Raw genomic sequence first — 98,543 nt, 5'->3', positions numbered from 1 at the left:
GTGAGGTGAAGAATCTCGCTGTTCGAACGTGGGATTGCCCAGATTGCGGCTGCCACCACGACCGCGACCTAAATGCGAGCTTCAATATATTGAAGGAGATTCAAAGAATCCTTACAACCGTCGGTGCCACGGGGCTAGCCTAATCATTTGAATGAACCGTTAGGTTCGTGCTCTTAGGAATCCCCCAACTTCAAGGAGTGTCAGCGAGTAAGTGGGGGGTAGATCAAAAGCTCGTTATTCAACTAAAGGGACGGATACTTGAAGACTCGAATTCAAGTTATTGGGTTAGAGTGAAGGTCCTGCGAGGGATGATTCGTCCAGCTGAATCGCCCAGACACTCGCGTCATAAGCAGAGAATTTAACGGGACGAAAGAACGCATCCCTTTTGATTTTCCTGCTTATGCGGGCAGTGTCTATCGGGGCGATTCCGCTTTTAAACACTTTCCGTGGGCATGTGCTGAGCCTATTCCCGGGGTCTCACCGGTCATGTTTATCCCACAGGAGTCTTCATCGTCCCCCTCCGGACCTTGCCGAATCTGAAACTTGAAACACCTTCATCCTTCACCCGCTTGAGAAGAAATGATCACATGGGCGTATATACTTTTCCAGTCTGGGACTGTGCGGGATAGCCTGTTACATAAGCATTTCAGGCTGGATAAGGGGGAAAGGATACTCTCTTTTCAGAGGGTTCGTTATTCTTCCGTGGTGGGATTGGTGGGGAAATAGTGAGATTCCCATGGGAGAAGGAACTAGGTGAGATCCCGCAGGGAGTGAAACGAGTGAGGAAGCTCAGCGTTCCCCCATAGGAAAGCGAGTTATTTCCCTATAGTAACGGACCCCATTTATCTCGAAACTGAGTCTTCCAATATTAGGAGCTTATCTGTAAAATCAATTCAAGATTTAATCAGTCAAAAAATACCCCTTCGCGATAACTATTTGTTTTCATGATCGATCAATTATTGATACTTTCGACAAGACTCCTGAAAAACGATCTTTGATCATGCAGAAGAGAAGGATAGGCGGGTAATATGCGGTAAGAGTAATGAAAGTTAACTAAAATATGCTGAGATTATAGGGCGTTACATGATGTTACAAAACTTGCTAGCCTGCTATTCAGATTGTGACAGACTTTTTAGGCGGACAGGCTTATAATTTCTTATAACAATAGATGAAGGGAGCGGGGGTCATCTATCTTGATGCTGTCTGGTTGCTCAATTTTTTAATGGATGCCATGATCCTCTATCTTACTCAGGGTGTGGTAAGGGCCAGATCTTCTAAAATCCGTATGTTTTGCGCCGCTTTTGCAGCCTCCAGCATTGTGCCTATATCTATCTTTATGCCGGATCTCTGGTTGACGAGCACCCTTGGGAAGCTGGTCTTTTCATTACTTATCATCGGAATTGCCTTTTCCTTTACCTCACTTCGTGCTTTTATTCTACAGTTGGTCAGCTTTTATTTTATAACATTTTCCATCGGAGGGAGTATGCTTGGCGTCCATTTTTTCCTAGCCACGGAAATAAGTATTCAAGGAGGATCGATTGTAACATTTTCAGGGGGATATGGTGATCCTGTCAGCTGGATGTTTGTATGTATTGGGTTTCCTTGTTCATTTTTCTTCACAAAGTGGCGGATGGAGCAAGTAAGCGTCCACCAAATGAAGCTTGAGAACATTTATGATGTAAAAGTCACTTGGAATGGGAAAGAAGTCCTTTGCCGGGGAATGGTCGACAGTGGTAATCAATTAATTGATCCAATCAGCAGAAAAATGGTTTTCCTGGCTGACCATACGGTGATGGGCCAGTTTCTTGAACCGGAAGTACTGGAAAAACTTCAAGTAGATCAAATCCTGACTTCAATGGAAGAGTTGCCATCAGATATTCAATCGTCTGTTCGCTTAGTACCTTTTCAAGCCGCAGGTTCTAAAGGTCAACTGCTTGTTACGGTGTTGGTGGATCAAATATCAATTGTAACTCCACAAGGAAATTTAGAAATGAAACAGCCATTGGTCGGTGTGCAGCATCATGACCTCACACATGATCGTCTTTATCAAATGCTGATACATCCCCACATAATGGTTAAAGGAAAAACTGCCTAAGGGAAGGGGAATGACATGGTCAAATGGTTTTTTAAATTAAGGCTGTGGTTTTATCGTATTTTAATTAAACTTGGGATTAAGCAAGACGAAATTTATTATATTGGAGGAAGTGAAGCTTTACCGCCTCCGCTTTCAAGAGAAGAAGAAAAAGAACTGCTTGAACTTCTGCCTAAAGGAGATAAAGCAGCACGGGCTATGTTGATTGAACGGAATTTGCGGCTTGTAGTCTATATAGCTCGAAAATTTGAAAACACGGGGTTAAATATAGAGGATCTAATCAGTATTGGTACCATTGGCTTAATTAAAGCCGTCAATACATTCGATCCTGAGAAAAAAATAAAGCTCGCCACTTATGCTTCCCGCTGTATTGAAAATGAGATTCTTATGCACCTGAGAAAGAGTAATAAATTGAAAACAGAGGTTTCATTTGATGAACCGCTAAACGTTGACTGGGATGGAAACGAACTATTATTATCCGATATTTTAGGCACGGAAGAAGATTTGACGACCAAAGGTATTGAGAAGAAAATAGACAAAAAATTACTAATGTCGGCATTGGATCAATTAAATGATCGTGAGAAGCAGATTATGGAACTAAGGTTTGGTTTAATCGGAAAAAAAGAAAAAACCCAAAAAGATGTGGCGGATATGATGGGGATCTCCCAATCATATATATCAAGGCTTGAGAAAAAGATTATTCGCCGCTTACAGCGAGAATTCGATAAAATGGTCTAATAGAACTAATAATACAGATGCATAATTTTTCCTCCCAAGGAGATACTGAGAACTGATTACAGCTTCTTGGGAGGGTCTTATTTGACACGACACAAAGTAGAAATATGCGGAGTAGATACATCCAAACTTCCAGTGCTGACCAATAAAGAAATGAAGGCCCTGTTTATACGTCTCCAAAGTGGTGAAACGGAAGCACGTGAGGAATTAGTCAATGGGAACCTTCGTTTAGTATTATCGGTTATTCAGCGCTTCAATAATCGCGGAGAATATGGTGATGATTTATTTCAGGTAGGCTGCATTGGATTAATGAAATCCATAGACAATTTTGATTTAAGCCATAATGTTAAATTTTCTACTTATGCTGTACCTATGATTATCGGAGAAATACGCAGGTATTTACGTGATAATAATCCGATACGCGTTTCCAGGTCTTTAAGAGACACGGCTTATAAGGCGTTACAAATGAGAGAAAAGATGATTGGTGAAACCAATAAAGATCCTGCTCCTCACGAAATTGCTGAGAGGATGGGGGTCCCACCAGAAGATGTCGTATTTGCAATGGATGCCATCCAAGATCCAGTGTCGTTGTTTGAGCCAATTTACAACGATGGAGGAGATCCAATATTTGTGGTTGATCAATTAAAAGATGACCGTGAAAAAGACTCCATCTGGTTAGACGAACTCTCTTTGCGCGAAGGTATGAAGAAATTGAATGATCGTGAAAAAATGATTTTGACGAAACGGTTCTTCCAAGGTAAAACTCAAATGGAAGTTGCTGAAGAAATCGGAATATCTCAAGCTCAAGTATCTCGATTAGAAAAAGCTGCTATTAAAGAAATGAATTCGTCTATGTTTCAATAAGTATTAGTACCCTATTTAATCATAAGCGTTCTGGCTGTCGAAAAAGCCTCGACAGTCTTTTTTTGTGCTTCGAAGAGATATCCACTCATTAAGGGGGTAAAAATGCCCTCAGTGAAAAATATAGTTTATATTTAAAAAGTTAGAACAACTCTTGAGCAGCTGGAAATTTTCAGTTCGTTATTTCTCTAGGGCCTGCTAAGCTTTCCTAGTCATGTTACAGACACCCTCTCGATACTGGAAGGCTCAGTTTCAAGTTAAATGGCTCCGTTACGTTTAAAGGAAGGAGGGCTGGAGGGGAAATAACTCGCCTTCCTGCGGCCCTACACGATGTAGGGTCGATCGACGATGCCACAGGACGTGGCGACTTTAGTCGATCCTCCTTTTTACCAGGAGACTCTTGAGTCGTTTCACTCTCGGCCCTATAGCGTATTAAGCTTCTTTTAAAAATGAACAATAATCTCTAACGTAGTCTATCTGAAACATTTTTTACGCCTGCTTTGTCTTTTATTTTCACAAGTGTTGCGACATTGAAGCATATAGTGAAGGAAAGGGGGATGAACGATGAAAATTTCAGAACTGCAGCTTAAAGACGTGATTGCTATGGAAACAGGAGAACGGCTGGGATATATTAGCGATTTAGATATAGACACACAGCGTGGGCGATTAAGTGGACTTGTCCTCACAATGAAAGGGAAGGCGATGGGTCTTTTTGGCAAAGAAGAAGAGATGGTCATACCATGGGATCAGATCGTGAATATTGGTGCTGATGTGATTCTTATTAAGAAGTCAGGCGCTGCTGGTTATTCTGTATCTCAAAAGTCAGATTCGAAAGAATAATACAAGAAATAAGATGAATAATGTGTTAAAATGAAGGGAAATTGAGGTGGTAACATGCATGAACCTTTTAAAGCAGAAACGCTGCGACAATATTCTTGTTTTACGAAGCATGAAAATATAAGGGCAGGTCTTACCACTAGACAAGGTGGTCATAGTGAACGTCCTTTTAATACCCTGAACATGGGACTCCATGTTCAGGATGAATCTGACACCGTCCTGCGAAACAGAAAAGAACTAGCGCAGGAAACCGGTTTTCCTTTAGAGAACTGGATCATAGGAGAACAAATTCATGATATCCGTGTGAAAGTGATAGGAAATGGGGAAAAAGGAAAAGGAGTATTCTCTCATGAATCAGCAGTCGCTGGAGTTGACGGATTGATCACTGATCAACCAGGTCTGTTACTTGGAGCTTTCTACGCGGACTGTGTACCCTTGTTCTTTTACGCCCCGGTTTCCGGTTGGATTGGGATTGCCCATGCGGGCTGGAAAGGAACGGTCCGCAATATGGTTTCGAAAATGATAGGGCGTTTGACGGAGCAAGGTTGTTCGATTGAAGAGATCGAACTCGTCATTGGCCCATGCATAAGCGAGGAGCACTATGAGGTTGATCAGCGTGTATATGATCAGATACCGATGGAATTTCAAGAAGAATCAGCTGTACCTGTTTCTTCTGGAAAGTACAAGCTGGACTTAAAGAAATTGAATGAGTCCATGGCACTTCAATCAGGGCTGCATAAAGAGAACGTCAGAGTCTCGAGGCTTTGTACATACGAGGAAGAGAATTTGTTTTACTCCCATCGCCGTGACCAGGGACAAACAGGGCGTATGCTTGGTTTTATTGGTTTGAAGGACTGATGGTGGAAGGAGAGAAAGATGTCGGTAGTTGAAAATCTTGAAAAAATAAAACAAAATATTGCGGAATCCTGCTATAATTGTGGGCGTTCCACTGAGGATATTACTATTATTGGGGTGACCAAATACGTATCCGTGGAGCGTGCACAAGAAGCTATTGATGCGGGAATTGTTAACCTGGGCGAGAATCGTAAGGAAGAATTGCTAGAAAAATACGAAGCTATTGGTTCCCGTGCAAATTGGCATTTTATAGGGTCCCTGCAATCAAGAAAAGTGAAAGAGGTTATTGATAAGATTACCATGATCCATTCCCTGGACCGGAAGTCTTTAGCAAAAGAAATTAATAAACGAGCCTCAGCCCCAGTACCCTGCTTTATACAAGTTAATGTAAGTCAGGAAGAGTCCAAGCATGGACTTGCGCCTGAAGAGGTGGAAGACTTTGTGCATTTAATGGAAGCCTATGAAAACGTTAAAGTGGCAGGGTTAATGACCATGGCACCTCATGATGCTGACGATGAACGTCTGCGGGGGATATTCAGGCAGCTTCGTGCTTTGCGCGATAAAATCAGAGATAAACATTTGCCTTATGCTCCTTGCGAATATTTATCTATGGGAATGAGCAATGATTACCGTTTAGCCATTGAAGAAGGTGCGACTCATATCCGGATTGGTTCCAGCCTTGTAGGTTAACTAATAAAACTTGAGGTGATCAGCGTGAGTATGAAAAATAAATTACGGTCATTTTTTACTTTGGATGACGAATATGAATATGAATATGTAGATGAGGAGACTGATGAACCAATGGAAGAAGAATACGAGCAGAACCAGCGAAGCCGCAGAAAAGAAGATACGCAGAATGTCGTTAGTTTGAAAAGTGCGAAGTCCTCTTCCAAAATGGTATTGAACGAACCTAGCAGTTATAATGAAGCTCAGGAAATAGCCGATGAACTTGTCAACCGTCGAGCCGTGGTTATTAATCTTCAACGGGTGGACCATCATCAGGCGAAGCGAATTGTAGATTTTTTGAGCGGTACAGTATATGCTATAGGGGGAGACATTCAGAAGTTAGGTTCTCAGACTTTTCTATGTACTCCTGACAACGTGGAAATATCGGGCTCCATTTCTGATATGATTTCACAAGAAGATGATGAACTTTATAAAAGGTGGTAAGTCATGGCGTTTTTGTTTAATATTTTAACGAGTGTATTAGAAATATACAGCTGGATTGTCATAATCTATATTCTGTTATCCTGGTTTCCAGGAGCCAGGGAATCGAGCTTCGGGGAAACGTTAGGACGTTTAGTCGAGCCGTTTCTAGAGCCGTTCCGCAAAATTATTCCTCCACTTGGAATGATTGATATTTCACCGATTGTAGCAATCCTGGTACTCAGGTTTGCCTCAGCTGGTTTACGTGAACTGTATTATGTAATTGCAGGAATAGTTTAAAAACGGGAACAGGTCTTGGGACTTACGCTTTGCAGCGCCCATATATCTGTTCCCTTTATTTTTGGTTGGAGGTTGCTATGGATATTTATCAGCATTTCAGGGAAGAGGAACGACCCTTCATTGATCAGGTTTTGGCCTGGAGGGAGGACGTAGAGCTCAAGTATCAGAGAAAGTTGAGCGATTTTTTAAATCCAAGGGAGCAGGACATTGTAAAAGCGGTTATGGGAAATCATCCAGACTTCAATTTTGGTCTGAGCGGTGGAAAAGATCAAGCCGAGCGCAAACGGGTCATTATTGCTCCTGAATACGAAATCATTGAAGAAGATGATTACCAGCTCACCATGCTGGAAGCATCTTATCCGGCAAAATTTGTGACCCTTGAACACCCTGATGTTCTTGGTGCATTCATGTCTTTAGGGATCAGACGGGAAAAGCTGGGCGACTTAGTGGTGAAGGATGGCACCATTCAGATCATCACTGACCAGGAAATAAGTGATTATATTCGGATGAATTTTACAGGAGTCAAGCGAGCAACAGTCAACTTCGAAGAAAAGCCGTTATCTCAAATGCTTGAGAGTGAAGAGACATGGGTTATGAAAGATACAACGGTTTCCTCACTAAGACTTGATGTTCTCGTGAAAGAAATCTATGGCATGTCCAGGAAGAAAGCAGGCATGCACATCGACAGCGGCCACGTAAAAGTCAACTTCCGTGTTGTAGAAAACGGTGCTTTTCAGCTGCAAGAGGGAGATCTAATTTCCCTGAGAGGTCAGGGCAGAAGTAAGCTTGAGGAAATTCAAGGCATAACAAAAAAAGAAAAATATAAAGTATCCACTTCTAAATTGAATTAAAGGCTGATTCAAGAAGGAATCTTCACGCAAATGGTCGAAACTAATCTACGAATGGAATACATCTGGGAGGTGTCTGGTGTGCCATTAACACCAATAGATATTCATAATAAAGAATTCACAAGAGGATTCAGAGGATATGACGAAGATGAAGTGAATGAGTTTTTAGATCAGATTATTAAAAACTATGAAATGGTGATTCGCCAGAAGAAAGAGCTTGAACAGGAAGTCAGCGAGTTGAATGAACGTCTCAGCCACTACAGCAATATTGAAGAGACCCTTAACAAATCAATTGAAGTCGCTAAAGAAACAGCAGAAGAAGTAAAAACCAATGCCAATAAAGAATCCAGTTTAATTATTAAAGAAGCCGAAAATGATGCATCTCGAATTGTTAATGAAGCCGTACAGAAATCTCGTCGAATTTCTTCAGAAGTGGAAACAATGAAAAAGCAGGCTAAATTCTTTAAAATCCGCGTACGCAAGCTTGTGGAAGCTCAAATGGAGATGATTGACCATGAGGGCTGGGAAGATATGTTTGAGACGGAGCTTGATGGAAGTGAAACCCTTGAAGAAGCTATTGATAAGGAACTGACACCGAATCAAAACCGCTCTTAATTTCTACATAGCATGAATGAACAGCGGGTGAGCAGATGCCGTCTCTTGGGGAGGCGGCATTTCAACTTCCAGGTGCGGGAGGAATGCCGCGGTAAGCGGACCAATGAAGTGAAAGCTGCTAATTTTCTTTTATTGTTGGTAAATGCTGCCCGCTCAATTTATGGTACAATAGCGAAGGAATATACTTGATGGAGGCCGCGTATGTACGTGTATTATTTAATAGCTTTGGCTATTATCATTCTTGACCAGTGGACCAAATGGCTTGTGGTATCAAATATGCAAATTGGGGAAAGCATTCCGGTTATAGATAATTTCTTCTACCTGACTTCCCATCGTAACCAGGGAGCTGCCTGGGGAATACTGCAGGGACAAATGTGGTTCTTTTATATTATTACCATTATCGTGATTGGAGTCGTCATTTATTACATGCAGCAATTCGCAAAGGAAAGCAGGCTAGCGGGAGTGGCCTTATCTTTAATTCTTGGCGGGGCAATCGGTAACTTTATTGATCGTGTGTTCCGTAAAGAAGTGGTAGATTTTGCTGACACGTTAATTTTCACGTACGACTTTCCTATTTTCAATGTTGCGGATTCTGCTTTAGTCATTGGAGTTATATTAGTCATGCTCGCTACATTGCTGGATGAGCGAAAGAAGAAAGGAAGTTTGGAACAGTGAGTGAACAATACGAAGTAAGGCCGGATGACGAGTTTAAAAGGATCGATAAGCTTTTAACAGAAGTCATAACCGATGCCTCGCGTTCTCAAATTCAAGGCTGGCTGAAAGATAAGCTGGTTGAAGTAGATGGAGAAGCGGTAAAAAGTAATTATAAAGTGCAGCAGGGAGAAACCATTACGTGGAGCATCCCTGAACCAGAACCTTTGGAAGCTGCCCCTGAAAATATCGACATTGATATTGTATATGAAGATGATGATGTAGTGGTTGTGAATAAAGCCGCAGGAATGGTGGTTCATCCTTCTGCCGGACATTCAGGCGGTACTCTCGTAAATGCTTTATTGTATCATTGTAAGGGACTTTCCGGAATTAATGGAGTAGAACGCCCTGGCATTGTCCATCGCATTGATAAAGATACAAGCGGCCTTTTAGTTGTAGCTAAAAACGATAAGGCTCACCAATCTTTAGCTGAGCAGTTGTCGAATAAATCAGTCGAGCGAAAATATGAAGCGATCGTTCACGGTCTGATCTCTCATGAATATGGAACGATTGATGCTCCGATCGGACGTGACACGAAAGACCGTCAGCGAATGGCGGTTGTAGAAAATGGACGCGAGGCGGTTACTCACTTCAGAGTGCTTGATCATTTTGAAGACTTTACGCTGGTTGAGTGCACCCTCGAAACAGGACGTACCCACCAGATCCGTGTTCATATGAAGTATATTAGTCATCCAATTGCCGGTGATCCAAAGTACGGGCCTCGGAAAACATGGGGACTGAAGGGTCAGGCCCTGCATGCCAAATCTCTTGGATTCGAACATCCCCGTACAGGAGAATGGTTGAAATTTGAGGCTGAGCCTCCAGAAGACTTTACGGATATGATTACGTTTCTGAAGAACCGCCGTTGACAAACCGGACAAGCCATGACATAATCATGGATAGAATAAAAAAAGTCCTTTAAGAGCAGTCCCGTGAGGCTGAAAAGGTGACGGATTATACACGGCATTCGTGTGTACACAAACCCCTTTTCTGCCTTTCCGCGGAAAAGGGGTTTTTTGCATGGGGGAATGAATATGAAATCTAAAACAACCGTTCTGGATGATGCAGCTATTCGCCGCGCACTGACACGGATATCTCATGAAATTATTGAAAAGAACAAAGGAGTAGAGGATCTTGTTCTTGTAGGAATTAAAACGAGAGGGGTTCCGATTGCTCAGCGTTTAAAAAATAAAATTCAGGAAATCGAAGGCAAAGACCTGCCAGGCGGAGAGTTGGACATTACGCTCTACCGTGACGATTTGACTCCGAACAAGGACCAGGCAGAGCCTGAATTGAAAGCAGCTCATATTAAAGCTAATATCGATGGTAAGAAAGTCATTCTCGTAGATGATGTTCTTTATACCGGTCGTACGGTGCGTGCCGCAATGGACGCTCTCATTGACCTTGGACGTCCTTCTCAAGTACAGTTGGCTGTCCTTGTCGACAGAGGACACCGGGAACTTCCGATTCGTGCAGATTTTGTAGGAAAGAATGTGCCTACCTCTCAAGATGAAGTGGTAACCGTCACCCTTTCGGAGACAGACGAAGCGGATCAAGTGACCATATTTGAAAAATAAAATCATACCAATCACTACCTTTAAGGAAGTCCCGTGAGGCTTAAAAGGTCGTAATGATATACGTGTTCCAATAACACGTTTACCTCTTTGCGTACTTTTAAGCAAGGAGGTTTTTTTATGACTAAAATTCCTCACAGCCTGAATGTAAATAAAAAGGAGGAAATCAACATGAACCAACAGAAAGCCGCTCTTAATATCAATGAAGTTCCTAAAATGCACCAATGGTTAACGTTAAGCTTGCAGCATTTATTTGCGATGTTCGGTGCCACTATACTTGTTCCATTCTTAACCGGACTGCCGCCGTCAGTGGCCTTAGTATCCAGCGGATTTGGCACACTAGCTTACTTATTAATTACACGAGGAAGAATACCAGCTTATCTCGGATCCAGTTTTGCTTTTATTGCTCCTATTATTCAAGTATCCGAGAATCACGGCATAGCCGGAGCCATGATCGGAAGCTTTCTGACCGGACTTGTGTACGGACTCGTCGCCCTCTTCATCACCTTGTTTGGAACGAAATGGCTGACGAAGCTGTTACCGCCGATCGTTGTAGGACCCGTCATTATGGTGATTGGACTGGGACTTGCTTCTACCGCCATTGATATGGCCATGTACCTGCCAGGCCAGGAAGAAAATGTGTACAGCGGCACTCATTTCATGGTAGCGCTGGTCACTCTGGCTATAACCATCATCGCCTCTATATTCTTTCGAGGGTTTTTCTCCCTGCTTCCGATTTTATTTGGAATCGTAGGAGGCTATCTGTTCGCTCTTTCTCAAGGGATCGTGGATACAAGCGGCCTCAAAAGTGAATGGACAGCTCTTACATCAGCAGACTCCTTTGGTGGGGTTATAGGAGCCATCTTTGAAATGCCGGAATTTGTTGTACCCTTTGTTGACTTCTCACCGGCTTCCGTGTTCAGCTGGGAGATTGTCTTTCTCATGGTTCCCTTCGCGCTTGTAACGATAGCCGAGCATACAGGTGACCAAATGGTCCTATCAAAAGTCGTGGGCAGGAACTTTCTAAGAAATCCAGGATTAAACCGCTCGATTTTAGGAGACGGAGTAGCAACTGTGATTGCCTCCTGCCTGGGCGGACCGCCAAACACGACTTACGGTGAAAACATTGGCGTGCTAGCCATTACTCGAGTGTACAGTGTATTCGTTATTGGAGGGGCCGCAGTAATTGCCATTTTATTCGGCTTCCTGGGGATGATTACAGCACTGATCGGCTCTATTCCATCTGCTGTGATGGGCGGAGTTTCCATCCTCCTGTTCGGAATCATTGCCTCAAGCGGCCTGAGAATGCTGATTGATAATCAGATTGACTTGGGTGAAAAACGAAATCTGGTCATCTCTTCGGTTATTCTTGTCATCGGAATCGGAGGAGCCTTTATTCAGTTCACAGATAATTTTCAAATCGAAGGCATGGCTCTGTCAGCCATTATCGGTGTGCTTCTTAATCAAATCCTTCCTGGTAAAGAAAAAGGGGAAGGAAACGGAAGCATGTTTGAAGAACCGAGCGAAGAAGAAATGGAAGAGGAAAATAAAAGAGCCGTATAGTTTAACCAACGCACACGTTTTAACCAAGTCCCGTGAGGCTTAGAAGGGTGTAACGGGTTGAACTCGTTTGTCATGCGAGTTCAGCACCCCCATACACCCGGGGGTGCTTTTTTTATAAAATTTTTTACGAGATGGGAGAGAAGAAACATGAAGCATCTACTTTCCATGAAACAGTTAACAAACGATAATATTCATCATCTATTCAAAATCGCAAAGGATTTGGAAAATGGAGATCTCTCCTGGCAGGCTGAAGGGAAATTTGCTGCTAACCTTTTTTTAGAACCAAGTACAAGAACGAAGAGCAGTTTTCACATAGCAGAGCGGAAACTTGGACTGGATGTTCTGCATCTCGATGGAATGGATTCTAGCCTTACAAAGGGAGAAAGTTTATATGATACTTTGAAAACGCTGGAAGCGATCGGAGCGGATGTAGCTGTCGTACGACAATCTGAAGTCGGAATCCTGGACAGCTGCGCAGAGAACTTAAACCTTTCTCTTATTAATGCAGGTGATGGATGCGGCGAACATCCGACTCAATCCCTGCTTGATTTATATACCATACAAGAACAATTTGAAGAGTTTGAAGGTCTCCACGTAGCTATTGCAGGTGACCTTAAGCACAGCCGAGTGGCACGCTCCAACGCTCATGCGCTCCAACAGCTTGGTGCCAGGGTTTCATTTGTGACAAAACCAGAGTGGAAAGATGAAACTTTTTCCCATCGGTACATAACGATGGATGAAGCGGTCGAACAATGTGATGTACTCATGCTGCTCCGAATTCAACATGAACGTCACGAACAAAAGACATTTGACTCATCCTACTTGAAAGACCACGGCTTAACGAAAGAAAGAGAATCAAGAATGAAAGATGATGCGATTATTCTTCATCCTGCCCCGGTGAACCGGGGAGTAGAAATAGATGCTGAGCTTGTCGAATCAAAAAAATCACGGATTTTCAGACAGATGACCAATGGTGTGACGATCCGAATGGCTATCATTCAAGCCTTATTGAAAGGGGAACTTTAAATGAAGATAAAAATTGTAAATGGACAAAGGCGAATTAACGGAGGATGGGAAGCTTGTGAAGTACTAATTAATGAAGGAACTATTCAAAAAATCGGTAGCTCGATCAATGAGGAAGCAGACAAACTGATTGACGCTCAAGGTCACCTTGTATCTGCTGGTCTGGTCGATGTTCACGTTCATCTGAGAGAACCGGGCGGGGAAGCGAAAGAAACGATTGAAACTGGGACAAAAGCGGCGGCAAAAGGTGGTTTCACTACTGTGTGCGCGATGCCAAATACAAGACCTGTACCTGATACAGAGGAAAACCTAACCGCGTTGTGGGATAAGATCAATCAACATGCTCATGTGCGCGTACTTCCTTACGCATCGATTACAACGAGACAGCTTGGTGAAGAGCTCGTCGATATGGAAGCTTTAAGTGAGAATGGAGCTTTTGCATTTACAGATGATGGAGTCGGGGTTCAGACAGCAGGAAAAATGTATGAGGCAATGCTAGAAGCTAGCCGTGTGAACAAGGCTGTCGTGGCTCACTGTGAGGATAATTCGGTCGTTTACGGAGGAGTGGCCCATAAGGGAGAGGTAAGCGAACGTTTGAACCTCCCGGGAATACCAAACATTGCCGAATCCATTCAAATAGCAAGAGATGTGCTTCTGGCTGAAGCTGCTGACTGTCACTATCACGTATGTCATGTTTCCACTAAGGAATCCGTCCGGGTCATCCGAGATGCCAAAAGGGCGGGTATCCGGGTAACGGCAGAGGTTACACCTCACCATTTGATTTTAAATGAACATTCGATTCTTGAAGATGACGCCATGTTTAAAATGAATCCTCCACTTAGATCGGTTGAGGATCAGCGGGCTCTTCTTGAAGGCTTACGGGACGGGACGATCGACTTTATCGCTACCGACCATGCACCTCATACGGAAGAGGACAAAACGCAAGGTTTCTTGAACTCTCCTTTTGGCATCACTGGATTCGAGACAGCGTTTCCTCTCCTTTATACGGAACTAGTAGAAAAAGAAGTGATTACCCTGGATGAGCTTCTTGACTGGATGACAGAGGCGCCTGCTGATGTATTTGACTTACCATACGGCCGCTTGGAAGAAGGGGCCCCTGCGGATATTACGCTTATTGACCTGAAAGAGAGCAGAGTCATAGACCGTCATCAATTTATCTCAAAGGGCAAAAACAGTCCGTTTCATAACTGGACAGCTAAGGGTTTTCCAATATTCACATTATCAAATGGAGAAATCGTTTGGGAGGAGGCACAAAATGAAAAAGCAGCTCGTACTTGAAGATGGCACCATTTTTGTCGGAGAAGGGTTTGGAAGTGAAAAGGAAACGATAGGGGAAATCGTATTTAATACTGGAATGACCGGCTATCAGGAGGTAATCTCAGATCCTTCCTACTGTGGCCAGCTCGTCACCTTCACCTATCCTTTAATCGGAAACTACGGAGTTAATCGTGATGATTTTGAGACAGTGAACCCATCCATACTCGGCGTGGTTGTGAAAGAGCATTGCGAACAGCCTTCCAACTTCCGCAGCGAAGAAACGTTGGATGAATTTTTAAAAGCTAAAGAAATTCCTGGCATCAGCGGTATTGATACAAGGAAGCTTACCAAGATTATTAGAAAACATGGAACGATGAAGGCGATGCTGACTTCAAGCGAACGTCCTGTGAATGAAATCATCCAAATCTTAAGTGAAACAAAGCTTGCTACGGATCAGGTTAAACAAGTGTCTACGGTTAAGCCATATGTCGTTCCTGGGCGCGGTTATCGGATTGTTCTGATAGATTACGGCATGAAACACGGGATATTAAGGGAATTTACGAAGCGGAACTGCCACGTGACAGTTGTTCCATATAACACCACGGCGGAAGAAATCGAACGTCTAAAGCCTGATGGGGTGATGTTATCGAACGGACCAGGAGATCCAAAGAGCGTGCCGGAAGCGATTGACACCGTTGGAAAATTAATTGGGGCCGTGCCAATCTTTGGGATTTGTCTGGGCCACCAGCTGATCGCTCTTGCTTCAGGAGGCGATACTACGAAAATGAAATTTGGTCATCGCGGTTCAAACCAGCCGGTAAAAGATTTTGAAACCGGAAGGACTTATATTACCTCACAAAACCACGGCTACACGGTCGATAAAGATTCGCTTACAAATACGAATCTCGTGTTGACGCAGGTTTCACTGAACGATGAGACCGTAGAAGGACTGCAGCATAAGCAATTCCCAGTATTTACTGCCCAGTACCATCCGGAAAGTTCACCAGGTCCGGAAGATACATCTCATTTATTTGATGAGTTTCTGAGACAAGTAAAAGAAAACCTAGCCAAAGAAAAGGGGGACTCAGCATGCCAAAACGTACAGATATAAGAAGAATCATGGTGATCGGGTCCGGTCCCATCGTTATCGGACAGGCGGCAGAATTTGATTACTCAGGCACGCAGGCCTGCCAATCTCTGAAAGAAGAAGGTTTCGAAGTCATTCTTGCCAATTCCAATCCGGCGACAATCATGACAGATCATACCTTTGCCGATCAAGTGTATATGGAACCTCTGACAGTCGAATTCTTGCAAAAAATTATTCGTAAAGAAAAACCTGATGCCATTCTGCCTACCCTTGGCGGTCAGACAGGTTTGAATATGGCCGTTGGCTTAAGTGAATCCGGTATTCTTGAACAATATGGAGTCGAACTGTTAGGTACACCGCTTGAAGCCATTGAAAAAGCGGAGGACCGTGAGAAGTTCCGTTCTCTTATGCATCAGATGAACCAGCCCGTACCGGAAAGTGAAATTGTAAGCTCTGTAGATCAAGCGCTCAACTTTGCCGATGATATTGGATATCCCGTTATCGTCCGCCCCGCTTATACAATGGGCGGTGCAGGAGGAGGCATGTGCGATAACGAAGCCCAGCTAAGAGAAACCGCACGGAATGGTCTCGCCTTGTCGCCCGTAAAGCAGTGTTTAATAGAAAAGAACATTGCCGGATTTAAGGAAGTAGAGTATGAAGTGATGCGCGATAAAAGCGATCACGCGATTGTAGTGTGTAACATGGAAAACTTTGACCCTGTCGGTATCCACACGGGAGACTCTATTGTGGTAGCACCGTCCCAGACACTAAGTGATCGAGAATACCAAATGCTTAGAAATGCGTCGCTCGATATCATACGCGCGCTTGAAATCGAAGGCGGATGCAACGTGCAGCTTGCTTTAGATCCTCACAGCTTTCAATATTATGTAATTGAAGTGAATCCTAGAGTCAGTCGTTCTTCTGCGCTTGCTTCAAAGGCTACTGGGTATCCAATTGCCAAACTTGCGGCCAAGATTGCGGTAGGCATGACGCTTGATGAAATCCAAAATCCAATTACGGGCACCACTTATGCTTGTTTTGAACCAGCACTCGACTACGTGGTTACGAAAATCCCACGCTGGCCTTTTGACAAATTTGCTAAAGGAAACCGAAAGCTTGGGACTCAAATGAAAGCGACTGGAGAAGTCATGTCAATTGGACGAACACTGGAAGAATCCTTGTTAAAAGGTGTCCGCTCCCTGGAGGGTGAGACAGAAGAACTATACATGAGCTCGATTGCAGATCTTTCGAAAGAGCCAATTTTTACTCGTATGAAGTCCGCAGATGATGAAAGGATCTTCATCTTAGCGGAAGCTTTAAGAAGAAAACATACGATACAGGAACTGCACGAACAAACAGGAATCGATTATTTCTTTTTAAACAAGCTTCAGAACATTATCCATTTAGAAGAAGAACTCAAGCAGCATGGCCTGCAGGAAGAATTACTCCTTAAAGTCAAACGGGCAGGATTCGCGGATCGTCAAATTGCCCGTCTTGCAGAATGTTCGATCGATGATGTAATGAACTATCGTAAAGAGCGAAGCATTCTGCCGGTTTACAAAATGGTGGATACATGTGCCGGGGAATTCGCATCAGAAACGCCTTATTTTTACAGCAGCTATGAAGACGAAAATGAATCACTGCCTTCCAATAACAAAAAAGTACTCGTAATTGGTTCTGGACCGATTCGAATCGGCCAGGGGGTAGAGTTCGACTATGCTACGGTTCACTCGGTACTAGCTCTTAAAGAAATGGGTTATGAAGCGATTATTATGAATAATAATCCAGAAACGGTTTCCACGGACTTCAGCGTATCGGACAAGCTGTATTTCGAACCGCTTACGCTTGAAGATGTTATGAACGTCATCGACCTGGAAGAGCCGGAAGGCGTGATCATTCAGTTCGGCGGACAGACGGCCATTAATCTTGTCGAAGGGTTAAGCCGCCAGGGAGTTCAAATATTAGGAACCACGATGGATGCCATTAATCAGACAGAGGATCGCGACTTATTCGAGCAGCTGCTGAACAAGCTTGAGATCGCTAAACCTGGAGGGGAGAGCGTAACCAGTGAAGAGGAAGCCCTGCAGGCAGCCGCTCATATTGGTTATCCACTCGTTGTAAGACCTTCCTATGTACTCGGCGGCCGCGCGATGGCAATTGTTTATTCGGAAGAAGAGTTGAAGACCTACTTGGAAACGAATGTAACGGTCCATAACGGCCACCCGATCTTAATAGATAAATATATGACAGGGATGGAAATTGAAGTGGACGCCATCACAGACGGTAACGATGTATTTATTCCAGGAATTATGGAACATATTGAACGTGCTGGGGTTCACTCCGGTGACTCCATGGGTGTGTATCCGACCCAGCGTCTGGCGAAGGCTCTTGAAGATCAGTGCATTGAGGCAACAACGAAAATCGCCAGAGAGTTAAACATGAAGGGGCTAATCAACATTCAGTTTGTAGTTTTTGAGGATACAGCTTACGTGCTTGAAGTGAACCCTAGAGCCAGTCGTACCGTTCCGTTCCTCAGTAAGATTACCGGCGTACCAATGGCAAAGCTGGCAACTCAAGTTATTCTAGGTGAAAAGCTGCCTGAGCTAGGCTTTCCTTCAGGGGTAGCTCCAAAGCCGGACGGTGTGTACGTGAAAGTACCGGTCTTCTCCTTTGAGAAATTAAGAAGCGTTGATACGACGCTTGGACCTGAGATGAAATCTACAGGTGAAGTAATTGGATATGACCAGACGCTTGAAAAAGCTTTATTTAAAGGAATGATCTCCGCAGGGCTTAAAATACCAACCCAGGGGTCCGTCCTACTAACTGTAGCTGATAAAGATAAATCAGAAATGCTGGAAATCGCACAGACATTTTATGAGCTAGGATTCCAGCTGTTTGCTACCGAAGGAACGGCAGCAGTTATTGAAGAAGCTTCAATTCCTGTAGAAGCTGTCGGAAAAGTAGGATCTGATCAGAGGGATGTAATTGATCTAATCCAAAATGGGGATGTCCAGTTCGTCGTTAACACACTGAATACAGGATCAAGAGCTAGATCTGACGGATTCCGCATCCGCAGGGAAGCAGTCGAACACGGAATTGCCTGTCTAACCAGTCTCGATACCGCAAAAGCGATCGTAGATGTGATTAATGTTATGACCTTTACAGCCCGCGCCATTCCGCCAATGGAAGCGGTGAGAAGTTCATGAGAAGAGAATGGATGGAAATCGTAGAGCACAGTGCTGTAGCGAAAGATACCTATCGAATGGTCTTGAAAGGTCAGATTGCGGAAGAAGTCAAAGATCCAGGTCAATTTGTGCATATCCAGGTTAGTGATCGTTTCTTTCTTAGACGCCCTGTTTCCATTGCAGATGTACATCCAGACCAAAGTAAGATTACCTTGCTTTATAAAGTATTAGGAGATGGAACTCAGGCTCTTACTGAGAAACAGACAGGAGATAAACTTGATGTTCTTGGACCAGGCGGTCAGGGCTTTCCGATTGAAGAAGATGTGCGTGAAGCCTTAATAGTAGGTGGGGGGATTGGGGTCCCTCCCCTTTATTACCTGGCGAAGCAGCTCGTTGAACAAGGTATAAAAGTTACGACAGTACTTGGTTTCAGGAGTAAGGAAGAGGCGTTTTTAGTCGATGAATTCAAGGAACTTGGCTCTGTATATGTGACGACGGATGATGGCAGTCTTGGTGAACAGGGACTTGTAACCGATCGAACCGGGGAGCTGAGAGGAAGCTTTGATACGTATTTTTCATGCGGACCAACGGTCATGTTGAAAGCCATAGCTAATCAGCTTGATGACGTGCGCGGTTATCTTTCGATGGAAGAAAGAATGGGCTGTGGTATTGGAGCCTGTTTTGCCTGCGTCGTTCATACACCGGAGGACGATGAAAAAGGGTACCGCCGTGTCTGCTGCGATGGACCAGTCTTTAAAGCAAAGGAGGTTGTATTGTAATGGACATTTCTCTTTCTTTACCAGGACTGGATTTAAAAAATCCTATCATGCCAGCTTCCGGGTGCTTTGGATTTGGGAAGGAATTTGCTCAGTTTTATGATCTTTCCGAGTTAGGGGCGGTTATTTTAAAAGCTGCGACTGGCGAGAAGCGATACGGCAACGAGGCGCCGCGAGTAGCTGAAACATCCAGTGGAATGCTGAACGCGATCGGACTTCAGAACCCAGGCGTAGAAAAAATCGTGAAAGAAGAAATTCCTTTTCTAAAAGCTTACGATACTCCTTTGATTGCCAATGTTTCCGGGAGCACGATGGAAGAGTATGAACAGGTCGCTGAATCCATTTGTAAGGAAGTCGATGCACTGGAGCTGAATATCTCCTGCCCGAACGTTAAAGAAGGCGGTGTCCAGTTTGGTACGGACCCAGGCCTTGCAGAAGAAGTAACAGCCAGGGTGAAAGCTGTAAGTACGGTTCCGGTCTACGTTAAACTTTCACCGAATGTGACAGATATCGTGGCGCTCGCTAAAGCAGCGGCGGCTGGTGGAGCGGATGGATTATCGATGATCAATACATTAACAGGTATGAGAATTGATCCGGCAACGAGAAGGACGATTATTTCCAATCAGACGGGAGGTCTTTCCGGGCCAGCCGTAAAACCGGTAGCCATCCGAATGATTCATCAAGTATATCAAGCTGTAAATCTGCCGATTATCGGCATGGGGGGGATTGAAACGACAGATGATATCATCGAATATATGCTGGCAGGGGCCAGTGCGGTTGCAGTAGGCAGCGCCAATTTCAAGAATCCTCTTATCTGTAAAGAACTGATCGAACAATTACCTGAAGCCCTCGAGAGATATGGTTTTTCATCTTTAGAGGAAGTGATTGGAGGGGCCCATCATGAAACAGCTGCATCCAGTTTATTTCGCACTTGATTTTGAAACAGGAGAAGAGGCTCTTCATTTTTTGCAATCGTATCAACTGGGAGGCATTCCGGTGAAGGTCGGAATGGAGCTTTTCTATAGGGAAGGCCCGCAAATTATCCAGAAGTTAAAAGAAAATCAACATCCTGTATTTCTGGATTTGAAACTTCACGATATTCCAAAGACTGTGCAACGAGCGACTGCAAATCTGGCCCGCCTCGGAGTAGATGTAGTGAACGTCCATGCTCAGGGAGGCTCTGATATGATTCAGGCTGCGCGCGAAGGCCTTGAACAGGTAGACGAGTCACAACGCCCATTACTGCTCGCGGTGACCATTCTCACATCTTCTGATGCTGCAATGATCCAAAACGAGTTGCTTCTCAGCCGATCTTTAGAAAGTATGGTGGTTCATTACGCAGAGATGGCTGAACAAAATGGAGCGGATGGTGTCGTATGTTCAGTTAAAGAATCACGATTAATAAAAGAAGCTGCAGGAAAAGAATTTTACACGCTTACTCCCGGCATCCGTCTGCCTGCAGGGGAGACGCATGACCAAAAGCGAGTGGCAACACCTGAAGAAGCTAAGAAGGAACAAAGCAATTCAATTGTGGTTGGCCGTGCAATCAGGGACGCCAAGAACCCTCGGCACGCCTATAAAACCGTGAAGGAGGCATTTACCAATGGATGATCAGCTGATACAGGATTTATTACAAATTGAAGCCGTTAAAATCGAGGTCGATGACATGTTCACTTGGACGTCAGGGCTTCGTTCACCTATCTATTGCGATAATCGCATGACGATGTCATATCCAGAGATTCGGCGCCGTGTGGCTGATGGTTTTGTGGAGTTGATTAAAGAGCTTGAGCCGGATGTCGATGTGATTGCTGGATGTGCAACTGCTGGTATCCCTCATGCAGCCTGGGTAGCTGAGCGACTGGATCTGCCGATGGTGTACGTTCGCTCGTCACCAAAGAAACATGGGAAAGGGAATCAAATCGAAGGGCATATTGAAAAGGGGCAGCGCGCCGTGGTAATCGAAGATTTGATTTCTACAGGTAAGTCCTCCATTGAGTCTGCCCAAGCATTACGGATGGCTGGAGTAGAAGTAGAAACGGTGCTGTCTATCTTCACCTACAATTTAGAAAGAGCAAATGAAGCCTTTCTGGAAAGTGAGTTGTCCTACCAATCGCTGGCGAGCTTTGACCAGTTGTTGCTTCAATTAATTCAGCAAGGTCAGTTGAAAGAGAAAGAAGTCCAGTTACTGAATGAGTGGAAAAAAGATCCCGCTATCTTTACGCAAAATTAACATAGCGTCAGTTGCTATTTGGAGCGTCTCCTAGTAGGATGGAATCATCAGAAAGTAATGGTGATGATATTGAAATCAAGAAAACATTCTTTTTTCATATTAATGAACGCGTCCCTTGGGTTACTCACGTGCTTTGTCTATTTATATACGTGGGTGGCTTTTTCTTTCATGGAATCCATGTTTTCCTGGCAGCCGCTGTTGAGCCTGGCAGGTTCGATTACGCTGTTTATTCTATGGAACATGTATATGCTGAAGAGAGAAAGAAACCGATACTGGGCGCAGGCTATTTTTTCTTATGTTGGCTCCATTGTCATTTTTGCCTATTTTTTAACGTGAAAGAACAGTTTTCTGGTGACTTTGAAGTAGCAAGGACCATAAAATAATTCAGGGTGCCCGGGTTCAACTCGGGCACCCTGAATTATTATTTTGTCTCAGTTCAATATCATTGAGCCCATATCGGTGAGACAGGTTTTGTTTTATTCATGACTACGGATGCAGTAACGGCTCGCTTCCCCAGAGCTTTTATACATCCAGTTGAAGCTACTTAACCTTCTTTGCTTTTCTCTTTAGCTGCCCGCCTCAGTTCTCTAACGAAAGAGGCTTCGGGTGTAACGAAAAGCGTTTGTTGATGGTCATAGGTAACAAAGCCTGGTTTTGCGCCTGACGGCTTTTTCACATGCTTAATTTGAGTATAATCTACCGGAACAGAAGAAGACTGGCTTGATTTACTAAAGTTAGCTGCCAGTTGAGCTGCTTCAAGCAGAGTATCTTCGCTTGGATCCTCATTTCGAATCACTACGTGAGAGCCTGGGATATCCTTCGCATGCAGCCAAATATCGGATTTGTTAGCCATACGATTGGTTAAATATTCATTCTGCTTATTGTTTCTGCCGACATAGATCAGCGTACCATCACTCGATAAAAAGCTTTCCGGTGCCGGCTTCTGAGGTTTGTTCTTTTTCTTGCCGTGATAGGAAGGTTTCTTCTTCATATACCCTTGTTCTCTTAGTTCGTCCCTGATTTCTTCAATGTCCTGCTCACGGGCTGTTTCTACTTGTTGAATCAACCGTTCGAAATACTGAATTTCCTCTTTTGCCTTTTTAACTTCCTGCTGAACAACCTGCTTAGATTTTTTCAGTTTCTGATACGTTTGGAAATAGTTTTGAGCATTTTCACTTGGTGACTTATTTGGATTCAGTTCAATAGTAAGCTCTGACTGATCAGGATCATAGTAGTCTACGACTGTAACTTCAGCGTCTCCATTTTGCACCATATGCATGTGAGCGGTTAACAATTCGCCTAGACGCTGATATTCTTCCGCTGATTCTGATCGTTTTAACGTCTGTTCATGCTTTTTAATTTTCCGCTTATTTTTGTCCCGCTCATTTTTTAGGAAGCGATACAGGTCGCCTGCCTGCTGTTTTACTCGGTCTCTTTCTGCTTTCCCTGAATAATAGCCGTCCAGCATATCACTGACCGTGTCATAAGTTTCAACTTTTTCTGAAAAAGAGTGGAGGGGAAACACATAAAACTGTTCCCGTTCCGCTAAGTGAACGCGAGGCTCGTATTCATGGTTCAGGATACGCTCCCGAACATCCCCATAAGCATCGGCGTAAGCTTTTCGTCCACCAAGTCTTGCCTGGTGGGCAATTTCTTTTGTGATCATCGGGGAAAAGCCCATTACGGTTCTGAGGATTTGCTGATCGATTTTTCCAGCGTTAAAATCTAGCTTTCTTAACAAAGTATCAGGTTCTAGATCGACAGGGCTTATTTTCCCTTGCTCTGGCGGCAGTTTATAAGGCTGACCAGGCATGATGGTCCGGTGCCGGTTCTGAGATGGGGGTAGATGTTTAATGCTGTCGAGAATGTGTCCCTGCTCTTCATCAACTAACAGGATGTTCGAATGTTTGCCCATGACTTCGATAATTAAAGTCTTAAGTGTTTCATCGCCTACTTCGTTGCGAGTCCGTACCTGAAATTTCACAATCCGTTCCATGCTGACCTGTTCAATGCTTTCAATAAATCCTCCGACCAGATGCTTACGAAGAAGCATACAAAGCATCGGTGGTTCTTTAGGGTTATTATAATCGTCCTTTGTTAAATGGAAGCGTGCATAGCTCGGATGAGCAGATAATAATAAGGAATGATTTTTACGCTGTGCACGAACCGTAAATACAAGTTCTGTATCTGTAGGCTGATAGATTTTCATAATTCGTCCGGACTGGATCGTTTCCTCAAGTTCATGGGTGATCGCCCGGGTTACAATTCCGTCAAAAGACATTGTCTTCACCTCTCTAATGTTGACAGTATAGCATGTTTTGCCCGCCTCTACACCACCAAGGGCTGGGAATATCACTGCTTATGCGATTCTCTTATAAGTCAGACCTTAGGTCAATGATTCGCGTTCACACTCCCCCTTTTGGTAAAATAGGATTAAATAACGAACGTAAAGGTGATGGATCATGGTTAATAGTATGACAGGGTATGGGAAAAGCTCCACCGAAGTTGGAGAATCCAGGGTTTTAGTCGAAATACGCTCGGTCAATCATAGATATTTGGACATTTCCCCCAAAATGCCAAGAACCCTGCTTTTTTTAGAGGAAAAAATTAAAAAAGTCGTCAGGGATAAGATGGAGCGAGGTCGAATAGATCTGTTTATTTCCCTGGAGGGTCAGGGACTATTCGAAAAAAAAGTGTCTGTGGATTGGAATGTCCTTGATCAATACATAAACAGACTGCATGAAGTGAAGGATCGGTACGATTTGACGGGGGATATATCTATTGATATGGTATCCAAGTTAGACGATGTTTTCTTTACCGAGGATATGGAGGATGACACAAACGAACTCCAGCGATCACTTTTATCTACATTGGAACACGCTCTCGATCAGTTAATTATTATGCGGGAGAACGAAGGGGAAAGGCTTACAGAAGACCTCCAGGTCCGTGTATCAAGCGTCAGTGATCTGCTCGAAAAACTTGAATCCCGACGTCCGGTCGTTGTTAATGAATACAAGGACAGGATTCGTACTAGAATTCAAGATTACGTGAAAGAAGAAATTCAGCCGGATGATGCCCGTATTCTTCAGGAAGTTGGGCTGTTAGCTGAAAAAGGGGATGTCACGGAGGAATTTACAAGGCTGCGTTCTCATATCTTTCAATTTACCAAGACACTTGAACAGACAGGATCTGTTGGAAGGCGCCTTGATTTTATTGTTCAGGAGATGCACCGCGAGGTAAATACAATTGGATCGAAGTCCAATGATTCAAAAGTGACAGAGTGGGTTATAGAATTAAAGAGTGAAATAGAGAAAATGAAAGAACAAGTACAAAATGTTGAATAGTAATTGTGTTTATGACTAGTTTTTTCTTATAATAGAGGTAATGATTATTTTGTCCTGGTCAAAAGAAGGAGGAGTCAGCTTTGAGTCTAAGGTTAATCAATATCGGTTTTGGTAACGTAGTATCTGCCAACCGTATCATTTCTATCGTGTCACCGGAGTCTGCACCTATTAAACGTATTATTACGGTTGCGCGTGACAATAATAAATTAGTAGATGCTACATACGGTCGTCGTACACGCGCCGTTATCATTACTGACAGTGATCATGTAGTCCTGTCAGCTGTACAGCCGGAGACGGTAGGTCAGCGTGTAATCAGCAGCGACGAGATTTCCGACGAGAACTAGGAGGACTTTTGCAGTGATAGATGAGAAGGGAATACTATTTATACTTTCCGGCCCCTCGGGTGTAGGAAAAGGAACAGTACGAAAAGCACTGTTCGACCAATCTACCGACCTTCGTTATTCCATCTCTATGACGACCCGCAACCCCCGGGAAGGGGAAGTAGACGGGACTGATTATTTCTTTAAGTCAAGAGAGGAATTCGAAAAACTGATCAGTGAGGGTCAGCTGATTGAGCATGCCGAGTACGTAGGCAACTATTATGGAACGCCGCGTCAATACGTGGAAAAAACGTTGAACGAGGGCAAGGATGTTTTCTTAGAAATTGAAGTCCAGGGCGCACTTAAAGTCCGCGAGAACTTTCCGCAAGGCGTGTTCATATTTTTAATTCCACCTTCCCTGGAGGAATTAAAAGACAGAATTGTGAATCGTGGCACAGAAACGGAAGATAAAGTGAAGAACCGTTTGCATGCGGCTAAAGAAGAAATTGATATGATGGACGCCTACGACTATGTTGTCGTCAATGATGAAATTGACAATGCGGTTACGAAAGTACAATCCATTGTCGCAAGTGAACATTGCAAACGTGAGCGAGTAGCTCATCAGTATAAAAAAGCATTGGAGGATGAATAAATTATGATGTTAGAACCGTCCATTGATTCTTTACAGAAACAAATCAAATCCAAGTACACATTGGTAACCTTATCAGCAAGAAGAGCCCGTGAATTGAAGCAGGGCAGTGCTCCAATGGTAGATAAACCAACTTCCCATCAGCACGTGGGTGTGGCGTTGGAAGAAATTCGTGATGGTAAACTCGACTACACGTATTCCGACGAAATACAGTCTCGTACAGAAACCACATAAAGCTACGAGCTTCTTGAATAATTTGTAGAAAAAGCCGCGCTTCCTGGTTGTTATAGCGCGGCTTTTCCTATCCTTGACAGGAACGGAGGAGGACGGACCTATGTTAGAAGGGAAGAAGATCGTTTTAGGGGTATCTGGAGGAATTGCAGCGTATAAAGCAGCAGCCCTTACAAGTAAGCTGGCGCAGGCTGGAGCTGAAGTGAGAGTGATCATGACAGAGAGCGCTCATCATTTTGTAGGGCCAAACACCTTTCAGGCTCTATCCAGACGACCGGTTTACACCGACACATTTAAAGAAGTCGACCCGACTCAAATCCAGCACATTGATCTGGCAGACTGGGCAGACTTATTTTTACTTGCCCCTGCGACGGCGAACATTATTGGAAAATTAGCAGGAGGAATTGCTGACGATATGCTTTCAACTACTCTGCTTGCAACAGAAGCTCCTGTCTATATAGCACCCGCGATGAATGTGCATATGTACAGCCACCCTGCGGTAATTAAGAATCTCAAACAATTGGATGAATGGGGTTTTCGCTTTATAGAACCGGGTGAAGGTTACTTAGCATGCGGTTATGTAGGTAAAGGTCGTTTAGAAGAACCGGAAAGCATCGTACAGGTGTTGGAAAACGAGTTTAACAAAACAACGGTTCTCCAGGGAAAAAGAGTTCTCATTACAGCAGGACCTACACGTGAAAATATTGATCCTGTCCGCTATTTCACCAACCCTTCGACAGGTAGGATGGGATTTGCACTGGCCCGTCAGTCTTCGCTTATGGGAGCAGAGGTCACACTCATCACAGGTCCGGTCGATTTAGACACACCACCAGGCGTCAAAAGAATTAACATTATCACAGCTGAGGATATGTATCAGGCCGTATTAAAAGAATATCCCCAACAGGATATCGTGATTAAATCTGCAGCTGTGGCAGACTACAAGCCTAAGGTGACCTATGAGCATAAGATGAAAAAATCCTCAGGCGATTACGCTGTCGAAATGGAACGAACAAAGGACATCCTAAAAGAGCTTGGCAGTCAGAAAGAACATCAGTATTTAATCGGTTTTGCGGCGGAGACGAATGACCTTGAGGCATATGGCAGGCAGAAGCTTGAGAAAAAGAATCTCGATGCGATTGTGATCAATAACGTGGCTGAGGAAGGTTCTGGTTTCGGTCATGATACGAACGCTTCACTCATGTTATTCAGCACAGGGAAAGAAAACACATACCCCTTAATGTCCAAGGACGACCTGGCCCGTAAAATCCTTGAAGAGTCTGTTTATGATATGAAGGGTGAATCTTCGTGACCATTGCCAATGTGATTGTTGATGTCCCCTCACAAAATACGAACCGCCCTTTTGATTACGGAATTCCAGAAAAGTTCGAAGGAATTGTTCAGCCGGGGGTCAGGGTGATTATCCCTTTTGGTCCCCGGAAAATAATGGGGTATGTCGTATCTCTTTCTGAGGAGAGCGACTTTTCAAAAATTAAAAATATTATCGATGTCCTGGACGTGACACCAGTACTCACAGAGGAATTGCTCGATCTTGGAAAATGGCTCTCGCAAAAGACACTTAGTTACTATATTTCCTGTCTTCAGGTGATGCTTCCACAAGTGATGAAAGCAAAATATAGAAAAGAACTCTGGAAGCTTACAGATGAGTATCTTCAATCAGATTTAGATCCATTGTTTGATGGAAGAGCTGTCATTGACTATGAAGAATTTGAACAATCCAAACTCAGCTATAAATTGCTCAGGAAGCATATAGATGATGGGGAAGTGGATGTTCATTATGAAGTGAAAAGCAGGGAAACTAAAAAAGTCACCAGCATGCTGGAGCCCCAAATGGATACCATGCAGCTTGAAGAAGTGCTTGTGGACTTATCCAAACAAGCTAAAAAACAGCGGGCGATTGTCGAATATTTTATAGATCATAGAGAACCAATTCCGAAAAAACAACTGCTTCAGACCCTGGGAACGACTGCTGCCTCCGTTAAACCTTTGGTGAAACAGGGAGTACTTCAGGAATATGAGCAGGAAGTTTTCAGAGATCCTTATCAAAACCGAAATTTTGAAAGGACCGAGCCATTTCCTCTGACCGAGGAACAATCCAAGGCTATAGAACCAATTTTGTCATCCATAGAACAAAGGCAGCATGAAGTGTTTTTGCTTCATGGTGTAACTGGAAGTGGTAAGACAGAAGTCTACTTACAATCGATTCAGCAGGTCATAGACGATGGAAAAGAGGCGATCATGCTTGTACCTGAAATTGCCTTAACTCCCCAGATGGTAGAGCGATTTAAGGGACGGTTTGGATCAAAAGTAGCCGTGCTTCACAGTGCCCTTTCAGCAGGTGAAAAATATGATGAGTGGCGAAAGATTCAGCGCAAAGAAGTTCAGGTTGTAGTAGGTGCCCGATCAGCCATTTTTGCTCCCTTTTCAAATATTGGGATCATCATTATCGACGAAGAGCATGAAAACAGCTATAAGCAGGAAGACCGGACACGTTACCATGCAAGAGATGTGGCCATCGAGCGGGCCAACCGCCATGGATCTCCCGTTGTTCTGGGAAGTGCAACCCCGGCTCTTGAAAGTTATGCCCGCGCAGCCAAAGGTAATTATCATTTGCTAACGTTATCAAAGCGGATGAATAATGCCGTGATGCCAGAAGTAGAACTCGTGGATATGCGGGAGGAGCTTCATGAAGGCAATCGATCTATGTTCTCAAGAGTACTTAAAGAGAAAATCGAAGCGCGGCTGGCACGCAGGGAACAGGTCGTTTTGTTCCTTAATCGAAGGGGCTATTCCACCTTTGTCATGTGCCGGGACTGCGGACACGTAATGGAATGTCCGCACTGTGATATCGCGCTGACCTATCATAAAAATCAAAATCGCCTCAAGTGCCACTACTGCTCTCATGAAGAGCCTATGCCAACAGAATGCCCTGAATGTGAAAGTAAAACCATTCGTTATTTTGGCACCGGAACGCAAAAGGTAGAAGAAGTTCTTCAGCAGCTTATACCGGAAGCGGAAGTGATCAGGATGGACGTAGATACCACTAGAAGAAAAGGAGCTCATGAGAAACTCCTGCAGCAATTTGGAGATAAAAAAGCCGATATACTGCTTGGTACACAGATGATTGCCAAAGGATTGGATTTTGGCAATGTGACCCTGGTAGGAGTGCTGGCCGCAGATGCTCTGCTTAATCTACCTGATTTTCGTGCCTCTGAAAAAACCTTCCAGCTTATTACCCAGGTAAGTGGACGTGCCGGACGTCATGAGAAACCGGGGGAAGTCATTATTCAGACTTACACACCTGAGCATTACAGTGTGGAGCTCGCCAGTCAGTATGAATACGAGCAGTTTTTCCAAGAAGAAATGAAGCTAAGAAAAGCTTTTAATTATCCTCCTTATTACTTTCTGACTTTATTTACGGTTTCTCATCCCAACGAGCTGAAGGTTCAGGAAGTTACTCAAAAGATTGTGCAGTTTATGCGACAGAAGTTATCCGATCAGTCTATGGTGCTTGGACCAACCCCCTCCGCACTTACTCGGATCAATAATAGATATCGCTATCAATGCATGGTAAAATACAAGAAGGAACCAGAGCAGCGAAAGCTCGTGGAACGGATTTTGCACTACTATGAAGATGAAATGAAACAGGAAAATGGACTTCAGATCGTGGTCGATTTTCAACCGTACCAGTTGATGTAGGAAAGGAGACTTGTTTAATGACACGCATTGCATTTATGGGGACGCCTGATTTTGCTGTGCCGGTTTTAGACCGGCTGATGGAAGATCAATATAATGTAGTTCTCGCTGTAACTCAACCAGACAGACCAAAAGGCAGAAAGAAGGTCATGACCCCACCGCCTGTTAAAGTGGCAGCTGAAAAGCACGGCATTCCAGTTTTCCAGCCGGAAAAGATTAAGAATGAATATGAGGAAGTATTAAAATATGAGCCTGACCTTATCATTACCGCGGCTTTCGGACAGATCCTTACAGAAGATCTGCTTCAAGCGCCTGAATACGGCTGTATTAACGTTCATGCCTCGTTATTGCCTGAATTCCGCGGAGGCGCTCCGATTCATTACGCCATTCTTGAAGGGAAAAAAGAAACCGGTGTCACCATTATGTATATGGTGAAGAAGCTTGATGCAGGCGATATGCTGGCTAAAACGGTTGTTCCGATTGACGACGACGATCACGTGGGTACCCTGCATGATAAACTTTCCGTAGCCGGAGCTGATCTACTTATGCAGACACTTCCTTCTTTACTGGAAGGTTCTATCACACCACAACCGCAGGATCATTCTCTGGCCACTTTTGCCGGAAATATTAAAAGAGAACAAGAGCTTATTAATTGGCACAAGGATCAACAGGAAGTTTATAATCATGTCCGCGGTCTTCACCCTTGGCCGGTAGCTTATACCACATGGAATGGAAAGCCCCTGAAAGTATGGTGGGTTGAAAAGGTGAACGGTACTTTTAATCAGGAGCCCGGAACCGTTGTTGGATTTGCGGAGGACGGCTTCCTTGTTCAGACAGGTGATAGAAAAGCTGTTAAAGTTGTCGATCTGCAGCCTTCTGGTAAAAAACGAATGGACGGACGTGCCTTCATTAATGGAACCGGTCAATCACTTACAGAAGGCGAACGTCTGGGGGAGCAGGATGAGTAAATATGTATTGAGAGAAACGGCGCTTGATTTATTAACCCGGATTGGCGAGCAAGGCGGGTTCAGTCACGTGCTGTTAGATCGTGAAATTACAAAACAAGCCTTGTCTCGCCAGGACGGAGCTCTTCTTACTGAAATCGTGTATGGAACCCTGCAGCGCAGAGACTTAATTGACTATTATATTAAGCCTTTTACAGCTAAGCAGAAGAAAATTAAACCATGGGTACGATGGTTGTTGTACATGTCCGTCTATCAAATGGAGTTTCTCGAACGCGTTCCAGACCATGCCATTATTCATGAAGCCGTTGAAATTTCAAAGAGGCGCGGCCATAAAGGGATTTCTTCTTTTACAAACGGAGTGCTGAGAAGCGTTCAGCGTAAAGGCTTACGGAGCTTGGACGAAATTGAGGATCCAGTGGAACGCCTGTCGATTGAAACGAGTCACCCTAAATGGCTCGTCAAGCGCTGGATGGATCAATATGGCACGAGCATTACGGAAGATATGTGCCGCGCCAACATGCAGCATCTGCCTCTATCCGTTCGCGTGCAGCCGCTTAGAATTTCACGATTGGAAGCTATGGAGCAGTTAAGAGAAGATGGTTTCCAGGTGGAGGAAAGTCTGCTGTCTCCGCAAGGTATGGTTGTCAGTGAAGGGCAGCTGCTGAAGCATTCATTGTTTACCGAGGGTAAAGTAACGATTCAGGATCAAAGTTCTATGCTTGTCGCTGAGATGATGGATCTTGAAAAAGGAATGACAATTCTTGATGCCTGCAGTGCGCCAGGGGGGAAAACCACCCATATAGCTGAGAAAATGGAAGACGAGGGCGAAATTATTGCGTATGATTTACATGCTAAAAAGGCTAAACTGGTAAATAAGAAAGCTGAACAGCTGCAGTTAACGTCTATTCATGCAAGTCAAGCTGATTCTAGAAATCTTGCTGAATTGCATAAGGCAGCTTCATTTGATCGGATTTTACTTGATGCACCCTGTTCTGGACTAGGGGTTCTTAGGGGTAAACCGGATATTAAGTATCACAAACATCTTGAAGACGTATTTTCACTTAGGAAGATACAGGATGAATTATTGGATCGTGTTGCACCGCTTCTTAAGGAAGGTGGAAAACTAGTTTATAGTACATGCACAGTGGACCGCCACGAAAATGAAGAAGCTGTACAGCATTTTCTGAAACAGCACCCTGAATTTACGGTCGATCACGAATTCTTCAATGATCTTCCTGAGGTCACGAAAGGTTCAAAAGGTCAAAGCGAGTTTGGCCTTCAGATGTTTCCTCAGGATTTTGATACAGATGGATTCTTTTTGACGAGACTAGTCAAACAATCAAAATAATTGGAGGGGTCAATCATGGCCCCCTCCTTCCAATTTTTTGCTTTTCGTGCGCAAGGGTGCGGTAAGTATCGAAGGAAGTTTGCCGTTACGATTGTGCCGCAGAGCTTACCGAAAATGAGGTGAGTCCATGAATGGCTTTTATCTTACAGATCAAGGCAGGGTAAGAAATCATAATGAAGATGCCGGCGGCGTATTTAAGAATGACTCCGGTCAAATCTTAGCGGTAGTTGCCGACGGAATGGGAGGACACCGTGCAGGAGATGTAGCAAGTCAGAAAGCAGCTTCTCATCTACATAGCAAATGGCAGGATGCAGAGAAGCTTCATACCCCTGACGAATCTCAATCATGGCTGAAGTTTGCCATCAAGGCGGTAAATAACGAAATTATATCTTATGCCAATCAGAATGAGGACTGTCATGGTATGGGAACAACTGTAGTCGCGGCCATTTGTACAGAAGACTTTATAACGATTGCCCATATTGGAGATAGTCGCTGCTACTATGCTAATGCGTATGGTTTTAAACAGCTCACGGAAGATCATTCTCTCGTTAATGAACTTGTCCGAACTGGACAAATCACGGAAGAACAGGCTGAACACCACCCCCGTAAAAACGTACTTCTAAAAGCACTGGGGACGGAGTATGACATTAAAGTGGATACAAAAACACTTGAATTTGAGCCTGGAGACAGACTGCTCCTTTGCACCGATGGGCTCACGAACAAAGTAAGTGATGAAGAACTGTCTAAGCTCGCTTCTTTTGAAGGAGAATGGGCGGAGTTCTGTCAGGAGCTTGTGGATCTTGCTAATGATCGCGGGGGAGAAGACAACATAACGATTGCCGTTGTGCATTATGACAGCACAGATGAGAAAAGAGGTGCGGATTAATGCTTAACGACCGTCTCCTTAATGACCGTTACCAAATTCAGGATATGATAGGCGGCGGTGGAATGGCCAACGTCTATTTGGCGCACGATGTCATTTTAGACAGGGAAGTTGCGATTAAGATTCTTCGTTTAGAGCATGAAAACGATGAGGAATTTATTGCGCGATTTCATAGAGAGGCTCAGTCTACTACCAGTTTAGCTCATTCGAATATAGTCAATATCTATGATGTAGGAGAAGAAGAAGATATTTACTATATGGTCATGGAATACGTAGACGGCATGACGCTTAAGCAGTATATCCAAAAGCACAGTCCGATCGACGTAGCGGAAGCAGTCGATATCATGAGACAAATTACATCAGCCATTTCCCATGCCCATGATAATGAAATTATTCATCGTGATATAAAGCCTCAGAACATTTTGATTGATCATTACGGGCATGTAAAGGTAACCGATTTTGGGATTGCTATGGCTTTAAGCGCCACATCTCTGACCCAGACCAACTCTGTACTTGGATCGGTGCATTACCTATCACCTGAGCAGGCTCGCGGGGGGATGGCCACAAAAAAATCAGACGTGTATTCGCTAGGGATTGTATTTTTTGAACTATTAACCGGCAGGCTTCCTTTTTCGGGGGAATCGCCGGTATCAATAGCTCTAAAGCACCTTCAGCATGAGACGCCTTCGCTTCGAAGATGGATTAACAATCTGCCACAAAGTGTGGAAAATATTGTATTAAAAGCTACAGCTAAAGATCCTTTTCACCGTTATGAATCGGTCGTGGAGATGGAAGCGGATTTAGAAACCAGTCTGGAGCCCGACCGCGTAAATGAACCGGCGTTCGAAACACCTGATGAAGAGGAAGATGAGAAAACAAAAGCTATCCCTGTCATTACGGATGACACATACGGAGCCCAGGAAGAAGAGAATACAATCGTTCATAGCCAGAACAGTTCACCCCCTCCCGTACGTGAGCGCAAGCCATCTAAAGATGAGGCTGCTCAGTCACCGAGCCACAAAAAGAAAAAAGGGGCGCGATTCTGGCTGGTCCCCATATTAATCTTGTTACTTAGCGGAGTCGCTGCCCTGTTTCTAATTCCGGGTATTATTCAGCCTGCAAACGTAGAGATGGTGGATGTATCAGGAATGGAGTATGAAGAAGCTTATAGCCAGCTTAGGGAAATGAATCTGGAAGTGAAGAGGGAAACTGAATATTCCGACGAGGTTTCTGAAGGGATGGTTATTCATTCAGACCCAGAACCTGGTAAGATTATTAAGGAAGAGTCTGAAGTAGTTGTGTATGCAAGTATGGGGAAAGAGACGGCCGAGTTTAAAGATTATACGGGACAGAATTATGAAAAAGTGGAGCAGGAACTTAAAGATAAAGGATATGAGACCATCATTCCATTTAAAGAAAGCAGTCAACAGCCTGAAGGTGAGATTACAGCTCAACTTTCCCCACAGGCAGGAGAAGAAGTTATTCCGGATGAAACACGAGTGATTTTTCGGGTCAGCAGTGGACCTCCGAGAGTGAATCTTGGCGTGTTAGAAGGAATGACTGAGGAAGAGGCAACGAAATATCTGAATGAGCGAAACCTTAAAGTTGACGTATCTGAGAATTATTCAGACCAGGTTCCGCAAGGTGAAGTGATTTCTCAGAATCCAGAAGCCGCAACCCAGGTTAAAGAAGGATCTACGGTTTCCATTACGATTTCATTAGGACCTAAAGAAGAACCTCCGAGGACAGAAACCATTCAGATAGAGGTTCCCTTTACACCGGAAACAGAACAGGAATCAACGGAAGAGTCCAATGAGGGGTCTCAGGATCCGGAAAGTGGAACGGAGGAAGACCCCGGTGAAGAATCTGAACCGTCTGAAGGCACTCAAGCGACTGAACAAAAAGTACTGATTTATATTGAAGATATGGATCATAAACTATCCGATGTATTTAAAAAGGAAACCATTACAGAGGATACCGTGTTTGAAATTCCATTAACCATTCAACCAGGAACCGAAGCATCCTATAAAGTACAAAGAGGTGACGAGGTCATTGAAGAAGGAAGTGTTCCGTATTAAGAAGGTGAAAGAATGCCAGTAGGGAAAATTATTAAAGCGTTGAGCGGTTTTTATTATGTGCTTTACGAAGGACATATTTATCAATGCAGAGGCCGTGGAAACTTCAGGAAAAAGAAAGTGAGTCCGCTCGTAGGAGATACTGTAGAATTTAAAGCCGAAAAACAGGATGAAGGGTATATATTATCCATTGACAAGCGAAAGAATGAGTTTGTCAGACCGCCAATTGCTAATGTAGATCAGGCATTAATTGTAACATCCGCCGCCAATCCAGAGTTCAACGCTTTGCTATTGGATCGCTTTCTTGTGCTAGTGGAAGCAAAACGGATTGAACCTTTCGTTGTGATTTCCAAGATGGATCAGTTAGATGAAGGAAGAGCAAATGATATGAAAGTCTATCAACAGATGTATGAGTCGGTTGGTTATCCTGTTATCCTTTCTGCAGTGAACGATGCTGAATCCATGGAACAGATCAGGGCGCACCTGGCTGGCCGCACTACTGTCATTGCCGGTCAGTCAGGTGTTGGGAAATCCTCTCTTTTGAATACGATTGATCCAAGGCTCTCAATTGACACAGACGAAATTTCTAAAAGCCTGGGACGCGGGAAGCATACCACGAGACATGTGGAATTATATGAAATATCTGGTGGTCTTGTAGCTGATACACCTGGATTTAGTTCACTGGAATTCGGGGATTTGCAGCTGGAACAATTACCTGAGTGTTTTCCTGAGTTTGTCCAAGTACAGGATGACTGCAAGTTTCGTGGGTGTCTGCACAATAAAGAGCCGAAATGTGCAGTAAAGCACGGGGTAGAACAAGGGGATATTTCCAAGCAGCGTTACGAACATTATTTGCAATTTCTAGAAGAAATCCAAAATAGAAAGCCGAGGTATTAATGATGACAAAGATTGCTCCTTCCATTCTGGCTTCTGATTTTTCTAAATTGGGAGAAGAAATTAAAGATGTTGAACAAGGAGGCGCTGATTATATTCACGTGGACGTGATGGATGGTCATTTCGTACCTAATATTACGATTGGTCCTCTTATAGTAGATGCCATTCGTCCTGTGACCAGTCTGCCTCTTGATGTCCACTTAATGATTGAAAATCCTGATCAATATATTGAGGCTTTTGCAAAAGCCGGGGCGGATATTATTACGGTTCATCAGGAAGCCTGTCCACATTTACATCGGACCCTGCAGCTAATTAAAAGCTTTGGGGTTAAGGCCGGCGTGGTGATTAATCCAGCTACACCCGTTGAAATGATTAAGCCTGTACTCCAGGACGTGGACCTCGTGCTCCTTATGACGGTGAATCCTGGCTTCGGCGGGCAATCGTTTATTGAGTCTGTCGTTCCAAAAATTCAGCAGGTGGCTGATTGGCGTGAAGAGCAGTCGCTTTCCTTTGAGATAGAAATTGATGGCGGTGTAAAAGAGGAAACAGCTCCGATTTGTATTGAATCCGGGGCCGACGTACTTGTGGCCGGTAGTGCCATTTTTAAAGAAGAGGATCGCGGCCAAGCCATCGAAGCCATCCGTCATTCTGTAAAAGCTGAAAAATAATAAACTGAGCAGTTTTATGCGCCTGGAGGAGTGCCTGATGGCAGTTCCTTTAGGCTTTTTGTTTAGAAGGCTTTAATAACGTTTGGTTAATTTTTACAAAAGAATTATTGAGCTAAAGGGTCGTTTAGTTGAAGACTCAGTTTCGAGATAATTAGGGACCGTTATGATATTTGGAGAAGGGCTTGTGGGGAAATAGCTCGTCTTGCTCCATCACCCAGACACTCGAGTCATAAGCCGCTCATCAACGGATGGAAAAACCACAATCCTTTTGATGGTCGGCTTATGCTGGTCGTGTCTCTCGGGGTGATTCCACATTTGAACACTTTCCTACGGGGGAGCGGTGCGCTTCCTCGCTCGTTTCACTCCCTGCGGGATCTTACCTAGTTCCTTCTCCCATGGGAGTCTCGCCATTTCCCCACCAGCCCAACTGTATTAGGGCGAATGGGACCCTTCTACACGAGAGGTAATCCTTCTGGATCAGCCTTAAACCCTTATATATCAGGGGGTGTACGCTTGAATAAGCTAGATAACTTTTGCTCTCCAGTAAATTTTAGTAGGCATTTTTGGTTGATTTCTAGTTTCTTATTCGGCCAGGTCCGGAGGGGGACGATGAAGACTCCTGTGGGATGAACATGATCGGTAAGATCCCGGAAGTCGAAGCCTGAGGAAGCTTACCACAAGGGATGTTCGACTAAGATCGCCACGTCCTGTGGCAACGTCGAACGACCCTGCGTCGTGCAGGGCGGGAAAGCGAAATCTTCCCCCGGAGGACCTTCCGCTCCTCCAATGTCTCGAAACTGAGTCTTGAACAAACGGGAGCTTTACTTTAAAACCACTACAGAGGTTATAACAATTCATTAAGTAAGGAGGTTGGACTATTTGGCGAAATCTATAGCGATTGTAGGAGGCGGACCCAAAGCCTATATCCCTGACTTGAAATCATTTGACCAGGAAGAGCGTATTTGGATTGGAGCTGATCAGGGAGCCGAAGTTCTTCTTGAACATGATATATGTCCAGACGTATCAATTGGAGATTTTGACTCTGTGGATCAGGCCTCTTTGGATAAAATTAAAGAGAGATCCATCCAGTTTAAGCCATACCCGAATGAAAAAGATGAAACGGATCTTGAACTGGCCATCAATCAGGCACTTAATTGGAACCCGGAGCATATTCTATTATTCGGGGTGACGGGTGGAAGAATCGATCACTCAATGGCCAATTTGCAACTTCTTTATCCTTTATTAAAGAAAGGAGTACGCTGTACAATAAGGGACCATCAGAATCAAGTGGAATTAGCAGCTGAAGGTGAGCATACGCTTAAAGCGGATCATGAATTTCCTTATGTATCCTTTTTACCGTTGACCCTTGAAGTAACTGGTCTTACCCTTCAAGGTTTTTATTATCCTCTGCAAAACACCCATTTACCTTATGGTTCAACCCTATGTGTCTCTAATTGTCTGATTCATAATACAGGTACTTTTTCATTTCGTTCAGGCATACTATTAGTAATAAGAAGTAAAGACTTGACTAATAGAGGCTGAAACAAGCATTCTGCATTAGCTTGATATAGGAGGAGGGAGCTCTTTGAGATTTTATACGATCAAACTCCCAAGGTTTCTCGGGGGCCTGGTACGCGCAGTCATAACTACTTTTAAAAAAGATTAACAAAAAAAGCACCCCGGAAGGGTGCTTTTTTTGGTCGAAGAACCTCTTCGACACGGAGCGCAAGTAAATCTTACGCTGATAGGAAGCCTTGAATTATACGCGGGTAAGTTTACCTGACTTCAATTCACGTGCTGTTACATAAACTTTCTTCGGCTTGCCATCTACAAGAATACGTACTTTTTGCAGGTTAGCTTTAAACTTACGTTTATTAGCGTTCATTGCGTGTGAACGGTGATTTCCGGTGTTTGTTCCTTTACCGGATATTACACTTTTACGTGCCATATGATAATCCCTCCTGTTACATACATAAATCTTCAGATACTTAATTAATGTATCATACCCACTTCTTGTTTGCAATATAGTGAAAAGAATTATATCAAGAATTTTCTCTTGACAGATACTTTCATTTGTTTCAAAGTATAATAGGAATATCAGATACAATTTTTGAAAAGTGAACGTCTAATCATTTGCCTTCCTTGTGTTATAATATAGGCATGAAGTTGATGAGTTTAAAAGGAGGATTCATATGTCTGTTGATCTCACGAATCAGTATGGTCATATTACGATCAGCAACGATGTCATTTCTACAATCGCAGGAGGGGCAGCCGTGGAATGCTACGGAATTGTAGGCATGGCGTCCAAGAATCAAATCCGAGACGGATTATCGGAAATGCTTCGCAAAGAAAACTTTTCCAGAGGCGTAGTGGTTAGACAAATCGATGAGCGCCTTCATATAGATATGTTTATCATTGTAAGCTATGGAACAAAAATTTCCGAAGTTGCTCATAACGTTCAATCACAAGTAAAATATACATTAAATAAAACGGTAGGCTTATCCGTGGACTCTGTGAATATCTACATTCAAGGTGTTCGCGTGACGAGTGAATAGGTTTCGTTGTAGTCAAAGGAGGAAGCAAGCGTGACGTTACAAAATATAGACGGCAAAACATTAGCCGAAATGATCTTACAAGGAGCTCATAATTTACAAAAGAACTCCCAAATGATCGATGCGTTAAATGTATTTCCTGTCCCGGATGGCGACACAGGGACGAATATGAATTTATCTATGACTTCAGGGGCAGAAGAAGTGAAAAACGTGGATGAAAATCATGCCGGGGCAGTTTCGAAAGCTTTCGCTAAGGGACTTTTAATGGGAGCTCGCGGCAATTCAGGTGTTATTCTTTCTCAAATTTTTCGAGGCTTCTCCAAAGCTATTGAAGAAAAGGAAGTCTTAACCACCAAGGATTTAGCAGAGGCTTTTGAAGGTGGAGTAACCACGGCCTATAAAGCAGTGATGAAGCCTGTCGAAGGTACGATTCTTACTGTAGCCAGAGAATCAGCTGAAGCTGCTGCTAACCTGGCTGAAGAAGAAGAAGAGATTATTTCTTTTATTGAAGGTGTAGTAAGTGCAGCGCGTGAATCATTAAAAGGAACGCCGGAACTGCTCCCTGTATTGAAGGAAGTCGGTGTAGTTGATAGCGGCGGGCAAGGTCTTTTGACTATTTACGAAGGATTTCTTGCTAACTTAAGAGGAGAAGAACTCCCTGAATTGGACCAAACTGTATCAATGGATGAAATGGTTAGTGCAGAACACCATAAGCTGGCACAGGATTTCATGAACACAGAAGACATTGAATTCGGCTATTGCACAGAGTTCATGGTGAAATTCGAAGAAAAGAAGCTGGAAGAAAATCCTTTTGACGAAGAAGAATTTCGTCAGGCATTAAGTGAAATGGGAGATTCGCTGCTCGTAGTCTCTGATGAAGATTTAATTAAAGTGCACGTTCACGTGGAGTACCCCGGAGAAGCCATGAATCTCGGTCAGCAGTTCGGCAGCTTGATCAATATGAAGATCGAAAACATGCGCGAACAACATACCTCCATTGTCGGCGATAAAAAAGAGGTTCAAAAGCCCAAAGAAAAAGCTGAATACGGGATAGTGACAGTTTCCATGGGAGATGGAATCAAGCGGTTGTTTGAAAGTCTTGGCGCAAGCGTTGTCATTCAGGGTGGACAGACGATGAATCCGAGCACCCAGGACATTTCTGAAGCCATCAAACAGGCGCACGCAAAGCAGATTCTTATTCTTCCAAATAACAAAAATATTGTTATGGCAGCCCAACAGGCTGCAGATATGGCTGAAGAAGAAGTAGCTGTGATCGCTACAAAAACGATCCCTCAGGGTATGAGTGCTCTACTAGGGTTTAACCCTGAAGCGAATCTTGATACGAACAAAGATGAAATGACCAGTCTTATGGGAGAAGTAAAGACTGGCCAGATTACGTATGCCGTCAGAGACACCCAGATTGAAGGCTTATCTATTGAGAAAGGTCACTTTATGGGAATAGCCGATGGCAAAATATCTGCGACTGATAAAGACAAATTTACGACAGCGAAGTCACTTCTTAACCAAATGATTGATGAAGATGAAGATGAAATCCTCACCATCATCTCCGGTGAAGAAGTGGATGAAAAAGAGGTAGCTGAATTGGAAGCCTACGTAGAAGAGACGTTCGAAGATCTTGAAGTAGAGATTCACAAAGGCGGACAACCGATTTATGCTTATATCTTTGCAGTTGAATAAGAAATAAAGAAGCGATATTTTATAGCTTGACTAAAAGAGGAACCTGAAAAGGCTCCTCTTTTTTTACAGCTAAAAATTGAATTCCTTTAATGCTTGCTGGAGGTTGCCTTTGACTTTAAGATGATTTGGCTTCAAACCTAATGACACCATTGTATGAGAGATTTCCGGGCGAATCCCGGTTATAATTGTCTCTACGCCTATTAAATTAAGGGATTCGATGATTCTAAACAGTTGATTGGCCACCATTGTATCAATTGTAGAGACTCCAGAAAGGTCTATGATCAAGTGATCTAAATGTAATTTTTCTGCCTGGCTCAGCGTCTCTTCCATTAAGTAATGAGCTCTCTCCGTATCTATTGCACCAAGCAAAGGTAAAATACCTGTACTTGGACCAAGCGGAACTACAGGAACAGATAAAGCAAGATAAGAGGTTCGGGCACTCTCAAGCGACTGCTGCAAAGAGGTTACATAGGAATGACTAAAATGATAGACAGCTGTATCCAGTAAAGGATCTATGACGGCGCGTATCTTAAAAATCGTTTCAGCTGAGAATTGATTATTGATCGAGTGATCGCGGATGAACTTCCATAGATAATCTCTATAGAAACTCGTATCTTTTAAGGATTCTTCCAAGTCTGCTCCTAATGAAAAGAAATAATGTCCATTATCTTCTGCCCATTTCTTAATTTTATTGGAGGATGTATGGGAATCCAATTGTTCTGCTAATGATTCTCCAAAAATCTGTATAAATCTGACTCGGGTATCGATTACATGGGGTTTGATCTTTTGAAAATCCGACTTTTGCGCAATGGTCATCGGAACGTGAGCCATTCGTTCATCGTGAATTTCCTGAGCAATCGAGTGCTTATGTTGTAAAATTAATTCCCCGATTAGTTGCGGTCCATTTGACATATATTCATTCCTCTCTCTATCTGAAAAAAGTTGAATCTTGGTAGACTATAGATCAATTGTAACTTATTTACATAAATCAGGATAATCATAACTGTTTACGGAAAAGATTGTTTTCAACAATCCGATAGTATAAATAAATATCTATTAAAATCATCAACAAAGTTTAACTAATCCTCACAAATAAGAGCACCATCATTTGATAGTGCTCTTAAAAACAAGAATGATCTATGAAGCTTCGCCTCTTAAATCCCTTTCGATATCCTCCAGACTGCGTCCTTTGGTTTCAGGTACAAATTTCATGACAAATAAGAAAGCAAGTACTCCGATGCCTGCAAAAATGACAAAGACCCAAGCTGTTCCCAGGGCTCCCAGCATAACAGGGAAGAAAAGGGACACAATCAGGTTAGCTAAGGAAAGTAATAGAGTGGTGAAACCTGTGGCTGCTCCTCTTGCTTTAAGAGGGAATAACTCAGGTAGCATTACCCAGACAACAGGTCCCCAGGTTGCTGAGAAAAACATGATAAACAATCCTAAGAATACCACGGTCATCCACGCTATGGCTGTGGTCAGTTCTGCTGTAAATAGTATAGTCGCAAGCACGGCGAGGCTGAGGGTCATCCCCACATTTCCTATTAGTAGCAGTTTTTTGCGGCCTAATTTGTCAATCGTTGCAATAGCAACCAGCGTCATTAGCACGTTAACGATACCAATTCCCAGTGTACCTAAGATCGAAGCCGCATTTCCAAGCCCGGCCTTAGTAAAAATAGTGGGCGCATAATATATGACAGCATTGATACCTATAAATTGCTGGAAGATCGCAATTCCGCTTCCGACGAGAAGCATAGGACGAACCCATTTTGATTTCAGTACATCCCAAGTACTTTCTTCCACTTCTTCAATCTTTTTCATTTGTTTAATCTCGTCATCGATTTCACTTTGCTGACGGGTAAGAGCCATGATTTTACGGGCCTCTTTTTCACGATTATGTTTGATAAGCCACCTGGGGCTCTCCGGCATGAACAGGACTCCAATCATTAATATAAGAGCCGGTACTGAAGCTAGTCCAAGCATCCAGCGCCAGCCTTCAATGGGAGTGAAGGCATAATTGACTAAGTAAGCAAGTACAATACCAATTGTGATCATCAGTTGGTTAAGGGAGGCAAGTGAACCACGCTGGTGTGTAGGTGCCATTTCAGATAAATATACGGGCACAATAGCTGTTGAACCACCGACAGCTAAACCAAGAATGACACGCCCTGTAATCAGAATCGCAGCGTTAGGAGATAGAGCTAATACTAGAGAGCCTATTAAGTAGATGAGCGCAATGACAAATACAACGCGTCTCCTCCCGAAGCGGTCCGATACATAACCGCTCATTCCTGCGCCAACAATAGCACCAACGAGCAGAGAACTCACAACTACTCCTTCAAGAAAGTTGGAGAGCGGTATATCTTGATTAATGAATAAAAGAGCACCTGAAATCACTCCAGTGTCATATCCATATAGCAAACCGCCTAAGGCGCCGAAGAAAAATATCCATCCCTTACTTAAGTTCTTGTTCATAGAATGTAACCACCTCTTTGCAATTTGTGTGTCCAAATATTTTCCACTTCAATGGAAATCGCAAACATAATTGTATGAATTTAACATAATTGTTGGTAAACTAAGTAAAAGTTGAATAATAGTAACGGGTCAAGTTTTCAATAGAAACTTGGAAATTTCGAGATCAATAGGAAGTAGTAAGTTTATAGGATGATATCATTTATTTCGAGTATTGGATGGCCCAGTTGTTGAATAAACCCAATCTGCTTAACCGGCAGTTTGAATAGCTTCGTAATAAAAGTTTCTTTAGATGTAAGTCCTAACATTTGCCTTATAGTGAAAGGGTAGGGTTATGATAAGGAGGGATCATATTTCATAAAAGATGCAGGAGGATTTAATATGAAGTACACAGTTATCACTGGAGCCAGCTCAGGTATAGGTTATGAAGCAGCTCATGCCTTTGCAGCGCGCGGGAAACATGTAATCGTAGTCGCACGAAGAGAAGAAAAACTGGAAGAATTAAAAAATGAGATCCAGAAAAATCAACCTGATGTAAATGTAATTGTGAGGCCGGCAGATTTATCAGTCTCAGAAAATGTTTATCAATTATACGAAGACCTTAGTGAGTATGAATTAGAAACATGGATCAATAATGCTGGATTTGGTAATTTCGATCCTATAGCTGAACACGACCTCTCTAAAATAGAGAAGATGCTTCGATTAAACAACGAAGCTCTAACGATTCTCTCATCCTTATTTGTGCGGGATTATGAAAATAAAGCAGGAACCCAGCTTATTAATGTCTCCTCTGGTGGAGGGTACACCATTGTGGCTGACGCAGTAACCTATTGTGCAACGAAGTTTTTTGTGAGTGCGTTTACGGAGGGACTAGCACAGGAGTTATCTGGTAAAGGAGCTGCTATGCAGGCGAAAGTACTCGCACCGGCAGCTACTGAGACGGAATTTATAAATCGTTCGTTTGATAATGATGAGCTGAAATACGAAGGAAATGTACCAAAATACCATACAGCTAAGGAAATGGCTCAATTTCTATTAGAATTATATGATAGTGATCAAGTAGTTGGAATCGTAGATGGAAAAACCTACGAGTTTCATTTACAAGATCCTATTTATCCGTATGTTTCCCGCTCAACTGATTCAGATTAATGATTAAAAGAAAAGCGCAATTCAAACTCTGGATTGCGCTTTTTTACATACGAATAGGGGAGATAAGGGACATGAATAGTAAGTTAGCCAGTATCTACCGTACATTTGCTCAAGAAGAATGCAGAGGAGTAAGCCGTTTATATGAAGTACTAGCCAGGAATATTGCTGAAGATGAGGAAGTACTGAACTTATCTGAAAAAGTAAAGGAAGGCCAGCCGGTACCTAATTTACTTTTTGGAGCAGTACATTATTTATTACTTCAAGGCAAGCCGCATAAACTTAAGCATTTTTATGGAAGTATGACGGATCATCCTAAGGAGCCTGAAAAATCATTTCCATATTTTAAAAATTTCTGCAGGATGTACTCGAAGGAAATTGGATCACTATTACAGACAAAATTAGTACAGACAAATGAAGTGCGGAGATGTGCCTATCTTTACCCGGTTTTTTGCGAAGTTTACCGTTTAACCAAGAAGCCACTGGCTATGATCGAGCTTGGATCAAGTGCCGGGTTACAACTGTTATGGGATCAATATTCATACGTATATGAAGGGGAAGAAGTATATGGAAACAGAAACTCATCGCTTCTTTTGTCTTCAGAAGTAAGGACAGGTACTGCCCCTTTTTTATTAAAAACGTCACCACCTGCTGGTAAACGAATCGGAGTGGATCTGAATATTTCAGATTTAACTATTGAAGAAGAATACCTGTGGTTAAAAGCCTTGATTTGGCCTGAGCATAATGAACGAAGGCTCCTTTTTGAGAAAGCTTCCTTGCATTATACGAAAAATCCTCCCAATCTTGTAGAAGGAAACGCTGTCGAACTGTTGGAAACTCTTGCTGCAAACGTACCAGCAAATGAAACCCTATGTATTTTTCATACCCATGTAGCCAACCAGTTTTCTCCTTCGATGAAAAAGGACTTACTTTATAAAATCCGACAGATTGGCAAGCGAAGGAATGTTTTTCATATTTATAATAATATGGATGATCAGAAACTCCATGTAGACGCTGTTATCAATCAGAAGGAACAGAGGCATACCATTGGACAGACCGATGGACATGGCCGCTGGTTTGAGTGGCATCCTCCCCGTATCATATTCGACTAATCATTCTTTCACTTAAATTGGTGAATCTGCCCAGAACACTTGGCAGCCCCTAACATAGAGTGATAGGGAAAGCAGGGGGGATGAGTGTGATGAGTCAGCAGGGTGAGCAATTTCCAAAACTATTGAATGATGCCTTCCATAAAATCGTTCGATCAATGGATTCGTACTTTAGTCAGTCCATAAAACAACTGGGGGATTTTTTACATGAGCATACCTTTCCAGTCACACTACAGGACATCAATAACGAAGTCATTATTCAAGCACAGCTTCCTGAAGCTGATCGCAGTCAGATTGAAGTTGAAATTATAGGGAACCATATACGGATTGCTGTCCAACATACAGAAGTTACCGAAATGAGGAATGACCAGCATCATCAATATCACAGGCAGCAGACCCGGCAGGTAATGGAACGAACGGTTACTCTTCCTTTCATCATTTCGGAAAAAGACACACTTGCACATTTCGACAATGGCATTTTGACGATTAAAACGCCAAAAAGATACCCAAACAGTGGGTATATAGATATTGAGTAAAGCTATTCCTCGTGGAAAGCTTTTTCATGCCTCAAGATCTTAAAAAAGCCCGCTTTTGGAAATTCATTTCCAAAAGCGGGCTTTTTCGTTATGATTAGTAGTATGGAGAGATCATCAGGTACACAATCACTCCTGTTAAACTCACGTACAGCCAAATAGGCATAGTCCACCTTGCAATTTTACGATGCTTGTCTACTTTCATAGCGAGACCGCGGAACAGAGTAATCAACGCCAGTGGAACAATGACAATAGCCAGTAAAATATGAGAAATGAGGATGAAGTAGTAAATATACTGTAAAACCCCTTCACCTCCATAGGATGTGGACGAAGACATAGAGTGATACGTTAGGTATGAAACCAGAAAAAGGGCTGTAGTTGTAAACGCTGCAAGAATAAAACGCTTATGCCACGTCACATTTTTACGAATGATCATAAACAGCGCAGCTAGTAAGAAGACAAAAGTAAATGAATTTAATATCGCATTCAAAAGGGGGAGCAACTTAATGTTGAAACCAGTCCCACTTTCTATTTCAGGAACAAACAATAAAGCTAACACAATGAGATTGATCGCTACGGAAAGACCAATCACCCATGGAACATAATTAAAATCTTTTTTTAACTCCACTATGATTCACCACCTCAAAAAACAAGTCATGTTAAGTATATCGAAATATAGCATTCACTTCATTAAGGAAAGGGCTGAAAAGGTGACGATAATGTTACATATCAGCATCTAATGAAGAATATTTTAGGAGGATTGGTTAGCCAATATAGAGCTTTAAACATAAACAACTGAAAAATAGAACTTAAATAATGACTGCGGATAATTATCTCTTGTTTGCAGGTGAAGGGGGCGGAGTATGAAATTTCAAAAGAAAAACCAATACCTTTATATGGCACTAGGGCATTTAGGGATGATCCTTGTAGGCTTAGGAGTTATGAGAATGATGTCTGTAATAAACGATTCAGTCGGGTTTGCGTTCACTTTTTTCGGATTTTTATTAATGAATATTTATATAAACGATTTGGAAAAGAAAATGGGATTTAGCAAGAAGGAGAAAGGGGCTTTCACTGCTGTATTTATCACAGTATTTGCAGCTTTATCTTTGTGGCTGTACGTAGAGTAAATTTGTAAATAAGGGTACCCTGTTTTTCAGCGTTCTTTTGATCAGGTGTTCATCCCTTACATAATCTTTGAGGGTTCGCAGAAACTAAGTTAAAAAAGAACCGGGTGATGGCAGATGACATTATACAGGCTGGGCTATGTGGCCATGAGCGTAAATCTTCAAAATGCTTCCCCTTCTCAAACCATGACGTATAAACGGTTTTCAGCGGTTCGAGACCGCGAAGCGGCGATTAGAAAACTTGAGCGTCTTTCTCAATCCAATATACAGAACTGTATAAGGCTCCTAAAGCATAATAAAACTCATGATATTGAATTCTTCAGGTTAAGCTCCCGCCTGGTACCACTTGCTACTCACGAAGCGTTAGAAAAGTGGGATTACCTGTCAGCCATTAAAGAAGATCTTAGCGAGCTGGGATCTTTAGCTGAAAAATGGGGGATAAGACTTGATTTCCATCCCGACCATTTCGTGGTCATTAATTCAATCGATAAAGAAATTTTTAAAACGTCGATGAAGGTTTTAAAGTATCACTACCTTTTACTGCATCAAATGAACCTTGATCCAACTCATCGATGTGTGATTCACCTGGGAGGAAGGTACCGGGATAAAGAAAAATCGCTGGAACGCTTTATAGACAACTGGGCCTTCGTTCCGAAGGGGATTCAGAAGATGATTATGATTGAAAATGACGACACCTCTTATACACTTGAAAATTGTTTGTACGTTTGTGAGAAGTTAAATATCCCCCTTGTTTTTGATATCCATCATCATCTTGCCAATTATGACAACGAACAGTGGGAATCCAACTGGGGACGTGTTTTACATACATGGTCCCGTTCACCCTTATCCGTAAAAATGCACATATCCAGTCCGAAAAGTCAGCACGAGTTTAAAAGTCATGCAGATTTTGTTGATGTGGAATTATTTCTTGATTTTGTCAAAAAAACTACCGGGTCAACCGATCAAATTGACTGTATGATCGAAGCTAAAAAGAAGGACGAAGCACTTTTTGTATTAGTAGAAGAATTGAAGAAACATTCAAATGTAATTATGGAGAGCGAAAGTACATTTAGGTGGAAAGCAGATTGAGATAAGTATAGAGCAGCTAAAGAAACGAATAGAGGGATGGGGGGCTTTTTTTAGAAGATAGGAAACACCGAACCCTGATTAAAAAAGCATGAGGCCGAGGCCTCATGCTTTTAATTGGTTTGTAATTTTTTCTGTTTGCGCGCTTTTTCTTTTTCAATTTGTTTACTTCTAAGCTGACCACATGCTGCATCTATATCTGTTCCATGTTCGGTACGGACACCGCATTTAATTCCGCGATCCATCAATGTCTGATAAAAGGTAAGAATGGATTCTTTCTCACTACGTTCATATGGGTTATCCGCTACAGGATTGTAAGGAATCAAGTTTACGTAAGAGAGATGCTTTTTATTTTGCAGAAGATCAGCGAGTTCTTCAGCTTCTTTCTTATGATCATTAACATCTTTAAGAAGAATGTATTCAAACGTAATCCGCCGGTTTGTTTTTTCAAGGTAGTAGTCAATGGCCGGCATTAGCTTTTCAAGGGGATATGCCCGGTTAATTTTCATAATCTGAGTCCGAAGATCGTTGTTTGGCGCATGAATGGAAAGCGCTAAGTTGATCTGGATACCTTCGTCGGCAAACTCGTACATTTTCGGTGCAATCCCACTTGTAGAAACAGTAATGTGACGAGCACCGATAGATAGACCTTTTTGATCGTTGACAACCTTAAGGAAGTCGATCAAGTTATCATAGTTATCGAATGGTTCACCTATTCCCATTACCACAATGTGGCTGACACGTTCATCATTTTGTTGTTTGTCAAGGTGCTGCTGCACTTGCATAATCTGCTCAACAATCTCACCGCCTGATAAATCGCGGTTTTTTTTCAGTACGCCACTCGCACAGAAGGAACACCCAATATTACATCCTACCTGTGTCGTAACGCATACTGATAATCCATAGTTAAATCTCATAAGAACAGTTTCTATAATATTTCCATCATGTAATTTAAACAGAAATTTGACCGTTCCATCTTGTGATTCTTGTTTTATTTCCTCGGTTAACGTTTCAATTGTAAAATGTTCCTGTAGAAGATCAATACAAGATTGGTTCACATTCTTCATCTGAGAAAAATCAGTTATACGCTTTTGGTAAAGCCAATTCCAAATTTGTTTGGCTCGGAACTTTTTCTCACCATGCTCTGTGACCCAGTCCGTCAGTTGATCAAACGTTAAACCATAAATGGATGGTTTCATAAATACGCTCCTCTATAAAAAAGTTCACTATTTCTATCATAATGGATACAGCTTCAACTTACAACCTTCCACTGAATGTTCTAATTTTTGCTTAATTAAAGACTCTATTAAACCTCCGTGTTGATCCTAAAGTAAAGCTCCCTTTTCTGTAAGACTCAGTTTCGAGATAAATGGGTCCGTTACTCTATGTGGAGGGCTGGTGGGGAAATAACTCGCTTTCCTATGGGGGAACGGTGAGCTTCCTCGATCGTTTCACTCCCTGCGGGATCTCACCTAGTTCCTTCTCCCATGGGAGTCTCGTCATTTCCCCACCACCCCAACTATAATGTTGCGAACGGACCCTTCCAGAAGAGATTGGTTCTCCTCCGTAATCTGTATGAAATGCTTTCATGACGGGCGATGTGTGTCGTTACATCCTAACTACATTGGATAATACTTCATTATGCAGGTGATGGTTGAAGTGGTTTCGAGCTTCTAATTTGGCAGGGTCCGGAGGGGGATGATGAAGACTCCTGCGGGATGAACATGATCGGTGAGACCCCGGAGAGCATAGCTCGAGGAGGCTCAGCACATGCCCGCGGAAAGCGAATCATCCCCCGCAGGACCTTTCTTCTCATAAAAACATCTCGAAACTGAGTCTTCAACTATACGGCCCTTTAGCGTAATAAGCTTCTTGTGAAAAATCTATTATAAACTTTAACAAAGCATAATTATAAGAATTGTAGTAAGAAGATTAAAGGGCTTTCTACTTATAACTTCCGCATTACTGCCTTAGAAATGCTATTCACTATTCAGATTTTAAGAGAAAATCTTTGGGAAAGGAAATAAAAGACTAGGGCTGATTAACATTACAGGCTAGATTTTACATAATCTGTTAAGCAATTGTTATCTAACTATAAAATTAATTAAGGCAACAGCGGGTATATATTAAATAAGCCCACTAAAACATGGGTGATGCTGGATATTCCTTATTCAATAGTGGAAAGGATGAAGTTTAATGTATAACAAAGTAGTCGTAGCATATGATGGCTCAGAAGGAAGCGAGAAAGCTTTGACTCATGCAGTAGAATTAAGCAGAACCCAGCAATCACAAATCTCCGTGGTATTTGTAGAAAAAGAAAAGGATAAATACAAAAATAATACAGGTTTTAACATGACCATGCGTAATGACATGACGCTTGAAGAAGGAGGCGCGTACGTCGGGGGGTCTGAAGAGCGAATCAATGAAAAAGAAGTGGTGCAAAGTGAGCCAAGAGCTTACGCAGGAAACCACCCCATTTTTCTAGAGGTCAAAAGAAAACTTGAAGGTGAACAGATTCCCATTCAATATGAATGGCTGGAAGGCGATCCAGTGAATCAATTATGTAATTTTGCTTCCACTCATGAAGCAGATTTAATTGTAATTGGAAGTCGCGGTCACAGCGGCATCAAGAAATTTGTGATTGGCAGTGTGAGTGAAAAAGTAGCTAAAGGATCGGATATCCCCGTATTAATTGTAAAATAAAAAAGAAGTCCGGGCAGATTGCCTGGACTTCTTTTTTGATATAGTGCCGCCTTATAATGGGTTTTCTAAGAAGGTCTTATAATAAAAGATTTAAAATTAAATTGAATTATTCACAAGGTAAAGGGTAAAATGAGTATGAAACTGATTTCATAAAAGGATTAACAGAGGGGAGAATTGGAATGCCAACGATTTCAGATGTAGCAAGGATTACTGGACTTTCAAAATCGACGATTTCACGTGTGATTAATAATCATCCTTATATATCAAGTGATAAACGAGAAAAAGTATTAAAGGCCATGGAAGAAATCGGGTACTATCCAAATCCCTCCGCTAGAAGATTAAGAGGCCACACAACGAATACAATAGGGGTAATTGTCCCCCGGATTGTGAATCCTTTTTTTTCTTATTTAGTAAACTCTATTGAGCAGGAAGCATTTAAAAACAATTATCAAGTTATTATATTCCAAAGTAATGATCTCAAAGATAAGGAATTATATTTTCTTAACTTATTAAAAAACAGACAGGTAGACGGGATCATTATGACGTCAATAGAAAATGATTGGGAGACAATAGAACCTTACATGCAATATGGTCCCATCCTGCTTTGCAATGAGTACGTAAATCAATCTTCTGTATCTAAAGTAAGATTGGATCAGATGAAGGGTGCGTATATGGGTACGGAGCATCTAATTAACAAAGGACATCAAAAAATCGCGTATTGTACTGGGGGATTGTTTGCTGGATACGGTCGTGACCTTGATCGAAATACAGGCTACCAAAAAGCTATGGATAAACACCAATTAAGTCCTAACCCCAGCTGGATTTTTATTAAGAGACATTCCATTGAGGATGGAAAAAAAGTTGTGAAGGAAATCTTATCTATGAACGATAAACCTACAGCAATTTTCTCAGGCAGTGATGAAGTAGCGGCAGGAATTATCAGCGAAGCAAAAGAAAATGGTTTAAAGATTCCGGATGATTTAGCCGTGATTGGTTTTGATGATCAGCCTCTGGCCGAAATCGTAGAACCCAAACTGACCACGATTAAACAGCCAATTGATGAAATGGGAATCAAATCTGTAGAACTGTTGATCAAGATGATGAATAATAAAGATAGTATGGTTGAAGAGGTTCAACTGCCCATTCAATTAATAGAGAGAGAATCTACGTAATTTTATATATATTTAAATTTTGTCTTGAAAACGATTTCACAGTACCGTATAATACAAATTAATTCTTGATTAGCAATTTATCAGGAATTAGTATTTCGGATAAATGTGAAACCGATATCAGATCTGATAATTCCGTTATAATCCTACGGAGAATCCCTAAAAAGACTGGAATAATAATCAATGGAGAAACAAAAAAATTTTTAAGATTTATGAAACCGATATCATATAAAGGGAGGATGAAAGCTATGAAAACTTTTAAGTTATTAGCTCCAATTGTGTTATCAGGTACCTTGCTTGCGGGGTGCTCATTCTCATCAGGTGGCAGTTCGGATAATTCAGAAGATAAAATGACCATTGAAATTTTTCAAGGAAAAGTAGAATTCAATGATCAGTTTGAAGACTTGGCTGAACAATACGAGGAAAAAAATCCGAAGATTGATATTAAGATAAACAGTGTAGGCGGAGGATCTGATTATGCCAGTGCACTTAAAACACAATTTGCTTCTGGGGAGGAACCGGAAATATTCAGTATTGCTGGCCCGACAGAAGCGGCTAATTACGAACAGTATTTGGCTGATTTATCGGATACAAAAGCAAAGGAACTCGCTCTAAAGGGTTCATTGGAACCAGTCACTAAAAATGGGGAAATACATGGCCTTCCTTTTAATCAGGAAGGATACGGTTTCATCTATAATAAGAAAGTATTTGAAGAAGCAGGCGTCGATGCAAAATCGATTAAATCCTATGAAGATCTAGAGAAAGCTGTAAAAACACTCGATAGCCAAAAAGATCAATTAGGCATTAAAGAAGTTTTCGCCTTTCCGGGAAAGGAAAAATGGGTCCCAGGGAATCACTTATCAAATGTTTATTTAGCGCCTGAGTTCAATCAATCTGTTTTAGAAGCTTATGAATCAGATTCTGTAGAGTTTACAAAAGGAGAAGAATTTCAGAGAATGATCGACTTACAGGTGGATTATTCGATTCAACCAACACTGAATTTAGACTATTCCCAACAAGTAGAGAAATACTTTGCGCTTGAAGAGGTAGCCATGATTCAGCAGGGGAACTGGATTTATCCTTCTGTTCATCAACTTGCCCCAGAATTCGCTGAAAGTAATATGGGGATTATTCCTATTCCGGTGGATGGACAAGAAGGTAAACTGCCTGTAGGAATTCCAAACTACTGGGCTGTAAACAAAAACAGCAACGATGAAATCATTCAGGCATCTAAAGATTTTATTGACTGGATGTACACTTCAGAAGCGGGTAAAGAAGCTGTTCTGCAAGACTTTAAATTTATTCCTGCTTATAAAGAATTTGATACCTCAAAAATTGCTGATCCAATTTCAAAAGAAATCTATCAGTATGCATCAGAAGAAAAAACCACAGGCTGGGTATTTCTTGGATATCCGGGCACATGGGGAGATTATCTCGGGGGAAATGTACAAAAATATTTAAGTGACAAAATCACCTGGGAGGAACTTGAATCCGACTCCAAGAAGGAATGGGAAAAAATGGACCAACAACAATAAAATAGGCTTATTGACCATTCAGTTATATACTGGATGGTCTTTTTTTCATGTAATTAAGGAAAAAGTTGAAAAATTAACCTTCAATATTTGTCGAAACTTATCCTAACGACTATTATTGGGGTAGGGAAATAAACAATTCCTTTCACAATTAAAAGGAAGCTAATTGAATTTGGTAATAATGAAAAATAAAAGAAATCATCCTCTTATATTTAGCGTTAATTTGTTGACTTTAAATACCTATAAGGGGTATATTGATTAAGAAGGAGCGAGAAAAAATGGAAGACAATACCTTACCAGAAAATAGTGGGAAAAAGCCGGTTACACCTAGGACAGATGAAGAAAAACAATCTGTCATTAATCGATTAAAGCGAATCGAAGGTCAAGTGCGCGGTGTGCAAAAGATGGTGGAAGAAGACCGGTACTGTGTGGATACCCTTATTCAAATATCGGCTATTAACAAAGCTTTGAACCGAGTAGGCTATTCATTAATGGAGCGTCATACGCATCATTGTGTAGCCAGTGCGATTAGAAAAGGAGAAGGCGAAGAAGCCATTGATGAATTGATGAAGGTTGTCCAACAGTTCTCCAAATAAGGAGGATCAATGCATGAGTGAACGAAAAGAAATCAACTTGGGAATTACGGGAATGACATGTTCCGCTTGTTCTGCCCGTATTGAGAAAGTCCTGAATAAAATGGAGGGTGTCGAGGCAAGCGTTAATTTAACGATGGAAAATGCGACCATCACTTATAACAACGAGCAAGCGCAGCCTCAAGATATTAAAGAAAGAATTGAAAAGTTAGGCTATGGTGTACAGACAGATAAGTTAGAACTTGATATCCACGGAATGACGTGTGCTGCCTGTTCAACTCGTATTCAAAAAGGGTTAAGTCGTATGAACGGTATTGAAGAAGCTTCGGTGAACTTAACAACCGAGGCTGGCGTGATTGAATATCAGCCAGGGCTCGTCTCTACGGATCAGATTATAGAAAAAATCAAAGATTTAGGCTACGACGCTGTAATTAAAAAAGACCGTGATGACCAGAAAGATTATAAAGAGGAAGAGCTTAAAAGGAAAAAACGCCAGCTGTTCCTGTCTATCATTCTTTCTTTACCTCTTCTTTATACGATGATCGGTCACTTACCATGGGATTTGGGCATTCCTGTTCCAGAACTAATGATGAATCCATGGTTTCAATTTGTTCTGGCTACACCGGTTCAATTTTATATCGGAGCTCCTTTCTATGTCGGGGCTTACCGGGCCTTGAAGAATAAGAGTGCTAATATGGATGTGCTTGTAGCTTTGGGTACGTCCGCTGCTTATTTTTATAGTGTGGCAGAAGGAATTAGATGGCAGTTGAATCCGGACATTATGCCTGAATTGTATTTTGAAACAAGTGCCGTCCTGATTACATTGATCCTGGTTGGTAAATTATTTGAATCTCTCGCTAAAGGAAGGACTACGCAGGCGCTGACGAAACTTTTGAACCTGCAAGCCAAGGAAGCTACTGTGCTGCGAAATGGAACAGAAGAGAAAGTTCCAGTGGATCAAGTAGAAGTAGGAGATGTACTCCTTGTTAAACCAGGTGAGAAAATACCGGTAGATGGTACAATTATAAAAGGTACAACGTCTGTAGATGAATCGATGATTACTGGAGAATCCCTTCCCGTAGAGAAGTATGAGAAAGAAACAGTGATTGGTTCCACCATCAATAAAAATGGAACGATCCAAATGAAGGCTGAAAAAGTAGGGAAAGACACGGCCCTCGCGGGGATTGTGAAAATAGTGGAAGAAGCCCAAGGATCTAAAGCGCCTATTCAACGGACAGCAGATGTTATTTCCGGCATTTTTGTTCCCATTGTAGTTGGCATTGCGGTCATTACATTTGTGGTCTGGTATGCATTCGTTTCTCCCGGTCAACTTCCTCCTGCGCTTGAAGCAGCCATAGCAGTATTGGTTATTGCATGCCCATGTGCGCTTGGTCTTGCTACACCTACATCCATCATGGTTGGTACAGGTAAAGGAGCCGAGCAGGGTATCCTCTTTAAAGGGGGAGAATATTTGGAAGGTACTCAAGGACTGACGACGATTCTGCTTGATAAAACAGGTACGGTTACTAAAGGTAAACCGGAAGTCACGAACTTTGACACTGTCGAGCCCCATCAAACAGATGTCCTTAGTTATTTGGTTGCTGCTGAAAAAGCATCTGAACATCCACTCGCCGAAGCTATAGTAAATTATGGAGAAGAGAATGGTGTTACGCCGCAGGAAGCGGATGAATTCGAAGCCATCCCTGGGTATGGAATCAAAGCTAGAGTGGATGGAAAGCAGGTCTACGTTGGTACAAGAAAACTAATGAACCGCGAAACCATTGATTACACAGAGCTTGAGGATATTCTTTCTAATCATGAGACTGAAGGAAAAACTGCGATGCTTATTGCCGTAGAAGGAAAGCTTGCAGGTTATGTGGCTGTAGCAGATACCATTAAAGAAACATCGAAGCAAGCCATTCAGGACCTTAAAGATTTGGGGCTAAGCATCTATATGGTAACTGGCGATAACGAGAGAACAGCTGAAGCGATAGCCTCCCAAGTGGAAATAGACGGAGTATATGCCGAAGTTCTTCCTGAAGAAAAAGCTGAGAAGGTAAAAAGACTTCAGGAAAAAGGAGAGAAAGTTGCTATGGTCGGAGATGGAATCAATGATGCTCCCTCTCTGGCTACGGCGGATATTGGGATAGCCATTGGTACAGGTTCAGATGTAGCCATTGAAACTGCTGATCTCACTTTAATCGGCGGCGACCTTGAGAACTTGAGCAAAGCGATCAAGCTCAGTCGTAAAACCATGGCCAATATTAAACAAAACATGTTTTGGGCATTAGCTTATAACTCTGCCGGTATTCCGATTGCTGCTATCGGCTTACTCGCCCCATGGGTAGCTGGAGCGGCCATGGCTTTCAGTTCTGTCAGTGTGGTCAGCAACGCTCTTCGTCTGAAAAGAGTAAAAATATAAGTGCGAAAATTTATGAAGAAACTCGCCTGCGGGCGGGTTTTTTCTATGAATTTTTACAAATTTGGATTTTTTATGGAAAAATAGTTTAACGGGATACGGGTATAGGGTACTTGAATTTATGTAATCAATTTTAAAGGAGGATGTTTAATTTATGTCTCATGAACAGTACCAGTCAGTAATTGAAGCGTTGCACGAATGTATGGAAGCATGTAATCACTGCTATGATGCTTGTCTAAAAGAAGACAATGTAGCACATATGGTGGATTGCATCCGTCTTGATCGCGAATGTGCAGATATGTGCGGTTTCCTTGAGCAGGCCTTAGTAAGAGATACTCCTTTTGCTAAAGAGCTCGCGAGTGTATGCGCTCAAATGTGTGAAGCATGCGGAAATGAATGCAAAAAACACGATCATGACCACTGCCAGAAGTGTGCAGAAGCGTGCTTTAAATGTGCAGACGCTTGTAAAAGCATAGCTTAATAAAATTTGTACATGCTAAAGGTCACAAGTTCTTTAAAAAGAGCTTGTGACTTTTTTGCAGTCATAATAATTATTTTAAGTTTATAAATACCCCTACGCGGTAAAAGTATAAATGTGATATTTTTTTACGAGGAGGAATAAGCGATGGATCATCAACATAATCACACAGATGCTCAAGATGAAGAACAGCATCATCATGAACATGGAAACCACGACGGACATGAAGGTCACGATCACGGCAGTATGATTGAGGATTTTAAACGCAGGTTTTATATTTCCTTACTAGTTACTATACCTATTCTTATTTTGTCACCTATGATCCAGGACTTTATTGGATTAGAATTATCCTTTCCTTATGACCAATATGTGTTGTTTGGATTAGCAACTTTCGTCTTCTTTTATGGTGGATGGCCATTTCTTACAGGATCAATTGATGAACTTAAAAATAAAAACCCAGGAATGATGACTCTAATAGGTTTGGCTATTGTCGTTGCATATGGATATAGTTCACTTGTTATTTTTGGTTGGTCAGGCCGGAACTTCTTCTGGGAACTGGCGACTTTGATCGATATCATGCTCCTTGGCCATTGGATTGAAATGAAATCCGTGATGGGCGCATCAAATGCGCTTCAAGAGTTAGTAAAACTCATGCCTAACGAAGCTCACCGACTAAACGCTGATGGAAAAACAGAAGATGTGCCACTTAGTGAACTTGGCGCAGATGACTTGGTACTTGTAAAACCAGGAGAGAAAATACCGGTGGACGGTATTATTACTGAGGGAAAATCAGCCATAGACGAATCCATGTTGACGGGCGAATCCGTACCCGTAGAAAAAGGAAAAGATCATGAAGTTATAGGGGGCTCCATAAATAAGGAAGGCAGCTTGACTATTCAAGTTCAAAAAACGGGAGATAACACATATTTATCCCAGGTTATTACGCTGGTTCAAGAAGCTCAGAACTCTAAATCAAGAGCCCAGGACTTCGCGAACCGGGCTGCTAAGTGGTTGTTTTATTTAGCGCTTGTATCTGGATTCAGTACGTTTATTATATGGATGGCTCTAGGCTTTCCTTTTGATACAGCTGTAGAACGAATGGTCACCGTAATGGTTATTACCTGTCCACATGCTTTGGGGCTCGCTGCTCCTCTTGTTGTAGCCGTTTCCACCTCTTTGTCAGCCAAACAGGGTCTGCTCATTAGAAATCGTACTCAATTCGAAAATGCGAGAAACATTGATGCAGTTATTTTTGATAAAACAGGGACCCTGACAAAAGGGGAATTCGGCGTTACAGACATTGTCCCTCAGGAAAGTTATGAAACGAATCAATTGCTGTACTGGGCGGCAAGTGTTGAACAAAATTCCGAGCACCCGCTTGCGCGAGGAATATTGGATAAAGCTCAACAAGAAAATGTTTCTTTAAGTAAAGTGGAAGAGTTTGAGTCCATGACTGGACAAGGACTTCAAGGAAAAGTGGAAAATAGACTTGTAAAAGTGGTTAGTCCAGGCTACGTACAGGACGAGGGATATTCTTACGATACGGATACATTTAATGAGTTATCGGAAGAAGGAAAGACGGTTGTCTTTGTTTTAATTGATCAAAACTATGCAGGAATGATTGCTCTTGCTGATATGGTACGTGAGTCTGCGAAAGAAACCGTAGCTGAGTTAAAGAAAAACAACATTCGCTCCGTTATGCTTACAGGTGATAACCAAAAGGTAGCAGATTGGGTAGCTAAGCAAATCGGTATAGACGAAGTATATGCGGAAGTAATGCCAGATCATAAATCCGATCAAGTGAAGAAAATTCAGGGTGAAGGAAGAAAAGTCGCCATGACAGGAGATGGAATAAATGATGCTCCTGCTCTCGCTACCGCCGATGTAGGAATTGCTATTGGAAGCGGAACAGATGTCGCAGTGGAAACAGCTGATATTGTTCTTGTGAAAAGCAATCCAAAAGATATCCTTTCCATTCTCAAACTATCGAAAAACACGTATAAGAAAATGGTCCAGAATCTATGGTGGGCTGCTGGCTATAATATTTTCGCCATTCCCCTTGCGGCAGGTGTTCTTGCTCCAATTGGAATTGTTCTAAGTCCAGCTGTTGGAGCTATCTTAATGAGCTTTAGTACCGTTGTAGTGGCAATCAATGCAAAGTTATTAAAAGCGGAGTAGATGGATCTTGTCAGGTTAAAGCTTTGTAAGTGCTGTTTCCTTCTATTATTCATAAGCAAAAAAACTATAGTAGAATCCAGGGGGCATGCAGAATCATTTTTCCGTGATACTGTTCGCCCCCTGTGGCATTCTGTACGGCAGAAAAATAAGGTGCACCTACCCAAAAAGGTTCTAAAAATGCGGCGTATCTTATCCTTTTGAGTTTGGTTCTACTAGAGCTATCACTCTGGTCCATCTGTCTTAAATCTTATTTCATACAAGTCTTTCCTTCTGCAGAAGCATTTGAACACTTATATTTATTAAATTTCGTAGTTTTTCTACCTCTATCACGTTCTTCGTGTAAATATTTAATAGGATTAACATGAAAAGATGCCAAAATTAGTCAGACTTTTTAAACAACTATAATCTATAATTATATTAAATAGATAAACAGAATAGTTAAACTTAAAGAGGAGGAGGTCAATTGACTACGATTCATGTTAATTGGGGAGCATCGAGAGTGAATTTAACCTGGAGATATGCTAAACAGCTGCCTGCCAGAAATTTGATTACTAGTGTTCACGGTCTTTGTTTTAAAGGGGATCGGTTGCTTTTAGTCAATCTCAATTACAGAGGATGGGACTTCCCAGGTGGACATTTGGAGCCAGAAGAGACCCCTCTGGAGTGTTTTAAACGTGAAGTAATGGAAGAGGGGTATGTCTCCGGGGAATGTAAACACTTAGGTCATATCGTGGTTGATCATTGTAATACACCAAAATGGAATGATTACAGTCTTTATCCCAAAGTGGGTTACCAGGTTTTTTACCGGATGGAAATCGAAAATCTTTACGTATTCAGAGGAGAGTATGAATCGGTAGAAAGAATGTTTGTAGATCCCAGGGAAGTACATCATTACTATTACGACTGGAATGAAATCTGCCAGGAAATTCTGGATTATGCTTCTTATACTAAAAATTAACGGATTAATAGAATGAACCGTTATTCTTAAGTGCTGCCTTTTCAGAAAACGCCCGCTACTGTTAGGACTAAGCTTCAAGATAAATGGAGGCTCTGTACAGAAGAGGTTCGACTAAGAACGCACTTTGTGTGGCGACGTCAAACGACCTAGCGTCGTGCAGGGCCGGAAAGCGAACTGTGCCCGCAGGACTTCACTACAAACTAAAATCTCGAAACTGAGTCTTAAACTATCCGGACCTACGGTTTAATAACAAATATGACAAAGCAATACTATCGCCTGCCGGAATCTCGCATTAAAATATCCATTAGAATATAGGCTTTTTTATGAGGAGGAAAGGCCTGTATTCTAATGGATTCTATTACAAATAGGTTACAAATAGTCTACAAAGGTTTGATGAGCTTCAAAAAAAGAAATAGACAAATAGTATTTACCTGTACCTATTTTTCCAGATTACGAAATTGTTACTGCAATTTAGCGGCAGGTTAAAGGAGGAATTGATCCATGCGTTATCTTGTAGTTTCTGATATACATGGAGATATTGAAAAGTTTGAGGACGTCTTACAAGAGGCTTCCTACAATCCCCAGGAAGATCAGTTGATTCTGCTTGGGGATTATGTAGATAGGGGTCCTTGCTCTAGAGATGTAGTTGCAAAAGTCATTGATCTTGTTGAGAATGATGGAGCCATTGCTATTAAAGGAAACCATGACGATTTATTTATACGTTCTAAATATGAAAAGGAAGCCAAGAAACTTTGGGATTTGAACGGCGCTTCCACAACTTTTAAGTCTTATAATGGAAACATGGAAGAACTTCGGAAACACCAGGAATGGATGGAAAATAATCTGAGGCTCTATTATGAAACGGAAGAATATATTTTTGTACATGCTGGATTAATGCCGCATATTCCCCTTCAGGAACAGGAAGAACAAACGATGCTTTGGACCCGTCAAACGGCAAGGGTAGGTCTTGGTAAAACCGTTGTTCACGGACACACACCTGTAAGACACATTGCTTACTATGAAGATCAGGTAGATATAGATACCGGAGCCGTATATGGAGGTAAGTTATCCCTGTTAGAACTTCCGTCCCATGAAGTGTATACTGCCACATAAAGAAAGGAATGAGCTTGAATCAGCTCATTCCTTTTTTCATTTAATAGGCACGATCTCCATTAAATATAGAGTTTTTAACAATCACATAATCCACCGTTCTTAATGCTTCCAGCTTGTTTCCACCTGCATAGGAAATGGAGGATTGAAGGTCCTGCTCCATTTCCTCAAGAGTATCACCCAGGCTGCCTTTATGCTCCACATACATTTTCTTGCCTTCTACATTTTTCTTTTCGCCTTTTTGGTATTCAGATGCAGACCCAAAGTATTCCTTAAAGCGTTTGCCGTCTTTCTCAAATGTTTCTCCTGGAGATTCTTCATGACCGGCAAATAGTGAACCAATCATGACCATAGTGGCACCGAATCGAATGGATTTTGCTATATCGCCATGGGTTCGAATGCCTCCATCTGCGATAATTGGTTTACTGGCTGCCTTGGCACACCAGCGCAGTGCAGCCAGCTGCCACCCACCTGTACCAAATCCGGTTTTAATTTTAGTAATACATACTTTACCTGGACCGATTCCAACTTTAGTTGCGTCTGCGCCAGCATGTTCAAGTTCTCTGACCGCTTCCGGTGTTCCGACGTTTCCAGCGATTACAAAGCTTTCAGGAAGATGGTGCTTAATATGCTGGATCATTTCTATAACGGCATTGGAATGACCATGAGCAATATCAATGGTTATATAATCTGGTATCAATTTCTCAGATGCCAACCGCTCGATAAATTGGTATTCTTCAGTTTTTACCCCGACACTAATGGAAGTGAACAATTCTCGTTCCATCATATCTTTAATAAACGTGTATCTGGCCTCAGGATCAAAACGATGCATAATATAAAAATACCCATTTTCAGCTAAATATAGAGCAATTTTCTCATCAATAATCGTTTGCATATTCGCGGGTACTACCGGTAACTTAAACTGTCTGCTTCCGAGCATAACGGTTGGATTACACTCTGACCGACTGTTTACTACGCATTTAGCAGGGACAAGTTGAATATCTTCATAGTCAAATACATTTTCCATAATTTTCACTCCTGAAAACGAATGTTTAAAAACACAAACAAATAATCGTTCGTCTATAAGTTAATTTACAGTATATATTTTACTCTGTCAAAAAGTTTAGTTAGTTTTTTATTGTTTTATTCTGTTGAAAAACAGATAGATTCCTATAATAATATGGGGAAGAGTTACCTTAACATCAGTGCAATGCAGGAATTTACTACATATAAGTAGAATTACAGGAGAAGTGGATAAATAATGACAGGATTAATGAGGGTTTTACAATGAATAGAGAGAAAGCACATAGGGATACAGTTGGAAATAGAGAACGGCATGCAGGAGGGGGAACTATGGATCCATTGGATATTGTAGGGAATCTGGATCAAATTAAGCCTGTTTATCACCCTGTAGTAAGTGCGATACGACATGATGTGGTCGGTTATGAAGTGTTAGGAAGGTATTACAACGGACACGATTGGATAAGTTTAGGATTCTTTTTCCATGATGACGATGTTCCTGAGGAATTTAAAGTAGAAGTTGACCAGCATTTGTTGAAATTAGCCCTTTCTCAGATGATTGAATCTAATCAGGACGGGTTATTATTCATCAATCGAAATGCGAAACAATTAATGGTGAATAATGGAGAGGATCTATTAGACACACTGCTCAAGTTTCAAAACAAAGGGTTTTCTCTGGAGCGAGTCGTGCTTGAAGTGACAGAACATGATTTTGATGAGGAATTTGAAGTGTTAAGCAATTTGCTGCTTTATTACAAAACGTATGGCATCCAAATTGCAGTTGACAACGTAGGTGCGAGGAGCTCAAATATTGACCGCATTCGTCAGTTGGAACCTCATATTTTAAAGATCAATACTGCCATAATCAGGCAGCACAATTCTGATGGATTTCAGGATATTATGTACTCTTTATCCATGCTTGGAAGACGTATAGGAGCGGCTTTGCTTTTTGAAAACATTGAAGATGAATCTCAGCTTTACTTCGCATGGAAACATGGAGGGAGATATTACCAAGGCCACTATTTGGCGAGGCCAGAATTTTCACTTATTGATACAAAATCCCTTTCTTTAAATGTGAGTACTAAAATAGCCCATTATATTAAACGCGAAAAATCGCTTGTTGAGCAGAGGCTGAAGTATATCCTATTATGGGAAAAGAAAATTAAAGAATTACTTCCTAAATGGGAAGGTCAGAAAAAAGTAGATGCATTTATCCAAACAGCAACCTCTGAATTTAATGAGGAAAGCTTTCGAATGTTCGTGTGCAACAGTGATGGTCAGCAAGTTTCCTCAAACTTTAATAAGCACGAAAACACCTGGGAGATCGATCCGGTTAAGCGAGGCTCCAACTGGGCATTCCGGCCTTATTTCCTAGAAAACGTTATGCAAATGCAGACATGGAACAAAGGCATTCTCTCAGAGATTTATTCGGATATTGAAACGAAGGATATGATTCGAACATTCAGTTTTCCTCTATCAGCTGAGCATTTTCTATTTATTGATATTCGTTATTCCTATCTGTATGATCATGAATGTTTACTAATTTAAAACGGATGCCGTCAGAGCACAAAGGGTAGAGATGCTGAGCCTACAGGGGTTCAGCATTTTTGTGTTTTATTAGATTCAATTACACTTTGGATGGTTTGGATATAAACAGATTGCTTTCTTTCGCTTCATGTATTTGCCATAATACTCTTTGCAAGAACGAAAGAGGAGGATTTGAAAAATGACTAATACGAATCAATCAACCGAACCATTATTCCAAACATTCAATAGCGATAATCTTGTATTAGAAAACCGTACGGTCATGGCACCCATGACCCGAGGATATTCACCAGACAACATTCCTGATCAGAACGTAGCTGATTACTATCGCCGTCGTGCTGAAAATGGAGTGGGGCTGATTGTCACAGAAGGAACCGGCATTAATCATCCAGCTTCCGTTTCAGGATCCAGTATTCCTGTTTTTCACGGGGAAAAAGCACTGGAAGGCTGGAGCAACGTTGTAAAACAGGTTCATGATGCAGGCGGAAAAATTGTACCCCAGCTATGGCATGTAGGGATGACAAGAAGCAAAGGCGATCTGCCAAATGAGGAAGCTCTGCCGGTAGGGCCATCCGGTTTGAGTCTTGATGGTGAACCAGTAACTGAACCTCTCACAGAGCAGGAAATCAGTGAATTAGTGGAAGCTTATGCTCAAGGCGCAGCGGATGCTAAGCGTCTAGGGTTTGATGGGATAGAGATTCATGGGGCTCATGGCTATTTAATTGACCAATTCTTCTGGGCGAATACAAATCGCCGCAACGATCGTTATGGTGGTGACCTTGTAGGCCGTACTCAGTTTGCTGTAGAAGTGGTAAAAGCTTGTCGTCGTGAAGTTGGTCCCGACTTTCCGATTATTTTTCGTTTTTCTCAATGGAAAATGAATGATTTTAAAGCTAAACTTGCTGAAACACCGGACGAATTAGAGCGTTTTCTACAGCCTCTTGTGGAAGCAGGTGTCGATATCTTCCACTGTTCTACCCGCCGGTTCTGGGAAGCAGAATTTGAAGGCTCCGATTTAAACTTAGCAGGATGGACGAAGAAAATAACAGGTAAACCTGTTATTTCAGTGGGATCCGTCGGGCTGGACGGAGAGTTTACGAATTTTTCTGGTGCCAATACAACTAGTCTCGATGGTCTTGTTGAAAAACTTGATCAGGAAGAATTCGATCTCGTAGCCATAGGCCGTTCTTTATTAATGGACCCAGAATGGGTAAGGAAAGTGCGCGAAGGTCAGGAGAATGATTTACTGCCTTTTGATAAAGAAGCGCTTCAAAAATTATATTAAATCTTTAGATTTTCCTCTAAAAAAAGCGCCAAATCCACACTGGGATTTGGCGCTTTTTTCTATATATTACCGAAAAATTTTTCTGCTTTATCCAAATAAGGCTCTTCGTCAGGTGTCATTTCATATTCTTCTACAATTGCGTCTACAGGGCAGGCTGCCACACATGCTCCGCAGTCGATACAAACATCCGGGTTAATATAAAATTGATCCGGACCTTCTGCAATACAATCTACAGGACAAACGGTAACACATTCACCTGCTTTTTCTGATTCGCATGGGCTGGTTATTACAAAAGCCATACTAGCCCTCCTTTCATTTAATTTTAGTTCCGTTAAATGTTTTAACTTTACAGTAAAGCTCCCATTACTTGAAGACTCAGTTCCGAGATATTTGGGTTCGTTACTTCATATAGAGAAGGGATGGCTTCAGAAACAACTCGCTTTCCTGCGGCCCTACAAGACGTGGCGACTTTAGTCGATCCTCCTTTTACCAGAAGCCTCCTCAGTCGTTATCACTCCTTGTGGGGTCTCGCCTAGCTCCTTCTCCCGCGGGAGTCTCGTTGTTTTTTCCGCCCCCCCAACGATATCTAGTGAAAGAACCCCGCTAGAACAGACAGGAGCTGTACTTCATCTTCCTCAAATGCGGTTTCTGAGCGTAAACAACCATTAAAACTCAGGGTGGAGGATAGATGGCCTTATTCATTAGAAAGAGATTTTGCAGAGATTTTCGACTCTCCATGAACGCAAAGGGGCGGAAGGGAACGGCGAAGACTCCTGCGGGATGAACATGATCGGTGAGATCCCGCAGGGCTTTTAAGCCCTAGGAAGCTCAGCACATGCCCGCGGAAAGCGAGCCGTGCCCTGGAGCCCCTTTCTCCACACAATATTGAAACTGAGTCTTACAGTAAACAGCCTTATAGCTTAATAAGCCATATATAATAAATCTGCGGTAACATTTACCATAACTTATTTATTGATAAGTTTACATTCAAGGCGTTTTATTCTGCAGGTGGGCCGAACTTGCCTTGATTGAAATCAAGATAAGCCTGCTTAATTTCATCCATCGAATTCATAACAAATGGACCATATGGAACAATGTTCTCTCTTATTGGAGTACCAGAATAGACGAGGATTTTAGTTTGACGTTGGTTAGCTCTGATTTTTAGTTCACTGGATTGATGCTCATTTACTTTGTCTTTATAGCTAAGTGTTGCCACGCCATGTTTATTTAGTTCAGTGCTGCTTGTCCCAACGGATATACTGCCGGCTAACACATAAAGAAATGCGTTATGGTTCTCAGGTATATAATGAGAAAGTTCGGCACCCTCAGCCAGATTAATCTCACTTAATGTAAAAGGAACAATAGATTCCAAAGGACCTATAACTCCTGCAATGTTTCCAGAAAAAACCTTTATGGAACCACCCTCAAACGGAACAACAGGGGCCTTTTCAGAGTACACATTCTGATAGATCGTATCCGTATTTCTTTTATCTTTAGGAAGGTTTAACCAAAGCTGGAGGGTGTGTGCGATATCATCTTCCACACCATCTTCTGCATGACGAGCGGCCCAGCCTGCATTCATGTATTGAACGTCACCTGGTTCAAGAATATCACGTCCGCCGCCATTATCAATATGTTCAAGACGCCCATCCACTACATAGGTGACGGTTTGAAAACCACGATGCGGATGGTCAGGAAACGTGCCTTTTTTAAACCAGTCCTCCGCCATCAGGATGAACGGATCAAATTCTGCCCAGCGGTCAACAGGTAGTACCCATCCTTTTTGAATAGCCGGGAATCCCATTTCGTTATAGTTCACATACCATGAATCTTTCACATCTCTTTTAAAGTGTGTGTTATCCAATTCTATCATCCTTTCTAACTGATTTGCTATTGCTGTAGTTTTAAAAAATTGCATACATGATATTATTCAGGGAATTCATTGAAGTTCTGGTCTATCTTGTTAAGAAGATGTTCTAATTGCTCTTTCTCTCTACTCGTGAGATTTTTAGTGGCAATCTTATTGAACTCTTCGGTCACGGGCAGTATTTCTTCACGTAACTCGCTGCCGGTTGGAGTTAGATAAAGCTCCAATGAACGACGGTCTTCACTTGAGTAGTTCCTAGTAATAAATCCTTTACTCTCCAGGTTGGAAGCCATACGTGCAATATTCGTTTTATCTTTATTTAACTTCCTGGCGATCTGCCTCTGGTTTAGTCCATCTTCCTCCCAGAGAAGCATCATAATGAGATTCTGTTCAGGAGCAAGATTGTATGGTTCAAGTCTTGATTTAATGTAATTTGTCAATTTTAAATCCGTACGGTGGATTTTAATGCTGATATAATCTTCAAAAGATAACTTCATGGTCTATCCCTCTCTATGGTATGCCGCCTGAAAAATAGTTGCTATACATACTAATTAACATAATTATAGATTAAAAAATATAGACAGGTTTGTCAAAGAAATGGCTTAGGACTTTTAAGCTAGTTAAGTCAAATCGTCGGAAACAGGTTACTACTAAAACTACGAGTTTATGTTCTTGAACCACTCCATTCAATTCATATAAAATGAAGCGGTTAGATTCTGTATCTTCGCATATAAGTGTTATGGTAAAAAATAGTATTCTACTGAAATCTACTAAATAAGGAGTATATGTATGAGAAAAACGAAACGGTTCGAGGAGGATGCAAGGTATCGCGTAGCTAATCGAGAAGCCTTAATCGGGATTGTTCTGGTCATGATCAATTTTGCATTGTGGTTCGGGTTTGCCTACGGACTGGGTTCAAAACCTGTAGAAGAGTATAGTTATATCTGGGGACTGCCGGCTTGGTTTTTCTATAGCTGCATCGCATCGACTATTGTGGTCGTTATATTAGTGATGCTGGCTGTTAAGTATCTGTACAAAGAAGTGTCGTTTGAAGAGGAGAATGAGGAATGAACGGGGAGGTAATTATACCGCTTTTATTATTTCTGGTGATTATTTTCTTTGTAGGCTTCTATGCCTCAAAGCATATTAGATCCACCTCGAATTTTCTGCAGGAATATTTTCTTGGCAGTAGACAGCTTGGGGGATTCATCCTTGCCATGACGATGACAGCTACATATGGAAGTGCAAGCAGTTTTGTAGGAGGCCCGGGAGTTGCTTACACAATGGGACTCGGATGGGTTTTACTATCTATGTCTCAACTGGCAACCGGATACTTTGTACTTTCTGTGCTTGGCAAAAAGTTTGCCATCATGGCGAGGAAAATTAGAGCGGTTACTCTGATTGATTTCTTAAAAGAAAGATATCAAAGTAAATGGGTAGTCATTTTATCAGCAGCAAGCATTATTATTTTTCTATTTTCGGCAATGGCTGCTCAATGGGTTGGCGGAGCCCGATTAATCGAATCCCTCACTGGCCTATCATATACAACGGCATTGTTTATATTTGCTGTGTCCGTATTGGTTTATGTCATTATTGGAGGCTTTCGTGCGGTAGCGATTACGGATACCATTCAAGGTGTAGTCATGTTTCTGGGTACACTGGTCATTTTAATAGGAACCATTATTGCCGGTGGTGGCATAGGGAATATTATTTCTGATTTAACTGCAGAAAATCCGGCTCTTATATCACCATTTGGTTCCGATCAATCACTTACTCCGCTATACGTATCCTCCTTCTGGATACTAGTTGGAGTAGGGGTGGTCGGGCTGCCTCAGGTAGCTGTACGAGCGATGTCTTATAAAAATTCCAGAGGCATGCATAAAGCTCTTATTATAGGTACCATTGTAGTAGGTTTCATCATGCTTGGTATGCATCTTACGGGTGTATTTGCCCGCTCAGTACTTCCGGGTATAGAAGTAGGGGATACTGTCATGCCTAAGATTGCGATGGAAGTTCTCCCTAACTGGCTGGCTGGAATTGTGCTGGCAGCACCCATGGCCGCCATTATGTCTACGGTTGACTCTCTATTGCTGCTGGTTAGTTCGGCGGTTGTAAAAGATGTTTATCTAAACTATATAAAGCCGGAAGCAGATGATCAGAGGATTAAACGATTCAGTATAGGTGTAACAGCTGTTATTGGGATACTTGTTTTCGCTATGGCTGTTAATCCCCCAGAACTGTTAATATGGCTGAATCTCTTTTCATTTGGAGGGTTGGAAGCTGCTTTTATCTGGCCAGTAATTATGGGGCTTTATTGGCAGAAAGGAAACGCGAGTGGCGCGCTTGCTTCTATACTCACAGGAGTAGGGAGTTATATTCTGTTTCATTCGTTTATGCCGAACGCTTTTGGTATGCATACGGTGGTCCTGCCAGTAATTTTATCCCTGTTGGCTTATGTAGGTGTGAGTCTGGTTACAGCTCGTCACCATGAAGATGTGCAAGCTGAAGTATATGAAAAACTTTGGAGCGCTTAGCAATAAGTAAACAAGAAGCGGAAATTTCAGGTTAACTGAAATTTCCGCTTTTTACTGAGCTTTTGGAGGTACAAGAAAAACAAATTTGACCGAGGCTGTAGTTACCGTTGAACTTCCCCAGGCGGCATCAATGATGTAAGTCATATTCTTATCCTTTTCACCTTTAATCGTAATGGACTGATTGGTTACTTTTTCTTCAATAGCCGTACCGCCTTGAATTTTTTGATAAGAGAGAAAATCAGGTTCAGGAAAGCTTTCCGGAAACTTTATTTGCACTTTATCTCCTATGTCCGCATTGATTAACCCTGGCTTGATGGCTTCTTTTAACTGGTCAAGACTGTCCGTTACTTTAATTTCCTTTTGACGAAAATCTTCACACTCAGCTTGTGCCAGACATTCAATGTAGTATTTGGCCTGATAGTCCTGACTTTTGTACGTGAACACAACTTCATCTAATTTCCTTTCGGTTATATTTACGGGTGAAGTATCATTCTCCTGGTTGGATTGAGTTGTATCCTGACTCGAACATCCTGCTATTATTATGGCTACGATCAAAAAACGAATGAATAGACTCATAATCGAACCTACTTTCTGCTGAACTTTTATCCTATCTTGGATTTTACAATGTTCCCGCTCGTATCACAAACTAGAAGGGGAGGAGAACTTTGCGTTTAATAAACTTTCTTAACGGCAGGTGAAAAGAGGCAGGTAGAACGAATACACATTACCGTTGGGTTAAGCTGAAATAGCAGAAATACTTTATAAAAGGCTTTGTTATAGAGTATTGTTGATTTTTCATAAGATGCTTATTACACAATAGGGCCGGATTTTTGAAGACTCAGTGTCGAGATATTGGGGGGAGAAGGGGCTCCAGGGAACGGCTTGCTTTCCGTGGGCATGTGATGAGCTTCCTCAGGCTACGCCTTCCGGGATCTCACCGATCATGTTCATCCCACAGGAGTCTTAGCCGTTCCCTTCCTCCCCTTTGCGATCATGGAGTGCTCGAAATCCTTTACGTATATACTCCATCTGAGGAAGAACGGCCTACGTTAAATTCCGAGTCTGTCCAAAGGGTAACCCCCGTTATAGAAGCATTTTAGACAATTTCAGCTTCCCCGTTTCTCCTATTAGCAGGGTCCGATCCCCTTAATCGAGTTGGGTTGGTGGGGAAATGGCGAGACTCCCATGGGAGAAGGAACTAGGTGAGATCCCGCAGGGAGTGAAACGAGCGAGGAAGCTCACCGTTCCCCCATAGGAAAGTGAGTTATATCCCCACCAGCCCTTCTCCAAATATCGTAACGGACCCAGATTATCTCGAAACTGAGTCTTCAACAAACGGGAGCTTTACCTTAAAATCAACACGGAAACTTAACAGAGCATTATAAAAAAGGAATGGCCGGATTTCCTGGCCATTCCTTTTTAGCTTATTCTTCATTTTCTAAGAAGTATTTCTCCAAATCATCTACCATCTCATTAGCTGCAATATATCCGCCTGCTGTGTTCCAAATCGCATCACTTACTTCATGAACGTCTCCTGATTTTACAACATCAAGGTTTTGGAAGAGGGGATCGTTTAACCATTCTTCTTGCAGGTTGCTTGCTGCTCCATCTCCTGTTTCATACGTGAAGTAGAAGAGGACGTCTCCATCCATGGCTGGAATTCTTTCTTTAGTTGCTTTTTCCATAAAATCATTTACATCCTGGGATTCAGGTCGCTCGAACCCGATTTGTTCCAAAATAACACCTGAGAAAGAATCTTTATGATAGATTCGGACATGGTCCGGCAAGAAACGAATGACTGATACTTTTTGATTTAATTTATCTCCGGCTTGATCGGCAAAATCTTCTAGTCGCTGATCATATTCGTCGATCAGCTGTTGACCTTTATCTTCCATATTTAGAGCTTCAGCGTAGGTCATGAAATTACTTTGCCACTCGCCACGTAGTTTTTCAGAGAAAATTGTAGGGGCAATTTTGTTTAACTTTTCATAGATATCTTCCTGACGCTGTTTGTTACCGATGATCAAGTCAGGCTCCAGTTCAAGGATTTTTTCAATATTTACGTTAGATTCGTCCCCAACAACTTCTACGCCTTCCATTTGATCGCTGATATGGTTGTACCATGGATCGCCTGTCCAGGATTTAACTGCTCCTACAGGTTTAACATCCATAGCTAGAAGGGCTTCTGTACCTTCATTAGTAAGGATGACGACACGCTCTGGTTTTTCCTCAACCGTTGTTTCTCCCATTGCATGTTCGATTGTGTATGGCTCAAAGTTTTCAGATCCAGAATCATTAGAATTATCTTCGCTGTCCTGGGTGGTATCTTCTTCAGATGAAGAATTTCCGCAAGCAGATAAAACCAATGAAAGAATCATCAATAGAGCTAATGGTGCTAAGAATCTTTTTAACATAATAGCAACTCCCTAATTGAATATGATTATCATTTACAATAAGAGATTATATAAAATCGAGAGAGAAGTCAATAGATTTTGTCATATTTTTGTAGTTAAATTGAAAATGATTCTCAAATTCGTTGACACTCATACGTTCTACAAATAGACTTATTACTAGGATTTGGGAAGTATAAGTTTTGAAAGGATAAGGTTTATGGTATTACATTCAACAGTCTGGAAGGGAATAGGGATCTTCATAGGGGTACTAGTACTCCTCCTGTCTACCTTAGCCAGTGTTATTTTAGGATACACAGATGTTCATTTCGCTGATGTCTACGAGGCATTTTTTCATTTTGATCAATCCAATAAACATATCATTATTACAGATGTAAGGTTTCCGAGAGCCATTATTGCAGCTTGTGTAGGTGCTTCTTTGGCTATGGCTGGAGTGTTAATGCAGGCTTTAACAAGGAATGCTTTAGCATCACCGGGAATATTTGGGGTTAATGCTGGAGCCTCCTTTTTAGTGGTCCTTGCTATTGCTTATGTACCTGCTGTGCCTTTAGGCGGACTAACGTGGATCTCGTTTGCCGGAGCTGCACTCGCGGCAATCACTGTTTATGCAATTGGTTCAATAGGAAGAGAAGGCCTCACACCTATGCGGCTGACACTTGCTGGAGCGGCCATAGCAGCGCTTTTCTCTTCTTTTACTCAAGGAATGCTGGTCTTAAATGAGAAAGCACTGGATGAAGTTTTGTTCTGGTTGGCAGGATCTGTCCAGGGCAGAGATCTTGGGAATTTAACTCCAGTGCTCCCTTATTTAGCTGCTGCCTGGATTGGAGCCTTATTTATTGCCCGGCATATTAACATTCTTCTTATGGGAGAAGACGTGGCCCAGGGCTTAGGTCAGCGAACGGTTTGGATCAAAGCTGTAACAGGAATCATTATTATTCTTTTAGCTGGAGGTGCTGTAGCGGTTGCGGGCCCCATAGGATTTGTAGGAATTGTGGTTCCACACTTCGCCAGGTGGATGGTTGGCCAGGATCACCGTTGGGTGGTACCCTATTCAGGGATCATGGGCGCTGTATTACTTTTATTAGCTGATGTAGGCGCTCGGTACGTAATCATGCCGGAAGAAGTACCGGTAGGAGTTATGACGGCCGTTATAGGAACGCCTTTCTTCTTCTATATAGCGCGTAAAGGGGGAGAAAGCTCATGAGTAAAGAAACTTCTATTCGACATACAAGAAACAGATATGACCCTAAAACGTTAACGATTTTAGGAGTGCTAACAGTAGTGTTGTTGGTTGTTTTTCTATTTTCGGCTTCATTGGGAGAACTCTTTGTTCATCCTGTGGAGGTATTAAAGGTTTTTGCCGGACAGGGCGAAAGTGCAAACCAGATGATTGTGAATTCCTTTCGAATGCCGCGAATTCTGAATGCCTTGTTTGTAGGTATGGCACTCGCTGTAAGCGGAGCCATTCTTCAGGGGATGATACGAAATCCGCTTGCTTCGCCTGATTTTATAGGTCTTACAGGTGGTGCAGGCGTTGGAGTGGTTGCTTTTCTGGCGGTTTTCAGTAACGAAGATAATGCTTTAACCGTTAGTATAAGCTGGATGCCTCTTGCTTCTTTTGCAGGTGCTACTCTTGTAGGTGTTATGCTTTATGTTTTAGCCTATAAGAATGGGATTTCCCCTATGAGATTAATCATCATTGGAGTCGGCATATCTGCTCTTACACAAGCCATCATCACTACTCTTATGATTGTAGGTCCTATTTACCGGGCTTCCCAGGCAAACATATGGCTTACAGGCAGTGTGTATGGTTCTAATTGGGAAGAGGTAAGGGTCATTATACCGGTCGTGGTGGTATTATTATTCCTTTCATTAGTGGTAGCGAGAAGGATTAACGCTCATGAGCTTGGAGACGAAACGGCTGCTGGTATTGGTGCTAACTTGAATAGGGACCGGCTTATCTTCCTGATACTAGCTACCGCACTCACAGGTATCGCTGTAGCATTTGCTGGCGGAATTGGCTTTGTAGGGTTAATGGCTCCGCACATTTCCAGACGCCTGGTAGGGTCCTCCTATGGAGCGCTAATTCCGATATCAGCTTTAATCGGCGCTATTCTCGTTATGGGAGCAGACTTAATCGGCCGCACCGTATTCTTACCTTTAGAAGTTCCGGCGGGGGTGTTTACAGCCACTATAGGAGCTCCTTATTTTATTTTCCTTTTGTTTACAAGTAAACGTTCTTAACAAAGAAGTCCATCAGGGCTTCTTTTTTTTGGTATTGGTAAAACGCAGGTACCTATTTTCCATAAACGGGTTACCAAGCTGAGATTCCATAGACTTAGATACCCAGTTTCGAGAGTGTTCATGAAACCATTCGTCCCGGGTGAACAGGGCCGCAGAATGCGACTATCTCTAAGGCCTGATTCCTACTCTGAACAAAAAGAGCAGACATGATCTAACACATTCGTAAGATTGTCTGTAAAATGAATCTATCAGCAATTGTAAGGGGGATTAATTTAACCAATTATTAGATTATGAGAAAATATTTGTGAAAAGTTTAAAGAAAAAGGAGGATCCTTTCATAATGATCAGCGGGTTTTGGTTTTTAATGATAATTATTTCTTTACTCGTACTGCCATTGCTTTATGGTATGCTTCGGAATTTCTTTGGCGGAAACACCAATAGGTTCTATGGAGATGAACTGAACAAGCAGCGGAGAACGAAAAAGGAAGCAGCATATGACAAAGCACATGAGAAAACGGCAAGATACTATGAAAGAGGGGGAGCTGGAGGGGATGGGACCCCTTAAAGATGAGCTCTAAGTTGGGAAAGTCAAAATCATTATTAATCATAATATTATTATGTTAACTAGTTAATCTGGAACTGTAGCTGCAGCGCGCTTAATGTGTCGCTTTTTTTATAGTGAGAGGAATATATGCAGGTCGTTTCACTTACTATGGAACGGGGGGATGGGAGAAAAAGATGCGGTTTATTAATAAGAATGTAGCTATACAGTAAAGGAGGAATTTCAATGGATAAGGAATTTGAAAACCGTCAGTCAGCAGACTATGCAGATGTAAAGCAGCTGGAGCAGCGTCTGTTACAAACTAAAACATCAGTTGAGGATATCTTGAAAGATCAAAAATTGTATTATGACCCAGGTAAGTCCGAGCAATCAATAAAAAGCTACTATAGGAACATCAACTTTCAAGAAGCGAATCGTAAAGCATTAGGCGAACTCGTCCAGTCCACCCACAAGGAAAAGGTTCGCTATGATCCTAGCGAATATGTATATCCTTGGGTCGATTTAAGACCGGATGGAAAGCTAAGAAGCATTTACTCAGGCGAAGCAAGAGAACCTGAAGATGTCATTCAGGAAGATTTCGAAACTTATTTGAAAATTAAAGCGGCCTCTGCAGAACCTGAAATCCCGGGTGAATTCTCAAGTCTTTTGAAATATAACTGTGAACACGTTGTTCCACAATCCTGGTATGATAAAAAAGAACCAATGCGAGGCGATCTTCATCATCTGTTTACATGTGACCCTCGATGTAATTCAATCAGAAGCAACTATCCTTATTACGATTTTGTAAATTACCCCATTCAAGAGGCAGCAGTAAACCGTGTTGAAAGCCAGTGTGGAAAAGCAGAGAATGAATATTTTGAGCCAGAGTATGCAAAAGGTGCAGTTGCTCGTTCCATGCTGTATTTCTTATTAAGATATCCCGAAGAAATTGAACCCGGATACAGAAAGAAAGTGGACGAAGAGCTACTCCTTCAATGGCATCAGGCAGAACCTCCAGGTTTATATGAGCAGCATAGAAATCAGGCGATTTATTCCATTCAGGGGAATCGCAATCCTTTTATTGACTTTCCTGAACAAATGAGGCAAGTATATAACACTTAACGATACCCCTCCCCCTTTTTGCAGCAAGGAGCTGTTAAGGGGTTTTTACTCGTTTCAATCCAAATTTAGCCAGGGCTTGCTGGAGGGTGGCACACGTATGAATATTGCTAAAGTCGATTCCTAATGATGTGATGGTCTGTGCAATAGAAGGGCGAATCCCTGTAATACTTGTCTCAATGCCGAGTAGTTTTAATGACTGAATAATGTTAAAGAGTTCATTACTTACCATAGTATCTAAGATAGGGACCCCCGATATATCAAATATGACCTGCTCTATGTCGGTTCCACTTGTTTCGGTTAAAGTAACTTCTTTAATAAGTTCCGCTCGATTCGTATCGATTTCCCCAACCAGGGGTATGACTACTAGTCCTTCCGCAACGGGGACTACGGGCACTGATAATTCTTCCATCGCACTATAAGCGGTAGCAGCCAACTGTCGATTATGGTTTTCGTGTACTTCTCCAAACACTCTGACCACTAAGTCCACTAGACGGTCTATTTTTTTTGTAGTCTCAATTACGGTTTTCGGAGATATTTTCTCTAGTTCCAGCTCCTCTTGGAAGAAATCCCAAATGATAGGTTGATAGGCTGAAATAATTCGCAGGGATTCAGTTAAAGATATCCCGTATTCAATGGTAAGAGAGGAAACCTTCCTTGCCCAACTCTGAACCTTTTCGTATACCTCATCTTTTTCTTTGAATAGTATTTCACCTGAAAACTCCACAAGCTCTTCTCGCACGCTCATATATTCTTTTTCGTCCATCCCTCGTTTTTCCAAATTTGCCTGAGAAATAGTAGGTATATGATTACTATATGTTTTAGCCAACTGGTATTTGTGATTAATGATCTTTTCGCCAATATATTTAAATTCTCTCTGCATCTAATTCTCCTTAGGATTAAATAATGGAATCGCTCACCCATAATAAGGGAATTATACCACTAAAACTTATCGTAATATAAGTTAATTTTTATTGATTTCAGCACTAAAATATGGAAAATTATTATTTATCCTTTCACGTGTGGATTTAGCCGGGAAAAGATTTTTTCTAATTTATAGTGTAGACATTCAAGTTGCGGAAAGATTAATATACTATACATCTCAGAACAAGATAGATTAACAGCCTTTCTTTTGATTATATTAGGAGAACTGGCTATTGATATAAATAATAAAATCATGAGAACTTTTTCCATAATCAAGCGCATGTTTAGCAGGGGTGATTATATTAAGGAATTCTGTATCTGTAAAATAACGGAATGACAGATGGGAGGTCCCTGGCTAAAAGCTATAATACTTTCAAAGGAAATATGAGAGGTTTTTCATTGAGAAGAGTATTCTGTAAGGTGAGAAATTCAAAGGAAAATTTTAAAATAAATATATTAAATTGTGAAACTTTACCCGGTACGAATTCGTTACGGAATGGTGAACTTATTTTTTTATAATAAAAATAAGTGAAAAATAGAAAAAGGGGTTGTAAATTTGCTGGAGAATACTTTACTCGCAATCATCCTAATCGTCTTAGGAATCGTCGTACTAATAGGGGGAATTATCGCTTTTGTGATTTTTCGCCTGCGTTACAAAACGGCAAGCTCCAACGAAGCTTTAATCGTGACAGGTCCGAAACTTGGAGATCCGCAGCAGGAAAAAAATGTGTTCGAAGATGAAAATGGACGATCTGTTAAAATCATTCGCGGCGGTGGATATCGCTTGAGAATGTTTCAAACAGCCACACCGATTGACTTAACTTCTTTTCAGCTGCAAGTGAATTCAGAAAAAGCTTATACTAAAGAAGGAATTCCGGTAAGAGTAGCTAGTACGGCTGTAATCAGCATAGGCAGTGAACTGGAAATTATGGCTAACTTCGCTGAAAAATTCTTAGGAAAGAAACAAAATGAGCGTGAATCAGAATTGAAAGATGTGTTAAATGGACATCTTCGTTCTATTATAGCTTCTCTTCCTATTGAAAAGATCTATAACGACTTTAAAGAAGTGAATACGCAAGTAAAAAAAATAGCAGAAGCTGATTTAAAAGGAATGGGCTTTGAAATCACTTCATTCGCTTTAAACGATGTGGAAGACGTTGACCAGGAAAATGGATATATTGATGCTCTCGGTCGACCGCACATCGCTGAGGTTCAGAAGAAAGCGAACATGGCTGAATCGGATGCAACGAAAGAGACTCGCATTTATCAGGCGAAAAATGATCAGGAAGCACAAGATGAAGAAAATCGGAGACTTACGGCTGTAGCCGAATCAACTAAGGAAAAGGATATTAAGGAAGCAGAATTCCAGAAAGATACTAACCGTGCGAAAGAAAACGCGAATCAAGCGGGCGAGTTAGAACGTCAAAAGCTTGCTCAGCAAATAAAAGAAGAGGAACTTAAGGTTCAGTACATAGAGAAACAGCGAGCCGTTGAGCTGGAAGAGGAGGAAAATAAACGACGCCGTTCCATTGCCGACGCGGAAGCTTATGAAGTAACCAAACGAGCCGAAGCTGAAGCAGATACGGAGAGAATAAAAGGGGAGTCCGAAGCGGAAGTTATCCGTCAGCGAGGAATTGCGCAAGCAGAATCTAAAGAACGGATGGCTAAAGCTATGGAACACTATGGTGAAGCAGCTATTGTAGAAATGCTGATTAATGTATTACCTGAATATGCTGAGAAAGTGTCAGCTCCTCTATCTCAAATTAAGGATATGAAGGTAATCGACATGGGAGGATCGAATTCCAATGGCGGATCAGCGAAAGTAGCAAACAGTGTTACTTCAACCATGCTGGGTATCCAGGAATCATTAAAGGAAACTACAGGAATGGACTTGAAAGCTATGCTTGAAAGTTATGTTTCTAGAGGTAATGTAACGAACTTCTCTTCTGAAGCGTCCAAGCAGTTTGATGAAGCTTCTGCAACTATGGAAGAAGAGGAGTCGGAAAATACGACGGAAGATGAACAGGCCCCAAAAGAATAACGAACTAAATGAGCAGCATGAGAGGGAAAGTCCCCTCCATGCTGCTTTTTTCATCAAAAGAAGGAAGTAAACTTGGTCTTTAATAGGATAGAAACAGCTAAAACCCTTAAACTACGTAAAGAGGGGATGGATGTGAAAAAACGAGAGGATAAACCTAAAAATCATAAATCGTCCTATTCAAATGAAGTTGTAGTGGAAGCGGGGATGAAGTCAGACAAGTCTCTTTCAAACGAACGCTATGAATGGGATTCTGTTTATTAACAAGAAAGGTTAGAAACGGCAAACGAGTATCTCGGAGAAAAGGAACTAAAGCAGACCCTTACTAACTCTTGAATGTAAAAAAATGGAGGACCTGGCCCTCCATTTTTTTACATTCGACACTTATAGATGGTCTTAATCTTTTTTTACCAGAAACGGAACGAGCATTGGAATAATTAAAATGATAACCAGCAATCGAATAACCTGCATGGCAGCTACAATACTTGCGTCTAAATTAAGGGAAGATGCGACGGATGCCATCTGTGGGGCGCCTGCGGGTACAATGGCTATTAAGCTGGTTATAAAGTCAAGTGGCGTCAAAATATAAAATACAAAGGTGATGACAAAAGTAAGTAAGAAGAAGGCCAGTAGTACAGCCAGGCTCATCCAGCCAATCTGTTTAATTTCTAACAGCGATTCCCTATCAAAGCGGGAACCAATGATCACTCCAAGTAAAACCATCCCTGCGCCAACCATCAGATTTGGCATAGAGGGCAAGGGCTGCACCAACGTAATGAACAAAAATCCTAACACAATGGAATATAAGAAAGGAGCAATAGGAATTGCCCATTTCCGTGCCAGTAATAGAGTTAAAACTGTAAGCAGTAAGTAAAATAAAATAGCAGTCCACATAGACAGGCTGCTTTCATTTCCAGTGGCTAAGTTTGTTCCTTGAGCATCTGTAGTAGATATAAAGGACGTCATAAAACCAGCGACAATTGGAATAGTAGAGACAAGCATCATAATCCTTACCGTTTGAAAAGCAGCCACCATGCTCATGTTCGCATTATATTCTCTACTCAGAGCCATCATTACGGAAGCTCCAGCTGGTAAGCAGCAGAACAAGGCTGTTTTCTCATCAAGGTTCGAATATTTGGCAAGGAGCTTACCTAAGAACCAGCTTGCTGCAAGTAGCGTAACCAGTGTTAAAGCTAGTGGCAGCAAGTAGTTGGCAGCTTCTTGAAACATCGAAACTTGAATACTTAAGCTGATGCTTATCCCAATAACGGCAAGAGAAAGATTAAACAAATAATTGGGATAGCTAACCTCATTAATGAACAGACGATAGAAAGCACCCACGAGCATAGCTCCAAGCAGCCATCCCGCTGGTGCACTCATTAAGTCAAATAGATAACCGGCTGCAAAACCAGCAAGTAATAATAGCAGTCTCTTCATGCTCACAACACCTAATTTGTAATCGGTAAAAAATAAAAGCATCTATTCAAAAGGTTTGAATAGACGCCGCAATTTTAACTCATTAAAGCTTAGCACAAGAGGACAAAGGGTGCATTGAAACTGCTCAATTAAAAGGAAAACATCCAATTTCCTGAATATGATCACAAATAGTAAATATGATCATATTAATCTATAAAGCAGGTGACGTGACCAATGGAATTTTTGTAAATGAACAAGAGCATTACTTATCCGAAATGTTAGACAGTAGAATTATGAAAAATATGGATCGGATTAAGCTATGAAGTTATGAGTGTTAAAGCTGTGTTAAGTCATTGATAATAGTCTATATTCACGTAAGTCTTAGCGGTTGCTATATCAAGAACTTCTAAGCTTTTATATAAGGATAGGGAGCAGAAGGAAAACAAATTTACAATTACTCTTGATCTTTACCATTTTGTTTAGTAAATCGTCCAGGTGCTGAGAGATGTTAACAACTTTATTGTAATCCTCACCTTGATTGTAAGTTTCATACATATATTTTCTTGTTTCTTCAATTTTAGTTTGTAAATCTTCTTTATTCATCGATAATGCCTCCTAAATACATTGGCATATAATATACATAGAACAAATTAACATTTAATGGTTTTTATATGCATTATGTTCAGAAAAAAATTCATTGAATTATCATATTTTACATTTATAACGTATCAAGTACAAGATGATAAACATCAAATAGAAATGAGAAAATATGTTTAGGTAATTGTGCCAATCTTTTCTAAAAATTGTCACAATAACTTAAAAATTTACCAATTTATGTTATGGTTTTTATTGAAAACGTTTTAATTAGCGTTTCCATTTTTTTATCGTCATGGTTAAACGTTTAATCAATAAGTTGTTTAAAATTTTTAGGTTTCTAAAATTTAAGGAGGGGTAAATTTGAGTAAATTGCAATGTTTTATTGTTGGAGGGATTTGTTTCTTTATGTTTCTATTAATGAGTTTTTTTCCCACACCATCCTTTGCAGGTGGAGAAGATATGAGCGAATCAATCATTCCTGAGGATCATATCAGAGTGCATTATAAACGTATGGATGAAGAGTATAAAGACTGGGGCCTGCACTTATGGAATCAAGATGATCAGAACCCCGCGATCAATTACGCTGTAGATTGGGGTAACCCCGTACTTTTTGAGAACAGTTCCGATTGGGGAGCTTATGCTGACATACCGGTAGAAAATATCGAAAATGGACTTAATTTTATCGTACATAAAGGTGATGATAAGGACACACCTGGAGACAGAAGCTTTCCAAGTTCAGGTGAAAGAGAATTCTGGCTTGTTCAGGGTGACGCCGATGTGTATGAAGAACAACCGGAAATTTCTACAGAACTGACTTATGCTGAAATTACAGACGATCATCAAGTAGAAGTTCATTTAAGTAATGTACCGGCTGACTGGACAAAAGGGGATTTTTCAATTGAGCAGCCCGATGGCACGCCATTAACGATCGAAGAGGTTCAGGTGGAAGGTCAAACGGCTCAATTAACTATTAAGCAAGTCCTGGAGGTAACGAAAGCCTACACGGTAAAGTTCAATGATCAGGAAACAGAAGTGAAGGCGTCCTGGCAATTGATTGATAAGAAATTTTCCTATGACGGAAACGATCTTGGAGCTACCCTTTACAAAGATGGATCAACTAAACTCAAAGTATGGTCTCCTGTAGCTGAACAGGTATCGGTTACTCTCTACGATAAACAGGACCAGAATGATGTTGTACAAAAGTCAGTCCCTATGACTAAAGGTGAAAAAGGGGTCTTTGAAGTAACCCTAAATGAGCAGAACACTGGAGTTCAAGATTTAACTGGTTATTACTACCAGTATGAAGTGGAAGCATTCGGTGAGACCAGGACAGCACTTGATCCTTACGCCAAGTCGATGGCTGCCTCCAGAGATGATGATGAAGACACAGTAGGTAAAGCGGCAATAGTAGATCCTTCATCTATTGGTCCGAAGCTTAACTACGCTAAAATTAAAGGATTTGAAAAAAGAGAGGATGCCATTATCTGGGAAGCGCATGTACGGGATATTACCTCGGACCCGGATCTTGAATCTGAGCTGGATAGCCAATTTGGCACGTTTGAAGCATTTGGTGAAAAGTTAGATTACTTGAAGGAATTAGGTGTAACGCACATACAGCTTCTTCCCGTCATGAAATATTATTTTGGCGATGAATTTGAAGCTGATGAACGGGAACTGGAGTATTCTTCAAAGGACAATAACTATAACTGGGGCTATGACCCCCACAGCTACTTCTCGCTGACAGGGATGTATTCTGAACGTCCTACAGACCCTGAAGCCCGTATTGCAGAATTTAAAGAATTGGTAAAAGAAATTCATAAACATAAAATGGGTGTAGTATTGGATGTCGTTTATAACCATACAGCCAAGGTAAGTATCCTCGAGGATCTGGTCCCAGATTATTATCATTTTATGGATGAAGAAGGGAACGCTAAAATCGGTTATGGCGGCGGTAAAGTCGGCACAACCCATGCGATGTCCAGAAAACTTATGGTAGATTCCATAAAATACTGGGTTGACGAATTTAAGATTGATGGTTTTCGATTTGATTTAATGGGTGATCTGGATGCAGAAAGCGTCCAAAAAGCTTACGATGAAGCCAAACAAATCAACCCGGATATCCTCATGCTTGGGGAAGGATGGCGCACGTTTGTAGGAGATGGAAGTCCAGAGAATGAAGTTACGCCCGCTGATCAGGATTGGATGGACGAGACTAACGGCGCAGCGGTTTTTTCAGATGAAATAAGAAATGAGTTAAAATCCGGATTTGGCAGTGAAGGTGAACCTAGGTTCATAACCGGAGGCGCCAGAGATATTGACACGATTTTTAACAATATTAAAGCCCAGCCTGGAAATGTGTCAGAAGATGATCCGGGAGATATCGTTCAATATATTGCGGCCCATGATAATTTACCGCTGCATGATGTGATTGCCCAATCCATTAAAAAAGATCCTGCAGAACACGAAGAAGAGATTCAGAAAAGGATCCGAATTGGTAACTCTATGATTTTAACAAGTCAAGGCATCTCTTTCCTTCATGCTGGTCAAGAATACGGAAGAACAAAGCAATGGAAGGGAGACGGCGTGCCAGAGGAAAAGTCCACTTATATGGTAGATGAAAATGGTAAACCGTTTGATAACCCTTACTTCATACACGATTCCTATGATTCTTCTGATGCAGTCAACATGTTTGACTGGGATAAAGTTAAGGAAGAAGGAATTCATAAAGAAACCATGGAATACACGAAAGGTTTGATTGAGCTTAGAAAATCCACTAATGCTTTCCGTTTAGGTACGGAGAAGCTGGTAAATGAAAATGTAAGCTTAATCAAAGCACCTGAAATAGAATCCTCTGACCTTCTGATTGGCTACAGGAATGAGTCCACAGATCATACAGGCACCTACTACGTTTTCATAAACGCGGATAGCGAGAAACGTTCGCTATCGCTTGAAGAAGATCTTAGAAAAGAAAAGGTTCTGGTGGATAGAGACGAAGCAGGTACGAAAAAAGTAAAAGACCCGTCTGGTTTTACACTGGATAAAGACAGCATCACGCTAGAGCCTCTGACGACCGTAGTGGTTAAAGTGAAAAACTAATCTGATTACCCCCTCAGCGAATTCCAGAGGGGGTTTTTTTGATTCTTACTGGCAAAATCGATACGAAACGACTCCAAGATATGCTACTATTTAAAACATAATAAATGATTAGTTCCATGCGGAGGTTTCCAAACGTGCTGCCAAAAGAAGTAACGATCAAGTACATTGCAGAGAAAGCGAATGTTTCGATAGCTACGGTATCCAATGTGATTAATGATAAAGGAAGAGTATCCGAAAAAACGGCTGAACGAGTTCGCTCGGTCATTCAGCAATACCAATATCAAGGTAATTTAGCCGCAAAAAATTTGCGGACGAACAAATCATATTTATTCGGTGTGGTGGTTTCTGTCACTCAGCCTGAACGAAAACTTAAAGATAATCCATTCTACTGGGAATTGATCTCAGGAATTGAAGCAGAAGCAAGCGGTTATGAATTTTCCATCGTATTGAAGGGTATCGATTCAGCTGAGGAATTATCGGCATTTATTAATCAAAGAAACCTCGATGGTGTGATTATCGTTGGAGCTGAAGAGAACTCCTCTTTTGTAAAAGTAGCTGAGGAATCCAATATTCCAGCTGTTTATATCGATAGTTATCTAGAGGATGTAAGTTTGTATCAGGTGCGTATTGATGACAAACTAGGAGGCGCCGCTGCTGCTAAGCATCTACTTGAACTAGGACATCGAAAGGTAGCCCTTCTGTCAGGGAAGCTAACCTATAATTCGGTCAACCACTTTAGGTGGGAGGGTTGCAAAGAAGAATTATCAGCCTTCGACAGTTATGATGAATCACTTCTGATCGAAACAGATACTTCAGCCGAAGGTGGCTATGCAGTGGCCGATGATTTGATCGAGAAATTCCCGGAGATCACAGCGGTAATATGCTTCTCCGATATTACTGCTCTCGGCTTATACAAGCGTCTGAATGAAAAAGGGTATGAGATACCGAAAGATCTTTCCATTACTGGGTTTGATGGAGTTTATTTTACTAACTTCATGATACCGAAGCTTACTACAGTTAAGCAGGATGTAAGTAAGAAGGGGGTAACTGCAGTGAATTTGCTTTTTGAACAGATAAAAAGCAACGCATGGCCGGTTGAGAATCGCCGAATCTCACTCCCGGTTTACCTGGTGGAAGGAGAAAGCACGGCCCCTCTTTAATAAATCAAAGAGCACCCTTCATTATGCAGAAGGATGCTCTTTTAGTTTAGATCAGTTCTTGCAATTCATTAAGCGAAACTTCCAACTCATTTTCTGGCTGGTCGATCGGGTAAATTCGCGCTGTGCCATTTGTTTCATCCACATGCTGGATGTATATTGGCTGATTATTAAAGGTAACTTGAGCCATTACCGGAGATAAAGCTATTTGCTGGGCACGTTGTTTGTTCATTTGGCAGCACAACCTCCTTTTTGATAGCTTGTGCAGGCAGGGGAAGACTATTCTTTAAGGAAAGGACAGGTTACAACACCCTAGGGGTCGTAGCTTAGCCTGAAAAAATTTCATAAAAGTAAGAGAGCATTGAAACGGTTTAACTAATGATTCGTAAAGGAAAAGAGAAACAGAATAAATTATTAATTAGTAGGAGTCGGTTAGATGGAAAATCGTAAGTTTATGTATTGGCTGGGTGTAGTTCCTATTGTCTCGTGGCTACTTTATTTTCTAGGGTATTCGAATAAATATAAAACGGAAAAAATTGTGGAAGCTGTTATTCTGATTGTTATTTTGAACGTAGTTTATTATATTTCAGTAATGCTTTACTTTAAGCTTCTGAAACGATAAGGGGGATGGGGGTGTCTGGACTTGCTAAGGCTTCATTTAGTTTGTGTTTCATAACATTTTTCTTCGTTAGTATAGCCTCCGTCTTTTTTTATACAATATCATGGATTTCCTATGGGCTCATTATTTTAGTTATTCCTGTTTCGCTCGCGGGTATTATTTTGGCTGCTCAAGGACTTTTTAAGGATAAAGAAAGAGTGAACAAAGTTGTGCACGGATTATGTTTTCTCTTATTATCTTTATTGTTCCTAATTCCGGTAGTTCTTAGGTTAGTGATGAATATAAGTCCATAATTTAATGCTTATTTAAGTTAAATATTCTCTAATTTTATCAGGAGCGGACAGGTTAACTTAACGTCGTATACTTTGAAGATTTTAGAAGAAATCTTTTTAAAAAGGAGAAGTTTTATGAAAAAGTTATTATCTTATATTTCAGCTTTGTTCGGAGTTTTCTATATTGTATCATTCGTCTATGCGATCCTTGAATATGGAGAAATCAGGGTGCTTGACCTTGCTGCTATCATCATTTTGTTCTGGGCTTCCTCACTGCTTAGACGAAAACACTTTTCTGGCCAAGAGGTAAATGCTCGAGAGTAGGTTACCGATCCGATCTATTCTTTAAAATTCTAAAAAGTCCTAAGTGTTGTGAGCATAAATTATAAGGCTGACTTAGGTTATGAAGGGAAGGATAGATACGACCGCTTTATAGGCAAAATAAATTCCTAACCCCATTAAAAATAGACTCGAACATACAGATATCGCTCTCAATATTCGTGGTTTCAGAATACCTTTGCTAAAATGAACGGTAAGCGCTAAATTTAAATTCCATAATCCTACTCCAATAAATATGGCACTGCTTATATAGAAAGCTTTTATTACATTATCTTCTTGAAAAGTTTCACTTAAAGCAGAACCATAGATCCCAAGCCAGAACAGGATATTTAATGGATTAAAAGCTGCCAGGGATAGACCGGTTAGGTAAGGGCCAAGGAGTCCTATGCGTAAATCTTTTTCCCTGTTAGATGAAACGGTAATATCATCGTTTTTGCTAAAGAGGCTTTGGAACCCAGTATAAGTTAAGACAAGAGCGCCAAGGACTAATAGAAAGACTTGAACTGAACCTAAAGTTAAGTATTCGGATAATCCCTTATACATCAGAAACATAAGTGTTAGGTCAGCTGTCATTCCTCCTGCTCCTACAAATAGGGAGGGCCAGAATCCCTGGTAAATTCCCCTTCTGATAATTTCTAAATTTATCGGTCCAATAGGAGCGGCAATCGATAAACCAAGAAAGATTTGTCTGATCAATAGTAAAAACATGGCATGTCCTCCTTCTTTACATTAAATGAAAGAACCATGTAATTTAGAAGGATTAAAAGTGGTGGTCAACACATCTTTTTTGAGAATTAATCGGACGAACAGTAAAAGGATGGAGAATTCTTTAAAAGTAGGCTCTATTAAACTTCCGTATTGATTTTAAGGTAAAGCTCCCGTTTGTTGAAGACTCAGTTTCGAGATAATCGGGGCCCGTTACGTTAAATGGAGAAGTGCTGGTGGGGAAATAACTCGCTTTCCTATGGGGGAACGGTGAGCTTCCTCGCTCGTTTCACTCCTGCGGGATCTCATCTAGTTCCTTCTTCCATGGGAGTCTCGCCATTTTTCCACCAACCCAGCCATTTCTTATGAACGGACCTTGCTATAGGAGATAGAAGCCATGCTGCATCTGCTTCCAATGCTTATATAACAGGGTTTCTACAGCTAAACACACGTAAAGACCAGTGTGAATCATAGATGATCCTTGTTCATTGGAAGGCATTTATGCATAGAATTTTGAGCCCCTTCTCCACCCAATAACTCGAAACTGAGTCTTCAACTATCCGGCCCTATTGCGTAATAAGCCTCATATGAAAAATGCATAATAAACTAAACAGAGCTTAAAATAAAAAAGGTTTTCACAAGTTTAAATATACTCGTGAAAACCTTTTTGTATTTATCGGGATGAAATTACAGACCTTTAATAAGCATTTTGTCCAATTCACGAACTTGATCGTAAGACTCAACAAGTTCTTCGGGCACAAGGGTTCTTCCATAATCCCAGGCATTGGTTTCTATGATGGATTTTAATTCTGCAATTTCTTCATCGCCACCGTACATGAGTGTTCTCAGGTCGTGTTTGTGTTTCTTAAAAGTAAGGTAGTAGCCAATCTCGTGATAAAGAATAATTTTAACAAGATTTTCTTCGCTCTCTTTTATTTTAACCTTACTCATATAACCATTTACTTCCAGGTAATGAAAGCGGATAGTATTTGTAGAAACATTGTAACTCATTGGTGCTGAGAGACTATTGTTAGATTCGTAGTTTATATCTAAGCGATGCTGCTCTAAAGTAGTTTTAATGATTTCCTCGATATCCCATATGTATAGCATTTTGTTCACCACAACCCTTTCAAGTCATATTTCGATTCACTATATAAAATTTACCCTATAATTTCTTAATATAATCGAAATTCGTATCAATTGAAACTATGACAGATCTCATCCGAAAATTCAAAGTACAGCTATTCTAAAGGTTCTTTTCTGAAGACTAAACGCTAAGGACTAATAATGACTCCATGAAGGAAATAAAAATTTTAGATATTATCATATAAAAAAAGCCTGTTATCCGTTATTGGATAACAGGCTTTAGTAGTAAACAACTTAGGTGACCCAACCATGTAAGAATCATCCTAGATCCTACATATTTAATTAACTTGCTCATACTCAGAAGAATGATTCTAAGGAGAATTCGTTTCCTTCTTCATCTTGGTTAAGTCTAATTTGTAAAAAATGGTAACAGGTTGTTTCAACAGGTTGACTACCTCTTCAAAAAAGTCTCCTAACTGTCTTGAAGGGTCATGGTCTAACGAGTGAAACGCAGTGGATTTAATCCACCCATAATTGAGCGTAGTTTCGGACTCGACCTTAGTTTGGGCTGATTGCATCCTTTACACAGGAAATGTGTTCCCTTTACTGTCAGTCTGAGTCAAGGTTCGCTTGGAAACGAACTCGCGATGGTTGAGCCACCTAAGTTGTTTAAGTTTTTTCTTATCTTCTTTACACTTTTATTATACCACTACTTCAGTAATCTTGAAAAGGTAATTTGTGTCGTATTTGTTAACGTTTACATTAGCTTGAGAAAACGAAGCAGAATCCAGGCAGGCGGGAACCTGCTTCGCTGGTTAGTGAGAGATATGATTTAAAATCTGACGAGCATAGGTCACGTGCTCTTGAGAGGGAGGTTCAATTCCGTCCAGCTTATATGGCAGCCCTAGCTCCCTCCATTTATAGACTCCCATAAGATGGTAAGGAAGAACTTCAACCTTTTCTACATTGGATAGTGTTTGAATGAAATCAGCTAAGCCATGTAAATATTCCTCCTGGTCATTAATCGTAGGGACCAGTACATGCCGAATCCAAACGGGTACTTGATTCTCAGATAAATAGGTGGCAAAATCCAGAATATGGGCGTTGGAAAGCCCTGTTAAATCTTTGTGCCGTTCTTGGTGAATATGTTTCAAGTCAAGCAGCACCAGGTCGGTATAGGTAAGTATTTCATCCAGTTTCTTAAGAAACTGGGGAGAACGATTAAAGCAGCCTCCTGAAGTATCAATGGCTGTATGGACATTCATCTTTTTCAACTCTTTAAATAGTTCGGCTAAAAAATCAATTTGAAGCAATGGTTCTCCTCCGCTCACTGTCACACCTCCTCCGGTAGCCTTGAAAAAGGGGAGGAAATCCTTAATATCCTGAAGGATTTCCTGGACAGTCATTTCTTTTCCACTCCTTATCTTCCAAGTATCAGGATTGTGACAGTACTGACATCTAAGCAGACAGCCTTGAGTGAAAATAATGTAACGGAGGCCGGGTCCATCAACAGCTCCACAAGTTTCTATAGAATGAATACGTCCGCTCATGGGATCAGCCTCCTTTCCAGAAATGGGGTGGTTAATCGTTCACTAATACAATTCTTCCATTGATTTTACCTGCTTCAAGCTCAGCAAAAATTTCATTAATATCTTCTAATCTTTTTGTCTCAACGATAGTTTTTACTTTTCCTTCAGCTGCAAACTGTAAAGTCTCTTGTAAATCCTTTCTGGTTCCGACAATGGATCCTTCAATACTGACTCCATTTAACACCGTATCGAATATTGGAACTTCCATCGTTTCCGGAGGCAGTCCAACCGCTACGCATTTACCACCACGTTTAACTGCCCTGTAGGCCTCACCGAAGGCTTGTTTAGAAACAGCCGTACAGATAGAAGCCTGGACGCCTCCGATTTCGCGTTGGATAAACTCTGCAGAGTCCTCAGTTAGGGGGTTAATGGTCCTATTTGCACCTAATTGCTGTGCCAATTCCAATTTTTCATCAAACGGATCAACGGCTATAACGTTAAATCCCATAGCCTTGGCGTATTGAACAGCTACATGTCCAAGGCCGCCAATTCCATAAATGGCTACCCAATCTCCAGGTTTGGCATCTCCTACCTTTAAAGCCTTGTAAGTGGTCACCCCAGCACAGAATAGAGGAGCAGCTTCAACGTAAGTCAAATTATCTGGAATTTTGACAATGTAATCTGCATGAGCGAGACAGTACTCAGCATAACTGCCATCAACAGAATATCCTGCATTCTGTTGATCTTTACAAAGTGTTTCACGTCCTGAAAGGCAGTATTCACAATGTCCGCATGCGGAATAAAGCCACGGGATACCTACCCGATCGCCAACTTTTACATGGGTGACACCGGGTCCGGCCTCTACAATCTCTCCGACGCCTTCATGGCCGGGGATTAAGGGAAGGTTTGGCTTTACTGGCCAATCTCCATGGGCTGCATGTAAGTCTGTATGACATACTCCACTGGCTTTAACTTTCACCAGTACTTGGCCATGTTCGACTTTGGGTACAGGTACATCCTGCATTTCTAAATCTTGTTTAAAATCATGCACAACAGCTGCCTTCATTGTATGGTTGAAGTGGGGCATTTTGTTTCCTCCTTATGAGCTCATTCACATTATTTTTATAAGCTGTTATGAAAAGTGCGGGAGATAACATCCTGCTGCTGCTCCCGGGTTAGTTTGATAAAGTTGACAGCATATCCCGAAACGCGAACGGTAAGCTGTGGATATAGTTCAGGATGATCCATCGCATCCATAAGCGTTTCCTTATTAAAGACGTTCACGTTTAAATGGTGGCCACCTTTTATGATATAACCGTCAAGCAAGCCCGCGAGATTAGAGTATTGTGTGTCTTCTTCTTTCCCTAAAGCATGAGGGACAATAGAAAATGTATTAGAAATACCATCGAGCGCATATTCAAACGGAAGCTTTGCGACTGAGCTTAAAGAAGCAAGTGATCCGTGAGAATCCCGTCCGTGAAGAGGGTTTGCTCCTGGAGCAAAGGGTTCGCCTGCTTTGCGACCGTCTGGTGTACTTCCGGTCAGTTTACCGTAAACGACATTGGAAGTAATGGTTAAGATGGACTGAGTCGGTTCAGCTTTTCTATAGGTGTGATGAGTTTTAATTTTATTCATAAACTGCTTTGTTAGACTCACGGCAATTTGATCCACACGGTCATCATTATTTCCATATTGGGGATAGTCCCCTTCGACAACATAATCGACTGCCACTCCTTGTTCATCGCGTATCACTTTTACTTTTGAGTATTTAATTGCACTTAAAGCATCAGCTACTACGGATAAACCTGCGATACCGCAAGCCATTGTACGGTGGACATCACGGTCGTGAAGCGCCATTTCGATACGTTCGTAGCTGTATTTATCATGCATGTAGTGAATAACATTCAACGTGTTTACATAAAGTCCTGCTAACCATTCAAGTATGTTATTGAACCTTGACATTACTTCATCATAATCCAAGTACTCTGTAGTGATCGGTTTGTAAGGAGGAGCAACTTGGATTTTTAATCGTTCATCGATCCCACCGTTAATGGCATAAAGCAGGGCTTTAGCAAGATTTGCCCGGGCTCCGAAAAATTGCATTTGCTTGCCAATTGCCATAGGCGAAACACAACAGGCAATACCGTAATCGTCACCGTACCGTTCTCTCATTACATCGTCATTTTCATATTGAATAGAACTCGTCTGAACCGACATTTTTGCACAATATTTTTTAAAGTGTTCTGGCAGTCTTACTGACCAAAGAACAGTTAAATTCGGTTCAGGTGCCGCTCCTAAATTGGTTAACGTATGCAGAAATCGATAAGAATTTTTCGTAACTAGAGGCCGTCCATCAAGCGTAACACCCGCTAATGATTCCGTTACCCAGGTTGGATCTCCGCTAAATAATTCATTATACTCAGGAGTTCTCGAAAACTTCACAAGCCGGAGCTTCATTATAAAATGGTCTACAAGTTCCTGGGCTTCTTGTTCAGTTAAGAGACCTTCCTCTAAGTCTCTTTCAATATAGATATCAAGAAAAGTAGATACACGTCCCAGACTCATAGCTGCACCGTTTTGTTCTTTAATCGCTGCTAGATATCCTAGATACAACCATTGGAAAGCTTCTTGAGCATTCTCAGCAGGGCGTGATATATCGAAACCATAGGCGGATCCTAGTTGTTTTAATTCCTTAAGCGCTCTAATCTGCTCGCTTGTTTCTTCGCGATCACGAATGATTTCTTCGGTCATAGTGTTTTCCATCAGTAGTAAATCCTGTTTTTTGCCTGCAATAAGACGGTCAACACCATAAAGAGCCACTCTCCGGTAATCCCCTATAATTCTCCCACGCCCATATGAATCTGGGAGACCAGTAACGATTCCAGCTTTCCTTGCAAGTTTCATTTCAGGGGTATAGGCATCAAAAACGCCTTGATTATGTGTTTTCCGATACGTGGTGAAAATGGTTTCTACTTCTTTATCCACCTGAAAACCATAAGATTCTGCTGCTGTGGAAGCCATTCGAATTCCGCCATAAGGCTGTAACGAACGTTTAAAAGGAGCGTCTGTTTGAAGACCTGTCACTTTCTCTGCGGATTTATTTAAGTAACCAGGTCCATGGGAGGTAATGGAAGATACGATTGAAGTGTCTAAATCTAAGACGCCGCCATTTTCTCTTTCCTGTTTCGATAAATCCAATACTTGATCCCATAAACTTAGAGTATCTGCTGTCGGATCTGTTAAAAAATCCTCGTTTCCCTCATAGAGGGTAAAATTCTTCATTATGAAATCACGTACATTAATTTCATCCTGCCACTTACCAACTTGAAAACTGCGCCATCGATCTCCTTTTTTCCTATCATAGAGAACCTTCATTTCAAGTAACCACCTTTCTAATTAGAAATCACATAATAGTGGTGAAATAGACTTGTGCAATAGTGAGCAATCATTTTCTTACTCTGATTATATACTAATTAATTCTATTAAGAATCTTTTTTTGCAAACGTTCTCAAAATGTTCAATTCTATTTTTGAAGAAGGTATAAGAATAGGTCCCAGTGAACTTTTTGAAACATAAAAAAGTTAATGCTTTATAATGAAACTGGACATCAACCGATGTTTTGTAAACAATCATGTATATACATAGGGATGGAGGGATGGTCTGGTGAGGAGGGTGCAAGTCAACTTATATGATGAAACATGGCCTCTCAGATATGAAGCAGAAAGAAAAAAATTAGAGCGGATCTTTCAATCTGAATTAATCGATATTTTTCACATCGGCAGTACGTCTGTTGCAGGTCTAAAAGCAAAGCCTGTAATTGACATCATGCTGATCGTTAAAGATATAGCATGGGTTGATCAGCGTAACCAGCAAATGAGAATGATAAATTACAAGCCCAAGGGAGAGCATGGAATGACAGGCCGTAGATTTTTTCAAATAGGAGGGAATCAGCGAACGCATCATGTGCATGTGTTTGAGCAGGGAGACTCGAATGTTACCCGCCACCTTGCATTTCGAGATTATCTTCGTTCCCATTCAGAAGTAAGAAAAGAGTATGGAAACTTAAAGCAACGTTTAGCCATGCAGTTTCCTAATGATTTGGATTCATATATAGAAGGTAAATCACAATTTGCGAGCGAGATAGAAAAGAAAGCTCTGGAATGGTGTGAGTCTAACTAATTTGAATGACAATTTTATAGCACGTGGTAGGAGTTTACTTATGATCCCCTTAAGGAAAACAAAAAGATACAGCAATATCCCCAATGAGGAGTGATCTATATTAATTTATTTTCAAATAAAGGAAAAGTAGCAATCGTAACAGGTGGAGGAAGCGGCATTGGCTGGGTAATGGCTGAGACGCTAGCCGAAAGCAGCGCCATTGTTGTTCTGCTCGGAAGAACGAAAGAGAAATTAGAAATAGCGGCAAGGAAAATAGAAGAGAAAACCGGGGTTCGTATAGACTTAATGGTCTGCGATGTGACGGATAATGAATCGATTAAAATGACAATTGAGAAAATAAATAAGGAGTACGGTCAGATTGACATCTTAGTAAATAATGCCGGCACCACCTCACAAGGAACGGTTCATACACTTAGTGAAAATGATTGGAATCATGTGATGGATACGAATTTGAAGTCTGTATTCTTCATGAGTCAGGCCGTTGCTCCTTATATGAAAGAACAAGAGTATGGTCGGATTATTAATACGGCCTCTGTAGCCGGCGACGTGAGTTTGTACTTCAGTTCTGTCTACGGAACTAGTAAAGCAGGCGTCATTCACCTGACCAAACAACTGGCTGGTGAATTAGCGGGGAGTAACATTACAGTGAATGCGATTAGCCCCTGGTTCTTCAAAACAGATTTTAATCGTGAAAAATTGGAGAATGATGAATTTAGATCTATGATTGAAAACAGGACTCCTATGAAGCGACTTGGTCAGTTAGAGGAACTCAAAACATCAATTCTCTACTTTACTTCAAGAGGATCCAGTTATACGACAGGCCAGAATATGTTTATCGATGGAGGCATGACAACCTTCGGCTTGTAAAATTATGTTTTTATAGAACTGGAAGGATTACTATCCTAGTTTTTTGACGTCCTTAAAAAACTACTCCATTAGTATTTTACATTTATTGTATATAGTTTGGTTAAACATTCATGCTGATTTTTCATAAGAGGCTTATGTACTGGAGTGCCCCTATCCAGAAAGTCAATATACATGCCGATGGTAAGCGATCCGTTATCTCAGATACGATTTATTACTTGAAAGTTACGAAACTGGGTATTCAACAGTAACAGATTCATTAAAAAGCCAGCACGTAAATGTAATTGAACCAATTAGAATGGAAAATATAAAATGTTTGAGGTAAAATAAGTATATGTTAGAAAATTCTGATATTAATTTCATAACTAACTATTTAAGAGAGGAAGCGGGGTATGGGCTTACGTATGTTTACATGCGTGGTGGTTTGTTTCGTGGTTCTGTTTGGGTTTTACGGAGAGAGTTCAGAGGCAGCTGAAACTACGAGCTACTTTGTAGATAAGGAAAAACTGCCATTTGATGCACCTAATGGAATAGAAACAGATAGGTATTGGGGTGTACATAACGGAGCAGGTTATAGAATTGAAGTCCCTAAAAAGTGGAATGGGGAGCTCGTTCTTTACGCTCATGGGTATCGAAATGCAGAGGTTAAAGAGTTAACAGTAGATAATCCAGAAAATTTAAGGAAATACCTTCTGGAAAAAGGGTATGCGTGGGGGGGCATCCAGCTATAGCACCAATGGTTATGATGTGAAACAGGGAGTCATGGACACCCATGCTCTTGGGAAGTTCTTCAACGGAAAAATCGCGAAGCCGAAGCGCACTTATATAGTGGGACATTCTATGGGGGGACACATTACAGGGGTTCTAATTGAGCAATTTCGCAATGAGTACGATGGAGCAATGCCTATGTGTGGTGTAATGGGGGATAACGAATTATTTGACTTTTTTGCAGATTTTAATCTTGCTTCCCAGGTCCTAGCAGGAATAGACCCTATTTTCCCAGCGGAAGAAAACTATCAAACCAGTGTAGTTCCTAAAATAAAACAAACAATCGGTCTTAATACAGGTTTACTCACTTCAGAAGGAGAAATGCTTCAAGATCTTACGATGTATTTATCAGGCGGTGAACGGCCCTTGTTCGATCTTGCGTTTTCGAACTGGGATAATTTTCTATTCATCCTATACCGTTCAGACTTCTCCTATGGAACACCAGGCAATATCATCGATAATACAGATTCTACCTATCAACTTGATTCCAATCCATCATTATCGGTGGAAGAGATGTACTTAGCTGAGAAGATACCTGAGATTACTGCTGATCCTCAAGCCCGAAATAAGAATGGTCTGTCAAAAATACCCAGAATATCAGGGGAACTTCATCAGCCTGTACTTACACTTCATACTTTAGGTGATCTATTTGTACCTTTCTCTATGGAACAGTTATATGCTGAGAAAGTAGCTGCAAATGGAGATTCAGATTTACTTGTTAGCAGGGCTGTTCGAGCTGTAGGTCACTGCGAGTTTACTCCAGCAGAAGAAACAGAAGCTTTTGCTGATTTAACAGATTGGGTTGAAAACGGGATAAAACCTGAAGGTGATGGTATATTGGATCCGGAAGTGGTTAGTCAGGCTGATTTTGGAATAAAGTTCACGAATCCTATACGTATGTATGACCCGCTATTCTCATTAAATGAAGAATAATTTCAAAAAACAGTCAGCATAATGCTGACTGTTTTTTTATCGAAAGAGAATGATGTTTAGATCTCATTATCCATGTTCGTTAAATCTGAAAGACCTTTTTTATCTCTGGATCCTCGACCATTCATCACGCTGTATGCTGCAAAGCCAATACCAATTGAACCGAGCAGCGGCCACCATTGTACATTTCTTCTCATTAAACTCAACTCTCCTCTTTAACACTTGGCTTTTTAAGCCTTTCCTATTATGAGTAGGGCAGGCTTGACTTATGTGTGGGAACTTTTCTCATACCCAAGGAGAGATATTGAATACGTGAACACGTTGTACAAAGAATCTGCACTTATTGATCGCGTCTTTCTTCAGAAGGCTCTTCATCTACGTCTGGTTCTTCCTCATCCATATTAAAAGGAGTGTCTCTTTCACCAGGCTCCCTTACATCACGGGGATCTGCTCCCATGTCTGGTCCGCGATTCTCGTTCATACGATTCTCATCCATACGACCGTTATCCATACGGTCATCCATACGATCGTAATTCATACGGTTTTGATTGTCTCCATAACGCATTGGGTCGTAATTTACGTCCTCAGGCTGGTTATTCATCTGATTATCGTCGTCCATTGCACAAGCAGTTAGAAGTCCAGTAGACATAACGATAGACAACGCTAATAACATTAATTTCTTTTTCATGTCGTAACCTCCTTTTCTCAATTAGTTTGAAGCATATTTAATATCTGCACATTCACCCATTTTTACTCGTAACTTTGATGAAAACTATATGAATATGAGTCCTTACAGTCCGCTTCTTGACATATGACAATGTGTCACTTATAGTGGCTCTTGTGCTGAATGTGACATGGTGTCATTTTATTGAGTAAGGAGTTAGATGAATGCCTAAACAAACCTTTTTTAATTTGAACGATGATAAAAAAAATAGGCTGGTTGAAGCTGCGCGGGAAGAGTTCTCACGTGTGTCTTTATACGAGGCTTCTATCGCCAGTATTCTAAAGAGAGCTGAGATTCCACGAGGGAGTTTTTATCAATATTTTAGGGATAAGGAAGATGCTTTTTTCTATTTGTTAAATGAGCATGCTGAAGAACGTCATAAGAATTTCATTGAAAATTTAAAGGCGTTTAACGGAGATCTGTTTCAAGCGATGACAGAGGTTTATAAAACGGTTTTCCAATTCTCAAGAGAAAACGGGAATAGTAATTTTATCAGGAATGTACTAATGAATATGAATTACAAAATTGAACATGCGTTTACAAAAAATTTAACGAAGCAGAATATTGAACACCGTTTCCAGGATATTTATCAACTCGTAGATATGGAAGCTCTTCATGTTTCTAATGAAAAAGAATTTTATCATCTCATGCAGATTCTCATTGCGGTAACGTTTCATAATTTAGTTCATTGTGTATCCAATGAATTCTCAGAGACAGAAGCGCTGGATAAATATATTTCTGAACTCAGTTTATTAAAAAAAGGACTTGTTAAATAATCGTCATCTATTGAATGGAAAGAAGGAAATTATATGTCTAATCAACAAGAAACAGGACCGGAAAATATAAATAAAGTTCCATTGATTATCGTACTTCTCTCTGGTGCTTTTGCTGCAATATTAAATCAGACGTTACTAGGAACGGCTTTGCCTCATATAATGAGGGATTTGAACTTGGAAGCCAGTACAGCTCAGTGGCTGACATCCATTTTTATGCTGGTAAATGGGGTCATGATTCCGGTCACTGCTTTTCTCATTGAACGTTTTACCACTAGAAAGTTATTCCTT

98 protein-coding genes (1 of these 98 running past the window's edge) are annotated in these 98,543 nt (G+C 41.5%); 74 read left to right on the top strand and 24 right to left on the bottom strand.

Annotation, left to right across the window (positions count from 1 at the left end):
• The first annotated feature begins 5 nt into the window (after nucleotides 1-5).
• The 24 genes from ACTWP7_RS06220 to ACTWP7_RS06105 all read left to right on the top strand — a co-directional run bounded on the left by ACTWP7_RS06220 (nucleotide 6) and on the right by ACTWP7_RS06105 (nucleotide 22,052).
• Nucleotides 6-143 (top strand): zinc ribbon domain-containing protein, encoded by a 138-nt coding sequence (locus ACTWP7_RS06220; protein ID WP_443122449.1) that lies wholly within the window; start codon nucleotides 6-8, stop codon nucleotides 141-143.
• Between the two features lie 1,025 nt (nucleotides 144-1,168).
• Nucleotides 1,169-2,095 (top strand): sigma-E processing peptidase SpoIIGA, encoded by a 927-nt coding sequence (gene spoIIGA / locus ACTWP7_RS06215; protein WP_443122439.1) that lies wholly within the window; start codon nucleotides 1,169-1,171, stop codon nucleotides 2,093-2,095.
• Between the two features lie 15 nt (nucleotides 2,096-2,110).
• Complete coding sequence (sigE, locus tag ACTWP7_RS06210) at nucleotides 2,111-2,830, top strand: RNA polymerase sporulation sigma factor SigE (RefSeq protein WP_014643122.1); 720 nt, start codon at nucleotides 2,111-2,113, stop codon at nucleotides 2,828-2,830.
• 21 nt (nucleotides 2,831-2,851) lie between these two features.
• On the top strand, nucleotides 2,852-3,691 hold the full coding sequence (gene sigG / locus ACTWP7_RS06205) for an RNA polymerase sporulation sigma factor SigG (protein WP_224896029.1): 840 nt from the start codon (nucleotides 2,852-2,854) through the stop codon (nucleotides 3,689-3,691).
• Between the two features lie 561 nt (nucleotides 3,692-4,252).
• Nucleotides 4,253-4,528 (top strand): YlmC/YmxH family sporulation protein, encoded by a 276-nt coding sequence (locus ACTWP7_RS06200; protein WP_317615990.1) that lies wholly within the window; start codon nucleotides 4,253-4,255, stop codon nucleotides 4,526-4,528.
• A 54-nt stretch (nucleotides 4,529-4,582) separates the two neighbouring features.
• Nucleotides 4,583-5,383 carry a peptidoglycan editing factor PgeF gene (pgeF, locus tag ACTWP7_RS06195; protein ID WP_443122438.1) on the top strand — a complete coding sequence of 267 codons (801 nt, stop codon included), beginning with the start codon at nucleotides 4,583-4,585 and terminating at the stop codon, nucleotides 5,381-5,383.
• Nucleotides 5,384-5,401: 18 nt separating this feature from the next.
• On the top strand, nucleotides 5,402-6,070 hold the full coding sequence (locus tag ACTWP7_RS06190; protein ID WP_443122437.1) for a YggS family pyridoxal phosphate-dependent enzyme: 669 nt from the start codon (nucleotides 5,402-5,404) through the stop codon (nucleotides 6,068-6,070).
• Between the two features lie 24 nt (nucleotides 6,071-6,094).
• Nucleotides 6,095-6,550: a cell division protein SepF gene (locus tag ACTWP7_RS06185; protein ID WP_443122436.1), complete on the top strand. Its 456-nt coding sequence runs from the start codon at nucleotides 6,095-6,097 to the stop codon at nucleotides 6,548-6,550.
• 3 nt (nucleotides 6,551-6,553) lie between these two features.
• Complete coding sequence (locus ACTWP7_RS06180; RefSeq protein WP_422163767.1) at nucleotides 6,554-6,826, top strand: YggT family protein; 273 nt, start codon at nucleotides 6,554-6,556, stop codon at nucleotides 6,824-6,826.
• 77 nt (nucleotides 6,827-6,903) lie between these two features.
• Complete coding sequence (locus tag ACTWP7_RS06175; RefSeq protein ID WP_443122435.1) at nucleotides 6,904-7,677, top strand: YlmH family RNA-binding protein; 774 nt, start codon at nucleotides 6,904-6,906, stop codon at nucleotides 7,675-7,677.
• Nucleotides 7,678-7,755: 78 nt separating this feature from the next.
• Entirely contained in the window at nucleotides 7,756-8,289 is a 534-nt protein-coding gene (locus ACTWP7_RS06170; RefSeq protein WP_443122434.1) for a DivIVA domain-containing protein, read from the top strand.
• A gap of 201 nt (nucleotides 8,290-8,490) precedes the next feature.
• Nucleotides 8,491-8,964, top strand: coding sequence for a signal peptidase II (gene lspA / locus ACTWP7_RS06165; protein ID WP_443122433.1), 474 nt, complete (start codon nucleotides 8,491-8,493; stop codon nucleotides 8,962-8,964).
• A complete protein-coding gene (locus ACTWP7_RS06160; protein WP_443122432.1) occupies nucleotides 8,961-9,869 on the top strand; it encodes an RluA family pseudouridine synthase in 909 nt (302 codons plus the stop codon). The genes lspA and ACTWP7_RS06160 overlap by 4 nt, the downstream gene beginning before the upstream one ends.
• A gap of 165 nt (nucleotides 9,870-10,034) precedes the next feature.
• On the top strand, nucleotides 10,035-10,577 hold the full coding sequence (gene pyrR / locus ACTWP7_RS06155; protein WP_443122431.1) for a bifunctional pyr operon transcriptional regulator/uracil phosphoribosyltransferase PyrR: 543 nt from the start codon (nucleotides 10,035-10,037) through the stop codon (nucleotides 10,575-10,577).
• A gap of 168 nt (nucleotides 10,578-10,745) precedes the next feature.
• On the top strand, nucleotides 10,746-12,137 hold the full coding sequence (locus ACTWP7_RS06150) for a uracil-xanthine permease family protein (protein WP_443122430.1): 1,392 nt from the start codon (nucleotides 10,746-10,748) through the stop codon (nucleotides 12,135-12,137).
• 147 nt (nucleotides 12,138-12,284) lie between these two features.
• The gene (locus ACTWP7_RS06145; protein ID WP_443122429.1) at nucleotides 12,285-13,163 is read left to right on the top strand and encodes an aspartate carbamoyltransferase catalytic subunit; all 879 of its coding nucleotides are present in this window, start codon (nucleotides 12,285-12,287) and stop codon (nucleotides 13,161-13,163) included.
• Entirely contained in the window at nucleotides 13,164-14,459 is a 1,296-nt protein-coding gene (locus ACTWP7_RS06140) for a dihydroorotase (RefSeq protein ID WP_443122428.1), read from the top strand.
• Nucleotides 14,437-15,549: a carbamoyl phosphate synthase small subunit gene (locus tag ACTWP7_RS06135; protein WP_443122427.1), complete on the top strand. Its 1,113-nt coding sequence runs from the start codon at nucleotides 14,437-14,439 to the stop codon at nucleotides 15,547-15,549. The genes ACTWP7_RS06140 and ACTWP7_RS06135 overlap by 23 nt, the downstream gene beginning before the upstream one ends.
• Nucleotides 15,528-18,731: a carbamoyl-phosphate synthase large subunit gene (gene carB / locus ACTWP7_RS06130; RefSeq protein ID WP_443122426.1), complete on the top strand. Its 3,204-nt coding sequence runs from the start codon at nucleotides 15,528-15,530 to the stop codon at nucleotides 18,729-18,731. Before ACTWP7_RS06135 ends, carB begins: the two co-directional genes overlap by 22 nt.
• Nucleotides 18,728-19,489 (top strand): dihydroorotate dehydrogenase electron transfer subunit, encoded by a 762-nt coding sequence (locus ACTWP7_RS06125; protein WP_443122425.1) that lies wholly within the window; start codon nucleotides 18,728-18,730, stop codon nucleotides 19,487-19,489. The genes carB and ACTWP7_RS06125 overlap by 4 nt, the downstream gene beginning before the upstream one ends.
• On the top strand, nucleotides 19,489-20,421 hold the full coding sequence (locus ACTWP7_RS06120; protein WP_443122424.1) for a dihydroorotate dehydrogenase: 933 nt from the start codon (nucleotides 19,489-19,491) through the stop codon (nucleotides 20,419-20,421). Before ACTWP7_RS06125 ends, ACTWP7_RS06120 begins: the two co-directional genes overlap by 1 nt.
• On the top strand, nucleotides 20,387-21,097 hold the full coding sequence (gene pyrF / locus ACTWP7_RS06115; protein WP_443122423.1) for an orotidine-5'-phosphate decarboxylase: 711 nt from the start codon (nucleotides 20,387-20,389) through the stop codon (nucleotides 21,095-21,097). The genes ACTWP7_RS06120 and pyrF overlap by 35 nt, the downstream gene beginning before the upstream one ends.
• On the top strand, nucleotides 21,090-21,716 hold the full coding sequence (gene pyrE, locus ACTWP7_RS06110) for an orotate phosphoribosyltransferase (protein WP_443122422.1): 627 nt from the start codon (nucleotides 21,090-21,092) through the stop codon (nucleotides 21,714-21,716). The genes pyrF and pyrE overlap by 8 nt, the downstream gene beginning before the upstream one ends.
• Before the next feature lie 168 nt (nucleotides 21,717-21,884).
• The gene (locus tag ACTWP7_RS06105; RefSeq protein ID WP_223254276.1) at nucleotides 21,885-22,052 is read left to right on the top strand and encodes a hypothetical protein; all 168 of its coding nucleotides are present in this window, start codon (nucleotides 21,885-21,887) and stop codon (nucleotides 22,050-22,052) included.
• Between the two features lie 208 nt (nucleotides 22,053-22,260).
• Here ACTWP7_RS06105 and ACTWP7_RS06100 read toward each other — a convergent pair whose 3' ends face one another.
• Nucleotides 22,261-23,997: an Rqc2 family fibronectin-binding protein gene (locus tag ACTWP7_RS06100; protein WP_443122421.1), complete on the bottom strand. Its 1,737-nt coding sequence runs from the start codon at nucleotides 23,995-23,997 to the stop codon at nucleotides 22,261-22,263.
• A gap of 181 nt (nucleotides 23,998-24,178) precedes the next feature.
• Here ACTWP7_RS06100 and ACTWP7_RS06095 point away from each other — a divergent pair, with 181 nt between their 5' ends.
• From ACTWP7_RS06095 to spoVM, 14 genes are all read left to right on the top strand, one after another.
• Nucleotides 24,179-25,060 carry a YicC/YloC family endoribonuclease gene (locus tag ACTWP7_RS06095; RefSeq protein WP_443122420.1) on the top strand — a complete coding sequence of 294 codons (882 nt, stop codon included), beginning with the start codon at nucleotides 24,179-24,181 and terminating at the stop codon, nucleotides 25,058-25,060.
• An 80-nt stretch (nucleotides 25,061-25,140) separates the two neighbouring features.
• The gene (remA, locus tag ACTWP7_RS06090; protein WP_014643148.1) at nucleotides 25,141-25,404 is read left to right on the top strand and encodes an extracellular matrix/biofilm regulator RemA; all 264 of its coding nucleotides are present in this window, start codon (nucleotides 25,141-25,143) and stop codon (nucleotides 25,402-25,404) included.
• Nucleotides 25,405-25,417: 13 nt separating this feature from the next.
• Nucleotides 25,418-26,032: a guanylate kinase gene (gmk, locus tag ACTWP7_RS06085; RefSeq protein ID WP_014643149.1), complete on the top strand. Its 615-nt coding sequence runs from the start codon at nucleotides 25,418-25,420 to the stop codon at nucleotides 26,030-26,032.
• Nucleotides 26,033-26,035: 3 nt separating this feature from the next.
• Nucleotides 26,036-26,263 (top strand): DNA-directed RNA polymerase subunit omega, encoded by a 228-nt coding sequence (gene rpoZ / locus ACTWP7_RS06080; RefSeq protein ID WP_014643150.1) that lies wholly within the window; start codon nucleotides 26,036-26,038, stop codon nucleotides 26,261-26,263.
• A gap of 100 nt (nucleotides 26,264-26,363) precedes the next feature.
• The gene (gene coaBC / locus ACTWP7_RS06075; protein ID WP_443122419.1) at nucleotides 26,364-27,569 is read left to right on the top strand and encodes a bifunctional phosphopantothenoylcysteine decarboxylase/phosphopantothenate--cysteine ligase CoaBC; all 1,206 of its coding nucleotides are present in this window, start codon (nucleotides 26,364-26,366) and stop codon (nucleotides 27,567-27,569) included.
• On the top strand, nucleotides 27,566-29,977 hold the full coding sequence (gene priA, locus ACTWP7_RS06070; protein ID WP_443122418.1) for a primosomal protein N': 2,412 nt from the start codon (nucleotides 27,566-27,568) through the stop codon (nucleotides 29,975-29,977). The genes coaBC and priA overlap by 4 nt, the downstream gene beginning before the upstream one ends.
• Before the next feature lie 17 nt (nucleotides 29,978-29,994).
• Nucleotides 29,995-30,942: a methionyl-tRNA formyltransferase gene (fmt, locus tag ACTWP7_RS06065; protein ID WP_443122417.1), complete on the top strand. Its 948-nt coding sequence runs from the start codon at nucleotides 29,995-29,997 to the stop codon at nucleotides 30,940-30,942.
• Nucleotides 30,935-32,287, top strand: coding sequence for a 16S rRNA (cytosine(967)-C(5))-methyltransferase RsmB (rsmB, locus tag ACTWP7_RS06060; protein ID WP_443122416.1), 1,353 nt, complete (start codon nucleotides 30,935-30,937; stop codon nucleotides 32,285-32,287). The genes fmt and rsmB overlap by 8 nt, the downstream gene beginning before the upstream one ends.
• Nucleotides 32,288-32,414: 127 nt before the next feature.
• The gene (locus tag ACTWP7_RS06055; RefSeq protein ID WP_443122415.1) at nucleotides 32,415-33,173 is read left to right on the top strand and encodes a Stp1/IreP family PP2C-type Ser/Thr phosphatase; all 759 of its coding nucleotides are present in this window, start codon (nucleotides 32,415-32,417) and stop codon (nucleotides 33,171-33,173) included.
• Entirely contained in the window at nucleotides 33,173-35,248 is a 2,076-nt protein-coding gene (gene pknB / locus ACTWP7_RS06050) for a Stk1 family PASTA domain-containing Ser/Thr kinase (protein WP_443122414.1), read from the top strand. Before ACTWP7_RS06055 ends, pknB begins: the two co-directional genes overlap by 1 nt.
• A 12-nt stretch (nucleotides 35,249-35,260) precedes the next feature.
• Nucleotides 35,261-36,142, top strand: a complete 882-nt coding sequence (rsgA, locus tag ACTWP7_RS06045) for a ribosome small subunit-dependent GTPase A (RefSeq protein WP_443122413.1) — start codon at nucleotides 35,261-35,263, stop codon at nucleotides 36,140-36,142.
• Between the two features lie 2 nt (nucleotides 36,143-36,144).
• On the top strand, nucleotides 36,145-36,807 hold the full coding sequence (gene rpe / locus ACTWP7_RS06040) for a ribulose-phosphate 3-epimerase (RefSeq protein WP_443122448.1): 663 nt from the start codon (nucleotides 36,145-36,147) through the stop codon (nucleotides 36,805-36,807).
• An 879-nt stretch (nucleotides 36,808-37,686) separates the two neighbouring features.
• Nucleotides 37,687-38,349 carry a thiamine diphosphokinase gene (locus ACTWP7_RS06035; protein ID WP_443122412.1) on the top strand — a complete coding sequence of 221 codons (663 nt, stop codon included), beginning with the start codon at nucleotides 37,687-37,689 and terminating at the stop codon, nucleotides 38,347-38,349.
• A gap of 43 nt (nucleotides 38,350-38,392) precedes the next feature.
• Complete coding sequence (spoVM, locus tag ACTWP7_RS06030) at nucleotides 38,393-38,473, top strand: stage V sporulation protein SpoVM (RefSeq protein ID WP_139205836.1); 81 nt, start codon at nucleotides 38,393-38,395, stop codon at nucleotides 38,471-38,473.
• 93 nt (nucleotides 38,474-38,566) lie between these two features.
• On the opposite strand, the gene rpmB is transcribed toward spoVM, so the two are convergent.
• Nucleotides 38,567-38,755, bottom strand: a complete 189-nt coding sequence (gene rpmB / locus ACTWP7_RS06025; RefSeq protein ID WP_014643160.1) for a 50S ribosomal protein L28 — start codon at nucleotides 38,753-38,755, stop codon at nucleotides 38,567-38,569.
• 244 nt (nucleotides 38,756-38,999) lie between these two features.
• On the opposite strand from rpmB, the gene ACTWP7_RS06020 reads away from it, so the two are divergent.
• Both ACTWP7_RS06020 and ACTWP7_RS06015 read left to right on the top strand, forming a co-directional pair.
• Nucleotides 39,000-39,362 (top strand): Asp23/Gls24 family envelope stress response protein, encoded by a 363-nt coding sequence (locus ACTWP7_RS06020; protein ID WP_014643161.1) that lies wholly within the window; start codon nucleotides 39,000-39,002, stop codon nucleotides 39,360-39,362.
• Between the two features lie 30 nt (nucleotides 39,363-39,392).
• Nucleotides 39,393-41,057 carry a DAK2 domain-containing protein gene (locus tag ACTWP7_RS06015; RefSeq protein WP_443122411.1) on the top strand — a complete coding sequence of 555 codons (1,665 nt, stop codon included), beginning with the start codon at nucleotides 39,393-39,395 and terminating at the stop codon, nucleotides 41,055-41,057.
• Between the two features lie 69 nt (nucleotides 41,058-41,126).
• Here the strand turns inward: ACTWP7_RS06015 and ACTWP7_RS06010 are convergent, their stop codons facing one another.
• Both ACTWP7_RS06010 and ACTWP7_RS06005 read right to left on the bottom strand, forming a co-directional pair.
• Nucleotides 41,127-41,969, bottom strand: a complete 843-nt coding sequence (locus ACTWP7_RS06010; protein WP_443122410.1) for an STAS domain-containing protein — start codon at nucleotides 41,967-41,969, stop codon at nucleotides 41,127-41,129.
• A 225-nt stretch (nucleotides 41,970-42,194) separates the two neighbouring features.
• Nucleotides 42,195-43,532: a sugar porter family MFS transporter gene (locus ACTWP7_RS06005; protein ID WP_443122409.1), complete on the bottom strand. Its 1,338-nt coding sequence runs from the start codon at nucleotides 43,530-43,532 to the stop codon at nucleotides 42,195-42,197.
• Between the two features lie 378 nt (nucleotides 43,533-43,910).
• On the opposite strand from ACTWP7_RS06005, the gene ACTWP7_RS06000 reads away from it, so the two are divergent.
• From ACTWP7_RS06000 to ACTWP7_RS05990, 3 genes are all read left to right on the top strand, one after another.
• Nucleotides 43,911-44,678, top strand: coding sequence for an SDR family NAD(P)-dependent oxidoreductase (locus ACTWP7_RS06000; RefSeq protein WP_443122408.1), 768 nt, complete (start codon nucleotides 43,911-43,913; stop codon nucleotides 44,676-44,678).
• Nucleotides 44,679-44,749: 71 nt separating this feature from the next.
• A complete protein-coding gene (locus ACTWP7_RS05995; protein WP_443122407.1) occupies nucleotides 44,750-45,787 on the top strand; it encodes a DUF2332 domain-containing protein in 1,038 nt (345 codons plus the stop codon).
• 89 nt (nucleotides 45,788-45,876) lie between these two features.
• Nucleotides 45,877-46,320, top strand: a complete 444-nt coding sequence (locus ACTWP7_RS05990) for an Hsp20/alpha crystallin family protein (protein ID WP_443122406.1) — start codon at nucleotides 45,877-45,879, stop codon at nucleotides 46,318-46,320.
• A 94-nt stretch (nucleotides 46,321-46,414) separates the two neighbouring features.
• On the opposite strand, the gene ACTWP7_RS05985 is transcribed toward ACTWP7_RS05990, so the two are convergent.
• Nucleotides 46,415-46,945, bottom strand: a complete 531-nt coding sequence (locus tag ACTWP7_RS05985) for a DUF420 domain-containing protein (protein WP_014643168.1) — start codon at nucleotides 46,943-46,945, stop codon at nucleotides 46,415-46,417.
• A gap of 235 nt (nucleotides 46,946-47,180) precedes the next feature.
• Here ACTWP7_RS05985 and ACTWP7_RS05980 point away from each other — a divergent pair, with 235 nt between their 5' ends.
• Nucleotides 47,181-47,447, top strand: coding sequence for a hypothetical protein (locus ACTWP7_RS05980; RefSeq protein ID WP_443122405.1), 267 nt, complete (start codon nucleotides 47,181-47,183; stop codon nucleotides 47,445-47,447).
• A gap of 114 nt (nucleotides 47,448-47,561) precedes the next feature.
• Nucleotides 47,562-48,533, top strand: a complete 972-nt coding sequence (gene uvsE / locus ACTWP7_RS05975; RefSeq protein WP_443122404.1) for a UV DNA damage repair endonuclease UvsE — start codon at nucleotides 47,562-47,564, stop codon at nucleotides 48,531-48,533.
• A 110-nt stretch (nucleotides 48,534-48,643) separates the two neighbouring features.
• Here uvsE and rlmN read toward each other — a convergent pair whose 3' ends face one another.
• The gene (gene rlmN / locus ACTWP7_RS05970; RefSeq protein ID WP_443122403.1) at nucleotides 48,644-49,729 is read right to left on the bottom strand and encodes a 23S rRNA (adenine(2503)-C(2))-methyltransferase RlmN; all 1,086 of its coding nucleotides are present in this window, start codon (nucleotides 49,727-49,729) and stop codon (nucleotides 48,644-48,646) included.
• A gap of 997 nt (nucleotides 49,730-50,726) precedes the next feature.
• On the opposite strand from rlmN, the gene ACTWP7_RS05965 reads away from it, so the two are divergent.
• From ACTWP7_RS05965 to ACTWP7_RS05925, 9 genes are all read left to right on the top strand, one after another.
• Complete coding sequence (locus tag ACTWP7_RS05965) at nucleotides 50,727-51,233, top strand: universal stress protein (protein ID WP_443122402.1); 507 nt, start codon at nucleotides 50,727-50,729, stop codon at nucleotides 51,231-51,233.
• Between the two features lie 179 nt (nucleotides 51,234-51,412).
• A complete protein-coding gene (locus ACTWP7_RS05960; RefSeq protein ID WP_014643174.1) occupies nucleotides 51,413-52,405 on the top strand; it encodes a LacI family DNA-binding transcriptional regulator in 993 nt (330 codons plus the stop codon).
• Between the two features lie 236 nt (nucleotides 52,406-52,641).
• Nucleotides 52,642-53,937 (top strand): ABC transporter substrate-binding protein, encoded by a 1,296-nt coding sequence (locus ACTWP7_RS05955; RefSeq protein WP_041601309.1) that lies wholly within the window; start codon nucleotides 52,642-52,644, stop codon nucleotides 53,935-53,937.
• Nucleotides 53,938-54,212: 275 nt separating this feature from the next.
• Entirely contained in the window at nucleotides 54,213-54,530 is a 318-nt protein-coding gene (locus tag ACTWP7_RS05950) for a metal-sensing transcriptional repressor (protein ID WP_014643176.1), read from the top strand.
• Nucleotides 54,531-54,543: 13 nt separating this feature from the next.
• On the top strand, nucleotides 54,544-56,949 hold the full coding sequence (locus ACTWP7_RS05945) for a heavy metal translocating P-type ATPase (RefSeq protein ID WP_443122401.1): 2,406 nt from the start codon (nucleotides 54,544-54,546) through the stop codon (nucleotides 56,947-56,949).
• A 151-nt stretch (nucleotides 56,950-57,100) separates the two neighbouring features.
• Complete coding sequence (locus ACTWP7_RS05940) at nucleotides 57,101-57,427, top strand: four-helix bundle copper-binding protein (protein ID WP_443122400.1); 327 nt, start codon at nucleotides 57,101-57,103, stop codon at nucleotides 57,425-57,427.
• Nucleotides 57,428-57,571: 144 nt separating this feature from the next.
• Complete coding sequence (locus ACTWP7_RS05935) at nucleotides 57,572-59,602, top strand: heavy metal translocating P-type ATPase (protein WP_443122399.1); 2,031 nt, start codon at nucleotides 57,572-57,574, stop codon at nucleotides 59,600-59,602.
• Nucleotides 59,603-60,065: 463 nt separating this feature from the next.
• Nucleotides 60,066-60,560 carry an NUDIX hydrolase gene (locus ACTWP7_RS05930; protein ID WP_443122398.1) on the top strand — a complete coding sequence of 165 codons (495 nt, stop codon included), beginning with the start codon at nucleotides 60,066-60,068 and terminating at the stop codon, nucleotides 60,558-60,560.
• A gap of 501 nt (nucleotides 60,561-61,061) precedes the next feature.
• Nucleotides 61,062-61,673 carry a metallophosphoesterase family protein gene (locus ACTWP7_RS05925; RefSeq protein WP_443122397.1) on the top strand — a complete coding sequence of 204 codons (612 nt, stop codon included), beginning with the start codon at nucleotides 61,062-61,064 and terminating at the stop codon, nucleotides 61,671-61,673.
• A gap of 40 nt (nucleotides 61,674-61,713) precedes the next feature.
• On the opposite strand, the gene guaC is transcribed toward ACTWP7_RS05925, so the two are convergent.
• Nucleotides 61,714-62,697, bottom strand: coding sequence for a GMP reductase (gene guaC / locus ACTWP7_RS05920; protein WP_443122396.1), 984 nt, complete (start codon nucleotides 62,695-62,697; stop codon nucleotides 61,714-61,716).
• 326 nt (nucleotides 62,698-63,023) lie between these two features.
• Between guaC and ACTWP7_RS05915 the strand changes: the two genes are divergently transcribed.
• Complete coding sequence (locus tag ACTWP7_RS05915) at nucleotides 63,024-64,238, top strand: EAL-associated domain-containing protein (RefSeq protein ID WP_443122395.1); 1,215 nt, start codon at nucleotides 63,024-63,026, stop codon at nucleotides 64,236-64,238.
• 178 nt (nucleotides 64,239-64,416) lie between these two features.
• Nucleotides 64,417-65,520: an NADH:flavin oxidoreductase gene (locus ACTWP7_RS05910; RefSeq protein WP_443122394.1), complete on the top strand. Its 1,104-nt coding sequence runs from the start codon at nucleotides 64,417-64,419 to the stop codon at nucleotides 65,518-65,520.
• A 59-nt stretch (nucleotides 65,521-65,579) separates the two neighbouring features.
• On the opposite strand, the gene ACTWP7_RS05905 is transcribed toward ACTWP7_RS05910, so the two are convergent.
• The 3 genes from ACTWP7_RS05905 to ACTWP7_RS05895 all read right to left on the bottom strand — a co-directional run bounded on the left by ACTWP7_RS05905 (nucleotide 65,580) and on the right by ACTWP7_RS05895 (nucleotide 67,884).
• A complete protein-coding gene (locus ACTWP7_RS05905) occupies nucleotides 65,580-65,819 on the bottom strand; it encodes an indolepyruvate ferredoxin oxidoreductase subunit alpha (RefSeq protein WP_014643185.1) in 240 nt (79 codons plus the stop codon).
• A gap of 698 nt (nucleotides 65,820-66,517) precedes the next feature.
• The gene (locus ACTWP7_RS05900) at nucleotides 66,518-67,393 is read right to left on the bottom strand and encodes a pirin family protein (RefSeq protein WP_443122447.1); all 876 of its coding nucleotides are present in this window, start codon (nucleotides 67,391-67,393) and stop codon (nucleotides 66,518-66,520) included.
• Between the two features lie 53 nt (nucleotides 67,394-67,446).
• A complete protein-coding gene (locus tag ACTWP7_RS05895; RefSeq protein ID WP_443122393.1) occupies nucleotides 67,447-67,884 on the bottom strand; it encodes a MarR family winged helix-turn-helix transcriptional regulator in 438 nt (145 codons plus the stop codon).
• Between the two features lie 292 nt (nucleotides 67,885-68,176).
• On the opposite strand from ACTWP7_RS05895, the gene ACTWP7_RS05890 reads away from it, so the two are divergent.
• Nucleotides 68,177-68,458 carry a YhdT family protein gene (locus ACTWP7_RS05890; RefSeq protein WP_443122392.1) on the top strand — a complete coding sequence of 94 codons (282 nt, stop codon included), beginning with the start codon at nucleotides 68,177-68,179 and terminating at the stop codon, nucleotides 68,456-68,458.
• On the top strand, nucleotides 68,455-69,921 hold the full coding sequence (gene panF, locus ACTWP7_RS05885) for a sodium/pantothenate symporter (protein WP_443122391.1): 1,467 nt from the start codon (nucleotides 68,455-68,457) through the stop codon (nucleotides 69,919-69,921). Before ACTWP7_RS05890 ends, panF begins: the two co-directional genes overlap by 4 nt.
• 51 nt (nucleotides 69,922-69,972) lie before the next feature.
• Here the strand turns inward: panF and ACTWP7_RS05880 are convergent, their stop codons facing one another.
• Nucleotides 69,973-70,497, bottom strand: a complete 525-nt coding sequence (locus tag ACTWP7_RS05880) for a hypothetical protein (RefSeq protein WP_443122390.1) — start codon at nucleotides 70,495-70,497, stop codon at nucleotides 69,973-69,975.
• A gap of 848 nt (nucleotides 70,498-71,345) precedes the next feature.
• Nucleotides 71,346-72,335, bottom strand: coding sequence for an ABC transporter substrate-binding protein (locus ACTWP7_RS05875; protein ID WP_443122389.1), 990 nt, complete (start codon nucleotides 72,333-72,335; stop codon nucleotides 71,346-71,348).
• Between the two features lie 196 nt (nucleotides 72,336-72,531).
• On the opposite strand from ACTWP7_RS05875, the gene ACTWP7_RS05870 reads away from it, so the two are divergent.
• The 4 genes from ACTWP7_RS05870 to ACTWP7_RS05855 all read left to right on the top strand — a co-directional run bounded on the left by ACTWP7_RS05870 (nucleotide 72,532) and on the right by ACTWP7_RS05855 (nucleotide 76,239).
• Nucleotides 72,532-73,536 (top strand): FecCD family ABC transporter permease, encoded by a 1,005-nt coding sequence (locus tag ACTWP7_RS05870; protein ID WP_443122388.1) that lies wholly within the window; start codon nucleotides 72,532-72,534, stop codon nucleotides 73,534-73,536.
• Nucleotides 73,533-74,576, top strand: coding sequence for a FecCD family ABC transporter permease (locus tag ACTWP7_RS05865; protein ID WP_443122387.1), 1,044 nt, complete (start codon nucleotides 73,533-73,535; stop codon nucleotides 74,574-74,576). The genes ACTWP7_RS05870 and ACTWP7_RS05865 overlap by 4 nt, the downstream gene beginning before the upstream one ends.
• Before the next feature lie 340 nt (nucleotides 74,577-74,916).
• Complete coding sequence (locus ACTWP7_RS05860; protein ID WP_443122386.1) at nucleotides 74,917-75,141, top strand: hypothetical protein; 225 nt, start codon at nucleotides 74,917-74,919, stop codon at nucleotides 75,139-75,141.
• 222 nt (nucleotides 75,142-75,363) lie between these two features.
• On the top strand, nucleotides 75,364-76,239 hold the full coding sequence (locus tag ACTWP7_RS05855; protein WP_443122385.1) for an endonuclease I family protein: 876 nt from the start codon (nucleotides 75,364-75,366) through the stop codon (nucleotides 76,237-76,239).
• A 34-nt stretch (nucleotides 76,240-76,273) separates the two neighbouring features.
• Here ACTWP7_RS05855 and ACTWP7_RS05850 read toward each other — a convergent pair whose 3' ends face one another.
• Nucleotides 76,274-77,119 carry an STAS domain-containing protein gene (locus ACTWP7_RS05850; protein WP_443122384.1) on the bottom strand — a complete coding sequence of 282 codons (846 nt, stop codon included), beginning with the start codon at nucleotides 77,117-77,119 and terminating at the stop codon, nucleotides 76,274-76,276.
• Between the two features lie 597 nt (nucleotides 77,120-77,716).
• Here ACTWP7_RS05850 and ACTWP7_RS05845 point away from each other — a divergent pair.
• Nucleotides 77,717-79,201 carry a flotillin family protein gene (locus ACTWP7_RS05845; RefSeq protein ID WP_443122383.1) on the top strand — a complete coding sequence of 495 codons (1,485 nt, stop codon included), beginning with the start codon at nucleotides 77,717-77,719 and terminating at the stop codon, nucleotides 79,199-79,201.
• A 132-nt stretch (nucleotides 79,202-79,333) separates the two neighbouring features.
• On the top strand, nucleotides 79,334-79,462 hold the full coding sequence (locus ACTWP7_RS05840; RefSeq protein WP_443122382.1) for a hypothetical protein: 129 nt from the start codon (nucleotides 79,334-79,336) through the stop codon (nucleotides 79,460-79,462).
• Nucleotides 79,463-79,594: 132 nt separating this feature from the next.
• Here ACTWP7_RS05840 and ACTWP7_RS05835 read toward each other — a convergent pair whose 3' ends face one another.
• Nucleotides 79,595-80,635 carry an AbrB family transcriptional regulator gene (locus ACTWP7_RS05835; protein ID WP_443122381.1) on the bottom strand — a complete coding sequence of 347 codons (1,041 nt, stop codon included), beginning with the start codon at nucleotides 80,633-80,635 and terminating at the stop codon, nucleotides 79,595-79,597.
• A 393-nt stretch (nucleotides 80,636-81,028) separates the two neighbouring features.
• Nucleotides 81,029-81,217, bottom strand: coding sequence for a Spo0E family sporulation regulatory protein-aspartic acid phosphatase (locus tag ACTWP7_RS05830; protein ID WP_443122380.1), 189 nt, complete (start codon nucleotides 81,215-81,217; stop codon nucleotides 81,029-81,031).
• Nucleotides 81,218-81,571: 354 nt separating this feature from the next.
• Here ACTWP7_RS05830 and ACTWP7_RS05825 point away from each other — a divergent pair, with 354 nt between their 5' ends.
• Nucleotides 81,572-84,307 (top strand): pullulanase, encoded by a 2,736-nt coding sequence (locus ACTWP7_RS05825; RefSeq protein ID WP_443122379.1) that lies wholly within the window; start codon nucleotides 81,572-81,574, stop codon nucleotides 84,305-84,307.
• 134 nt (nucleotides 84,308-84,441) lie between these two features.
• Complete coding sequence (locus ACTWP7_RS05820; RefSeq protein WP_443122378.1) at nucleotides 84,442-85,467, top strand: LacI family DNA-binding transcriptional regulator; 1,026 nt, start codon at nucleotides 84,442-84,444, stop codon at nucleotides 85,465-85,467.
• Between the two features lie 46 nt (nucleotides 85,468-85,513).
• On the opposite strand, the gene ACTWP7_RS05815 is transcribed toward ACTWP7_RS05820, so the two are convergent.
• Nucleotides 85,514-85,696, bottom strand: a complete 183-nt coding sequence (locus ACTWP7_RS05815; RefSeq protein WP_443122377.1) for a small acid-soluble spore protein H — start codon at nucleotides 85,694-85,696, stop codon at nucleotides 85,514-85,516.
• 204 nt (nucleotides 85,697-85,900) lie between these two features.
• Between ACTWP7_RS05815 and ACTWP7_RS05810 the strand changes: the two genes are divergently transcribed.
• Both ACTWP7_RS05810 and ACTWP7_RS05805 read left to right on the top strand, forming a co-directional pair.
• The gene (locus ACTWP7_RS05810; protein ID WP_443122376.1) at nucleotides 85,901-86,086 is read left to right on the top strand and encodes a hypothetical protein; all 186 of its coding nucleotides are present in this window, start codon (nucleotides 85,901-85,903) and stop codon (nucleotides 86,084-86,086) included.
• Between the two features lie 404 nt (nucleotides 86,087-86,490).
• Nucleotides 86,491-86,679, top strand: a complete 189-nt coding sequence (locus ACTWP7_RS05805; protein ID WP_443122375.1) for a hypothetical protein — start codon at nucleotides 86,491-86,493, stop codon at nucleotides 86,677-86,679.
• Nucleotides 86,680-86,751: 72 nt separating this feature from the next.
• Here the strand turns inward: ACTWP7_RS05805 and ACTWP7_RS05800 are convergent, their stop codons facing one another.
• The 6 genes from ACTWP7_RS05800 to pflB form a co-directional block, all read right to left on the bottom strand.
• Complete coding sequence (locus ACTWP7_RS05800) at nucleotides 86,752-87,402, bottom strand: LysE family translocator (RefSeq protein ID WP_443122374.1); 651 nt, start codon at nucleotides 87,400-87,402, stop codon at nucleotides 86,752-86,754.
• Nucleotides 87,403-88,086: 684 nt separating this feature from the next.
• Nucleotides 88,087-88,509, bottom strand: a complete 423-nt coding sequence (locus tag ACTWP7_RS05795) for a hypothetical protein (protein ID WP_014643209.1) — start codon at nucleotides 88,507-88,509, stop codon at nucleotides 88,087-88,089.
• A gap of 347 nt (nucleotides 88,510-88,856) precedes the next feature.
• A complete protein-coding gene (locus ACTWP7_RS05790; protein WP_443122373.1) occupies nucleotides 88,857-89,063 on the bottom strand; it encodes a hypothetical protein in 207 nt (68 codons plus the stop codon).
• 237 nt (nucleotides 89,064-89,300) lie between these two features.
• On the bottom strand, nucleotides 89,301-90,035 hold the full coding sequence (gene pflA, locus ACTWP7_RS05785; RefSeq protein WP_443122372.1) for a pyruvate formate-lyase-activating protein: 735 nt from the start codon (nucleotides 90,033-90,035) through the stop codon (nucleotides 89,301-89,303).
• 31 nt (nucleotides 90,036-90,066) lie between these two features.
• A complete protein-coding gene (gene adhP, locus ACTWP7_RS05780) occupies nucleotides 90,067-91,080 on the bottom strand; it encodes an alcohol dehydrogenase AdhP (protein WP_443122446.1) in 1,014 nt (337 codons plus the stop codon).
• A gap of 56 nt (nucleotides 91,081-91,136) precedes the next feature.
• Nucleotides 91,137-93,389, bottom strand: coding sequence for a formate C-acetyltransferase (pflB, locus tag ACTWP7_RS05775; protein ID WP_443122371.1), 2,253 nt, complete (start codon nucleotides 93,387-93,389; stop codon nucleotides 91,137-91,139).
• A 288-nt stretch (nucleotides 93,390-93,677) separates the two neighbouring features.
• Between pflB and ACTWP7_RS05770 the strand changes: the two genes are divergently transcribed.
• From ACTWP7_RS05770 to ACTWP7_RS05755, 4 genes are all read left to right on the top strand, one after another.
• Nucleotides 93,678-94,193 carry a GrpB family protein gene (locus ACTWP7_RS05770; RefSeq protein ID WP_443122370.1) on the top strand — a complete coding sequence of 172 codons (516 nt, stop codon included), beginning with the start codon at nucleotides 93,678-93,680 and terminating at the stop codon, nucleotides 94,191-94,193.
• Between the two features lie 90 nt (nucleotides 94,194-94,283).
• Nucleotides 94,284-95,060 carry an SDR family NAD(P)-dependent oxidoreductase gene (locus ACTWP7_RS05765; protein ID WP_443122369.1) on the top strand — a complete coding sequence of 259 codons (777 nt, stop codon included), beginning with the start codon at nucleotides 94,284-94,286 and terminating at the stop codon, nucleotides 95,058-95,060.
• Nucleotides 95,061-95,449: 389 nt separating this feature from the next.
• Nucleotides 95,450-95,788 (top strand): hypothetical protein, encoded by a 339-nt coding sequence (locus tag ACTWP7_RS05760; protein WP_443122368.1) that lies wholly within the window; start codon nucleotides 95,450-95,452, stop codon nucleotides 95,786-95,788.
• Nucleotides 95,763-96,758, top strand: a complete 996-nt coding sequence (locus ACTWP7_RS05755; protein ID WP_443122367.1) for a hypothetical protein — start codon at nucleotides 95,763-95,765, stop codon at nucleotides 96,756-96,758. Before ACTWP7_RS05760 ends, ACTWP7_RS05755 begins: the two co-directional genes overlap by 26 nt.
• Nucleotides 96,759-96,814: 56 nt before the next feature.
• Here the strand turns inward: ACTWP7_RS05755 and ACTWP7_RS05750 are convergent, their stop codons facing one another.
• Together ACTWP7_RS05750 and ACTWP7_RS05745 are read right to left on the bottom strand one after the other, a co-directional pair.
• The gene (locus ACTWP7_RS05750) at nucleotides 96,815-96,952 is read right to left on the bottom strand and encodes a hypothetical protein (protein ID WP_443122366.1); all 138 of its coding nucleotides are present in this window, start codon (nucleotides 96,950-96,952) and stop codon (nucleotides 96,815-96,817) included.
• A 143-nt stretch (nucleotides 96,953-97,095) separates the two neighbouring features.
• Nucleotides 97,096-97,443, bottom strand: coding sequence for a hypothetical protein (locus ACTWP7_RS05745; protein ID WP_014643218.1), 348 nt, complete (start codon nucleotides 97,441-97,443; stop codon nucleotides 97,096-97,098).
• Nucleotides 97,444-97,643: 200 nt separating this feature from the next.
• Here ACTWP7_RS05745 and ACTWP7_RS05740 point away from each other — a divergent pair, with 200 nt between their 5' ends.
• Nucleotides 97,644-98,255, top strand: a complete 612-nt coding sequence (locus ACTWP7_RS05740) for a TetR/AcrR family transcriptional regulator (protein ID WP_443122365.1) — start codon at nucleotides 97,644-97,646, stop codon at nucleotides 98,253-98,255.
• 33 nt (nucleotides 98,256-98,288) lie between these two features.
• A protein-coding gene (locus tag ACTWP7_RS05735; RefSeq protein ID WP_443122364.1) for an MDR family MFS transporter crosses the window boundary here: on the top strand, nucleotides 98,289-98,543 show its 5' end (the start). The gene runs 1,200 nt beyond the window's last position; only the first 255 of its 1,455 coding nucleotides appear in the window; its start codon is at nucleotides 98,289-98,291; its stop codon lies off the right edge, out of view.

Origin of the sequence: Halobacillus sp. B29 (assembly GCF_052246755.1) — a bacterium.
Taxonomy (GTDB): Bacteria; Bacillota; Bacilli; order Bacillales; family Halobacillaceae; genus Halobacillus; species Halobacillus halophilus.
This window is presented reverse-complemented; position numbering and strand designations above follow the sequence as displayed.

Coding starts and splice junctions, on each gene's coding strand:
- spoIIGA (WP_443122439.1), top strand. CDS start 1,169: ATGAAGGGAGCGGGGGTCATCTATCTTGATGCTGTCTGGTTGCTCAAT.
- sigE (WP_014643122.1), top strand. CDS start 2,111: ATGGTCAAATGGTTTTTTAAATTAAGGCTGTGGTTTTATCGTATTTTA.
- ACTWP7_RS06200 (WP_317615990.1), top strand. CDS start 4,253: ATGAAAATTTCAGAACTGCAGCTTAAAGACGTGATTGCTATGGAAACA.
- pgeF (WP_443122438.1), top strand. CDS start 4,583: ATGCATGAACCTTTTAAAGCAGAAACGCTGCGACAATATTCTTGTTTT.
- ACTWP7_RS06190 (WP_443122437.1), top strand. CDS start 5,402: ATGTCGGTAGTTGAAAATCTTGAAAAAATAAAACAAAATATTGCGGAA.
- ACTWP7_RS06180 (WP_422163767.1), top strand. CDS start 6,554: ATGGCGTTTTTGTTTAATATTTTAACGAGTGTATTAGAAATATACAGC.
- ACTWP7_RS06175 (WP_443122435.1), top strand. CDS start 6,904: ATGGATATTTATCAGCATTTCAGGGAAGAGGAACGACCCTTCATTGAT.
- lspA (WP_443122433.1), top strand. CDS start 8,491: ATGTACGTGTATTATTTAATAGCTTTGGCTATTATCATTCTTGACCAG.
- pyrR (WP_443122431.1), top strand. CDS start 10,035: ATGAAATCTAAAACAACCGTTCTGGATGATGCAGCTATTCGCCGCGCA.
- ACTWP7_RS06150 (WP_443122430.1), top strand. CDS start 10,746: ATGAACCAACAGAAAGCCGCTCTTAATATCAATGAAGTTCCTAAAATG.
- ACTWP7_RS06145 (WP_443122429.1), top strand. CDS start 12,285: ATGAAGCATCTACTTTCCATGAAACAGTTAACAAACGATAATATTCAT.
- ACTWP7_RS06140 (WP_443122428.1), top strand. CDS start 13,164: ATGAAGATAAAAATTGTAAATGGACAAAGGCGAATTAACGGAGGATGG.
- ACTWP7_RS06135 (WP_443122427.1), top strand. CDS start 14,437: ATGAAAAAGCAGCTCGTACTTGAAGATGGCACCATTTTTGTCGGAGAA.
- carB (WP_443122426.1), top strand. CDS start 15,528: ATGCCAAAACGTACAGATATAAGAAGAATCATGGTGATCGGGTCCGGT.
- ACTWP7_RS06125 (WP_443122425.1), top strand. CDS start 18,728: ATGAGAAGAGAATGGATGGAAATCGTAGAGCACAGTGCTGTAGCGAAA.
- ACTWP7_RS06120 (WP_443122424.1), top strand. CDS start 19,489: ATGGACATTTCTCTTTCTTTACCAGGACTGGATTTAAAAAATCCTATC.
- pyrF (WP_443122423.1), top strand. CDS start 20,387: ATGAAACAGCTGCATCCAGTTTATTTCGCACTTGATTTTGAAACAGGA.
- pyrE (WP_443122422.1), top strand. CDS start 21,090: ATGGATGATCAGCTGATACAGGATTTATTACAAATTGAAGCCGTTAAA.
- ACTWP7_RS06105 (WP_223254276.1), top strand. CDS start 21,885: ATGGAATCCATGTTTTCCTGGCAGCCGCTGTTGAGCCTGGCAGGTTCG.
- ACTWP7_RS06100 (WP_443122421.1), bottom strand. CDS start 23,997: ATGTCTTTTGACGGAATTGTAACCCGGGCGATCACCCATGAACTTGAG.
- ACTWP7_RS06095 (WP_443122420.1), top strand. CDS start 24,179: ATGGTTAATAGTATGACAGGGTATGGGAAAAGCTCCACCGAAGTTGGA.
- rpoZ (WP_014643150.1), top strand. CDS start 26,036: ATGATGTTAGAACCGTCCATTGATTCTTTACAGAAACAAATCAAATCC.
- coaBC (WP_443122419.1), top strand. CDS start 26,364: ATGTTAGAAGGGAAGAAGATCGTTTTAGGGGTATCTGGAGGAATTGCA.
- fmt (WP_443122417.1), top strand. CDS start 29,995: ATGACACGCATTGCATTTATGGGGACGCCTGATTTTGCTGTGCCGGTT.
- rsmB (WP_443122416.1), top strand. CDS start 30,935: ATGAGTAAATATGTATTGAGAGAAACGGCGCTTGATTTATTAACCCGG.
- ACTWP7_RS06055 (WP_443122415.1), top strand. CDS start 32,415: ATGAATGGCTTTTATCTTACAGATCAAGGCAGGGTAAGAAATCATAAT.
- pknB (WP_443122414.1), top strand. CDS start 33,173: ATGCTTAACGACCGTCTCCTTAATGACCGTTACCAAATTCAGGATATG.
- rsgA (WP_443122413.1), top strand. CDS start 35,261: ATGCCAGTAGGGAAAATTATTAAAGCGTTGAGCGGTTTTTATTATGTG.
- rpe (WP_443122448.1), top strand. CDS start 36,145: ATGACAAAGATTGCTCCTTCCATTCTGGCTTCTGATTTTTCTAAATTG.
- rpmB (WP_014643160.1), bottom strand. CDS start 38,755: ATGGCACGTAAAAGTGTAATATCCGGTAAAGGAACAAACACCGGAAAT.
- ACTWP7_RS06020 (WP_014643161.1), top strand. CDS start 39,000: ATGTCTGTTGATCTCACGAATCAGTATGGTCATATTACGATCAGCAAC.
- ACTWP7_RS06010 (WP_443122410.1), bottom strand. CDS start 41,969: ATGTCAAATGGACCGCAACTAATCGGGGAATTAATTTTACAACATAAG.
- ACTWP7_RS06005 (WP_443122409.1), bottom strand. CDS start 43,532: ATGAACAAGAACTTAAGTAAGGGATGGATATTTTTCTTCGGCGCCTTA.
- ACTWP7_RS06000 (WP_443122408.1), top strand. CDS start 43,911: ATGAAGTACACAGTTATCACTGGAGCCAGCTCAGGTATAGGTTATGAA.
- ACTWP7_RS05995 (WP_443122407.1), top strand. CDS start 44,750: ATGAATAGTAAGTTAGCCAGTATCTACCGTACATTTGCTCAAGAAGAA.
- ACTWP7_RS05990 (WP_443122406.1), top strand. CDS start 45,877: ATGAGTCAGCAGGGTGAGCAATTTCCAAAACTATTGAATGATGCCTTC.
- ACTWP7_RS05980 (WP_443122405.1), top strand. CDS start 47,181: ATGAAATTTCAAAAGAAAAACCAATACCTTTATATGGCACTAGGGCAT.
- uvsE (WP_443122404.1), top strand. CDS start 47,562: ATGACATTATACAGGCTGGGCTATGTGGCCATGAGCGTAAATCTTCAA.
- rlmN (WP_443122403.1), bottom strand. CDS start 49,729: ATGAAACCATCCATTTATGGTTTAACGTTTGATCAACTGACGGACTGG.
- ACTWP7_RS05965 (WP_443122402.1), top strand. CDS start 50,727: ATGTATAACAAAGTAGTCGTAGCATATGATGGCTCAGAAGGAAGCGAG.
- ACTWP7_RS05960 (WP_014643174.1), top strand. CDS start 51,413: ATGCCAACGATTTCAGATGTAGCAAGGATTACTGGACTTTCAAAATCG.
- ACTWP7_RS05955 (WP_041601309.1), top strand. CDS start 52,642: ATGAAAGCTATGAAAACTTTTAAGTTATTAGCTCCAATTGTGTTATCA.
- ACTWP7_RS05950 (WP_014643176.1), top strand. CDS start 54,213: ATGGAAGACAATACCTTACCAGAAAATAGTGGGAAAAAGCCGGTTACA.
- ACTWP7_RS05945 (WP_443122401.1), top strand. CDS start 54,544: ATGAGTGAACGAAAAGAAATCAACTTGGGAATTACGGGAATGACATGT.
- ACTWP7_RS05940 (WP_443122400.1), top strand. CDS start 57,101: ATGTCTCATGAACAGTACCAGTCAGTAATTGAAGCGTTGCACGAATGT.
- ACTWP7_RS05935 (WP_443122399.1), top strand. CDS start 57,572: ATGGATCATCAACATAATCACACAGATGCTCAAGATGAAGAACAGCAT.
- ACTWP7_RS05925 (WP_443122397.1), top strand. CDS start 61,062: ATGCGTTATCTTGTAGTTTCTGATATACATGGAGATATTGAAAAGTTT.
- guaC (WP_443122396.1), bottom strand. CDS start 62,697: ATGGAAAATGTATTTGACTATGAAGATATTCAACTTGTCCCTGCTAAA.
- ACTWP7_RS05915 (WP_443122395.1), top strand. CDS start 63,024: ATGGATCCATTGGATATTGTAGGGAATCTGGATCAAATTAAGCCTGTT.
- ACTWP7_RS05910 (WP_443122394.1), top strand. CDS start 64,417: ATGACTAATACGAATCAATCAACCGAACCATTATTCCAAACATTCAAT.
- ACTWP7_RS05905 (WP_014643185.1), bottom strand. CDS start 65,819: ATGGCTTTTGTAATAACCAGCCCATGCGAATCAGAAAAAGCAGGTGAA.
- ACTWP7_RS05900 (WP_443122447.1), bottom strand. CDS start 67,393: ATGATAGAATTGGATAACACACACTTTAAAAGAGATGTGAAAGATTCA.
- ACTWP7_RS05895 (WP_443122393.1), bottom strand. CDS start 67,884: ATGAAGTTATCTTTTGAAGATTATATCAGCATTAAAATCCACCGTACG.
- ACTWP7_RS05890 (WP_443122392.1), top strand. CDS start 68,177: ATGAGAAAAACGAAACGGTTCGAGGAGGATGCAAGGTATCGCGTAGCT.
- panF (WP_443122391.1), top strand. CDS start 68,455: ATGAACGGGGAGGTAATTATACCGCTTTTATTATTTCTGGTGATTATT.
- ACTWP7_RS05880 (WP_443122390.1), bottom strand. CDS start 70,497: ATGAGTCTATTCATTCGTTTTTTGATCGTAGCCATAATAATAGCAGGA.
- ACTWP7_RS05875 (WP_443122389.1), bottom strand. CDS start 72,335: ATGTTAAAAAGATTCTTAGCACCATTAGCTCTATTGATGATTCTTTCA.
- ACTWP7_RS05870 (WP_443122388.1), top strand. CDS start 72,532: ATGGTATTACATTCAACAGTCTGGAAGGGAATAGGGATCTTCATAGGG.
- ACTWP7_RS05865 (WP_443122387.1), top strand. CDS start 73,533: ATGAGTAAAGAAACTTCTATTCGACATACAAGAAACAGATATGACCCT.
- ACTWP7_RS05860 (WP_443122386.1), top strand. CDS start 74,917: ATGATCAGCGGGTTTTGGTTTTTAATGATAATTATTTCTTTACTCGTA.
- ACTWP7_RS05855 (WP_443122385.1), top strand. CDS start 75,364: ATGGATAAGGAATTTGAAAACCGTCAGTCAGCAGACTATGCAGATGTA.
- ACTWP7_RS05850 (WP_443122384.1), bottom strand. CDS start 77,119: ATGCAGAGAGAATTTAAATATATTGGCGAAAAGATCATTAATCACAAA.
- ACTWP7_RS05835 (WP_443122381.1), bottom strand. CDS start 80,635: ATGAAGAGACTGCTATTATTACTTGCTGGTTTTGCAGCCGGTTATCTA.
- ACTWP7_RS05830 (WP_443122380.1), bottom strand. CDS start 81,217: ATGAATAAAGAAGATTTACAAACTAAAATTGAAGAAACAAGAAAATAT.
- ACTWP7_RS05815 (WP_443122377.1), bottom strand. CDS start 85,696: ATGAACAAACAACGTGCCCAGCAAATAGCTTTATCTCCGGTAATGGCT.
- ACTWP7_RS05810 (WP_443122376.1), top strand. CDS start 85,901: ATGGAAAATCGTAAGTTTATGTATTGGCTGGGTGTAGTTCCTATTGTC.
- ACTWP7_RS05805 (WP_443122375.1), top strand. CDS start 86,491: ATGAAAAAGTTATTATCTTATATTTCAGCTTTGTTCGGAGTTTTCTAT.
- ACTWP7_RS05800 (WP_443122374.1), bottom strand. CDS start 87,402: ATGTTTTTACTATTGATCAGACAAATCTTTCTTGGTTTATCGATTGCC.
- ACTWP7_RS05795 (WP_014643209.1), bottom strand. CDS start 88,509: ATGCTATACATATGGGATATCGAGGAAATCATTAAAACTACTTTAGAG.
- ACTWP7_RS05790 (WP_443122373.1), bottom strand. CDS start 89,063: ATGCAATCAGCCCAAACTAAGGTCGAGTCCGAAACTACGCTCAATTAT.
- pflA (WP_443122372.1), bottom strand. CDS start 90,035: ATGAGCGGACGTATTCATTCTATAGAAACTTGTGGAGCTGTTGATGGA.
- adhP (WP_443122446.1), bottom strand. CDS start 91,080: ATGAAGGCAGCTGTTGTGCATGATTTTAAACAAGATTTAGAAATGCAG.
- pflB (WP_443122371.1), bottom strand. CDS start 93,389: ATGAAGGTTCTCTATGATAGGAAAAAAGGAGATCGATGGCGCAGTTTT.
- ACTWP7_RS05760 (WP_443122368.1), top strand. CDS start 95,450: ATGGGCTTACGTATGTTTACATGCGTGGTGGTTTGTTTCGTGGTTCTG.
- ACTWP7_RS05755 (WP_443122367.1), top strand. CDS start 95,763: ATGCGTGGGGGGGCATCCAGCTATAGCACCAATGGTTATGATGTGAAA.
- ACTWP7_RS05750 (WP_443122366.1), bottom strand. CDS start 96,952: ATGAGAAGAAATGTACAATGGTGGCCGCTGCTCGGTTCAATTGGTATT.
- ACTWP7_RS05745 (WP_014643218.1), bottom strand. CDS start 97,443: ATGAAAAAGAAATTAATGTTATTAGCGTTGTCTATCGTTATGTCTACT.
- ACTWP7_RS05740 (WP_443122365.1), top strand. CDS start 97,644: ATGCCTAAACAAACCTTTTTTAATTTGAACGATGATAAAAAAAATAGG.